Origin of the sequence: Microbacterium koreense (genome assembly GCF_042677105.1) — a bacterium.
Classification (GTDB): domain Bacteria; phylum Actinomycetota; class Actinomycetes; order Actinomycetales; family Microbacteriaceae; genus Microbacterium; species Microbacterium koreense.
Genome location: NZ_JBHTIM010000001.1, coordinates 1,594,430 through 1,707,408, shown reverse-complemented (window position 1 = coordinate 1,707,408; position 112,979 = coordinate 1,594,430). Strand labels below are relative to the sequence as shown.

Here is a 112,979-nt window from a genome sequence, read left to right as displayed (position 1 = left end):
ATGTCCGGCAGACGCCCGAGGTGGCGCATGAGGCGGTAGGCGACGAACGAGACCACTGCGCCGCCGATGATCAGCACCATCCCCTCGGGTGTGCCGTATGCCCGCGCTCCCTCCGGGCGCAGCGCCAGTAGTCCCAGCACGACCCACGGCGCGACGACACCCAGCACGGCGGCACCGCGGATCCACGACTGACGGGCGTCGAGTTCCGCGCGCACCGCGGCGTCCGCCCGCACCGAGGCGGCCAGTGCCCTCAGCACCGACGTCAGCTCGCTCCCGCCCACCTGCCGCGCCATGCGCACCGTTTCGACGATGCGATCGGCCACAGGGTCGGCGAGGTTCGCTTTGAGTCGCAGGATGCTGGAGTCGAAGTGACCGGACGCCGCGAGGTCATGCGCGAACGCGCGAAACGCGGGGCGCACCTGTGCGGGAGCGCTGTCTGCCAGGGCGGCGACGGCATCCGGCAGCGACATCCCGGCGCGTACGGACGCGATCAGCAGGTCGCACACGTCAGGCCAAAGGCCGCGGCGCACACGCAGCAGGCGCGCCCGTCGTGCGCGCACGAGCGCCGACGGTGTGGCCGTTCCGACGACCGCCGCGAGGATCGCGACCACGCCGACGGGGATGGTGAGCCACGTGACCGCCGCGGCGAGCGCCCCGGCGAGCACCGAGCTCAGGACGAGCTGCACCGGCGTCACCCGCGACAACCCCGCTTCGTCGAGCACACCGCTGACACGACGCGCAGCCGTGCCCGGCGAACGCTCGGCCCGCGTCGGCCAGACCCAGGGCGAAACGGTCAACAGGATCCCCGAGGCCAGGAGCGCGCCCCACACGAACGTCATGTGTCGGCTCCGACGTACAGCGTGCGCGCGGTCACGGCGCCGTCCACGACGCCGGTCGGCTGCACGATCTCAACGACCCGGCGGTGGCCGTCCACGTCCCGCGCGCAGTTCACCACGAGGTCGACGGATGCCGCAACCGCCGGCGCGACGAAACCGCGGTCGATGTTGCGGCCGGCCAGCAACGGCAGCGCAGTGAGCTTGACCAGCGCGTCGCGCGCAGAGTTGGCGTGAACCGTCGCCGCCCCGGGAACACCGGTGTTGAGGGCGAGCAGGAGGTCGAGTGCTTCGGCATCACGCACTTCACCGACCACGAGACGATCGGGCCGCATGCGCAGCGCCTCCTTCACGAGCCTGCGCAGGGACACCTCACCCGTGCCCTCGAGGCTCGGCTGCCTCCCCTGCAACCCCACGATGTCGGGGGCATCGACGGCGAGCTCGAACGTCTCCTCGACCGTCACGATCCGCTGCCGGCCAGAACACGCGTGGATCAGTGCGGCGAGCATCGTCGTTTTTCCCGCGTGGGTGGCACCCGAGACGATCACGCTGCGCCCCTCGCACATCGCTTCGTGTAAGAACCTCGCCGCCTCGGCTGAAAGCGAACCAGCCGATACGAGCGAGTCCAGGTCGCGGTAGGCCGGGAGGAATTTGCGCACGTTCACCGACCAATGCCGACGCGTGATGTCGGGGATCACGACGTGGAGGCGGCTCCCATCCGGCAGTGAGGCATCGACGAACGGCTGCGACAGGTCGACACGGCGGCCGGTGGCCTGCAGCATCCGCTCCACCAGGTCGCGCACGGTGGTGTCGGTCAGGGTCAACGGCACCCGCTCGGCGACACCGGCCCTGGCGACGTGGATGCTGTCGGGCGCGTTGATCCACAACTCTTCGACGGAGGGGTCGTCGAGATACGGCTGCAACGGTCCGAATCCCGACACGGTCGCCAGGACCTGACGCACGCAGGCCGCTTCGTCGTCGACCGTCTGCAGACCGCGCGCCAGGGCGAAGTCGTTGTGGCGTCGCACCTCGGATCGCACGATCTGCATCGCGCGGTCCGGCTCACGCGACGGGTCGGCCGCCTCACGCCGCAACCGATCACGAACGCGTTCGGCGACCGAGGCGGCGGGATCTGCGGCGATGGTCACGCGGGAATCCTCGCAAGTTCCACCGATCCGAGACGTTCGTTATCCACAGGACGGGAGAACGCGAAGTCGCGCGGCGCCCGCCCGCGGGACCAGACGGGATCTCATATCCGAGTCCGACTCTCTCCATGGCTCGCGCATAGCAAGCAGTTCCACACTCGAAGCAACCACCCGGCGCAACCGAGGAGCGAGACCATGAGCGAACGAGCACGCGGACGACGCAACGCTGGCCTGACCACACTGATGCTCGGCGTCGCCGGCATCGTCGGCGCCAGTGCCACGGCGCTGGTGATCGGCGACGCTTTCGTCACAGAGACGACCGCGGAAAGCACGACGACCGATGACACGTCAATCGTCGATTCGACCGACTCCGCCGAGACGTCGACCACAACCGATGTCACGGACTCGACCGAGGCCGAGGGCACCACCGACGACGACGCGGACGGGACGGAGGCGAGCGGGAGTCAGGATTCCGGATCCGTCACCTCGAGCGCCACCCCGGAGTCGGCTGCCACCTCGAGCGGATCGTGACCATGACGGGCCACACCGCCACCCGGGACTGGCGCGTCTGGGGTACCGACGCGCGACTGGTGCTCGACGGGCACGGCGCCGACGACCCCGCGCGGATGAATCGGGCCGTAACGCTCGTCGACGGCCTGCTCGCCGAGATCGACCTCGCGTGCAGCCGATTCCGCAGCGACTCCGAACTCAACCGATTGCACGCCTCCCTCCCCACCGGTGCCGAGGTGAGCCCCCTGCTCGCAACTCTCGTCCGAGCCGCGCTCGACGCCGCGGCTCTGACCGAAGGTCGGGTCGACCCGACGCTGCGCTACGCGATGGACGCGGTCGGCTATGACCGGGACATCGACCTGATCGAAGACGACGGAGGTCTCGTCCGCGCGGTCGTCTCACCCCGACCCGGGTGGCGCAGTGTCGGCCTGCAGGGCCACACCCTCAAGGTTCCCGCCCATCTCGCCCTCGACCTCGGTGCGACCGCGAAAGCGGTCGCCAGCGATCGGACGGCGGCGCTGGTGCACGAGGAGCTCGGCGGCGGAGTGCTCGTGAGCATCGGAGGCGACATCGCCACATCCGGTCCGGCTCCGGAGGCCGGTTGGACCATCACCGTGCGCGACACGCCCGGCGATCCGGCTGCAAGGGTAGCCCTCGGGCCCGATCGCGCACTGGCGACCTCGAGCACCCAGAAGCGTCGCTGGAACCGTGCCGGCCTCACCCGGCACCACATCCTCGATCCGGGCACGGGTGTGCCCGCCGACCCGGTCTGGCACACCGTTACCGTGGCCGCACGCACCTGCGTGCGGGCCAACAGTTTCAGCACCGGCGCGATCGTCGCCGGACACGACGCCCCGGCGTGGCTGGATGCGCACGGCGTTCCGGCACGCCTCGTCGGTCGTGACGGGACAATCGCCTTCACCGGTGACTGGCCGGCGGATGCCGAACTCGGTCGCGACGCCGAGACCGTTGCCGTCCGGAGCGCCGCCTGATGGACGAAGCACTCTGGGCCGTCGGCCGCGCCACCGGCATCGTCGGTCTCGGCCTGTTCACCGTGTCGGTATTGCTGGGAATCCTCACCCGCGCCGGTCGTCCGGCGTTCGGGCTTCCGCGCTTCGCGGTGACGCTGGTCCACCGGAACGCGTCGATCCTGGCGACCGTGTTCATCCTCATCCACATCGTGACGTTGTTGTTCGACCCGTATGCGCAGCTCGAGCTCGTCGATCTCGTCGTGCCGTTCCTCGGCGAGTACAGCCCGTTCTGGCTCGGCCTCGGGACCGTGGGATTCGATCTGCTGCTGGCCATCATCGTCACGGGGCTCCTGCGCAACCACATCGGACGCCGAACCTTCCGGATCGTCCACTGGAGCACCTATGCGTTGTGGCCGATCGCCCTCGCCCACTCCCTGGGAACCGGGACCGACGCCAGCGCCCCCGCCTTCCTCGCCTTCGCCGGCGTCTGCGCCGCCGCTGTGGTCGCCGCGGTGGTGTGGCGACTCACGCCCCCGTTCACCCGTCCCGACGTCGCCACCACCGCCCCCACCGTCCCGTCCTCTTCGGCACCGCACTGCCCGGCACCGACCACGACCGGAGTCCGCTCATGACCGTCGCCACCATCGGCCTCGACGCCGCCACCTACTCGGCCCCGACCGGCGCGTCGCGGTTGCTCTTGACGCGCGGGCCCTCGAGGGCCGACCATCTCGCCGGCCACGGCCCGCTGCCCGACGTCGACAAGGCGTCCCTCGTCGCCGAGCTCGAGGCCTCCGGCCTCGGAGGCCGAGGCGGCGCGGCGTTCCCCACGTGGCGAAAGCTCGCCGCGGTCGACCCGCGCGGCCGTCGACCCGTCGTGATCGCGAACGGTGCCGAGGGCGAGCCGTTGAGCATCAAAGATGCGACACTCCTGGCACGGGCACCGCACCTCGTCCTCGACGGTCTGATCACGGTCGCCCGTGCGCTCGATGCCGCGGAGATCCACCTCGCCTCCGGTCCCCGCCAGCTCGCGTCCGTCCGCGCAGCGATCGCCGAGCGCACCGATGCGCGTGCCGTGCGGCTTCACGAAACCGCCGACACGTTCGTCTCGGGAGAAGCCTCCGCCGTGGTCAATTCGCTTCGCGGCGGCCGCGCGGTACCCACCGACCGCACCGTCCGCCTGACCGATGCCGGTCTCAACGGTCGCCCGACGCTCGTGCAGAACGTCGAGACCCTCGCCCACATCGCCCTCGTCGTCCGGTGGGGTGCGGAGTGGTTCCGATCCGTGGGCACGGTAGGCGAGCCCGGGACCCGGCTGCTCTCCCTCACCGCTGATCACGGTACGCGTGTGGTCGAGGCCGCTGGTGGGATATCGATCCGTCGCGCGCTCGAGGTGGCGGGAGTCGACACGGCCCGTGTCGCCGCGATACTCGTGGGCGGATACCACGGCGCCTGGGTGCCCGGAGACCGCCTCGACACAGCCCTCAGCAGGACCGCCCTCGCACCGTTCGGCGCGTCACCCGGCGCCGGTATTCTCCTCGCGATCCCGCCGGAAGAGTGCCCGCTCGGCACAGCGGCGCGCATCGCGACATATCTCGCTTCCCAGTCGGCCCGGCAGTGCGGACCATGTCTGAACGGTCTGCCCCGGATGGCTCAGACACTCGCCCTCCTCGCCGCCGGCCACACCGATGCGCGCGTCGACGCCGAGATACACCGCCTGACCGCGTTGGTGTCGGGGCGCGGGTCGTGCCATCACCCGGACGGGACCGCCCGATTCGTGCTGAGTACGTTGCAGGCATTCTCCGACGAGGTCGCCTGCCACATGGACGGACGATGCGGAAGGATCACCCACTGATGGCGACTTCGCTGCACATCGACTGGACCTCCTGCCGGGGGCGGGGGGCCTGTACCGAACTGCTCGACAGCCTCGACCGCGATGAGTGGGGGTACCCGCTGGCAGTCGATCGCACCGGCTCGGACGTCCCCGTCGCGCGGCGAGACCTGGCGGCGGCTGGTGACGCCGTCGCGCTGTGCCCTGTGCAAGCGCTCTCGCTACACCGCGCACCGCCGCAGCGCCGAACGTGATCGGCGCCCGATCTCCGGGACGTCGGGGATCACGGTCGTGCGACGTGGGCGCGGATCAGCGGGATGAAGGCGACGAACGCCAGCGCCAACGTGACAGCCGCCACTGCCGGGAGTGCGTCATACCCGAGCGCTGCGGCAATGAACGACGGCACGATCGCGCCGACGACGGCCCCGATCGCGATGATCGCGTTGAGGAGCCCCATCGCTTCGCCTTGACCCGCGGGACTCAGCGCGGCCAACAGCATCGTCGCCGCCACCACGAGGAAGGAGTAAGCGATCGCTGCCACGACGAGGGCGACCGAACCGATCACCGCCCCGGAGGTGACCTTCAGCGCCGACACGACACTCATCGCCGTGAAGGACGCGAGCATGAGCACCACCCCGATGACGAAGACGAACGCCGGACCACGACGCGTCGCCAAGCGGCCACTCACGGGATAGACGAGCGTGCCGATCCCCGCTCCGACGAGGAACAGCGTCGAGGAGACCGACGCGTTCACCGAGAACGCCGCACTCATGATCAGCGGCACCACGTTGAAGAACGTCTGCACGCCCATCATCGTCAAGAACCAGACGACGAGCATGAGGGCGAACGGCCACGGCATGCCGTGCGTGAGCCCGCGCAACGAGGGCCGATGCGCGAGATGCGGCAGCCAACCGCCGACCCCGATCGCCCGCCCGGCATGCTCCGGCCGTTGCTCCGGCGCCGGCTCGGGTGCTGTCGGCACCGGCTTCAGCTTCGGCAGCCGCCACGCAGCCGCGAACGAACCGGCGAGCAGCAGCACACCTGCCACGAGCCAGCCGATCTGCGCGTGAGCCGCAGCGACCGCGGCGATCACGAGCCCGATCACCTGGCCCGCCCCGTAGACGAAACGGAACCAGCTGATCCGCACGTTCCACTCCGACGGCGGCGACGGCTCGACGACGAACATCGCGGCGAGGGTCCCGGCGATCGCGCCGACGCCCCCGAACACGAAGGCGAGCAGCGCCCACCACAGCGTCCCTTCGACGAACGCGAAGCCGAGGACCGCTGCCGCCATGACGGGCAGGCATGCGAGGAAGAGCGTGCGTTGACGTCCGTGACGGTCTGCCCACGTACCCACGGCAGGCGCCAGCAAGCCGCCGACGTAGAAAGCGGCTACGACCACTCCCACCGCCGTCGCAGCCGCCGATCCGCTCGCCGTGCCCGCGACGGTGACCGGAATCAGGATCGGACCCACCCCGAGAAGAAGCATCCCGACCATCGCGTACGCGATCATCCAGGGCGACAACCACCGAGCGGGTCCTCGTGGGGCAGAAGCCTGCGACGACGACGTGTTCATGGCTGCGCTCCTACCCGCGATGGACGACGACCCTCGCAAATCCTCGCACACCGCCAGGACTCTCTCGCTCTCCGGGTGCATCACAACGCCCGCGGGTGCAGGATAGGAGGCAGACGAAAGGGGCACCGATGACCGAGGCCAAGGCTCCCAAGAACGTGCTGGCGAAGATCCTGACGATCCCGCTCGTGCTCGCACAACTCACCTTCGCTTTCCTGGCCTTCTGGGATCTGAAGAACCGCGACGCCGACGAGATCAAGGGACCCAAGCCCGCGTGGATTCCCGCCATCCTCGTCAACTGGGTGGGGCCGGCTGCCTACTTCCTCTTCGGCATCCGCCGCTGACCTGCGTCCGCCTTCTCGGCCGGGACATCGTCGGACGAAGACGGGGGTTCTCCCCCGTGGGTTCCCGTGCGCCCGGCCACTAGACTGAACCCACTCGCGGGAGTGGTGAAATTGGCAGACACGCAGGATTTAGGTTCCTGTGCCTTCGGGCGTGTGGGTTCAAGTCCCACCTTCCGCACGCGTCACGCACCCCCCGAGCCGTACGCCGACTGAGCCGACAGGACTCCTGTGCAGCACACTGCCCTCATCCCCTGGCTGGATCCCGCCACGATCATCGATGCCGCGGGACCCTGGGCGCTCCTGGTCGTATGTTTCATCATCTTCGCCGAGACAGGGCTACTGGTGGGCTTCCTGCTGCCGGGCGACACGCTGCTCATCATGACCGGCTTGCTCGCCAACCCCTCCACCCATCCGCCCGACGGGGTGTTCGGACTCAGCGCGTGGGCCGTTGCGCTCCTCATCGGCTTGTCCGCCTTCCTCGGCGGTGAAGTCGGCTACCTGATCGGGCACAAGGGCGGACCGGCCGTCTTCGAGCGCAAGGAGTCCGGGCTGTTCAGCCGCAGCAACGTCGAGCGCACGAACGCGTTCTTCGAGCGGTTCGGCGGCGTGACGATCATCCTCGCGCGATTCGTGCCGATCGTCCGCACCTTCGCCCCCGTCGCGGCCGGCGTCGGTCACATGTCCTGGAAGCGGTACTCGCTCTACAACTTCATCGGCGCCGTGATCTGGGGCTTCGGGCTCACGATGATCGGCTACGGAATCGGATACATCCCGTTCGTCGGGGACTTCGTCGCCGAGTACATCGACCTCATCCTGCTCATCGCCGTCGTCGGCACCGTCGTGTTCATCGTGTGGCACTACCTCGCCGAGCGGCGCAAGGCGCGCAAGGCCGCCGCAGCGGGTGAAGACACCGAAACCGACGCCGAAGAAGCCGAAGCCCTCGTCCTCGACCCCGACGCTTTCGACGCCCCCGGCGAGCGCCGCGACGACGACGACCGACCGACGCCCTGAGACCGTCGACTCAGCGGTGCTGATCGATGAGGATCGCGTTGCCGTCGGGGTCCGTCAGCGTCAGATGCCCCGGGCCCGAGCCCTCCTCGTCTACTGACTCCACCGGCTCGATCCCCCGTTCACGCAGCATCACCTGAATTCGTCGGATGTCGGTGAACGGATCCACCTCGTCGCCGTCGAGGGACCACCCGGGATTGAAGGTCAGGATGTTCCCCTCGAACATGCCCTGGAACAGACCGATCACGGCACCACCGTTGCGCAGGATGACCCACCCCTGATCGGCCTCGCCGCCGGCCACCTCGAAGCCGAGTTTCTCGTAGAAGGCACGCGAGACGGCGAGATCGCTCACCGACAGGCTCACGGAGAAGGCTCCGAGATCGCGGCGTGACGCGTGGTCGGGTTCGGTCATGATGCCTTCTCCGATTTCTTGGTGGACTTCTTCGTCTTCGGCGTGGCCGCCGCATCCTCGCCTCGCGCGGCACGCGAACGCTCCACGCTCGCACGCAGCGCGTCCATGAGGTCGATCACCTCGGCACCCGAGGTCTCCTCGTCGGCGTCGCCGAACGTGTCCGCGGTGTCCATCGCATCGCCCTTGTCGATCTTCGCCTCGATGAGGGCACGCAACTCCGCCTGATACTCGTCGGTGAAGTCCTCGGGGACGAAGTCGCTCGCGAAGCTGTCGACGAGCGATGCCGAGAGCTCCAGCTCCTTCGCCGAGATCCTCACCGTCTCATCCAGAGCCGGAAACGCCGCTTCGCGCACCTCATCCGCCCACAGGAGCGTCTGGAGCACGAGAACGTCCCCGCGCACGCGCAGCGCCGCCAGCCGGGTCTTCTGGCGGAGCGAGAACTGCACGATCGCCGTCCGGTCGGTCTGCTCGAGTGTCTTGCGCAACAACACGTACGCCTTCGGCGACGCGGAGTCGGGTTCGAGGTAGTAGGCGCGATCGAGGAGGAGCGGGTCTACCTGATCGCTGGGCACGAACTCGACGACGTCGATCTCTCGCGTCCGTTCGGCGGGCAGAGACTTCAGATCGGCGTCCGTGATGACCACGGTCTGCTCGCCGTCGTCATACGCCTTGTCGATGTCCTGATACGCGACGATCTCACCGCACACCTCGCACTTGCGCTGGTAGCGGATGCGTCCCCCGTCGGCATTGTGGACCTGATGCAACGACACATCGTGGTCTTCGGTCGCCGAATACACCTTGACGGGCACGTTGACAAGACCGAACGTCAACGCCCCCTTCCAGATCGCTCTCATCACATCAGTACACACCCGCCACACCGCTCGATGCCACCCACCCGCCCGCGCTGCTCGGATTCGCACCCCGGACGCGGCAGGATGGGCGCATGGCTGATCCGGCACCGCAGACGGGCGAGCATCTCGTCCGTGTCGACGGTCGACGCCTGAGACTCACCAACCTCGACAAGGTGCTCTACCCCGAAACGGGGACCACCAAAGGAGAGGTGATCGACTACTACACGCGCGTGGCGAGCGTGCTCATCCCTCACGTGACCGGCCGGGCGGTCACGCGCAAGCGCTGGCCCGAGGGCGTGGATCACGACCCGTTCTTCGCCAAGGACCTCGAACGCGGCGCGCCGTCGTGGATTCCGCGCCGCCCGATCGAGCATTCGTCGGGCTCGAAGGAGTACCCGCTCGTTCAGGACGTACCGACGGTCGTGTATCTCGCGCAGGTCGCGAGCCTTGAGTTGCACGTGCCGCAGTGGCGTTTCACCCGCGACGGCGATCGCGGCCCGGCCGACCGCCTCGTGCTCGACCTGGATCCCGGCCCCGGCGTGGGGCTGGCCGAGTCCGCGCTCGTGGCGGGATGGGCCCGATCGATCCTCACCGGAATGGGGCTCGAACCGTACCCGGTCACCAGCGGCAGCAAAGGCATCCACCTGTATGCGGCACTCCCCCCACATCAGACTCCGGATGCCGCATCCGCCCTGGCCCGAGAACTCGCGCGCGCCATCGAAGCCGACCATCCCGACCTCGTCGTGAGCACTATGCGCAAGACCGACCGCGCGGGGAAGGTGTTCATCGACTGGAGCCAGAACAACGGAGCGAAGACGACGATCGCCCCGTACTCGCTACGAGGGCGACCGCATCCGACCGTCGCCGCCCCCCGCACCTGGGAAGAACTCGACGATCCCGACCTGGCGCAACTGACGTTCACCGAGGTGCTGGCGCGCCTCGATGACGGCGACGATCCGCTCGCTCCGCTCGGCTACCGCGCCGGAGGCCGTGATGCCGACGACGGCCCGCTCGCCGCCTACATCTCCATGCGATCAGCCGGACGCACACCCGAACCCGTTCCCGACAACCCGCTCGGCGCGGCCCCGACATCCGGCGCCCCGACCTTCGTGATCCAGGAGCACCACGCCTCACGCCTTCACTGGGATCTCCGCCTCGAACACGACGGCGTGCTGGTCAGTTGGGCGGTACCGAGAGGCGTCCCGCACACGTCGGAACGCAACCACCTCGCCGTCATGACCGAGGACCATCCGATGGAGTACGCGAGCTTCGAGGGCACGATCCCGACAGGTGAATACGGTGGGGGCACGGTCACGATCTGGGACGCGGGTCACTATGAACTCGAGAAGTGGCGTGACGACGAGATCATCGCGACGCTGGAGGGCAGCGCGGAAGGCCCGCTCGGTCGTGTGCGACTGGCGTTGATCCGAACCGGTGGGTCCGGTCAGAAGTCGAGTTGGCTGCTTCACCGCATGAAAACGGATGCGGCGGGCCGCCCTCAGCCGGCGGGCGCGCCCGTCGAACCGGAGCGCCACGACGGGGAGGATGCTCCGCCGGCGCTGCCGGGCGGCGGCGCGACGCGGGAGACGGGACGATCCGGCAGCGCGCCATTCGCGTCCGGAACACTACGGCCGATGCTGGCGGTGACGGCCACTCCTGGAATCGCGCGGGCGGACGCTGCCCGGTGGGGTGCCTGGGTGGAGATGAAATGGGACGGTGTGCGCGCCCTGGGCGTGTGGGACGGCGAGCGCCTACGTCTGTGCGCTCGCAGCGGCAACGACATCACGTCGAAGTACCCCGAACTCACGGCCGTCGACCTCGGGCTGGGTCCACAGCCGGCCGTCTTCGACGGCGAGATCGTGGCACTGGACGACCGCGGCGTTCCGAGTTTTCCGCTCCTGCAGCGTCGGATGAACCTCTCCGCCACACGCGAGATCGCCGCAGAAGCACCGCGCACGCCGGTTCACTGGTATCTGTTCGACCTTCTCTCGCACGAAAGAGAGGACCTCGCCTCCCGCCCGCTGAGCGCGCGGCGCGCGCTGCTCGAAGTCCTCACGACCGCGAGCGCGGACAGCGTCGTGGTGCCCCCGGTCTTCGACGATGTCGCCGCGGCGCTCGCCACGAGCCGCGAGTTCGGCCTCGAGGGCGTCGTCGTGAAGGATCCCGCCTCCGGCTATCGCCGCGGCATCCGTTCGGAGTCCTGGCTCAAGGTGAAGCTGACCCGCACCCAGGAGGTCGTGATCGGTGCCATCCGCCCCGGCCGGGGTCTGCGCTCCGGCTCGATCGGTTCGCTCCTGCTCGGCGTCCCCGGCCCTGCGGGATTGGAGTACGTCGGCCGGGTCGGCACGGGGTTCAGCGACGCCGCCCTTGCACGGCTGGACGAGCTGCTGACTCCGCTGCGGTCGGACGAGAACCCGTTCGTGGGCATTCCCGACGCCGACGCCTCCGACGCGCTCTGGGTGCGCCCCGAGGTCGTCGGCGAGGTCGAGTTCGCCGAGTTCACCCCCGGCGGCATTCTGCGTCACTCCCGATGGCGGGGACTGCGCCCCGACAAGTCACCCGACGATGTCCGCCGCGAGACGTGACCGGGGTGCGGCACGGTCGGAGCATCGGCGTCAGAGCGTGGTGAGGATCCCCGTCAGGGACTCGAATGCCCGCGCCCGATGGGATTGCGCGTTCTTCTCTTCGGGGCTCCACTCGGCGACGGTGCGGTCGGAGCCCTCGGGGATGAAGATCGGATCGTAGCCGAACCCTCCCGCACCCGCTCTCGACGTCGCCAGTCGACCGGGCCACGCGCCCTCGACGACCTGTTCGGCGCCGCCGGGAACGACCACGGCGATCGTCGAGACGAATCGGGCACCGCGGTGCGGATCGCGGATGTCGGAGAGCTGGTCGAGCAAGAGGTCGAGATTCGCCACGGCGTCCTTCGCATGTCCGGCCCAGTACGCCGAGAACACCCCGGGTGCGCCGCCCAGGACGTCCACGCAGATCCCGGAATCGTCGGCCATCGCCGGAAGCCCGGTGTGCGCCGCGGCGGCACGCGCCTTGATCATCGCGTTCTCGGCGAACGTCACCCCATCCTCGACCGGCTCCGGGCCGTCGTACGAGACGACCTCGAGGTCGGGACGCACCCGCGCGACGATCGCCTGGAACTCGGCGACCTTGTGCGCGTTGTGGGTGGCCAGCACCACCTGCGTCACGAGGCCTCCAGCGCCGCCGCCTGCAGGTCACGCAGCGTCGCGCATCCCGAGACACCGAGGTCGAGCAGCGCGTCGAGTTCCCGCTTGTCGAACGGCGCACCCTCGGCCGTGCCCTGCACCTCGACGAACAGACCCCTGCCGGTGACGACGACGTTCATGTCGGTCTCGGCACGCACGTCTTCGACGTACGGCAGGTCGAGCATCGGCGCGCCGTCGATGATCCCCACCGAGATCGCGGCGACCGAGTCGATGAGCGGGTTCGAGCGTTGACCGATGAACTTCTTCGATCTCCCCCACTCGATCGCATCCGCCAACGCCACGTACGCGCCGGTGATCGCCGCCGTTCGCGTTCCGCCGTCGGCCTGGAGAACGTCGCAATCGATGACGATCGTGTTCTCACCGAGAGCCTTCGTGTCGACCACCGCACGAAGCGCCCGCCCGATGAGACGCGAGATCTCGTGGGTGCGGCCGCCGATCTTGCCCTTCACGCTCTCACGGTCGCTGCGGTCATGGGTGGCCCGCGGCAGCATCGCATACTCGGCCGTCACCCACCCCTTGCCCTTGCCGGTCAGCCAGCGCGGCACACCGTTGGTGAACGACGCCGTGCACAGCACCTTCGTGCCACCGAACGTGATGAGCGCCGAGCCCTCGGCGTGCGCGCTCCACGCGCGTTCGATCGTGACGGGACGAAGCTCGTCGGGGGCACGGCCGTCCGCGCGGACGATGTCGGTCATGAGGATCCTCTCTCTCCGGCGGCAGGCGCCACGGAACGTTCGGTGGAAGGCACATCGATCGCGCCGGTCTGGACGAGGTGCACGTCGCGCACCTCGCGACCCATGAGTCGGTGCGCGAGCCGCACGAAGTCGTCGGTGGACGCGCCGGTCGCCTCGTAGACGTGGCGCGCGACGACATCCGGACCCGCGAGCAATCCTCGCGAGACGAGCTGACGGTAGACGTCCTTCGCCGTCTCGGTGTCGCTGGACACCAGGGACACGTCGGAACCCATCACGTAGCTGATCGCGCCCTCGAGGAACGGGTAGTGCGTGCAGCCCAGCACGAGGGTATCGACCCCCGCGTGGCGCAGCGGCGCCAGGTACTCCTCCGCGACGGCGAGGACCTCGGGCGAGTCGGTCACACCCGACTCGACGAACTCGACGAATCGCGGGCACGCCTGCGCGAACACCGTCAGGCGTGCATTGACCTCGAGCATGTCCTGATACGCGCCCGAACCGATGGTGCCGGATGTACCGATGACCCCGATCCGCCCGTTGCGGGTCGTCGACATCGCCGTGCGCACGGCCGGACCGATGACTTCGACGACCGGCACGTCGTAGCGTTCGCGGGCGTCGCGCAACATGGCCGCTGACGCGGTATTGCACGCGATGACGAGCATCTTCACGCCCTGCTCCACGAGGGTGTCGAGAACCTCGAGCGCGTATCGACGCACATCGGCGATGGGTTTCGTGCCGTACGGCGAGCGCGCCGTGTCTCCGATGTAGAGCAAAGACTCTCGGGGAAGGAGCGCGGACACCGCTCGAGCCACCGTCAACCCGCCGACGCCGGAATCGAAGATGCCGATCGGCGCATCCGATCCGTGCGGTGCGATCTGTCCGGTCACGATCACCCAGCCTACGCCAGCGTCTCACTAGGCTTTCGGCATGCCCGCTTCGAGCGCCCTGCACACCGACCGCTACGAACTGACGATGCTCGATGCCGCCCTGCGCGACGGCACGGCCGACCGCCGGTGCATCTTCGAAGTGTTCGGGCGCCGACTGTCGGGCGGCCGACGTTTCGGTGTCGTCGCGGGTACGGGGCGGCTACTGAGCCTCATCCGAGACTTCCGCTTCGGGCATGAGGAGCTGCGATTCCTGCGAGATGAGCACATCGTCGACGCCCACACGATCGACTATCTCGAGGACTATCGCTTCACCGGGACCATCAGCGGCTACCGGGAGGGCGAGCTGTACTTCCCGGGGTCACCCGTGCTCACGGTCGAGGGAACCTTCGCCGAGGCCGTGATCCTCGAAACACTCGTCCTCAGCGTGCTCAACCACGACTCGGCGGTCGCCACTGCGGCCGCCCGCATGAGTATCGCCGCGGGCGATCGCCCTCTCGCGGAGATGGGGTCCCGGCGCGCCGGCGAGAGCTCTGCCGTTGCCGCCGCACGCGCGGCTTACATCGCCGGCTTCACGGCGACGTCGAACCTCGAAGCGGGGCGCACGTGGGGCATCCCGACCATGGGGACCGCCGCGCATGCCTGGACGCTCCTTCATGACTGCGAAGAGGATGCCTTCCGCGCTCAGCTGGATGCGCTCGGGACGGACACGACGCTCCTCGTGGACACCTACGACATCCGACACGGTGTCGAAACCGCCGTGCGGCTCGCGGGGCCGCGCCTCGGCGGTGTCCGCCTCGACTCGGGCGACCTCCCCACCGTCGCCGCCGAAGTGCGCGCGCAGCTCGACGAACTCGGGGCCACCGGCACACGCATCACGGTCACAAGCGACCTCGATGAGTTCGCGATCGCCGCACTCGCCGCCTCTCCCGTCGATGCCTACGGCGTGGGGACGTCGGTCGTCACAGGCTCGGGCGTTCCTACCGCCGGCATGGTCTACAAGCTCGTCGCACGACAGGACGCCGCAGGAGGGTGGGTGCCCGTGGCGAAGGCCTCGACCGACAAGTCATCGAGGGGCGGGCGCAAGACCGCGTTCCGTGTCTTGGATGCGGGAACCGCCACGCGCGAGACGATCGTCGTCTCCGACGGCTTCGACGCCGTCGCGACCGCCGACGAACATCCTGACGCCCGAGCTCTCCAGGTCGAGATGGCCCGTGGCGGCGACATCGACGCCGCTCACGAAGGAACAGCGGGAGTCGAGGCGGCGCGCGGGCATCATCAACGCGTCCGCGAGGAGCTTCCGGTTCGGGGGCTCGCCCTCAGCAAGTCGGATCCCGCCATCCCGAGCGTGTATGTCGACCTCGAGTGAGCGTCAGCTCATGAGGGATTCGTAGATCTCCTTGCACGTCGGGCACACCGGGAACTTCTCCGGATCGCGACCCGGCGTCCACTTCTTTCCGCACAGTGCCCGCACCGGCTTTCCGGTGATCGCGGATTCGAGGATCTTGTCCTTCTTGACGTAGTGCGAGAACCGCTCGTGGTCACCCGGCTCGATCGCCTCTTCTTCGAGAAGCTCCTCGAGCTCCCGGTCGAGGGTCGCAGTGCCACCGGATTCAGGGCTGTCGAGGGGTGTACTCATACCGGGCATTCTAACCGCGAGACCGTCGGCCCGCCCGGGTGGCGCGGGCCATCAGGTCGACTCGGCGAACTCCATGATCCGGCCCGCGCGACGCGAGAACGCGAGAGCGCCGATCGCAACGCCGACGATGAGGACGCCCAGCCCGATGCCGATACCGCCCCACATCGCGGTATCGGACATCGCCGGGTCATCGATCAGCGCCTCCCACGCCCACAGCAACACCGGAGTGGAGACCGCGATCGATCCGACCATGACGAGCGCCTGGGCGATCGCACCGCCCGATCCCGTGCGCTGCGGCTGCTGGAACGGGCTCTCCCCCGGGCGAGACACGGCGTACGGGGCGACGACGGACGCGATGCTCGACAGCCCGAGCGCGGCGAAGAAGAGCGAGACGCTCACACCGGCGAGTGCCGGAAGCAGACGCCAGTCGCCGTTCAAAGCGATGACCACCGGAACGGCCACGGCCAGCAACGGCACGCCCAGCAACAACACCGGCACCAGTCGTCCGACACGATCGGCCACGCCGTGGACGCCCCCGGCGATGTGCATCCACACCGCGCTGGAGTCGTAGGCAAGGTCGTTGTGGGGCAGCCAGCCGAGGAACAGTGCGGCGAACGGCACGGGAACGAGCACGGCGATCTCGAACGGCACGCCCGCGATCAACAACGGGATGACCGTGACGACGGCGGCGATCGGCACGACGACCAGGTTCACGAGGTAGCGGCGGTCGCGCGACCAATACAGGAGGCTTCGCGCCGCGATCGCCCCGGCGGGCGTTCCCGGAGTCAACGAGAACCACCCGAGCCCGGCACGTTCACGCACACTCACGGGACGTTCGGTCGTCGAGAGAAGGCGCCCGGCCGTCCACCGCCACGCGAACCACAGCGCGGCGACGGTCAGTGCCGCCATCCCGAACACGAGCCAGGAGTCGGTTCCGCCTTCGGCGACTTCACCAGGAAGAGCCCAGGCCGCTCCGAGAGGGGTGAGGGCGAGCACCGCGGCTGCGTCGGCGAGCGCAACGGGAACCTGACCGTTCCACTCTTGTGACGCGACGAAGACCGCGGTCGGAACCACGATGACGACGATCGCGAGACCGAAGAGGCCGGTGAGTTCGCGCGAGCGGCGCTCCTTGACGAACAGCGCCGAAAGGCCGAAGCAGACGCGAGCGAACAGAACGCAGGTGAGCGAACCGAGCACGACGCTGAGCACGCCGATCGTCCACGCCACATCCTGTTCGCCCCACGCGACGGCGCCGGCGACGGAGACCACGATGAGGGAGAGGATCGGAACGCTGAGGAATCCGGCCAGCACGAGGGTCGCCGCCAGCGACCCCGAGCCGAGGGCCAGGACCCCGAATCGACGCGGATCGAGCGGGTCGTCGCCCCCGGCGATCACCGGAGCGAGGACGAAGCCGAGCGTGAGTGCGGAGCCTGCGAGGACCGTCACCACGAAGAGGACGTCGGCGGGACCGTCGGCCAGCGACGTCAGCGCCCAGCACGCGGCGATGACCGCGGCCGCGAGGACGATCAGGCCGACACCGGCGCGCGCGGCGTGACCGACCCCTCCGCGCAGGGCGCCGACCAGCAGCGCCAGCCTCAGTCGGAGAACGTGTGCAGCCACTCCAGGCCCTCCACGTCGCCGATGCCGCCCGCGAGCTCCATGAAGCGCTGCTCGAGGGTGAGCTCACCGCGCACCTCGTCGATGGTCCCCTCGGCGAGAACCTGGCCGGCGACGATCACCGCCAGGCGTGTGCAGACGCGTTCGACGAGGTCCATGCCGTGGCTGGAGAGGATGACCGTGCCGCCGTGATCGACGTAGGCGGTCAGGATGTCGAGGATCACCGAACTCGACACGGGATCGACCGCCTCGAACGGTTCGTCGAGGACGAGGACCCGGGGAGAGTGGATCATCGCGCCCGCGAGCATGATCTTCTTCAACATGCCCGCGGAGTAGTCGGCGACGACGCGGCCCAGCGCATCGGTCAGGTCGAACACACGTGCGAGATCGACGGTACGGCTCTCGACGAGGGCCGGCTTCAGCCCTCGAAGCACGCCGTAGTAGTACAGCAGCTGGCGACCGGTGAGCCGATCGAAGGTGCGAAGTCGATCCGGCAGCACGCCCATCAGTCGCTTCGCCGCGCGCGATCCCGAGGGAAGATCGTCGGCGCCCACGCGGATGTCGCCCTTGTCGGGAGCCAGAAGGCCCGCGATCATCGAGAGCGTCGTCGTCTTGCCCGCACCGTTCGGGCCGACGAGTCCGTAGAAGGTGCCGGCGGGAATCGTCAGGTCGATCCCTTCGACGGCTCGAGTCTCACCGAACCGCTTCGAGACGCCGCGGAGGGTGAGCATCGCGCCATCGGCACCGTCGGGCTCGTCCGCGTCGTCACCGAGGACGGATGCCAGGGCCACCGCGGCGGGGTCGGAGTCGATGTCGTTGGCGGTGGCGTGATCGGCACGTTCGTCAGCCGTCGAGTCTTCGAGGGTCGCGTCTTCGGGCCGCACGTCGTCGGTGGGCGCTTCTCCAACCGGCGCGTCGTCGGCGAGTCCTTCGCCGGCGGGCGCTTCGTCGGCAGGCACGTCCGGCGCCTCCGCGGCAGGCACCTCGTCCGCTGGTGTCTCTTCGGCGGGCACGTCGTCCGTGGGCGCGTCGGTTGCGGGGGTGTCCTCGACAGACGGCTCGTCGGAAGCGCCGTCGCTCGACGCTTCGGCCGAAGTCTCCTCGGCCATCTGATCGTCCGTCACCGGCTCTTCGGTCGCGTGCTCGTCCGTCACCGGCTCGTCGGCTGACGCGGCGCTGTCGGCAGCGGGCGTGATCTTCGACGCCTCCTGGACGGCCTCCGTCTCTTCGGCGGTCGACCCTTCGGCATCGGGTGTGGGTAGCGCAGGTTTGGGGGGAATCTCGTCGGCCGATGCCTGTGGAAGGTCCGGTCGCGGCGGGATCACGAGATCGTCCTCGCCCGTCGGGCGCGGTCCGACGAACTCAGGAGGAAGCGGCGGCGGCGGCCCGGGAGTCGTCGCTGCCGAGCCGGAGTCCTTCGCGCCCGGCCTGCGCGCTGCGGCAGAGCGGGGCTTCGACGCGGGACGCTTTTTCGCAGTCGCCGGACGCTTCTTCTCCTGGCCCGCGCCCTTCTTGGCGTTCGACGCGGCACTCTTCTTCGCGTTCGTTCCCGGCCCCGAACGTCCTCCGCTCGAGATTTCCACGATGTTCGTGTCTCCCGAGTGCGCGCTCGAGCCCGTTTCGTCGTTCGGCTGCGGCTCGTGCGGCATCGGAAGGGAGGCTGTCACCGTACAACGGTATCAACCCACTCCCCACTTACCCGAGTCGACGAACCGCAAGTCACCCGCGGCGTAATATCACGAAACGAAAACGGTGGTCACGCATTATGCACACTCCCAGACACCACCGCTACCATGAACCCGGCACGAAGGAGTGTCGATTCGGTGAACCGCCGATGAACCTCGCACTCCAGGAGCAGACTGTGACTCTTCAGACCGTCATTCTCGCCGCGGGCATGGGCTCGCGTCTCGGGCGGAGCCTGCCCAAGCCGCTGACCGAGCTCTCGGACGGCCGCAGCATCATGCAGCAGCAGCACGACAACATCCGCGCCGCCTTCGGAACCGTCGCGCGGATCACCACCGTCGTCGGCTACCGCGCCGAGACCATCGTCGAGGCCTTCCCCGACGTCGATTACGTCTACAACGACCGGTACGACCAGACCAACACGTCCAAGAGCCTTTTGCGCGCCCTGACGAAGACCGGGCGCGCAGGCGTGCTGTGGATGAACGGTGATGTCGTCTTCGATCCGCGCATCCTGGGACGGGCGATCGGCCTCATCGAGCGTGAACAGTCATTCGTCACCGTCAACACCGCCAAGGTGAGCGATGAGGAAGTCAAGTACACCGTCACCCCCGACGGGTTCGTGTCGCAGCTGTCCAAGACCGTCGACGGCGGCATCGGTGAAGCCGTCGGCATCAATTTCATCGCCGCTCGCGACAAGCGCGCGTTCATGCGTCAGTTGTCACGCGTCGACGACCAGGACTACTTCGAGCGCGGCCTCGAACTGGCCATCGCCGAGGACGGCCTGCGCCTGCGCCCGATGGACATCTCCGACCTGTACGCCGTCGAGGTCGACTTCGCCGAAGACCTCGAGCGCGCGAACCTTTTCGTCTGAGCGGAGCACCGACGCGCTCCTCTGCCGCGCCGGTAACGCTGCAAGCGCTTGCAGAGCTGCTCGACACCGCTCGCGGTGAGGCATACTCTCGCACCTATGGACAGTACGCTCGCGTGCCTTGCTGCATGGATGCCGCGGCAACGCTGGTACGCGGCGAAAGGCCGACCACCGAGCCTGCGCTTGGTCGCCTGGTGGGAGATGGACGCGCCGTCGGCAGAGCCCGACACGAGCATCCGCACCTACCTGGTCGCCGACGAGGGAGCGCTTCCCGTCGTGCTCTACCAGATCCCGATCGTCGCCCGGGCGACCGCCGATGTGGACGCCCCGCCTGACCACATCGTCGGTAGCCCCGAACCCGGCACCACCTTCATCGACGGAGCGTTCGACCCCGCCTACACCTCAGCCCTCGCACGGCTCGTCACGGAGGGTCGGCGTGGCGCGGGTCCGCAGGCGGAAGCGACGGGCCATCCCGGCCCGGATGCCGCCCACGCCGATCCCGACGACGCGCGGGTCCTGGTCGGCGAGCAGTCCAACACATCGATCATCTTCGGCGGGGTAGACGGCGGCCCGCCGATGATCTGCAAGCTGTACCGGCAGGTGCACCCCGGGTTGAACCCCGATATCGAACTCGCGTCGGCGCTCGCACGCGCCGGGTCACCGGCCGTCCCCCGCGCCCTCGGCTTCGTCGAAGGGCGCTGGCCCGACCTGGCGACGGCGCACGGCTCCGTCACCGGGTCCCTCGTCTTCGCGCAGGAATTCCTCCCCGATGTCGAAGACGCGTGGCGGGTCGCCCTCGCGGCGGCGGCCGCGAGTGAAGACTTCCGCGAACCCGCCCGAGCGCTCGGCGCCGCCACCGCCGAGGTGCACGTTGCGCTGGCAGGCCTCTTCCCCACCGAGCGGATGGACGACGAAGCACGCGCCCTCACCCGTGCGACGTGGGAGCGCCGGTTGGGCATCGCGATCGCCGAGGTACCGCAGATCGCCGACCTGCGTGGGCGTATCGAAGCGGTTTACACGCAGGCCGAGTCAGCCCTCTGGCCCGACGCCCAGCGCATCCATGGCGACTATCACCTCGGCCAGGTGCTCCGCGTGCGCACCGGTGCGTGGATCCTCCTCGACTTCGAGGGAGAACCACTGCGCCCCATGGCTGAGCGACGCCGGCCCGATCTCGCTCTGCGCGACATCGCCGGCATGCGGCGATCATTCGACTACGTCGCCGGATCCATCCGCCTCGACGACCCGAATCGCGCTGCCGAGAGCACGCGCGCCTGGGCGTCGTCGGCGCGCGACGCCTTCCTCGACGGGTGGGCGACGGTCACCGGGGTCGACCTCGACGCTGCCGCTCCCCTCCTGGCGGCACTCGAACTCGACAAAGCCCTCTATGAGGCGATCTATGAGTCGCGCAACCGCCCGACGTGGGTCTCGATTCCGCTGCGGGCCATCAGGCGCCTCGTCGAACACGTCGCGCCGCGGTGAGCGGCGTCAGGCGACGGGGTCGTCGTCGAGCTCCGCTTCGTCGGTCTCGGTCAGGTCATCGCCCGACGCGTCCAGAGCGCGCACGTGCCACCGCTCCCACTCGTCCATCAGGTGTTGCACGGCGCCGTGGAACCGCTGCGTCGCCGCCCCCGGCGCCGTGTCGCCGAAGTAGTGCCGCACCCAGTGCTCGAGGCGCGCCGTCGCATCGGGGTCGGACAGCACCCGGGAAACCTGCTCGATGATCGCCGGGGCGTCCGCGGCATCCAGCCACTCACAGGCCGAGAGGTAGCCGTGCATGTCGACGGCGGCCTCGGGGTCGACGGGCCGGGTGATCAGCAGCGGACGGTCGGCGGCGAGGCGGTCGTAGACCATTGCCGAGATGTCGACGACGGCCACGTCGGCCGCCGCGAGCTGCCATCCGAGCTCCGGTCCGTCGTCGAACACGTGCTGCGCCGCGGGATCGGCCGCGTTGGCGGCGGCGATCGCCGACACGATGCGCGCGTGAGCGGCTCCGTACTCCCTGTTCACGACCCCCGACCGAGGGTGCGGGCGATAGATCAATCGGTGGTCGGGCGAGGCAAGGACGGCCCGCGCGAGACTCTCACCGTGCGTGACGATGGATCCGTAATGGGCAGAGGGACGGTCGCCCTCCCACGTCGGCGCATACAACACGACCGTCCGACCATCGGGTGTGTACGGCAGGAGCCCCGAATAGTGGTCGGCCTGCGGGCGTCCGATCTCGATCGTGCGCGCCTCGACGTCGTAGTCCCACAGCACACGGGTCAACCGCTCGCGCGCGGCATCGCCGGCGACGAACGCGTAGTCGTACGCCTTGTACTGGTTGGTCGTCATGTACATCTTGTCGGACTCGCCGTGGTTGATGAACACGTGCCACCGTCGCCCGTAACGGAACATCTGGAAGTTCCGAGTGTTCTGGTTGACGTAGAGCACGACGCGGATGTCCTGCGTTGCGAGGTACCGTTCGAGATCGCGCACCGTCGGGACGAACGCCGTCGGAAGCACACCCTCGGCGGCAAGGGCGCGCGCTCCGGTCGCGGCGCGGCTGAGGACGACGACCGGCCAAGTCTTGGCCAGTTCCTGCAGCGGGCGGTACCACTGTCGCATCTGGTACATGTTCACGTCACCGTCCGCGAAATAGACCGCGACCCGGAAGTGATCATTCGGATGCCGTGGAGCCGCCGCAAGCGCGCGACGCGCTGACTTCGCCGCCGAACGGTTCGTCACCGCCTTGCGTACGAGCGCGACCGCTTTCTTCACGTCGGAGACGACTGCCACCCTTCCAGGGTACCTACGGCAGCACGTGACATGATCAAGTCGTGCATGAGGTGGATCGCGGACGGCGTGACGCCCCCGCCGTCCCCGAGGACGCGGGGGTGTCGTTCGTCATGCCCGTCCTGAACGAACGCGGCTACCTCGAACCGGCGGTCCGCACCGTGTTGGCGCAAGATGTCGAGCGCCCCATGGAACTGATCCTCGCGTTGGGCCCGTCCACCGACGGCACCAACGAGCTCGCACGCCGACTCGCGGGCGAGGATGACCGCATCCGGCTTGTGGACAATCCCGAAGCCGACATCCCGATCGGACTCAACCTCGCCATCCGCGCGGCGTCGTATCCGACGATCGTGCGGGTCGACGCACACTCGGAACTCGAACCGTCCTACGCGCGGCGCGCTGTCGACACGCTCGACCGCGTCCGCGCGGCGAATGTCGGCGGCGTCATGCGGGCCGAAGGCCGCACCCCGTTCCAGCGCGCCGTCGCACGTGCCTACAACTCCCCCATCGGTCTCGGTGGCGGCGCCTATCACGGGGGCACGACGGAAGGAGAAGCCGAGTCGGCCTACCTCGGCGTGATGCGCCGGGACGTGCTCGCCGAAGTGGGGCTGTTCGATGAGACGATCCGCCGCGGCGAGGACTGGGAACTCAACCTCCGCATCCGTCGCGCGGGCTACCGCGTGTGGTTCGACCCCACCCTCGCCGTCACCTACTGGCCGCGCGAGAGTTGGTCGCGCCTGGCCCGACAGTTCGTCGCCACCGGTCGATGGCGAGGCGAACTGGTGCGCCGCTTCGGTCGCGGCAACTCCCTGCGGTTTTTCGCTCCTCCGCTCCTGGTCGCCGTCATCGGCGTCGCGATCGTCGTCGCCGTGTTGCAGGCGGCGGGCGTCGTGACCGGATGGTGGGCGCTGGCGACATCCGTCGTCTATCTGCCTCTCGTCGTCTACATCGCCGTCATCGTCGGCGTGGCGGTGGGTCCGGGGGGAGGCAGCGGATGGCGTGACAAGCTGTGGACGGCGGCGGTCCTACCGACGATGCACCTCTCGTGGGGCTCGGGTTTCATCGTCGGTCTGCTGCGTGGGGCCGACGACACGGTGGACACCTCACGCCTCGCCGACCGCAATACGCCGCTGCCCTGACCCGTCAGTCGATATCGACGAATCCCTGATCGAGGATGCGCGCGACGACCCGCTCGGCGGCGTGCCCATCGTCCCTGGCGTTGAAGCGCGCCCGCCAGGCGTCGTAGCGCTCGGCGTACACGGCAGGGTCGTGTGCGGTGATCGCCTCGACGAGTTCTGCGTGCGAAGACACGACGGCACCCGGCGCATGGGCGGCGAGATCGAAGTAGAAGCCGCGCAGTTCGCCGCGATAATGCTCGACGTCCGGTGTCAGGAAGAACATCGGCTTGCCCGTGACCGAGAAGTCGAACATCACCGACGAGTAGTCGGTCACCAACATGTCGGCAGCCAACAGCAGACGCGATGTATCGGGGAACCCCGTGACATCCAGAACCCTGGGACCTTCGGCGTCACGACCCGGTTGGATCGTGCGCGAGTGTCCCCGCACGAGCACGACCGCATCGAGTTCGCGCGCCAACGCGGAGGGGTCGAGGAAATCGACGATCTCCTCGCGGTCATCGCGCCAGGTCGGAGCGTAGAGCACGACCCGCTCGTCGGGACCGATCCCGAGGTCGACGCGCGTCCGCCCGTCGTCACCCACCGTGAGGATGTCGTTGCGGGGATACCCCTCGACCCAGATCGGTCGTGTGAGGAATGCGTACGCCTTGCCGAGGATGCGCGCCGCATAGGGGTTCTGCGCCAGAAGAACGTCCCAGCGGCGAGACTCCCGCGCGACCGCGAGCATGCGTCGAGGGTCGAATCCCGGCCGGTGCAGAGCCAGTCGCTTGAGGGGCGTGCCGTGCCACGTCTGCACCACGATCTGGCCGGTGCGCCGGGAGAACCGGCGGCGCAGCCAGTCGTTGACGACCAACAGACGCGAAGCTCCACGTGCCCGCCACCAGTCGGGGCTGCCGTCCACCACGGGGATCGCCCCCTCGGGCACGGGCACCGACATGTCGACCACGCTCCAGTACCGGGTCACGCCCGGTGCGCGACGCGCCAACTCACGATCGATCGCCAGCGGGTTGCAGCTGGCGTTGCGGCCGTAGAAGCTCTCGAAGAAGACGGCGTTCTCGAGCCCGCCCGGCCGCGTCGCGTACCGCCGCTCCAACGCGTCCTGCCCTTCACCCGAGTCGTAGGCGGGGTGGACCGGAGGGCCGATGCGTACGGTGCGTCCGTCCAGGCACGCGCGCAGAACACCCAGTTGCGTCCACGCGATCGGCGCGGGATCGTCGGGGTCGATCCCCTCGATCGCCAACTCGTAGGTTCCCGTCGGCACAGGTAGCGCCGGACCGCCCCACCGTGCGGCGACCAGCGGAATCACCGCGCGCCACGTCTTGCCGCGGCCCGTGATACGAGCCGTCGTCCGGGCGCGCGGCCCCACAAGCGTCACCGAGTCCGGACGCGGGCCCGCACCGGACAACACCAGGCGTGGGGCTTCGCCCTCGGTCTCGAACCGCGCATCGGTCATCGGCGTCCCCTTCGGCGGTCGTCCTCGGCGATCCCCGCCAGGATCGCACGCAGAACCCGCTCGGTGTTGTTCCCGTCACGGAACGCGTGCACGTGTCGGCTGAGATCCTCCGAGCGGCGGCGCTCGTAGGCGTGCACGTCGTCGTCGGTCAGCACAACGCGCAGGCGGGTGGCCGCGGCGAGCCACGTCGTGGGAACGGCCTCACCCGCGACATCCGCGAAGCGCCCGTAGAACCCCCTCGTGCGCGCGTACTCCTCGACGTCGGGCGCGAGATAGACGACGGGAAGGGCGACGAGGCCGGCATCGTAGGCCAGCGACGAATAGTCGGTGATCAATACGTCCATGCCCGGCAGAAGTGGCGTGATGTCGGGGGCCACGTCACTGCCGAGAGGGCGCACGCGCGTGGTCTCCAGCGGTGGCACATAGGCGCCCGCGCCGAGCGGGTGGGAACGCACGATCAGCGTCGCATCGGCGTCATCGAGCACACCGATGATCTCACGCCATTCGGCCGCGGTCGGCACCGCCGGATCGGGGGCGCCATCACGCCACGTCGGGGCGTACAAGACGAATCGCGAGGCGACGTCGGCACCGGTGAGCCGATGGATGTCCTCTCGGGCTCGCGTGCGTCGCCACTCGGGGGCCCCCTGCGACAGCACATCGACGCGGGGCTCACCCGAAACGACGATGTGGGCATCGGACAACCCGAAAGCCGATTCCAGCCGCCCGCGCACGAGATGCGATGCCGCCGGCAAGATGCGGATGCGACGCGCCGCGCCGGCGAACATCGTCCGCAACACACGCCGGGCGAGTCCAGCGACGAAGGGCGCGCGTTCGATGGCCTGCGGAACGCGAAGCGTCTCCGGCGAGTCGAGACCGATGCGTTTCAGCGGGATGCCGTGCCACAGCTGCACGATGAAAGCACCCGAAACGGCGTAGCGGTTCACGTCGCCGAATCCGTGCGTGACCACCACGACCCGTGCACGCGCCGTACGCCAGAACCCCCGCCACGTCCCCTTGCGCACGTGCGGGATGCCCGCCGCATCCGCGTGTTCGGCTTCGCTCTCAGACCCGACGAGCCACGTGGACGCGATCCCCGCGGCGTCTGCCGCGCGCCACAGCGCGAGCGCACCGTCACCGATCCCCGCGCCGCATCCGAACACCCAGGCGGCCCGTGAGCGCGGGATCATGAACGTGGCGATGCGTCCCAGGACATACAACGGCACGGCGGCGAGCTTGCGCGCATTCCCCGCGCCGAATGAGAAGGACGCCACCCCGCGAGCCTATCGCGGGGTGGCGTCCTTGATCCGACGCGGGAGCCGTTACGGCAACTCGCCGAGGACGACGTCGATCGTCTGCGTGCGGCCGTCGCGCACGAACGTGACCGTCGCATCGCTTCCCGCAGCGGCCGCGCGCACCTGCGCCGTCAGGTCGACCGAGTCGGTGATCGGCAGTCCGTTGAACGCGGTGACGATGTCACCCTCCCGCAGGCCCCCGGCTTCGGCGGCGCCGCCGGAGACGACCTCGGCGATGTATGCGCCGGTGATCGTGTTGCCCTCGACGTACGCCGCCGACTGGACGCTCGCACCCAGGAGGCCGTGGCTGGCCGATCCATCCGTGATGAGTTCCTCGGTGATCCGCTCCACGACGTTCGACGGGATCGAGAAGCCGACGCCGATCGATCCTGCCGCCTCACCCGAGGTTCCGCCGGTCGAGGCGATGGCGACGTTGATTCCGATCAAGCGCCCTTCGGCGTCGACGAGTGCACCGCCGGAGTTTCCCGGGTTGATCGCGGCATCCGTCTGGATCACCGAGATCTTGATGCTCTCCGCGGTCTGCGCGCCGCTTTGCCCCTGACCGAAGTCGAACGAGAAGGGAGGAGCCTGCTCATCCTCGCCGAGGTCTTCGCCTTCTGTGGCATCGGGAGCAGCCGAGGAGGCGATCTCGATCGACCGGTTGAGCGCGCTGACGATGCCGGTCGTGACGGTGTTCGCCAACCCCAGCGGCGCACCCACCGCGACGGTCGTGTCGCCGACATTGAGGTCTGCCGAGTCGGCGATCTCGATGGGCGTCAGAGCCTCGGCGCCGACGAGCTTGATGACGGCCAGGTCATAGAGGGGGTCGGTCCCGACGATCTCGGCATCGAAGACCCGACCATCGGATGTCGTCACACGCACGGCGGCGTCGCCGGTGGCACCGTCGAGCGTCACGACGTGGGTGTTGGTGACGACGTAGCCGTCCTCCGTCAGAATCACGCCCGATCCGGTACCCGAACCGCCTTGACCGGCCGCTTCGATCGTGACCACACTCGGCACGACCTTCGCGGCGATGGCCGTGGTCTGCGTCACCGAGTCGGCGTTGTTGACCGTCACCGTCGAGGGACCCGAGGCCGTCGACGTCGTCTCCGGCGCGAAGAGCGTCGCCCCGGCATAGGCTCCGCCCAGACCCGCCGACCCGCCGACGAGCGCGGCAGCGACCAACAGCGCCACGACCTTTCCCGCGCCGATCTTCTGCCGCGGAGCGGTCGCCGCAGGCGCTACGCCGGTGGGCGTGCCACCGAGAGGCTGCGTGGGCTGTTTGTCGCCCGTCGCACCGAAGGCCGAGCCGTGGGCGTCGGGGGCGCCCAGCGGCCGGCCGGCGTACGGCGTCCCGGCGTATCCGCCGGTGGGCCGCTGTGCGGGTTGACCCGCCGCCTGACCGTGAAGGACGTATCCCGCGGGGGGAACCGGCGGCGCGGGGGGAACCGGGGGTGCCACCGGGCTCTGGGGCGCGTCCGCGGTCGACGCGGGGGCGTCGACAGGCTGCGCGGTACCCTCGGCCGGGATATTGCTCGAAGCGGGGGTCTCCGCCGGGTGGGCGCTCTCGGGGGTCTCGTCAACCGGGCGGTCGTCCTGCGTGTCGCTCATGGGATGCTCCTTCTGCCAAGCACTGTCCACCATGCCGCTCGATCCTGTGCGCTTCCTATGGTGCGGATGGGATCGGACTATGTGATCGGCCTGTACAAGGCGAGTACCGTGAACAGGATGCATCAGATCCCCGGCGCCTGGCGGCGCACCGCGCAGGGGGCCGGTCTCGTCGACGCCGACGGCACCATTCGCCCCACCATCTTCGCCGAGATGTCGGCCCTGGCGGCCGAAACCGGCGCGATCAACCTCGGACAAGGATTTCCCGACGAGGATGGTCCGACCGTCGTGCTCGAGACCGCGCGACGGGCGATCGCCGACGGTGTGAACCAGTACCCTCCGGGACGCGGCACCTCCGATCTGCTTCATGCGATCGCCGAGCACCAACAGCGCTTCTACGACATCGCGCTCGATCCGCACCGCGACATCCTGGTCACCGCGGGCGCGACCGAAGCGCTCGCGGCCACGCTCCTTGCCCTCATCGACGGCCCCGACGACGAGATCGTCGTGTTCGAGCCCTTCTACGACGCCTATGCGGCAGCCGCCGCACTCTCGGGGGCGCGCCTGGTGACGGTGCCGTCGCGTTGGCCCGATTTCCAGCCCGACCTCGACGAACTCTCGCACGCGGTGACCGACCGCACGCGCGTCATCCTCGTGAACGACCCCCACAACCCCACAGGCGCCGTCTTCTCTGCCGAGGTACGCACGGAAATCGTGCGGCTGGCGGAGCACCACGACGCGATCATCGTGACCGACGAGGTGTACGAACACCTCGTGTTCGACGGTCGACATGTGCCGATCGCGTCAGAACCGGGTGCCTGGAGCCGCACGGTCACGATTTCGTCGGGAGGGAAGACCTTCGCCACGACAGGGTGGAAGATCGGCTGGCTGAGCGGCCCCGCGCCACTGGTCGACGCGATCCTTGCGGTGAAGCAATACCTCACCTACGTCAACGGAGCCCCGTTCCAACCCGCGATCGCTACCGGACTGCGCATGCCGGACGATTTCTTCGCCTCGATCGCGGGCGCGCTGCGCGACAAGAGCGCGATCCTCGGTGCGGGTCTGCGTGCGGCGGGGTTCGACGTGTCCACGCCGTCCGGTTCGTACTTCACCGTCGCAGATGCTGCCCCGCTCGGCGCGACCGACGCCGATGAGTTCTGCCGTGCCCTCCCCCGCCGTACCGGCGTCGTGGGCATCCCCCTGACCGCGTTCAGCACGCCTGAGGGACGCTCCGAGGTCGCCACACTCGTGCGGTTCGCCGCCTGCAAGCGCACGGACGTGATCGAGCAGGCGGTGGGACGCCTGGCGCTGCTCCGTTCCTGACCAGGCCCCGGCGTCAGTCTCGCGGGACGACCGTATAACGGCGCAGCGCGAGCGCGGGGTTCACCCGGCGCACACGGCCGACCGCCGCGGGATCGAGATGGGCCACCGCCACATCCGTGGAGGAGCCGACCCCCGCCATCTCGACCCCCTGCGGATCGATGATCGCGGACAGCCCGACTCCCAGCGGGGGCGGATGATCCGCGGCGGCCACGAACACGGTGTTCTCGATCGCCCGTGCTGCAAGCAGCGTCTTCCAGTGATGCTCCTTGAGCGCACCCCGCACCCACTCGGCCGGCACGAGTATGACCTCGCAACCGGCGTCCACCAGCGTGCGGGCAACCTCGGGAAACCGAAGGTCGTAGCACGTCATGAGCCCGACCGTCAGCCCGTCGACGGTGAAGGTCTGCGGGTCGGCCAGCGCTCCCGGTTCGACCCAATCGGACTCCCGCTGGCCGAAGGCATCGTACAGATGCTGCTTGCGATACGACGCGACGATGCCCTCTGCGCCGACGGCGACCACCGTGTTGCGGACGCGCCGTCCGTCGTCCGCGCGTTCGAGGAGACCGGCCACGATATGAAGGTCATGGCGCTCGGCGATGCGGGCCAGCTCTCGCGTGAACGGCCCATCGAGGTCCTGGGCGTGCGCGAGGAGAGACTCGTCGAACGGATCGATGAAATAGCTCGAGTACTCGGGGAAGACGACCAGCCGCGCGCCGCGCGCCGCGGCGGTCGCGGCGAGATCGGCGATCGACTCGAGGTTCGCCGCCTCGTCGGCCATCGGCGCGAACTGCGCGACACCGATCGCGGTGGTTTCCGACATCATTCCTCTTCCTTCTGAAACCGGGTGATCGAAGGGACGGCGACCCACAGCCCGAGGAGGATGATGCCGAGCGCGGCCGCTGCCCACCACATCGAGGCGCCACCCACGACCACGTCGAAGACGAACGCGACGACACCGATGAGCAGGAGGGACACCGTCACCAGACAGATGACGAGCGCGATGTGTCCGAACGTCACGACAGAGGGCTTTGCGCGCTTTCGGAACAGCCAACGGTGCGCCGCGACCGGTGCGAGGGCGACGATCGCACTGAGTGCCGAGAGCACCACGAGGGCGAGATAGAAGGCGCGCTGGGCCGCAGTGAGATCGGCGAACGCGGGTTGGAACGCAAGCGCGAGCAGAAAGCCGGTGAGGATCTGTGTGCCGGTCTGGAGCACCCGCAGCTCCTGCAGCAGATCGATCCAATTGCGGTCGGCGCGTTCGTCGGACGACTCGTCGCGCCCGTCCGGACGGGTATCACCCGTGTTCGCAAGCGGCGTTCGCATCCCTTTATCTTCGCCGCACGCACCGGCAAACAGCAACGGCGTGTCCCTCCGACCGCGAGAATTGCTTCTGAGCGTGAGAATTACCCGCCGTGAGAATCACCCGCAGCGGGCGATTATCGCCACGAAGTCGGAGTCTCGCGGACCTGGGTGCGCATGGCGACGGGTGGCTCCGCGGGGAAAGGCGAAGGCCCCCGATCGGGAAATCCCAGATCAGGGGCCTTCATTTGTTGCGGGGGCAGGATTTGAACCTACGACCTCTGGGTTATGAGCCCAGCGAGCTACCGAGCTGCTCCACCCCGCGGCACAAGTAAAGAGCCTAGCACGGGAATCACTGCGTCGCATCTCGAGGCGGGTCCATCGCCCCCGACACCTCGTCGAGGAACCGCGTGACAAGTCCCAGCTCTCGCTCGTCGTACCGTTCGGCAACGCGACGCATGACCGCCAGCCGCTCCCCGAAGTGGCGGAAGAATTCCGCTCGGGCATCGGGCGTGAGCGCCACGATCCGCGCGCGACGGTCATGAGGATGCGGGCGGCGTTCCACGAAGCCTGATTCTTCAAGTCGGTCGATGAGCTTCGTCGTGGAGGCGGTCGAGATCCGCAGATGCGCGGCGACATCGCGGGGACTGACGGGAATCCCCTGCTGTTCCCGCATCGTCAGCATCCGCAGCGCCGCGAGGTCGGACGCGTTCATGTCCATGTCGCCCTTCATGCCACTGTGCATGCGATCCATGGCGTCACTGAAGGCGCGTACGGCGAACAACACATCGAGCACTGCGTGCCCGTGCGGAGTCTGCGGTGCTGCTCTTCGGGTCATATGGACACCCCCTGGTCCTCCGTTGTAGCATCGACCGAGAGGTGATCGCTAGCTAATCTAGCGAATTAGGAGGACGTGATGACGGACATCGACGAGGTCATCCTGCTCGACGACGACGGAAACGCCATCGGCGCGGCGCCCAAGAGCAGCGTCCATGGAACAGACACCGCACTGCACCTGGCCTTCTCCTGCCACGTGCTCAACGACGCCGGCCAGGTGCTGGTGACGCGCCGGGCGCTCGGAAAGACCGCCTGGCCCGGAGTGTGGACGAACTCCTTCTGCGGGCACCCGCGACCGGCCGAGCCTGTCCTGTCGGCCGTGCACCGCCGAGCGGAGTTCGAGCTGGGGATCACTGTCACCGACATCGAACTCGCCCTCCCCCTCTTCCGCTATCGGGCAACCGACGCCAACGGCATCGTCGAACACGAGGTCTGCCCGGTGTACACAGCGCGGACATCGGATGACCCGACGCCCAACCCTCACGAAGTCGTCGATATGACCTGGGTGGACCCCGCCGACCTCGGCTCCTCGCTCGAGACGACCCCCTGGGCGTTCAGCCCGTGGCTCGTCTTGCAGGCCCGCCAGCTGCGACTTTTCGAACAGCCCGTGGCGCAGCGACGAGCCTCATGATCGACGTCCGCGACCGGACCCGGATCGACACGGCGATCGCCGAAGCCCTCGACCGCACCCGCACCCAGGCAGCACGCCTCGGTGGCGGATTCGAAGCCCTCGGTGACGCGATCGCCCGCGCCGCGACGGGGGGCAAGAGGTTTCGTCCCGCACTCGTCACCGCAGCTTTCGAGGCGTTCGGCGGCGACATCGACGACTCTCCCGAGGTCTACCACGTCGCCACCGCGTTCGAGTTGCTGCACACCGCGTTCGTCGTGCACGACGACGTCATCGACAACGACACCGAACGTCGCGGCATCCCGAACATCGGCGGCGAGTTCCGCGAGCGCGCCCGCCGCGCGGGAGCCGGCGACTCCGGTGCGGCGCGGCTCGGCGACACCGCGGCGATCCTCGCCGGTGACCTCCTCCTCCACGAATCCACTCGCCTCGTCGCCACCGCCGACGTCGACACGGCCACCCGCCGTACCCTCTTGGATCTCCTCGACGACGCCGTCTACGTCTCCGCTGCCGGAGAGCTCGCCGATGTCGAGAACAGCGTCATCCCCGCCGACACCCGCGCCGACGAGGCACTGGCGACCGCGTTCAACAAGACGGCGGTGTACTCGTTTCGCGCACCCCTCGCCGCCGGTGCCGTCCTGGCCGGAGCGCCCGCGGACGCACGACGTGTGCTCGAGGCCGCGGCGGGCGACCTCGGGCTGGCGTTCCAGTTGGTCGACGACCTCATCGGAGCCTTCGGCACGGCCGCCGATGCGGGGCGCGAGAGCGGTGCCGACCTGCGCGAAGCGAAACAGACGCCCCTGGTGGCACTCGCCCGCGAATCGACAGCGTGGGCGCGCGTGAACGACGCCCTTCTCGTCGCCTACACCGGCCCCATCGCCGTGCGCGACGCCCAGCGCGAACTCGAAGCCAGCGGTGCGCGCGAACGACTGCGCGATCTGATCGACGACACACTGGCGCGCGTGCGCCGTACGGCGGACGACGCGGCCCTCCCGGCCGAGGCGACGCTGTTGCTCGATCGGCTCGCCGACCGCATCGCAGGGAGGGTGCCATGACCGATCGCGGTGTGCGCCACGGTGAGCCGACCGGGTTGGCGCTCTATGACAAAACCGCAGCGGATGCGGCGGCCACCGTCATCGCACGCTATTCCACATCGTTCGGACTCGCGTGCCGCCTTCTGGGCGCCCGCGTACGCCCCCACGTGCGCAACGTCTACGCGCTGGTACGCGTGGCGGACGAGATCGTCGACGGATCCGCCGAAGCGGCAGGGCTCTCCGCCGACGACGCGAAGAAGGTGCTCGACGGACTCGAACGCGAGACCCTCGCCGCCATCGACAGCGGGTTCAGCGCCAACCTCGTCGTGCATGCGTTCGCCCGTACGGCGCGCGAGTGCGGCATCACCGAAGACCTCATCGGCCCCTTTTTCGCCTCGATGCGCACCGACCTGACGACGACAGCGCACGACGCGGCATCCCATGACAGCTATGTGTACGGCTCCGCCGAAGTGGTCGGGCTCATGTGCTTGCAGATCTTCGTGAACGCCGGTGCAGATCGACCAGAGCCCGCACCCGCCCACCTCGTCGAGGGCGCGCGGCGCCTGGGCGCGGCGTTCCAAGACGTCAACTTCCTGCGCGACCTCGACCACGACGAACAGTCGCTCGGGCGTGACTATCTCGCGATCGACGACGCCGAGGGCCGCACCGCCGTACTCGACCGCATCGATGCCGATCTCGCGGCGGCGGCGGCGACCGTCCCCGACCTCCCGAGCGACTGCCGCCGCGCCGTGACCGCAGCCCACGATCTGTTCGCGGCCCTGTCGACCCGACTGCGCCGCACCGTCGAGAAAGGACGACGCGTGCGCGTTCCCGATCCCGTGAAAGCCGCCATCATCGCCCGCGCCGTCATGCGCGCGACGCCGCGGGAGCATCGGGCATGAGCGACCGATCAGCCATCATCATCGGAGGCGGAATCGCCGGGCTCGCCACCGCGGCACTCCTCGGCGCCGAGGGGTACCGCGTCACCCTCGTCGAAGCGCGCGATGACCTCGGCGGTCGAGCAGGTTCTTGGGAACACCTCGGCTTCCGATTCGACACCGGACCGAGCTGGTATCTCATGCCCGAGGTGTTCGACCACTTCTTCGCACTCCTCGGCACATCCGCTGCCGAACAGCTCGACCTCGTGCCGCTGGATCCGGCGTACCGCGTGTACAGCGAAGGACACGCTCCGATCGATGTCCGTTCCGGGCGTGAGAACGCCCGTGTCCTCTTCGAATCGCTCGAGCCCGGCGCGGGCGAGACGCTCGACCGGTACCTGGACTCGGCATCCGACGCGTACCGCCTCGCGGTCACACGCTTCCTCTATGACACCTACGAGACCACCGCGGGCTTGCGCGATCCCGCGCTCCTCAAGCGCCTCCCCACCCTTGCCCCGCTGCTGACACGCACGCTGGCCTCGCACGTCGAACGCCGGTTCAGCGACATCCGCCTGCGCCAGGTGCTCGAATACCCTGCGGTGTTCCTCGGTGGGTCCCCCTATGGCGTCCCGAGCCTCTACCACCTCATGAGCCACCTCGACCTCGAAGAGGGCGTGCTCTACCCCCGCGGCGGCTTCACCGAGGTCATCGCCGCGATAGAGCGACTCGCCCGTGCGCAGGGCGTCGATATCCGCACGTCCTCTCCCGTCGCCGAGATCACCACGACGGATGCGCGGGCCACCGGCATCCGTCTCGCCGACGACACCCGACTCGAGGCCGACATCGTCGTCTCGACCGCCGATCTGCACCACACCGAAACCGCCCTCCTGCCCCCTCACCTGCAGAGCTACCCGGAGAGCTGGTGGGAATCACGCACGCCGAGCCCCGGTGCCCTGCTCATCCTCCTCGGCGTCGACGGTGAACTCCCCCAGCTCGCCCATCACACCCTCGTCTTCACCCGAGACTGGCGAGCGAACTTCGGTGACATCTTCGGGCGCGACACCCGCATCCCCGACCCCGCGTCGTTCTACGTCTGCAAGCCCAGCGCGAGCGACGACACCGTCGCCCCCGAAGGCACCGAGAACATCTTCGTGCTGGTCCCGATCCCCGCCGACCCCTCCCTCGGCCACGGCGGCGTCGACGGCGCGGGCGACGACGTCATCGAGCGCGCCGCCGACGAGGTCATCGCCCAGATGGCGGACTGGTGCGACATCCCGGATCTCGCCGAGCGCATCGTCGTGCGGCGCACGATCGCCCCCGCCGATTTCGCATCCGACCTGAACGCGTGGCGCGGCAACTCGCTCGGACTCGCCCACACTCTGCGCCAGAGCGCCATGTTCCGTCCGCGCAACGCCTCGCGCAAGGTCAGCGATCTGTTCTACGCCGGAACGTCCGCCCTCCCGGGGATCGGGCTTCCGATGTGCCTCATCTCCGCCGAACTCGTCGTCAAGCGCCTCCGTGGAGATCGTTCCGCGGGCCCGCTGCCGTCACCGCGGCATGCGAGCCTATAAGCATGCCCGGCCTGTACCTCGCCGCGATCCTCGTCAGCACGGCGGGCGTCGCCGCGCTCGATGCGCGTTTCCGGTTGGCGGCGTGGCGGCATCCGAACCGCACCCTCATCGCCGTGATGGTCGGCACCGTGTTCTTCTTGGCATGGGATGCCGCGGGCATCGCGCTCGGTGTCTTCGTCAAGGGCGACAGCCCGGCGCTGCTCGGCGTCGACCTCGCGCCGCATCTGCCGCTCGAGGAACCGTTCTTCCTCGCGTTCCTCTGCTATCTCGCGCTCGTCGTCGCGGGGGGCGTGAACCGGTGGTTCTCGCGACGGGAGGACACCGCGTGACGTATCCGCTCCTCGTGCTCCCGTTCCTGCTCGTCACCGTCGCCGTCACGCTCGCCACCATCCGGCGACCACGATTCGGGCGCCGTATGGCCGTCTCGTCGATCACCGCGCTGGTCCTCATCGCCCTCACGGCGGTCTTCGACAACATCATGATCGCCGCCGACCTGTTCACCTACCCCGACGAGCACCTGAGCGGCATCCGCATAGGCTTGGCCCCAATCGAGGACCTCTCGTACGCGGTGTGCGCGGCATTCCTGGTTCCGGCGATCGCGACGTTGCTCGCCCGACGCCCCCGCGAGGAGACGCCGTGACGCGCACGGACCACGGCGTCGTCCGCCAGCTCTTCCTGTCGTCGCGACCGGTGAGCTGGATCAACACCGCATATCCCTTCGCGGCCGCGTACCTCCTCACCACCCGCGAGATCGACATGACCCTCATCGTCGGCACGCTGTTCTTCCTCGTGCCGTACAACCTGGCGATGTACGGCATCAACGATGTCTTCGACTACGAATCCGACCTGCGCAACCCCCGCAAGGGCGGGGCGCACGGGGCCGTTCTCGACCGCCGGATGCACCGGATCACGCTGTGGGCTGCAGCACTCTCCTGCCTGCCGTTCGTCGTCTTTCTGGTCGTGGTCGGATCGCCGCTGTCGTGGGCGGTGCTTCTGCTGAGTCTGTTCTTCGTCGTGTTCTACAGCGCTCCGCCCCTGCGCCTGAAGGAGCGGCCCTTCGCGGATTCGCTGACCAGCAGCATCCACTTCTTCGCGCCCGCCGTGTACGGACTCGTGCTGGCGGGTGCGGTGTGGACGTGGCAGCTGGTCGCCGTGATCGTCGCGTTCGCCCTCTGGGGAGTCGCCTCGCACGCCTTCGGTGCGGTTCAGGACGTGGTCGCCGACCGCGAAGCCGACATCTCGTCGATCGCGACCGTGCGCGGCGCTCGATTCACCGTCTGGTTCGCGCTGGGATGCTACGCCGCCGCCGGTCTCGTGATGCTCGTCACGGCGTGGCCCGGGCCGCTCGCGGTCGTCGTCGCCGTGCCGTACCTCGCGACGGTGTGGCCCTTCCGCAACGTGACCGACGCCACCGCGCACACCGTCACGCGCGGATGGGACCGATTCCTGTGGCTCAATCAGTTCGCCGGATTCGTCGTGACGCTGTTGCTCATCTGGTTCTGGTTCCTCACCGCCTGACATCCGGCTGATCGGCGCGATGCCGCCCGGGCCTGCTCTGCCGTCTCGATCGCCGTCCGCACCCCTGCCACCACCCCGCTGCTCCCCTGTCAGCCCGTCTTGTCGGCTCATCTGCCGCGTTCCGGTCCATATGCGGAGCCGACGGGAAGCAGATGAGCCGAGACGATGACGCGGGGCGGCGCGGACGCGTCAGGTACGCCCCGCGACGGAGCGCAGGCACGACGGAGGCGGGCACGACGGCGCGCGGGCACGACGGCGCGCGAACGCGACGACCGGGGATGCCGGCCGCCGCGTTCGTCGGAGGGGATTACTCGCTGAGCTCGAGCAAGCGCTCGACCGCAGCCGTGAGCCGCTCGTCGGCCTCGGCGAAGGCGGTGAGGTCGCCCGCCTGCAGGGCCGCATCGCGATCGAGCATCGCCTGCCGCGCATCTTCGAGCGCCGCTCCGTACTCATCGGTCGGAACGGTCGGATCCGTGGGCTCGGTCGGCTCGGTGGGCTCCGTCGGGTCCGGCGTGGGCTCTTCGCCGCCGTCGGGCACCACTTCGCCGTCACCGGTATCGGCTCCGGAATCGCCCCCGAAGAGCGAGTCGAGCGCACCGCTGAGGGTGTCCTCGAACGCGATGTCGTCACCGAACGCCACGAGCACCTTGCGCAACTGCGGCAGCTGCGTGCCCTCTGCGGCCTGAACGAAGACCGGCTGCACGTAGAGCAGACCGCCGCCGACCGGCAGGGTCAGCAGGTTTCCGTTGAGCACCTCGGACTGACCGATCGTGAGCACGTTGATCTGCTGCGAGACCGTCGGGTCGGAGTCGAACCGGTTCTGTACCTGTCCAGGGCCGGGCACGGTCGTCTCGGCGGCGATCTCCAGCATCCGGAGTTTGCCGTAGTCCTCGCCCTTCACGCCCGCTTCGCGGCCTGCGTTCGAATCCGCAGCCAAATACCCCATGAGCACGTTCCGGCTCTCGGCACCAGTCGTCGATGACGGGATGAATGTCGAGAACATCGAGAACGACGGCTCGGCCTGTCCCGGCATCTGCATCGTCAGGTAGTACGGCGGCTGCAGCGCGTTGGGGTTCTGCGGGTCTTCCGGCGTCGCCCACGCGTTGTCGCGCTCGTAGAACGACTGCGCGTCGTCGACGTGGTAGATCTGCAGCATCGCGCGCTGCACCTTGAAGAGGTCGGTCGGGTAGCGCACATGGCTGATCAGGTCGGCCGACATGTCCTCGATCGGCTTGATCTGCGTCGGGTAGACGTTCTGCCACGTCTGAAGCACCGGGTCTTCGGGCTCCCACGCGTAGAGCTCGACCGATCCGTCATACGCGTCGACGGTCGCCTTCACCGAGTTGCGGACGTAGTTGATGTCGTCCATCGCGAACCGCGGTTGGGTGTTGTTCGAGTCCGCGATCGCCTGCGACAGCGGCACGGTCGTCGAGTACGGGTAGTTCGCGCTGAGCGTGTACCCGTCGACGACCCACTTGATGCGGCCGTCGACGACGGTCGGGTACGGATCGCTGTCGAGCGTCAGGTACGGCGCGACCTTGTTCACTCGCTCGCGCGGGTCGCGGTCGTAGAGGATCTGCGATTCGTCGTTCACGTCGTCCGAGAACAGAATCTGCTCGGACTGGAACTTCAGCGCGTAGATCAGGCGGTTGAAGACGTTGCCGACCGACGGCCCGCCTTCACCCTCGAATGTCGTGCGCGGACCGGAGGTTCCGTCGCTGCCTGCCGGGTAGTCGAGTTCGATCGGGTCGGTGCCTTCCGGCGCCCCGACGATGGAGTACTCGGGCGATGACTCGCCGAAATACACGCGCGGCTGGAAATCGGGATCGTCGGAGAGGAAGCCTGTCGCCGGGATGCCCCGCTCGAGGAACACCGGGTTGCCGTCGGCGGTGCGCTCGTTGCCCGCGGCGGCGACCATGCCATAGCCGTGTGTGTACACGAGGGTCTCGTTGACCCACGAGGCACCGGCGCCGAGCTGGTCCATGTTGAGCTCACGCACCGAGACGATCGTGTCCTGCATCTGACCGTCGATCTCATACCGGTCGACGTCGAGCGGGTTCTGGAACTGGTAGTACGCGCGGTATTGCTCGAGCTGACGCACCGTCGGCCCGATGACAGCCGGGTCCATGATGCGGATCTGGGTGGTCGTCGCCGCATCCGCGCGCAACTGGCCCTCCTCGGCCGTGGTCTCGGCCGAGAACTCGATCTTCTCCATGCCGTCGATGCCGTAGGCGACCTTCGTCCCCTCGAGGTTTCGCTGGTAGTACTCGCGCTCGAGGCTCAACTGGTTCGGCTGCACCTGGAAGGTGTTGACGACCCAGGGGTACCCGACGCCGAGCACGAGCGCCGTGACCAGGAGCAGACCCGTTCCGATGAGCGGGAAACGCCAACGGCCGATGACGGCGGTGACGAAGAAGAGGATCGCGACGATGACCGCGGCGGCGGCGAGGATCTCCTGGCCCAGGATGACGGCGTTGGCCTCGGTGTAGCCGGGACCGGTGATGCGCCCCATACCGCCGGGCTCGACGAGGGTCTGGTAGCGGTCGAGCCACAGGCTCGCGGCCTGCACGATGAGGTAGAGACCGGCGATCACCGCGAGCTGGATGCGGGCGGCCTTCGAGATACGCAGTTCGCGCTGCCCGACGCGCACCGAGCCGTAGAGATACGACACGAGCGCGGTGACGAGCAGGCAGATGAGCAGGACGGCCGAGACGAAGCCCAGCAGGGTCGCATAGAACGGCATCGCGAACATGTAGAAGCCGGTGTCGAGCCCGAATTGCGGGTCGGTCTGCGATGTCGCAACACCGTGGAACCACGTCCAGGTGATCTCCCACTGGGCGGAGGCAGCGAAGCCGGCGAAGAAACCGAAGAAGATCGGGATGCCCCACATGGCGAGGCGCCGCAACGGCTCGACGACCTCTTGGTATCGGTCCAGCTGGGAGCTCAGCCGCGCGTACACCGGCCGGAGTCGGTAGGCGAGCTGGATCGCGATCCAGACGGGCAACGCCATTCCGAGGAAGCCGATGACGAACATCACCGCGCGCGCGACCCATTGGGTGACGAGCACCCCGTCGAAGCCGAGCTGCTCGAACCACAGCCATTCGGCGTACAGGTTCGCGAAGGTGAAGAACCCTACGACGAGGGCCGCGATGATCGCGACGGTGATCGCGATGACGCGTCGGGAGCGGGATGGCGTGGCCTGGTTCGGCGCTGAGGTCGTGGTCACTCCCTCATCCTAGGCGTCTTGACCTTGGAGATTCCCCGAGTCCGCCCGGGGCGAACGGGCTTCAGCTCTCGGTGCAGGTGGGCAACTCGTCGAGGTTCCCGCCTGCCGTGACGGTGTCGAGTACCGCGAGCGCGTCGTCGAGGGTTCCGACGGAGAACACGCGGAGCCCGTCGGGGATGTGTCCGACGACCTCGTCGCAGTTGGCTTCGGGGGCGAGGAACCACTGCGCACCCTCGTCGAGCGCGCCCCACATCTTCTGCCGGATGCCGCCGATGGGCCCGACGGAGCCGTCCGAGGTGATCGTGCCGGTGCCGGCGAAATGCTCGCCACCGGTGAGCTCTTCGGGCGTGAGGACGTCGATGATACCGAGCGCGAACATCATGCCCGCGCTCGGTCCGCCGACGTTGTTCAGCTGGATCGTGACGTCGAAGGGGAACTCGAACTCGGTGATCAGGGTCACACCGATCCGCCAGGCCGTCTCACCGTCGGCGTCGGCCTCGTCGGGGGTGACGGCCACGGTCATTTCTTGTCCGGCGCGGATGATCTCGAGGTCGACGGGCGCGCCTTCGCCTGCGGCGATCGCGTCGCGCAGGGCGTTGATGTCGGTGACGGGTGCGCCGTCTGCCGCGAGGATGATGTCGCCCTGCTCGAGGATCCCCTCGGCGGGGGCACCGTCGACGACGGAATGGACGGTGAGTCGGGCGCCGACGTCGTAGCCGAGCTCGATGAGCGCGGCCGCCGTCGCCTCCTGCTGCGAGTCGACCATGAGCGCGGCGCTCTCTTCGCTGCGTTCCTCGGCCGTCTGACCTTCGGGGAACACGGCGTCGATCGGGATGACGGCGCGCGTGCGGTCGAACCAGGCCGTCGCGAGTTCGAACCACGACGGCGTCCGTTCGCGGTTTCCCACGACCTGCACGGTGAGCAGGTCGAGCTCACCGTCGGTGTCGTATGTCTCTGCTCCCGATACCGAGATGAGAGGCACCTGCTCACCGTCGGCCGATGCCGCCGTGCCGAGCGTGTTGTACACAGGCCCGGGTTGCTGGATCACATAGGACGTCGGCAGGAAGGTGATCACCAGGAGCGCCACCATCGCGACGGCGAACGCCCACAGCCCACCGACGACGCCCGGTCGCATGCCGCGTCGCGGGGTGGGTGTCGGCGGGGCGGTGTCGTCGAAGAGCGCCACGGAGATCCTTCCTGTACGGGGTCGTTCGCGACCGGCGTACAGGTTCGAAAGCCGATGCCGGGGAGAGCGAGGAGTGCTGCGACTAGCGTAGAACGCAACGTCAGGAACCGGCTGAAAGGCGGCTGAAGTGGCAGAGGAAGATCGCTCGCCCGAGGACGAGTTCCAGGAATTGTTGCGGCAACTCCTCGGTGGATCCGGCGCGTCGATGGAGGGGTTCGATCCCGAGCAGCTGTCGAGGCTGACCGGCATGAACATCGACCCGGCGATGCTCCAGCAGATGATGCGGCAGATGCAGGGCGCGTTCGCGGCATCCGATGGCGGAATCTCGTGGGATGCCGCGGAACGTCAGGCGCTGCACATCGCGAATCAGGAGGACCGCGGTGTCACGGCTGGGCAGCGCGCCGACCTCGACCAGGCATTCTCGCTGGCGAGTCTGTGGTTGAGCGAGGCGACAGCCATCTCCGACCTGGCCTCGGCACCCCGCGCGATCACCCGCGGCGATTGGGTGACCCACACCCTGCCCGTATGGCAGGAGCTCGCCGGACCGGTTGCCACCAGCATGGCGGATGCGATGACGTCTGCGCTGAGCGAGCAGGCACCGGAGGACATGCAGAGCATGATCCAGGGAGCGGGTCGTCTCATGCGGATGGTCGGGGGGTCGCTCTTCGCCGCGCAACTGGGCAAGGTCGTGGGCGACCTGTCGAAGGAGGTCGTCTCGGGCGGCGACGTCGGTATCCCTTTGATGCCCGATGGCGAGGCGGCGATCCTGCCGCAGAACTTCGCGGCGTTCGGCGAGGGGCTTGACATCCCGGAGGACCAACTCGCGCTGTACGTCGCCACGCGCGAGCTCGCGCATGCACGGCTGTTCCGCCATGCTCGCTGGTTGCGTCTGCATGTGATCTCGCAGATCACCGATTTCGCCCGTGGTGTGCACGTCGACACCGACGCGCTCGAAGAGCTCGCGTCGCGCTTCGACCCGTCACAGCCGGAGGAACTGCGCCGGGCGATCGAGAGCGGCGAGCTGCTCCCGCAGCGCTCTGAGGCCCAGACGGCCGCGCTGACGCGGCTGGAGAACCTGCTGGCGACGATCGAAGGGTGGGTCGACGTCGTGACGGAGGATGCGTTGTCGCGTCTGCCGTCGACGGCGCGCATCTCGGAGGTCGTTCGGCGGCGACGTGCGGTCGGTGGACCAGCGGAACGTGCCCTGGGTTCGCTCGTCGGTCTCGAGTTGCGTCCACGACGGATGCGGGAGGCCGCAGCCATGTGGCGTGCCGTCACCGACGCGGTGGGCACCGCGGCACGAGATGCCCTGTGGGACTACCCCGATCTGATGCCCGGCGCCGAGGACATCGACGACCCGGCGAGTCTCGTGGCACGGCTCGAGTCCCGCGCCCGCGGGGAAGAGCCCGCGCGCGACGAGATGGACGACGCTCTCGAGCGGTTGCTGGCGGGAGAAGATCCCGACCCGACCGGATCGGACAACGGCGATACGGACCATCCGGACGACCACCGCCCCGTCTGAGCACCGCATCGGCTCCTCCACAACGAGATCACCCTGTGGATGAGGCACACGGTGCGATGACGGCGGCGCAAGATCGGAGCATGCTGCGAATCGATCCCGCGTCTCCGCCCGTGTGGCGCTCTGCCGACACACTGCAGTTCGGCACGGACGCACGCGTCGTCCTCGACGATCCACGTCCCTGGCAGCTTCGGCTGCTCGCCGAGCTCGAGCGTGGTGTTCCGGAAGCGGCCGTCGATGCCTTGGCGATGGCGTTCGGCGCGGCGGAGGGTGAAGCCGCGTTGCTCGTGAGCCGTATCGCGTCAGCGCTGGAACCGGCGCGCCGCCGACCGCGCGTTGCCGTGCGCGTCGGGCCGGGCCTCGCGCCCGCCACCGCGGGCATCCTGGCTGATGTGCTGCGTGAACGAGGAGCCGATGTCGTCGACGGCGACACGGATTCGCGAACGGTGACCATCCTGGCCGTCGCCCACACGGTCGCGCCCCGCGATGTGGCGGACCTCATGTCGCGCGATCGCCGACACCTTCCGATCGTGCTGCACGGGAGCAGCGCCGATGTCGGCCCACTGGTGGAACCCGGCCGGACACCGTGCACGATGTGTCTCGACCTCACCCGCACCGACCGCGATGCGGCATGGCCGGCGATCGCCACTCAGCTCGCGGGCCGCCCGCTCGCACTCGAGGATGCGGAGCACGTGCGCGACTGCGCACGGGCCGCCCTCGACGTGATCAACGCAGCGGACGAAGGTGCTGGCCCCCGCGAGGCGATCGCGCTCCACCTGCGACACGGTTCGGGTTCGCGCCGCGCGATCGTCCATCGCCCGCACGGAGCGTGCCGCTGCCGATCTCTTGCAGAAAACGAGACGGGCGCCGTTCACGGGACCCCCGCGCCCACGTCAACGACAGTGTTCGCCCGGCCCGCGTGATGCCGACGTACGCGAGTCTTCTCTCCTCGTCGATCTGCTCGAACGTCGTCGCGTAGCCGATCGGCAGCTGCCCCTCGGCCAACCCGACGAGGTGCACGTGATCCCATTCGAGACCCTTCGCCGCGTGGAGCGTCGCGAGAGTCACCGTCCGTAGTGCGGGGTCATCCTGTGCGCGTGCGCGGGCGAGCAGATCGTCGGTGAACGCCCGCAACGTCGTGCCGTCCGGGGCCTCTTCGGCAAGACGCAGCACAGCCGCGCGCGCCTCCCACGCGTCTCTCAGCGCACCGCCCGCCTCGGGGGGATCATCGGTCAGTCCGCGCGTGCGCAGAATATCCCGGACGGTATCGAGGAATCCGGTCTCCAGAGGAGCGACGGTGGCCGCGCGCAACTCCATGAGAGCCTGACGCACCTCGGGAAGGTCGAAGAAGCGCCGCCCGCCGAGCACCGTCGCCGCGATGCCGGCGTCGGCGAGCGCTCGTGCGATCTCGGCGGACTGAGCGTGAGCGCGATAGAGCACGGCGATCTCTCGGGGGTCCACGCCGGACCGCACCTGTTCGACGATGCGCCGCGCGACCCCGCGGGCCTCGGCTTCGTCGTCCGCGTAGTCGGTCACGGTGGGGATTGCTCGCGCCGCGTCGCCGCCGACCGCCGCTCGCAGGTGAAGGGCGCCCGGCCGTCCCCGCATCAGTGCATTGGCGACGTCGAGGACACCCGGATCCGACCGGTAGTTGGTCTCGAGCCGGATCGAGGTCGCGCCCTCATAGCGATTCGCGAACTCCAGCAGGTACCGCGAGTCGGCGCCGGCGAAGGAGTAGATCGTCTGGCTCGCGTCCCCCACGACACACAGATCCCGACGATCGCCGAGCCAGAGCTCGAGCAGCCGATGCTGCAGCGGCGAGACGTCCTGGAACTCGTCGACGGTGATGTGGCGGTACTGCTCATGGACGGCCTTCGCGACGTGCGGCTCGGCCTCCAGCATCCCCGCACAGGCGAGCAAGACGTCCTCGAAGTCGATCTGTCGCCGCTCGTCCTTCAGCTTCTCGTAGGCGCGGTGGAGGTCGACGACGCGTTGGACCGACAGTCGCCCTATCCCGTGGGGACGGTCCATCGCATACTGCTCGACGGAGCGCATCGTCACCTTGCGCCATTCGATCTCACTGGCCACGTCGCGCAGTGTCGCGGTATCCGGCGCGATGCCGATGCCATCGGCGGCATGGGCCAGGAGTCGCACCTTGTTGTCGACGATCTGGGGCATCGTGTCGCCCGCGAGCGTCGGCCAGAAGTAATTCAACTGCGCGAGCGCCGTCGCGTGGAACGTCCGCGCGGCGACCCCTTCCACGCCCAGCGCGCGCAGGCGTCCGCGCATCTCGCCGGCGGCCTTCGCGGTGAAGGTCACCGCCATGACCCGGTTGGGCGTGTACGCGCCGGTATCGACGCCGTGCGCGATGCGATGGGTGATGACGCGCGTCTTGCCGGTTCCGGCGCCGGCGAGCACGACGACGGGACCCCGGAGGGTCGTCACCGCCTCGCGCTGCCGATCGTCGAGGCCGTCGAGCGCGGCCGTCATGGTTTGCCCTCGCACCAGTCACGAATGAGCCGGTGGGCGATCGACGTCGGTCCCGGGAGAAGCACGTCGCCCTCGCCGCGCAGTGCCGCGGCGATCTCCGCACGGCTGAACCACCGGACGCTGACGATCTCCTCGCCGTCCGGACGGGCGGCGTCGTCTTGCCGAGCCGTGGCCCAGAACCCGACCATGAGCGAGCGGGGGTACGGCCACGCCTGTGATCCGCGGTAGCGGATGTCGGTGACCTCTATCCCTGACTCCTCTGCCACCTCACGAAGAACCGCGGACTCGAGGGACTCCCCCGCCTCGACGAACCCCGCGAAGCACGAATAGCGCGACGCACCCCACATCGCGTTGGAGCCGAGAAGGAGCCGATCCGGATCCGTCGCGCTTCTGATCGCCACGATCACCGCGGGGTCGGTGCGGGGAAAGTGCTCGCGTCCACAGCGCGGACACCGGCGAGCCCATCCCGCTTGGTGGAGGTCGGCGGGACCGCCGCACGCGGGGCAGTGGTCGGCATCGCGCAACCAGCGCCCGACACTGACGGCGGTGACGAGGGCATCGGCATCGGCGGCGTTCAGGGCAGCTCCCGCGACACGCAAGGGCGCCCACCCCGCAGGTGCCGCGAAGGGCTTGCCTCCTGCGGCGACAGCGCCGACGACGAGTGCCGCGCCGTCCACGTCTCTCCCCAGAAACGCCCAGCGCGCGTCGGCCGGTGCGTCTGCAACGGCCACCCATTCGAGTGCGTCGGGAGTACGCAGCGGCGCGGTGTCTCCGGCGACGATGAGGGCGCGGGTGGTGTCGTCTGCGAGGACCGTGTCGAGAAGCCCGTCGCGCTCGCGTTCGCCGCCTGCACGATCGAGGGTCGCACCTCCGCCGCCGGACGCGTCGGACACCGTCATCCCTGCTCTTCCTTCTCTCACCGAACCGGGCTATCCCCACCGCCTCGGGCATGGCGACCGAACCGTCAGGCCGAGGCTGATCGCTCTCGGGCGTGGCACCGCGGCGCACTCGCGCGTCCGACCTACTCTGAGCACATGGCTCGCTCACCCCTCACTCTAGCCGCGTCGGTCACGTCGGCACTGCCGCGCGTCGGGGTCGTCGGGGTCGCTGCGCTCACCGAGGGGCAGGCGGGACGCTTCGACGCCGCTGTCGCCGACCTCGACGACGGCCGACGCGTGGTCATCCGTGTCGCTGCGAACGACGAGGCCGACGCAGAACTCACGGCCGAGGTCCGCGCGCTCCGAGCGCTCACCCCCGGAGTCCGGGCACTCTTGCCGTTTCGTGCGCCGGACGTTCTCGGGGAGACCGGCCTCGCCGGTGCGCGCGCCACCGTCGTCGACCACCTTCCCGGGTATCGGGTCGACCCTGCCCATGTTCCGGAGGGTCCCGGGGTCGCCACCTCGCTCGGCGCGGCGCTGGCCGCCGTGCACAGTCTTCCGGTTTCGGTGGTGCGCGCCGAAGGATTGCCGGCCCGCACTCCGGCACAGGTCCGTGATGACGCACGGCGGATCGTCGCGCGCGCCGAGGCGACGGGGCACCTCCCGGCGACCCTGTCCGAACGCTGGGGTCGCATCATCGCATCCGATGCGCTCTGGCGATTCGAGTCCGCCGTCGTCCTCGACGGCGCGACGGCGTCGTCGTTCTTCTTCGAAGACGTCGACGACGCACCCCAGGTGACAGGCCTGTTGGAGTGGCACGGACTGTCGGTGGGCGATCCCGCCACCGATCTGCAATGGCTGGCGTCCGCTCCGGCTGCCGCCGACGACGTCTATGCGGCGTATCTGGACGCCGGCGATCGCGCGCCGGATGCGTTCGTGCGCGAGCGTGGTCGCTTCTACGCGGAACTCGAGTTCGCGAAGTGGCTGATCCACGGGCACGAGGCCGGCAACGACGAGGTCGTCGCGGATGCGGTAGACCTGCTGACCGCGCTGGCATCGGGTGTGACCTCCGATGATCTGCTTCCCCCCGCAGACCTCGACGTCGACGATGCGATCGCCCTGCTCGACCGGGTGCCGGAACGCCCGTCCACGGCGGCGGTCGACACATCGATGCACACCGACGCCTACGACCCCGAAGAGTTGTCGATGTGGCTGCGCGAGACAAGCGACGACGGGGACACGGCTGCCGCAGACGGCCACACAGAGTCGCCGCACGTCGACGAGTCCTCGGACGATGAGCCCTCGGACGACGATTCCTCGTCGATCGGGGCGGCCGCGACCGACGAGGAATCGGCGTCCGAATGGCATCCGGATGACGTCTCCACCGCGCCGGTGGCGTTGCCTGGGCTCGAGGTCGATGACGCGCAAGCCGACACTGCGCGCGCGTCGGACGCCGCCTTGAAGCGGTGGCTCGCGGACTGAGCGCAGGCGTCACCCGCGCAGGATGACGTCTTCCGCGACGTAGTAGAGCGTCACGTCGATGTCGTCGAGAGGGACACCGTGACGCGCATGGTAGGCGGCACGGTACAACTCCACCTGCACCATCCGTTCCTCACGTTCCTCATCGGTGCGGGGTGCCCGACCCGTTTTCCAATCCACGATCTCGATGCGCTCACCCCGGCGATAGACGGCATCGAGCTTGCAGATGACGACATGTGGACGGCCGTCGAGGCCGGTCATGGTGACGTCGATCTCGGTTTCGACCTCGAGCGGCCGCAGATCCGCCCACTCCGAGGCCAGGAAGCGACGTCGCAACTCGGCGAGCGCTTCGGTGTCGGCCGCGGAGTACTGCGCGCCGGTGAGCTCGTCGTCGGACTCCCACAAGGCGTCGTCGATCGACCCGCCGATACCGACAAGACCGGAGCGCTGTTCCACCCACGCGTGGAAGAGCGTTCCGAGCCTGGTCTGGCGGAACGGACGCTCGGGCATCGGTCGCGCGAGGCGGTCAACGGTGCCGTCGTAGTCGGCGAGGAAGTCCTTGTACCGCGACGCCGCGATGCGTGTCGGGGCGGCCCGTCGCGCGGGAGCCCGTCGCGCGTCACGCTCGGCGAGGAGGAGTGCGAGGTCGGCATCCGGATCGGCGCGAGGACGCTCTCGCGCCTCCGCGGCGTACGACGCCGCCGCTGTGACCGCGGCACGCCGCGCGCCGAGCGGGTCGATCGGCCAGCGCAGCAGCCGCCGCTCTCCGTCGTACGGGTTCTCACCCGGGTCGTCGCTCGGAAGCTCCCTCTCCAGCGCGTCTGCCATCTCGCGCAGGAAGGGGCTCGTCGCCCGAGGCTTCTTCGTTCCGGACCAGGGGGATGCTGTCAGGAGGAGGTGATCGCGCGCGCGGGTCACGGCGACGTAGGCAAGACGCCGGTCCTCCTCGATCTGACGCGTTCGGTTCGCTTCGACGAAATCGCCGAACGCCGATTTGATCTCCTGTTGTGTCCTCGCCGATCGCCAGGGCAGGACGGGCAGCCAGTGCGCATCTCCGCGGAACTCGTACGGGAGCACGCCGAATCCCAGCCACGCCTTCGTATCCCGTGCGGCGCCGGGGAGTTCGTCGGTGACCAGCCGCACGACGGCCACCGCATCCCACTCGAGCCCCTTCGAGCCGTGGATCGTCAGCAACTGGACGACGTCATCTTCAGGCGGTTCGGTCCGCGGCGCAAACTCGTCGAGCTTCTCCGCGTGGTCGAGCCACGCCAACAGACTCGACAGCGAACCGGTCTCATCCGCGGCGAGGAAGGCGTGGATCTCGTCGACGAACGCGCGTAGCTGCGCCGAGGCGATCCGCGCGGGCCCCCGCGCCTCGTTGGCGGCGAGTTCGATGTCGAGCCGCAGTTCGAGCTCGACCAGGCGGATGAGTTCGGGAATCGGCATCCCCACCGCGCGGCGCAAGCCGGCGAACACCGCCGCCGCTTCACGGAGCCGTTCACGTGCCGCCTCAGTGAATCCGCCGAGCCAGCCGTGGTCCTCTCCGTGGCGAAGGAAGAAGTCGAGCGCGTCGATGAGGGACCCCTCGTCGCCGGCGCTCCCCCGGATCTGCTCGAGCACCTCGGGAGCAAGCGGTGCCAGCGCGGAATCGTGGCGGGCGATCCGTCGCGAGAGCTCCGCCAGTTCGCGCAGATCGGGTAGCCCGATCGCCCACCGTGGACCGGCGAGCAGGCGGATGAGTGACGAACCTGCTCGGGGATCGCTCAGCACCCGCAATGCCGACACGACATCGACCACCTCGGGGGTCGACAACAGTCCGCCGAGGCCGAGGATCCGATGCGGGATGCCGCGTCGACCGAGCGCGTCCCCGAACCGCACCATGTGCTTCTTGCTCCGGAACAAGATGGCACCGGTGGTGCCCTTCCCGCCGCGCCGACGGGTGGCGCGCACGTCGGCGAACCACTCGGCCACCCGCTCGGCCTCGGCATCCAGGTCGCGTTCGACCGTGATCCGCACGTCTCCCGCGGGTGCGTCGGGCCGCGGACGCAGGGTCTCGACGCCGACCGGGGCCGAGGCTGCGAGGGGTTCCAGAACGGCGTTGGCCGCCGTCAGCACCCGGGAACTGTTACGCCAGCTGGTCGCAAGGCTGTAGCGGGCGCAGTCCTGATCATGGGCGAAGGCCCCGGCGAACCCGCCGAGGTTGCCCGCACTGGCCCCGCGCCATCCGTAGATCGCCTGATGGGGGTCACCGACTGCCATGACCGAACTGTCGCGGAAGATCGCCGCCAGAAGGTCGGTCTGCACGACCGAGGTGTCCTGATACTCATCCAGCAGCACGACGCGATACCGGGCGCGAAGCTCCTCGCCGACGATCGGGTGCCGTGTCACCGCCTCGAACGCACCGGCGACCTGGTCGGAGAAATCGATCACCCCCAGCCGCCGTTTCTCCGCCGCGTAGTCGCGGGCAAGGTCGGCGAGGAGCGCGAGCCCCTCCACCTTCTCGGCAGCCCGCGTCACGTCGACGTAGACCGACGTGCCCTTGCGCTCGGAGGGCAGGTCGCACACACGCATGAAGTCGCCGGGGAACGCCGCCAACGCGTCGAGGTCGACGAGGTTGTCGACGCTGTCGCGGGCGATCCGCAACGCCGCGTCGATGATGGTGCGCACCGCTTCGCCACGTTGCTCCAGACGCGGGTCGTCGCTGGCGAAGACGACGCGACGCATGAGGAGCCATGCCGCCGACTCGGACAGGACCGCCGCCTCAGCGTCGCGCCCGATACGCAGCGCATGCTCGCGCACGATCTGGTCGGCGAAGCTGTTGTACGTCGCGACCGTGGGGCGGTGAAGGAGCGCATCGGTGTCGTCGGCGGTGCGCGCGCCGCTGGTGGCGAGTGCGTCGAGTGCCGCGCGTCGGGCGAGGTCGCCGCGGCCCGCGCGCTCGATCTCACCGAACACGTCCAAGCGACCGGCCTCTGCGAGCGCGGGAAGCGCCTCGAGCAGGCCTCGGCGCTCGAACTCCCCCAAGCGCGCCAGACGGCGCTGCACACGGTCGGCGAGTTCCCCGGCCGCCTTGCGAGTGAACGTCAGACCGAGCACCTCGTCCCGCTCGACGTAGCCGTTGGCAACGAGCCACACCACGCGACCCGCCATGGTCTCTGTCTTGCCACTTCCGGCACCCGCGACGACAAGCGCGGGAGACATCGGAGCCTCGATGACGGCGCACTGTTCGTCGGTGGGTGGGTACTGTCCGAGCGCGGCCGCGATGACCCGCGCGGACAGACGGGGAGCGTGCTCACCGGTCATGAGGCGCTCACCGCACCGATCGTGTGGATGCGGCAGAGCCCGTAGGAATGCTCGTCGCGACAGTGTTCCTCGTACGGCGCCGCGAACGTCTCGCCGCGCATCGTCGTCACCGCGTGATGGAGACGGGCCAGGAAGATCTTTCGCCGTTCGTCATCGAAAGGCGGCTGCGTCGGGGTCACGTAATCCTTCGAGGACGTGGGACGGAGCACCAACAACCGCGCGCCTCCGGGAGGCAATCCCTCAGCGCCAGGGATCGCGCCGGACTCGTACGCGAGTTGGTAGGCCCCGAGCTGTGGATTGTCGATCACCTTGGCGTCGGTCTGAGGTTCGTTCTTACCTGTCTTGAGATCGACGATGACCACCGTGCCTTCGGGCGTCACCTCTACGCGATCGATGTACCCCGAGAGGACGGCGCCATGGGTCGCGCCGGGTTCTTCCATGGGGAGGTCCACCTCGAAGTGGGGTTCGGAGCCGATCAACCGACCGCCCGCGGCCTCGAACCGGGTCAGGTACAGATGCAGGCGGCGCACCATATCGCGAGCACGGGTCTGCTCGGCACGCTCGCGCCAGGCCGCTTCGAACTCGAGCTCGCCCCAGCGTGCTTCGACCTCGCGCCAGAGTGACGCTTCGTCGACGCCGGTCGCGTTCTCGAGGGCAGCATGGATGATCGTCCCGAGACCCGCCGTCGCCCCGCCGGGATCCCCCCCGAGGTCACCGATCACCCAGTTCAGCTCGCACTCCTCCAGCGCGTGTACCCGCGAGGGCGATACCCGAACGTCCTCGCGGGAGAGGTCGCGGAGGGGGCCCGTCGAGGTCGGTGGCAGGATGCCGAACCACGACGCCGAGTCGGCTCCGGCCACTTCCGCGTCCGCGAGCAGGGCCAACTGAGCCGCGGCATGCATGCGCGTCGCTTCGTGCGCTGTCGACGTGAGCGTCCGACGGTGTCGCGCCACGAGTCCCCGCAACGACAGGGGATGGTCGACGGTTCGAGGCTCGGGATCGGGCAACAGCTCGAACAACGCACTCGGGCCGGTGTCGTCGTCGTCGACCGCCGTGACGATGACCTGCGCGGATGCACGCGAAAGGGCCCGCGCGAACAAGCGAAGCTCATCGTGCATCGCCGCCCGGCGGCGGTCCAATGTCGTCGCCGCGTTCCCGTCACCCGACGTCGTGTGCACCAGGCGCCACGTCTCGAGCAGGCTGCCACGTGCGCGCACGTTCGGCCACACACCCTCTTGCACACCGGCGACCACCACGGTGTCGAACTCACCACCCAGCGCGCTGGCCGGAGTGACGACCCGCACCGCCGCCACGTCCATGGGCGCATCGAGGCGGTCTTCGGCGACATCACTGTCGAGGATGCTGCGCACGAACATGCGGGGATCGGCGTCGAGGGATCTCTCGACGAACCGCTTGGCCGCCTGGAACACCGACACGACCGCGTCGAGGTCGCGCCCGGCTTGTTCAGCGAGGGGGCCATGGCCACGCGCCAGGTCACCCCAGACACGCTCGAGACGGCTTCGATCCCAGATCATCCAGAGAAGCTCGTGCGCCGTCGCACCTTCGGCCCAGTGCGTGCGCACCGCGCCGATGGTCCGCGCCAGGTGTGCTGCCGCCCGCGCTTCGCGGGTGTCGATCAGGTCCAGTTCCAGCGGCTCGCGCATCGCCGACAGCAGAAGATCGCGACCGGCTGCCACGCCGTCGCGGGCAAGCTCGCTGTGACGGAGCGCCGACACGAGCCGCCTCAGTTCGACGGCGTCGAGGCGCCCGTAGACACCCTGGAGTGCAGCGGCGACGTCGTCGTACGTCCACTCGTCGCGCATGGCCAATTCGACCAGCCGCAGCAGATCGCGAACGGCGCGATGCGTCCCGAGACCCCGCCCCGGCCCCGTCGACCTCGTCGGCACCTCGCGCGCAGCGAGCTCCGCTTCGAGGGCGACCACCTGCCTGGTGTCGTGCGCGATGACGGCACATCGGTCCCAGGGGACGCCGTCATGGATGTGGCGTTCGCGCAGAAGGCGCGCGATGCCGTCGAACTCCTCCGCAGCGGAGCGCATCGTCCACGTGCGGACGGTGCCGTCGGGCTCCGCCGTCGCGGGACGGCGATGGGCGACGACGCCGCCCGCGCCGATCCGCTCGGTCACACGCGAGATCACCGTGTTCTGCCAGGCGCTCCCCCGGTGACGACCGGAGAGGATTTCTGTGTGGCCGAGGCTGGCCACCAAACGCGCGAAGTTCTCGGGCGTCGCGCCACGGAAAGCGCCTGCGCCCACATCCGGATCACCGAACGCCAGCACGGCGACGCCGCGTTGATGTAGCGCTTCAAGCAGCTCGACGCCGCCGAGCGTCAGCTCCTGGGCATCGTCGACGACGACGACCCGGATACGCTCGACCGCGTCGAGGCCTCGCCCTGACGCGCGGAGGATGCCCACCGCCTCACGCACGAGCCCGGCCGCATCCCGATGCACGCCGCGCATCTGCGCCCGGACGTCGAGATACTCGCTGAAGAACGAGGCGATCGCGTGCCATACCTCGACGCCATGGGTCTCGGCGAGCGCATCCAGTCGCGCTGCGTCGATTCCCAGAGTCGTGCACTCCGCGAAGAACGCGCGGAGTTCGGCTCGAAACCCGGGCGTCGCGCGGATGCTCACGTCCAACCAGTGCGGCCACCGCCGCGCGCCTTCGGATTCATCGTCGGCGTCGCCCTCGAGCAAGTCGGCGATGATCTGGTCTTCGTCGCCCCCGGTGAGCAGTTGCGGCGCGTCGCCGTCGGTGGCGACCGCCACCGCACGGACGAGCTGGAACGCGAAGGCGGTCACCGATCGTGCGAGGGGCCCGGCCGTCGCACGGTCGACTTCGAGGGCGAGCGTGTCACGCAGAGCCGTCGCCGACTGGCGCGAAGGGGTGAGCGCGAGAACCTCGTCAGGGTCGAGGCCGGACTCGACGAGCTGCCGGACGCGCGCGACGAGCGCCCGGGTCTTTCCGCTCCCCGGAGCCCCGGCGACGACTCCCGACACATCCGCAGCGAGATGGACCACCCGGCGTTGGTCGTCATCGAGCGGGGGCGCGAGCGTGGACGGCATGATTCGACGGTAGCGGGCCGGTCGGACACCCCGGTCATCCCTCTCGCGGCGGTGTTCGCCGAGAGCGTGCGGAGGCCGGGCGACCCGAGCAGAACCGTGTCGTAGAGTGGCCATGCGTCCCCGGGGACCCGCCCCGGAAAAGCAGGAGGTCATTCACGTGGAGATCCGCATCGGCATCGCGAACACCGGCCGCGAACTCACGTTCGAGACGGACGAGAGCGCCGCCGACGTCAAGAAGTCCGTCGCCGACGCCCTCGACGCCGGCGCCAGCCACGTCACCTTCGGCGATTCCAAGGGCAACTCCTACGTGATCCCGACCGCAGGTCTCGCGTTCGTCGAGATCGGCACCGAAGAGTCGCGTCGCGTCGGCTTCGTCGCCTGACCGTGCAGATTCTGCTCGGCCTCATCGCCGGCACCGTGATCGGTCTCGCGCTGCACTTCGGTGTGCCCGAGCGATCCACCCGCGGCGCCGCCGTGGCACCGATGATCGGCGCCGTCTCGGCGGGCCTCGCGTGGACAGCGCTCACGTGGGCCGGCGTCGGCATAGACACGCCGTGGCCCTGGTTGGCTGCCCTCGTCGTCCCCGTGGCGGTCACCTGGCCGACTCTCGTCGTCCTCGGCAAGGCGCGCGTCGCGCACGACCGCCGCGAACGCGTGCGCCTGAAGATCGGGTAGCGCGCCTCGCCGTCAGGCGGCGAGACCCATGTCATCCATCCGACGCGAGTGCGCGGCCATGAGCGCGGTGAACACCGGCTCCACCTTCTCTTCGTCGGCGATGCGCAGTTCGCGACGCGCCAGCGCCGCACGCGCGACGAGCAGCGTGTCGCCGACGAGCCGTCGTCCCCACATCGCGAGGAGGGACTGCCATTCGATGTCGCCGTCGATCTTCGCGGCGATGATGTCGACGATCGCCTGGCGGTCGTCGTCGCCGCGGAGGATCCTGGCGACCCGGCGCCCGGTGTCGCCATAGCTGGATGCCAATGCGAGGTAGAAGTCGTCGAGCATCCCGGCGGTGATGTGCACCGACAGCATCGTCTCCTCGGGGCGCACGCCGTGCGTCGCACGACGGAACGTGTCCAGCTGCTCACGGAACGGCAACATGACCGCTGTGGGGTCGCCCCCTCGATCGCGGATGACCGCCACGAGCTGTTCGTGCTTCTCCAGCGCCGCGCCGGCCGCCCGTGACAGCGACTCCTTCTGAGCCAGCTCCGGCGTGTGCGCGATGAGCTCGCTCAGCGTCTCGAAGAAGCCGAGCTGCAGGTAGGCGGCCTGCCCGAGGAAGGTGTCGATGTCCGGAGCGAGCTCCTCGAAGTCGACCCGCGTCGCACCCCCGAAGTCACCTCGAGAGCGCAGCGAGAGGGCTCCCGAGGTGGGGCGTTTGCGTTGCCAGAACCAGGTGACCACGAGCACAAGACTACGGGGCGCACGTCTCTGGCTATCCTTGAGTGGTCCCGGCGATGGAACGGGACCACCGCGCCTGTGGCTGAGTGAAGGGCGTGGAACCCCTCACCCCGGCGGCCTCTCACCGCCAGACAGGCACCACTCGTGACGACTTTCGCCGAACTCGGCGTCGACCAGGACATCGTCGACACTCTCGCCGCTCGCGGCATCATCGACGCGTTCCCCATCCAGGAACAGACCATTCCGCTCGGGATTCCGGGCCAGGACATCATCGGCCAGGCCAAGACCGGCACGGGAAAGACGTTCGGCTTCGGCATCCCCGTGGTCCAGCGTCTCGGACTGGATCCTGCACCGGGTGTCAAGGCGCTCATCGTCGTTCCGACCCGTGAACTCGCCGTGCAGGTGTACGAAGACATGGACATGCTGACCTCGGGTCGCTCGACGAGTGTCGTGGCGATCTACGGCGGCAAGGCCTACGAAGGTCAGATCGACCAGCTCCGAGCCGGCGCACAGATCGTCGTCGGCACCCCCGGGCGCCTGATCGACCTCAACAACCAGCGGCTGCTCGACCTGTCGAACGCGACCGAGGTCGTGCTCGACGAAGCCGACAAGATGCTCGATCTCGGATTTCTCCCCGACATCGAGAAGATCTTCTCGAAGGTTCCCGCCGTGCGTCACACGCAGCTGTTCTCGGCGACGATGCCCGGACCGATCGTGACGCTCGCGCGCCGGTTCATGTCGAGCCCCATCCACATCCGCGCAAATGACCCCGACGAAGGCCTCACACAGGCCAACATCCGCCACCTCGTGTACCGAGCCCACTCGCTCGACAAGGACGAGGTCATCGCCCGCATGCTCCAGGCCGAGGGTCGCGGCAAGACCGTGATCTTCACCCGCACCAAGCGTGCGGCGCAGAAGCTCGTCGACGAGCTCAACGACCGCGGGTTCAATGCCGGCGCCGTGCACGGCGACATGAGCCAGGAGGCACGCGAGCGTTCGATGGCGGCGTTCAAGGCCGGCAAGAGGGACGTGCTGATCGCCACCGACGTGGCCGCCCGCGGGATCGACGTCGACGACGTCACCCACGTCATCAACCACACGATTCCCGATGACGAGAAGACCTATCTCCACCGCGCCGGCCGCACGGGCCGTGCCGGCAAGACGGGCATCGCCGTGACGTTTGTGGACTGGGAAGACCTCCACAAGTGGGCGTTGATCAACCGCGCACTCGAGTTCGGACAGCCCGAGCCCGTGGAGACGTACTCCTCAAGCCCGCACCTGTACACCGACCTCGACATCCCTGCAGGAACGAAGGGACGCATCACCACCGCCCCGAAGACGCAGACAACGCGCACGCAGCCCCGCCGTGCGAGCGATGCGTCGGCAGAGGGCGGCGACGAGACCGGCACCACCAAGCGCCGTCGGCGGCGGCGGCGCGGCTCTGACCGCGTCGGCTCGACCTTCACCGACGGTGAGCAGAAGACCGGCGAGCCGAAGCCGGGAGACCAGGAGACGACCGCCGGAGAGTCCTCCGAAGAGCGTGCCGCCGATGGCTCCGGCACGCACGACGGCGGCGGCAAGGAGCACCACGACGGCAAGTCCGCGCCGAGTCGGCGTCGTCGTCGGCGTTCCCGTCCCTCGGGGAACGCCGCAACCGGGGCCTGAGTCCGAGCGTTACGGAACACCCCACTGAGGTCGCCCTCGCGCGCTAAGGTAGGTCGCGGCCGTGCACCGGCACTGCAACCCCCCGAAAGAAAGGCACAGTCGTGCGATTCATCGAGACTTACGCGTACCAGGGATTCTGGGGCTCGTTCTGGGACCTCATCTGGTGGTTCCTCGTCGTCTTCGCGTTCTTCGCGTACCTCTTCGCGGTCTTCGCGATCATCGCCGACCTCTTCCGTGACCACAAGCTCAGCGGGTGGTGGAAGGCGGTCTGGATCGTTTTCCTGATCTTCGTCCCCGTCCTCACCGCCCTGGTGTACCTGATCGCGCGCGGCAACGGCATGGCCGAGCGTGGTGCGGCGCAGGCCAAGCAGTACCAGCAGGCGCAGAGCGACTACATCCGCGAGGTCGCCGGCACGAGCCCGGCCGAAGAGATCGCGAAGGCGAAGTCGCTGCTCGACGCCGGCACGATCAGCCAGGCCGAGTACGACAGCTTGAAGGCCAAGGCCCTCAGCTGACCCTCCGCACGTCGCGCCCCCGCTCTTCCTACGGGAAGACGGGGGCGCTTCCGTTTCCGCGCGCGATCAGCCGCGCCACCATTTCGTCCGCGGTGGTGAGTTCTCCCGGCACGTTCGGTTTTCCGGTTCCGTGATAGTCGCTCGATCCGGTCACGATGAGGTCGAACCGGTCGACGAGGGTGCGCAGCGTGCGGATGCCCGGCTCGAGGTTCTCGCGGTGGCCGAGTTCGAAGCCGGCCAGCCCCGCATCGAGCATCTGCGCGAGCACCGCGGCGGGCAGGACGCCTGCCCGTCCGGCGGGATGGGCGACGATCGCGACGCCACCCGCATCGGTGACCACTTCGACCGCGGTGACGGGATCGGGCGCGTAGAGCGCGACGTAGTAATCACCGCGCGGACTGAGGATGTCGGCGAACGCCTCCGTGCGGTCGCGGACGATGCCGCGGGCGACCAGGGCGTCGGCGATGTGAGGTCGCCCGACGGTCGCGCCTTCTGCGGTGTGGGCGAGGATGTCGTCCCACCCGATATCGAAGTCGCGTGCGATGCGGTCGGCCATCTTCCGTGCGCGATCCATGCGTGATGACCGGATGCGGTCGGTCAGCGCGCGCAGCGCCAGATCGTCGGGGTTCACGAGGTATGCCAGGATGTGGACGCTGCGCCACTCGTGGCGTGCGGAGAGTTCCATTCCCGGAATGAACGTCATGCCGAGCGAGTCGGCGGCCTCGGCGGCCTCGGCCCACCCGGATGTCGTGTCATGGTCTGTCAACGCGGCGGTACGCAGCCCGTGCCGATGCGCCGCCAGCATGACGGCTGCGGGCGGTTCGGTTCCATCGGAGTGGTCGGAGTGCATATGCAGGTCACTCGGTCCCTCGAATCGACGCATGCCCGGCACGAGTCGAGCGTATCGCGCGACTCTCCCCAGCTTCGGTCGCCCTCCACGGATCTCTCAGTCTGCTCGCATAGAGTCGCACCGTGCTGCGCCTATCGGGAGTCCTCGTGACCGTGCTCTGCGCGATCGCCGCGGCCGTTTTGACCTGGCCCGGTTTCTTTCGGGTCGAGCGTCTGTTCCCGATCGCTCAGATCATCTCCTTGCGCACGGTGATCACGATCGCCTTCGCCGCCGCCCTGGTCGTGGCGCTCCTCCTCGCGCTCGTCCGCCCGATGCGCGCCTTCGCCCTGTCGCTGGCCGTCGTCGCGGCGGTGGCCTGTGTGTCGAATGGGGTCATCCTCGCCCAACGCGGACTCGGCACCGACGCGCTCCCCGAGAAGACCGATACGAGCATTCGCGTGCTCACCTGGAACACCGCGGGATCTGCGACGCCCCCCGACACGATCGCGAAGCTGGCGGTGGCGACGCAGGCGGACATCGTCACGTTGCCCGAAACGACGATCGAGTCGGGCGAACAGGTCGCCGTGGCCATGCGGGAGATGGGCAGCCCCATGTGGGCGCACCACGCTGAGAACAGCGGAACGCCCTGGGACGCCGGGTCCACCACGATTCTCATCTCCCCCGACCTGGGCGACTACTCGGTGATCGAGTCCTCGCGAGACGGCTCGAGCAACACGTCCACCGTGCCCAGTGCCGTGGCGATGCCGACGGGCGGGACGGGTCCGACGATCGTCGCAGCCCACGCCGTCGCACCTCGTCAGGCGTACATGAGCGATTGGCGCACCGACCTGCAGTGGCTGGCAGATCAGTGCGCCGAGGCGAACGTCATCATGGCGGGTGACTTCAACGCGACGATCGATCACATGTCGGGTCTGGGTGTCGACGGCGGCACGCTCGGTCGATGCGCCGAGACATCGTCCGAGACCGGGAACGGCGCGGTTGCGACCTGGCCGACGGCCTCGCCGGCGCTGCTCGGAGCCCCGATCGATCATGTGATGGCCTCGCCGCACTGGAACGCCACCGGCTCACTCGTCGTGCGCTCACTCGATCATTCCGGCAGCGATCACCGGCCACTCGTGGTGCAGCTCGAACCGGCGCCCTGACGAGCACACGTGCGACACTGGAGACATGAGCACTTCGGGTGAGACCACGACGTCGGATGCCGCAGCCGCCGACACGGCGAAGGCCCCGGCGACGACGAGCACCAACCGCAAACAACCGTTCGGACAGGGCTTCCTCGACACGATCTCGAGCGGGTGGGCGGAGCGCCCCGACACCACACCCCCACGCCGCGACCAGGCCGCATATACCGCCGCACGTCGCGCGGCCGTCTCGGCGGCCTTTCCCGGCGACCGCATCGTCGTTCCGGCGGGGCCCGCGAAGCAGCGCAGCAACGACACCGACTACCCGTTCCGCGCCCATTCCGCGTTCTCCCACCTGACGGGGTGGGCGGCCGATGCCGAGCCCGATGCCGTTCTGGTGTTCGAGCCCACGGCCGACGGCCACGACGTCACCCTCTACTTCCGGGAGCGCGCCGACCGGACGACGAGCGAGTTCTACGCGAACGCGGCGATCGGGGAATTCTGGATCGGCCCGCGGCCCGCGCTGGCGGGAGTGGCAGCGGATCTCGGCATCGCCACCGCGCACCTCGACGACTGGCAGGCCGGCGACGCCGATCGTGTCGTGGACGAAGACGACGAGGTGACCCGGATGCTCTCCGAGTTGCGCTTGATCAAGGACGACTACGAGATCGCGCAGATGCGGCTGGCGGTCGACGTCACCGCTCGCGGGTTCGACGACATCGTCGCGAACTTGCCGGCGATCATCGCGCATCCCCGCGGTGAGCGCGTGGTCGAGGGCGTGTTCCACCAGCGGGCGCGGAGCGACGGGAACACCGTCGGCTACGACACGATCGCCGCATCCGGACCACACGCCTGCTACCTGCATTGGACGCGCAACGACGGCGCGGTGCTTCCGGGCGACCTGATCCTCATCGATGCGGGCGTCGAGGTCGACAGTCTGTACACCGCGGACATCACCCGCACGCTGCCCGTGAACGGCCGATTCACCCCGGTGCAGCGAAGGGTGTACGAGGCCGTCCGCGAAGCGGCCGATGCGGCGTTCGCCGCCGCCCGCGTCGGGGTGCCGTTCCGAACCGTCCACGCCGCCGCGATGGAGGTCATCGCCGCTCGCGTGGCCGAGTGGGGCCTCCTCCCCGTCACCGCCGAAGAAGCACTGGACGCCGATACCGGAGGCCACCACCGCCGGTACATGGTGCACGGCACGAGCCACCATCTCGGCATCGATGTGCATGACTGCGCGCAGGCGCGCCGCGAGATGTACTACGACGGTCTCCTCGAACCGGGAATGGTGTTCACGATCGAGCCCGGCCTGTACTTCCAGATCGATGATCTGACCGTGCCCGAGGAGTACCGGGGTATCGGCGTGCGCATCGAAGACGACATCCTCATGACCGCCGACGGTCCCGTCAACCTCTCGGCCGACATGCCGCGCACCGCAGACGAGATCGAGGACTGGATCGCGCGCGGTACGTCGGTTTCGTGACATCCCACCCACTCCCGCCTGTCGCGACTTGACGCCTTCCAAGACGGTCGTCTAGCGTTCCCCACAATGCCCGCTTCATAGAAGAGGCCAGGGCGACGGCGAGAGCGGGGACTCCCGCCGGACGACGAATCCGTTATGAGGGGGAACGATGGACGATGTACTTTGCCTTGCGACGACCGGTGGCGAGGGGATGCTTCCCCTCACTCTCGCGGCGTGCGCGCTCGCGGGTGGCGGCGTGGCACTGGTGGTGTGGGCCCGCAAGAAGACCGGAGCGATGACGGGTGCGGCTGCGCTCCTCATCGCCGGAGTCGTCGCGTTCGGCGCCGCGCAGCCTGCGCCGGTCTACGCCGCGACCGACCCGTGCGCGGAGGTCGTCGAGCCCGCGCCTGTCGCGCCGGAGCCTGAGACACCCGCCACTCCGGTCGAACCGACCGAACCCGAGGAGCCTGCAGACGGCGGCGACGAGGGCGAGAACGACGACGACGGACGTGACGAGAACGACGACGAGAACGACGACGTGGTCGACGACGAGAACGACGACGAGAACGACGACCAGTTCGACGACGAGAACGACGACCTGGTCGACGACGAGAACGACGACGAGAACGACGACGACGACGACCGGTGACGTCGGTCGCGGCAACTAACGACCGCCGATCCAGTCCGCGACGATCGCTGAGGCGCTCTCCCCGACGTCGTGCGGGGAGAGCGCCTCGCGCTTGCGTTCGAACGAGTGTCCGCCGGGAATCCACGTCATCGTTGCATCCGGGCATCCCCGGACGATCTCGTCGAGGACGTTCGCCGGCTGCACGAACGGATCCCCCGTACCGGAGAGGAACAGCTGCGGCTGCGTGACAGCAGGCAGGTGTGCGCAGCGGAGCTTCTCCGGTGCGCCCGGCGGGTGCAGCGGGTACCCGAGGTACACGAGACCGGTGGGGTCGATCGCACCCTCCGCCGCCGCCATCGACGCCATCCGGCCACCATAGGACTTGCCGATCGCCCACACGGGCAGTCCTTCGTCTCGGCACCGCTCATCGACGGCGCGCCATGTCGCGATCGCGTGCGGCGCTGGTCCCGGCATCCGGCGACCTGCCTCGGCGTACGGGAAGTTGAACCTCACCGTCGCGATCCCGCGGGACGCGAGACCATCGGCGAAGCCGGTCAGGAACGGATGGTCGAAGCGCGACCCTGCTCCATGCGCAACCGGCGCGATGGCCCAGGCATCGGCCGGGCGATCGACAGCGAGCGAGACCTCGGCCGTGCTCTTCGGGAGCTCGACCCGCAACGACTGCAGGCTCGCCGTCACCGGCCGTCTTCGCGCGGGGCCGACGCGGTGTCGTCGTCGGGGTTCTGTACATCCTCCCCGACCTGCGCCGCGTCCGGAATCTGCGGCGGGGATGCCGAATCCTTCGCCGTGGCGTCGACATCCGGGACACGTTCGCCGTACGCCGGCGGCGCTGAATCGGCGACGACCCGCGGCCGTGCCGCAGGCTCCGGCGCCTGAGGTCCGAGCACCTGTCTGGCGCGCATCGCGTTCGCCGCCGCGACCGTCACCTCGTAATGGTCGGCGATCACCTGGGTGATGGATGCGTAGTCACGCCGTCGCCGTACGAACGCGAAGGTGACGAGACTCAGCAGCATGCCGATCGCGATGCCGACGAAGAGCACACCGACGAACGCCTGGATCGGCACGGAAGGTGACCCGATGACGAGGATCGCCGAGAAGAGCAACCCCAGAAGCAGACCGTTGATGGCACCGGAGCGGGCGGCGGTGGCATACCCGAGGCGCCCGGTGACGCGTTCGACCGAGCGCAGACCCGTGCCCACGATGGCGATCTGTCGCGCCGGCACATCGGCGGCGATCAACGACGACACGGCCTTCTGCGCGCGCTCGTACGACGAAAAGCTCGCCACGGTCTGCCCCAGGTCATCGGGGCTCTGGGGAAAACGGCCGCCGAACATGCTCATTCCTCCATCCTCCCATGCGGGCGCGACTACGCTGGAACGATGAGCACGCAGCGGGTCTTCGTGGCGCGCCTCACGGGGTGCGCCGTCTTCGATCCCGTCGGCGACCGTCTCGGCAAAGTGCGTGACGTGGTGATCGTCTATCGCAAGGACGATCCCCCGCGGGTCATCGGGCTCATCGTCGAGATCCCCGGCAGGCGCCACGTGTTCCTCTCGATCGGTCGCGTCACCTCGATCGCGACCGGCCAGGTCATCACGACGGGACTCATCAACGTGCGCCGGTTCCAACAGCGCGGGGGCGAAGTGCGGGTGATGACCGAACTCATCGGACGTCGTGTGCAACTGCTCGACGGGTCGGGACGCGCCGTGATCGAAGACGTCGCGCTCGAACGCAAGCGCACCGGTGAATGGGATGTCGGACAGCTCTTCCTGCGGCGTCCGCGCACGAGCGCCTCCCCGTTCGCGAAGGGACCGACCACGTTCGCCGCGTGGGCCGAGGTGAGCGAGAACCAGGAGCCGGGGGTTCCCCAGTCGGCCGAACAGCTCGTCGCGTCCTACTCGGAGCTGCTCCCAGCGGACCTCGCCAACACGCTCCTCGACCTCCCCTCCGAGCGCTTGCTCGAGGTCGCCGAAGAGCTCCCCGACGACCGCCTCGCCGACGCGCTCGAAGAGATGCCCGAAGACGAGCAGGTGCAGATCCTCGAAGCACTCGGCGACGAGCGTGCCGCCGACATCCTCGACGCGATGGAACCCGACGACGCGGCCGACCTCCTCGGACAGCTCTCGGACGAGCGCACCGAGGAATTGCTCGAGCTCATGGAACCCGACGAGGCCGAAGACGTCCGCGCGCTCCTGCAGTACGAACCCGAGACGGCGGGCGGGCTCATGACGAGCGAACCCATCGTGCTCTCCGCCGATGCCACCGTCGCCGAAGCACTCGCGCTGATCCGCCGCCACGAGCTGCATCCCGCCCTCGCCGCCGCGGTGTTCATCACCCTCCCGCCCTTCGAGACGCCGACGGGGCGCTTCCTCGGAACGGTCCACTTCCAACGGATGCTGCGCTACCCCCCGCACGAGAGACTGGGCGCGATCATGGATGACTCCGTCGACGCGGTCGCAGCGACGGCGACGGCAGCCGAAGTCGCTCGCATGCTGGCCAGCTACGACCTCGTCTCTGTCCCCGTCGTCGATGAGGGACACCGCCTCGTCGGCGTCGTCTCCATCGACGACGTGCTCGATGACCTGCTGCCGGATGACTGGCGTACGCGTGACGACGCCTCGACGGCGCCGACGTCGGGCGGGGTCGCGTGATGGCCCGCGGAGCCAAGCGCGGGCCGGGACTGGACGCACCGCGGGGACGCTCGGGGATGCTGGGGCCGCGGACGCCCCAGCCCTCGCGTGATCGCTTCGGGCGCGCGACCGAGTGGATCGCACGCAATATGGGAACGCCGTTCTTCCTGATCGCGTTGACCGTCTTCTGCATCGCGTGGATCGCGTGGAACACGCTCATGCCGCCCCAGATGCGTTTCGATTCCGCTGCGAATGGTTTCACGGCGCTGACGCTCATGCTGTCCCTACAGGCGTCCTACGCCGCGCCGCTCATCCTTCTCGCTCAGAACCGACAGGATGACCGCGACCGCGTGCAGATCGAGCAGGATCGCCAGCGCGCCGAACGCAACCTCGCCGACACCGAGTACCTCGCGCGCGAGATCGTCGCCCTCCGGATGGCGGTGTCCGACTTCCGTAATGACGTGCTCACGAAAGACGAGCTCCGCGACGAACTGAGAGCACTCCTGAAAGACCTCGAGGACCCGAAGGTCACCACGACGAACGAGGAGCCCGCGTGAGCGCAGATCGCGTCGACGAGGTGAGCCGGGCCGTCGGCGGCGTGCTCGATCCCGAACTGCGCCGTCCCCTCGCCGAACTCGACATGCTGCGCGACATCGCGGTCGATGGCGGGGTCGCCCACGTCGGTATCGCCCTGACGATCGTCGGATGCCCGGCCGCCGACCGGATCGCGTCGGACGTGCGTGCCGCCGCGGCATCCGTGACCGGCATCGACGACGTGGAGCTGTCGGTGGGGGTCATGACACCTGCCGAGAGGGCAGCGTTGACCGAGCGGCTGCGCGGAGGGCGCGCGGCGCGCGAGATCCCGTTCGACCGGGACGGCCTCACCCGCGTCGTCGCGGTGACCAGCGGCAAAGGCGGTGTCGGCAAGTCCAGCGTCACCGCGAATCTGGCGGTCACCCTCGCCCGGCGCGGACTGGCCGTCGGCGTGATCGACGCGGACGTCCACGGATTCTCCATTCCCGCCCTTCTCGGCCTCGTCGATGACGACGGCATCCCGCCGCAGCCGACGCGCATCGACGACCTGATGCTGCCGCCGGTCGCCCACGGGGTGAAGGTGATCTCGATCGGGATGTTCCTCCGCCGTCCGTCGGGCGACGCTCCGCATGGCGCGGTCGCCTGGCGCGGTCCGATGCTCCATCGCACGATCCAGCAGTTCCTGACCGATGTGCACTTCGGCGACCTCGATGTGCTGCTCATCGACATGCCCCCGGGAACCGGCGACGTCGCGATATCGGTGGGTCAGCTGCTCCCCGGCGCCGATGTGCTCGTCGTGACGACTCCGCAGGTCGCGGCATCCGATGTCGCCGTACGCAGCGCCATCGTCGCGCGCCAGACCGGTCAGCGGGTCGTCGGTGTCGTGGAGAACATGGCGGCCCTCCCCCTGCCGGACGGCAGCATGCTGTCCCTCTTCGGCGAGGGTGGAGGCGAAGCCGTCGCAGCGACGCTCAGCACGTCCGACGAGCCTGTTCCGCTGCTGGGATCGATCCCTCTGAGCGTCCCGCTGCGCACCGGGGGCGACACGGGGATGCCGGTCGTGCTGACGCAACCCGACGACCCCGCATCCGTCGCGATCGAGCGTGTCGCAGACTCTCTCGTGCGGCCGCGCGGTCTGGCCGGCAAGAAGCTGCCGTTGCATCCGGCGTGAACCGGATGCGGCGACTCACGTCGCTTCGGAGTCATACGGGGGCGTGTCACCCGCACGGAAAGGCGTGGGCGGAGGCGTCACCGGCGCCGTCGCGACGGCCGGTGCGGCCTTCGGACGCGACGCCACGGGGGCATCGTCGAGCAGCGCTTCGCGGATGATCCGACGCGGGTCGTACTGGCGGGGGTCGAGCGTGCGCCAATCGACGTCCTCGAAGTCCTCGCCCATCTCGTCCTTGACGCGCGTGCGCGCCGTGCCGACCCACTCGCGTACGCGACGGGTCAGATGCGCAAGCCCCTCCGCGTAGCGGGGCAACCGCTCGGGCCCGATCAACAGCGCTGCGACGAGACCGATGAGCAGAAGCTTCTCGATCGTGAGCCCGTTGAACATGACAGCAAGGTTACCGCCGCGCCTGGCCGCCGAGTGCCGCGCATGGCCGTAGGCTGACCGCGGAGGATGCCACGATGGGCGAACACGACGCGAATCAACGATTCGTCGCTGAGACGACGGTCGAACCGGACCACATCGCCCGGGCGCGCACGCACGCGCTCGAGCTGGGGGCCGCGCCGATCAGCGCACCCGTCGGCGCACAGATCGCCGTCCTCGCTGCCGCGTCGCGCGCCCTGAACATCGTCGAGATCGGCACCGGTGCCGGTGTGTCGGGACTGTGGCTGCTCCGTGGCTCGCCCCGCGCCACCCTCACGACCATCGACAAGGAGCCCGAGCACCTCGGCGCCGCGCGCCAGGCCTTCGCGGAAGCGCGCATTCCCGCGGCTCGCGCCCGATTCATCACGGGGCGCGCGGCTGACGTCCTGCCCCGAATGAACGAGGCGTCATACGACATCGTGCTCGTCGACGCGGATCCCGAATCGGTGCTCGAGGATGTCGAGCACGGACTGCGCCTCGTGCGGGCGGGCGGAACGGTTCTGGTTCCCCGCGTGCTCCACGGCGGCGCCGTCTCGGATCCCGTGCGTCGCGATCCGGTCACGACCGCGTACCGGTCACTCATCCAGGAGACGCAGGGATCCCCGGCGGTGATCGGCGCCCTCTCCACGGCCGGTGAAGGGCTGCTTCAACTCACGACGGTCGACGACGACCGCTGAGCACTCCCCAGACGTGAAACGGCGGCCGATCCCGCAGGACCGGCCGCCGTCGACGTCGTCGTGTCAGGCTGCGTTGACCACACCGCCGAGCACGTCGTAGAGTTCCTTCGCCTCTGCGTCGTTCACCGAGACGACGAGGCGTCCGCCTCCCTCGAGCGGCACGCGCACGATGATGAGGCGACCCTCCTTCACGGCCTCCATCGGCCCGTCTCCGGTTCTCGGCTTCATGGCTGCCATAGCGGCTCCTTTTCGTCAGGGTCTGCTGAGCAAGTTTACCGAACCCCGCCGACGACGGCGGATTTCCGGCACGTCAGGGAATCTGCCAGTACTCGGATGCGACGGCGTACATGTGGAAGATCCACCACCACTGTCCGAGCAGGCACGCCGCGAGCACACCGCCACGCCACCACGGCGAGCGCGGCTGGGCCATGGCACCCCAGAGCGGAGCGAGGGGAACGAGCAGGCGGAAGATGCTCGACTGGGGAAAGAACACCAGCAGGAGATAGACGAGGTAGCTCGCCGACCAGAAGCGGATGTCGGTTCCGAGGCGCCGCACATGGGGTTCGAACAGCAGCACCGCCGTGGCACCGACGATCAGCAGGGCCAGACCTGCGTACCCCGCCCATTCCGGCATCCCCCACGCCGAGGCCCAGAACGCCGACGCACTGACGAAGCCCTCCCCCGGTACGAATCCGGCTTGCGCATCGGGGATCCAGTTTCGCCGCCAGGCCAGCTCGGTTGCGAGATACGCGTCCGGGTCGCGGGTGACCCACGCGGCCAGGATCTGCCAGGAGAACCCGATCGCCACCGCGAAGAAACCGGTGATGACGATGTGGACGCCCTCACCCACGCGCAGCGGTTCCCGCCGTCGGATGACCCATCGGTGGATGCCGTGCAAGGCCAGGAAGAGTGCGAACGCGAGGATGCCGGGCCGGGTATATCCCATCAAAGGAATCAAGAGATACAGCCACGCGTACCGGCGTCGATCGACGGCCCACAGCGCGAGGAAGAGCCAGAGCAGAAAGAGCGACTCCGCGTACCCGACGTGGAAGAGCGCGGCCAACGGCGCCGAAGCGAAGAAGACCACCGACCACATCGCCGCGATGTCGCCGATACGCGGGCGCAGGAGGGTGAACAGCACCCAACACGAGAAGAAGCCGGCGACGAGCGAGATGATCACCGCGCCGGCACCCCACGACCCCAACGGCGTGCCGATCCACTGGGCCAGGTAGGCATAGATCGGCATGAATGCCCACTGGTTCTCGGTGACCTGACCCGCCTCGTTGGTCGGAAGCTCGGCCGGATACCCGTGGACGGCGACGAACCAGTACCATTGCGCGTCCCACCCCAGCGCGAACGTGCCGATCGTGGCGTCCTCGCCGAATCTCGACTGCGGCCCCGACAGGGTCGCGGCGAGCGCGAGGAGTCCCGTCGTGACCAGCCGCGACACGATGTAGACGATCGCGATCCGCGCGACGACCGGCGTCGCGCGCCACCCGTGCGTCACCGCGCGAGACGCAGGTCCATCGGTCAGCTCAACCACGCCCTGAGCCCGCGCTCGACCTCGATGATCTGCGCGAGCGGGACGCGCTCCTCGTCGTGGTGGGCCAGGTGAGGGTCGCCCGGGCCGTAGTTGACCGCGGGCACACCCATCGAGGAGAACCGCGCCACGTCCGTCCAGCCGTACTTGGGCCGCGGCTCCGCGCCGACGGCGGCGACGAACTCCTGGGCGAGCGGAGCGTCCAATCCCGGTCGCGCGCCGGCTGCGATGTCAACGACCTCGACGTCGAATCCGGCGAATACGTCGCGCACGTGCCGTTCAGCCTCTTCGGCATCCCGGCTGGGAGCGAACCGGTAGTTGACCTCGATCACACACGCGTCGGGGATCACGTTCCCCGCGATGCCGCCCGAGATCCTCACGGCGTTGAGTCCTTCGCGGTAGACCAGACCATCGACCTCGATGTCGCGAGGCCGGTACTCGGCGAGCCGCGCGAGAACGGGCGCCGCCTTGTGGATCGCGTTCTCGCCGATCCAGGCGCGCGCGCTGTGCGCCCGCACCCCGGCTGTACGCACGAGGACGCGCAGGTTGCCGTTGCAGCCGCCTTCGACCTGACCATTCGAGGGTTCGCCGAGGATCGCGAAGTCGGCCGCGAAAAGGTCCGGACGCGCGAGCGCCAGTCGTGTCAGCCCGTTGCGGTCTGCATCGACCTCCTCGTGGTCGTACCACATCCACGTGATGTCCGCCCGGGGGGTTACAAGGTCGTGCGCGAGCTTCAGCTGCACCGCCACCCCGGCCTTCATGTCGACGGTGCCCCGTCCCCACAGGAACGCTTCGCCGTCGATCTCGATGTCGCGCGTGGGGACGTTGCCGTTGATCGGCACCGTGTCGATGTGGCCCGCGATCGCGACGCGCTGGGCGCGCCCGAGCGCGGTGCGCGCGACGATGGTGTCACCGAAACGCTCGACCTCGAGGTGCGGTAGGGACGAGACGGCCTCATGGATCGCGTCGGCGAGCGGGGTCTCGTCATCGGACACGCTCGGGATGTCGCAGATCGTGCGGGTCAGGTCGATCGCGGTGTCGGTGAGGTCGAGCTGCGGCATCCCCCGAGTCTATCGGCGGCACCCCTCGGCCTCGCGGTGCGAGCACGCGAAGATCGTCGCTACCGTGGACACATGACTGATGAGCGGTGGATCTGGGGCTTCGGCCTGGCGACGACGGCAGCCGACGGCACGGTACTCGACACGTGGTACCCCTCACCCGAGGCCGGCCGGATCCCGCCGGGGCTGGACCCCGAGATGCCGCCGGAAGAGATCGGACGGTGGGCAACGCCGGATGCGCGACGCGACGTCACGGTCGACGCCATCGTCATCGAGATCGACCTCGACGCGGCACCGATGTCGACATCCGACGCGTATCTGCGCCTCCACGCCCTCTCGCATCGCCTCGTCGCCCCCAATGACCTCAACCTCGACGGCGTCTTCGCCCACCTCCCCAACGTGGCGTGGACGACCGCCGGGCCGGTGCATCCCGATGCGCTCACGCGTCTGCGGCCGTCGTTCGTGCGGGAGGGCATCCAGGTGCAGAGCCTGGACAAGTTCCCACGCCTTCTCGACTACGTCACCCCAGCCGGGGTGCGGATCGGCGACGGGTCCCGTGTGCGACTGGGTGCCTACCTCTCCCCCGGCACGACGGTCATGCACGAGGGTTTCGTGAACTTCAACGCCGGCACGCTCGGTGCCTCGATGGTCGAGGGGCGGATCTCGCAAGGAGTCGTCGTCGGTGACGGCAGCGACATCGGCGGCGGAGCCTCGATCATGGGCACCCTCTCCGGCGGCGGCACCCACAAGGTCGCGATCGGCGCACGCACGCTTCTGGGCGCGAACGCGGGCATAGGCGTCTCGCTCGGCGACGACTGCATCGTCGAAGCCGGACTGTACGTCACCGCAGGATCGCGTGTCACGCTCGTCGACGAGCCCGCCGGCGCGGACGGGTCGCGGCGTGTGGTGAAGGCAGCCGAGCTGTCCGGCGTGTCCGGCCTCCTCTTCCGCCGCAACTCGGTGAGCGGCGCGATCGAGGTCAGCCTACGCGCGGGCGTGGGTGTCACGCTCAACGAAGCCCTCCACGCGTAGGCTCAGCGCATGGGACATCGCCTCGACAAGAAGCTCTACGAAGCCGAGTTACGCCGTCTACAGGCGCAACTGGTCGACATGCAGGCCTGGGTGCAGGCCACGGGCGCACGGATCGTCGTGCTCTTCGAGGGACGGGATGCGGCAGGTAAAGGCTCGACGATCAAGCGGATCGCCGAATACCTGAACCCGCGCGTCACGCGTATCGCCGCCTTGCCCACGCCCACCGAGCGCGAGAAGACCCAGTGGTACTTTCAGCGGTACATCGCGAACCTCCCCGCTGCGGGTGAGATCGTGCTGATGGACCGCTCGTGGTACAACCGCGCCGGCGTCGAGCACGTCATGGGGTACTGCAGCAACGCCGAGTACCACCGCTTCCTCCATCAGGCGCCGATCTTCGAGCGAATGCTGGTCGAAGACGGGATCATCCTGCTGAAGTACTGGTTCAGCGTCTCGGACGTCGAGCAGGAGAAGCGCTTCCGTTCCCGCAACGAAGACCCCATGCGTCGCTGGAAGCTCAGCCCCAACGACGTCCTCTCGATCACCAAGTGGGAGGACTACTCGCGCGCGAAGGACACGATGCTCGTGCACACCGACATCCCCGAGGCGCCGTGGTTCGAGGTCGACAACGAAGACAAGCGGCGCGGGCGGATCAACATGATCCACCACCTTCTGTCGAAGATCCCCTACACGGATGTCGAGCGTCCCGCGATCGACATCCCCCCGCGTCCGGCGTCAGGCGGCTATGAGCGCCCTCCGCGCAACGACGGCGACGTCGTGCCCGACTATGCCGCCACATTGGAGGACGGCTGACGCGTCAGCGCGCTACCGGGTAATCCCGCTCGGCTGCGCCCACGTAGAGCTGCTGGGGTCGACCGATCTTGCCCTGTGGGTCGTTGATCGCTTCGCGCCACTGCGCGAGCCAGCCGGGCAGACGGCCGATCGCGAAGAGCACGGTGAACATGCGTGTGGGGAATCCCATCGCCTTGTAGATCACGCCGGTGTAGAAGTCGACGTTCGGGTACAGGCGACGCTCCTTGAAGTAGTCGTCGTTGAGCGCGATGTCTTCGAGCTCCTTGGCGAGGTCGAGCAACGGATCGTGGACGCCGAGTTCGCGCAGCACCTCGTCAGCCGACTCCTTCACGAGCTTGGCGCGCGGGTCGTAGTTCTTGTAGACGCGGTGCCCGAAGCCCATGAGCTTGACGCCGTCTTCTTTGTTCTTGACCCGTTCGACGAAGCGCTGGACGCTCTCTCCCGAGTCGCGGATGCGGGCGAGCATGTCGAGCACCGCCTCGTTCGCTCCGCCGTGCAGCGGACCGTAGAGCGCGTTGATACCGGCCGAGATGGAGGAGAACTGATTGGCGCCCGTGGAGCCGACCAGCCGCACCGTCGACGTCGATGCATTCTGCTCGTGGTCCTCGTGCAGGATCAGCAGGCGCTCCAGCGCACGGGACATCACCGGGTTGACGTCGTACACCTCCGAGAGCACGCCGAAGTTGAGCTTGAGGAAGTTGTCGACGAAGCTCAGCGAGTTGTCGGGGTAGAGAAAGGCCTGCCCGATGCTCTTCTTGTGCGCGTAGGCGGCGATGACCGGCATCTTCGCGAGCATGCGGACGGTGTTCAGCTCGACATGCTCGGGGTTGTGCGGGTCGGACTCGTTCTCGTAGTACGTCGACAGCGCCGACACCGCCGACGAGAGAACCGACATGGGGTGCGCGGTCGGCGGGAGCGCCGAGAAGAACCGCTTGAGATCCTCGTGTAGCAGGGTGTGCCGGCGGATGCGGTTGTCGAACTCGGCGAGCTGATCGGCGGTGGGAAGCTCGCCGTAGATGAGCAACCACGCAACCTCGAGGTACGTGCTGTTCGTCGCCAACTGTTCGATCGGGTATCCGCGGTAGCGGAGGATCCCCTCATCGCCGTCGATGTAGGTGATCGCGGACTTCGTCGCCGCGGTGTTGACGAAACCGTAGTCGAGGGCGGTGTGGCCCGTCTGCCGCGTGAGCGTCGACACGTCGACGGCGGGCAATCCGTCGGTCCCCCGCAGCACCGGCAGCTCGGCGGACCGATCTCCGATCGTGAGAGTGGCCTTCTCGTTCTGGGTGCTCGCGTCGCTCACGCCGCCTCCTCGCGATGTCGTTTCGTGCGGGGGTGTCGTCCGGGCTCAAGCGCCTGGTTGCTGCGCCCGAGAGAATCGGTGCGCGGATCGCGGGATGCCGCGAGCCGTGCCCCTACAGCCTACTGGCCGCGGGCCACACCTTCGGACACAGCCAAAGGTTCCGCGCGGTCGGTGGAGGATTCCTCACACGCCCGCGGCGTTCAGCCGCTCCGCCCCGGCAGCGATGCGATCATCCGATGCGGTGAGGGAGAAGCGGATGTGATCGGGGTGGAAGTCGCCGTAGAAGTGTCCAGGCCCGGCGAGGATTCCGAGGTCGGCCAGGCGCCCGATGCTCTCCCACGCGTCCCGACCCTCGGTGGCCCAGAGATAGAGTCCCGCTTCGCTGCGGTCGATGCGGAAACCGGCTGCTTCGACGGCGGGAACGAGAAGCTCGCGTCGGCGCCGGTAGCGCGCCTTCTGGTGCGCGACGTGCGTGTCGTCGGCGAGCGCGGCGGTCATGGCTCGCTGGACGGGCGCAGGAAGCATCAGACCGAGGTGTTTGCGTGCTGTGAGCAACCGCGCGACGATCTCCGGGTCACCCGCGACGAACGCCGCGCGGTACCCGGCGAGGTTCGACTGCTTGCTCAGCGAGTACACGGAGAGGATGCCGGTCGGTGCGCCGCCCGTGACGCGAGGATCCAGCACCGATGGGATCGGCTCGTCGTCCCAGGGTGTCTGCCAGCCGAGCTCGGCGTAGCACTCGTCCGAGGCGAGCACGGCCCCGACCTCACGGGCACGAGCGGCGGCCACACGGAGTTCGTCGACGTCGAGTACCCGCCCATCGGGATTGCCCGGTGAATTGATCCAGACCAGCGCCGTGCCGTCGGGCCACTGGGCCGGGTCGTCTGCCGCGACCGGAGTCGCACCGACCAGGCGCGCCCCCACCTCGTACGTCGGATAGGCCGCGCGCGGGTGCACCACGACATCGCCGGGTCCGAGTCCGAGCAAGAGCGGCAGCAGTGCGACGAGCTCCTTCGAACCGACCGTGGGTAGCACGTGCGACGCATCGAGACCCGGCACACCGCGCCGTCGGGCATACCAATCCACGATCGCCTGGCGAAGGGCCGCGGTGCCCATCGTCTGCGGATAGGCGTGGGCGTCGCCCGCCTCGGCGAGCGCGGCCGTCACGACCGGCGGCGTCGGATCGACGGGCGAGCCGATCGAAAGGTCCACGATGCCGTCCGGGTGCGCCCGCGCCCGTTCCGCGTAGGGTGCCACAGCGTCCCACGGGTACTCCGCGAGGTCGGCGACCCCCACTGTCAGTGTTCCTGCGGGGGCAGGGCGGAGATGACGGGGTGGTCCTTGGGGATCACGCCGATCTTCGCGGCACCACCCGGCGAACCGACGTCATCGAAGAACTCGACGTTCGCCTTGTAGTAGTCCTGCCACTCGTCGGGCAGGTCGTCTTCGTAGTAGATCGCCTCGACGGGACACACCGGTTCGCACGCGCCGCAGTCGACGCACTCGTCCGGGTGGATGTACAGGCTGCGTTCACCCTCGTAGATGCAATCGACCGGGCATTCGTCGATGCACGCGCGGTCTTTGACGTCGACGCACGGAAGAGCGATCACATATGTCACAGGAAACAGTCTACGTTCGGTCAGCCGAGGTCGCTCGCGACACCCGCGATGCAGGCAGGTGCGCGGGCCAGGCGACGACGAGTGCGATCACGGCGGGAAGCGCGATCGTCCAGACGGTTCCGAGGTTCGAGTCCGGAACGATGACCGACCCCCCGGGGCCGCGCCCTGAGAACACCAGCGTCGAGAGCATCATCCCCAGGCCCGCCGACAGCGCGCTCCAGCGATCCGCGGTCAGAAGCCGCACCGAAACGAGCAGCGCCGCGCACCCGACGAGCGCGAGCACCAGACCGACCGGCAGTGGTCCGAGCGTGTACGCGTGGGCGATGGTTCCGGCCAGTCCGTAGAAGGCTCCGACGACGAGCGCGACGACCCATGTCGCCACCCGTGACCACGTCGCACCCATCGTGTCAGCTTATCGGCCGGACGCCCCGCATCCGATCGCACAGAGCCGTGAGACCGCGACTCAGTGGGTGTGAACCCGAGTTTCATCACGAATGCATAACCGACTCGCGCAGAACGGCCTTCTGCACGTTAGGTTCGGGGCAATCACAGAGCTGTGATCGAAGGGAACCCATGACCCTCGCCGTGCACAACATCGAAGTTGTCTACGAAGACGTGATGCTCGTCGTCAAAGGCGCCAGCATCCGCATCCCCCGTGACGGCATCGTTGCGCTCCTGGGCGCGAACGGAGCCGGCAAGACGTCGTTGCTGCGCGCGATGACCGGGTTGCTCAACGTGCATCGCGGAAAGATCTCCCGCGGTCACGTCTCGATCGACGAGCGTCCCGTCGACGTGCGCAGCGCGCCCGACGTCGTGCGCGCCGGCATCAGCCAGGTGATGGAGGGGCGCCGCGTCTTCGTCGAGTTCACCGTGGAAGAGAATCTGCGGGTGGGTGCCTATACGCGTTCTCGCGCGGGCATCGCCGAGAAGCTCGACCGCGTGTACACGATGTTCCCGATCCTCGGCGATCGCAAAGCACAACGTGCGGGGTACCTCTCCGGCGGCGAGCAGCAGATGCTGGCCATCGGGCGCGCACTGATGGCCGAGCCGCACTACATCCTGCTCGACGAGCCGAGCCTGGGCTTGGCCCCGCAGATCGTCGAGCAGATCCGCGACCTCATCGTGGACATCCGCTCATCAGGCACCGGCGTGCTGTTGGTCGAACAGAACGCCGCGATGGCATTGTCGATCGCCGACCACGGCTACGTCATGGAGAACGGGAAGATCGTGATGGACGCACCCGCGCAGGCCCTGCGCGAAGACGACGACATCCGCGAGTTCTACCTGGGGACGGGAGTGGGCGCGGGGAGCTTGCGGGATGTCAAACATTACAAGCGACGCAAGAGGTGGCTTTCATGACCGCGCTGCTCACCGTCGACGACCTCACCTTGCGCTTCGGCGGTTCCACAGCCCTCGACGGAGTCTCGTTCGACGTGCAACCGGGCGAACTGTTCGCCGTCATCGGTCCCAACGGTGCGGGCAAGACCTCGACCTTCAACTGCATCTCGGGCGTGTACCGCCCCCAAGAAGGTTCGATCGCCCTCGACGGTCGATCGCTCCTCGGCCGCGCTCCCGACGAGGTGGCGCGTCTCGGTGTCGCGCGCACGTTCCAGAACGTCGAGTTGTTCGACAACCTGTCGGTGCTCGACAACCTGCTGCTCGGTCGTCATCAGAAGACGTCCTACTCGTGGCCCGAGGCGATGGCCTGGCTCGGACGCTCGCGGCGACAGGAGATCGCTGCGCGCCGCAGCGTGGAAGACCTCATCGAGTTCCTCGATCTCGCGAGTGTGCGGACGATGCCGGTCGGCATCCTGCCCTACGGCATCCGCAAGCGCATCGAACTGGGCCGGGCTCTGGCGATGGAGCCTCGCCTGCTCCTTCTGGACGAACCGGTCGCGGGTATGAATTCGGAAGAGACCGAAGACATGGCGCGCTTCATCCTCGACATCCGCACGGAACTGGGAACGGCGATGATCATGGTCGAGCACGACATGCGGCTCGTCATGGACCTCGCGGACCGCGTGATGGTGATCGACTTCGGCAAGCGCATCGCGCTGGGTACGCCGGAGGTGGTTCAGCGTGATCCCGCCGTCATCGCCGCCTATCTGGGCGGTGCGTCCGACATCGTCACCGACGGTCTCACGGATGAGGTGGCCCGATGAGCAGCCACATCACCGCTCCCGAACCACCGTTCGCACACCTCCCGGGCCTGCTGCGTGAGGCGGCACGCACCCGCCCCGACCGCACCGCGTTGCGCGTCAAGCAATCCGGCATCTGGCAGAACATCTCGTGGCAGGCCTATCTCGATGCGGTGGAGCGTATGGCGTTCGGCCTTGCCGCGCTCGGCGTCGGAGTCGGTGATCGCGTCGCGATCCAATCCGAGAACCGCCCGGAATGGCTCTTCGCCGACGTGGCCTCGGTCACGCTGCGCGCTCTCATCGTGGGGCTCTACCCGACGAACCCCGTCGCCGAAGTGGCTTACCTGCTGCAGGACTCCGGCGCACGCGTCCTGATCGCCGAAGATCAGGAGCAGGTCGACAAGGCCCTCGAGGCCGAACCGGACTGCCCCGATCTCGAGTGGATCGTCTACCTCAACGGGCGTGGCATGGTCGACTACGAGCACCCGAAGCTGCTGTCGATCGACGATCTCATCGATCGCGGTGCGGCTTTGCGCGCGGAACGGCCCGACCTGCTCGACGAGATCGATCGCGACCGCTCTGCGGACGACCTCGTCACCCTCATCTACACCTCCGGGACGACCGGACCGCCGAAGGGCGCGATGCTCACCGCGACGAACGTGTCTTTCGCGTCGGGCGTGTTCACCCTCGACGGGGGCATCCTCGGACGGCAGGTCAGCGCAGACGACGCCCTGTTGTCGTACCTTCCCCTCTCTCACGTCGTGGAACGGGGCATTTCGGTGTGGGCGAACCTCCGCGCGCACACTGTCGTCCACTTCGCCGAATCGATCGAGACCGTCACGACGGATCTCGCCGAGGTGCAACCGACGATCCTGTTCGCCGTGCCCCGCATCTGGGAGAAGATCCAGGCAGGCGTCGCGATCCGGATGGCGAGCGCTTCGCGGCTGAAGCGCGCCGTGTACCGGCTCGCTTCACGGTGGTCCGACCGTATCGCCAAGGACCGCATCGCCAACGGCGGCGACTTCACGCCGCGGGCACGGGCGCTGTACGCCCTTGGATACCTGCCGCTGTACCGGCCCCTCCGAAAGCGCCTGGGTCTGCTCCGGGTGCGTCATGCAGTCTCGGGCGCGGCTCCGATCTCGACCGAGGTGCTGTCGTTCTTCCTCGGGATCGGCGTCCCGCTGTACGAGGCGTACGGCATGACCGAGAACTCCGCGATCGCGACCAGCAACTTCGCCGGCCGGATGCGGCTCGGCACCGTCGGCGAGCCGCAGCCGTTCACCGAGCTGACACTGGCCGAGGGCACGAACGAGGTTCTGACCCGGCATCCGGGCAACTTCGCCGGGTACTGGAACCGGCCCGACGCGACGGCCGACACGATCGACGCGGACGGGTGGCTCCACACCGGAGACGTCGGCGAATGGGTGTCCGATGACCACGTGAGGATCGTCGACCGCATCAAGGACATCATCATCACCGCCGGCGGCAAGAACATCTCACCGAGCGAGATCGAGAACTCCCTCAAGGCCTCGCCCTACATCAAGGAGGCCGTCGTCATCGGAGACAAGCGCGCCTATCTGACCGCATTGGTCGGGATCGAGTACGACACCGTCGCCGATTGGGCGTCCCGCCGTCGTATCGAGTTCACGACCTACCGTGACCTCTCTGAGAAGCCGGAGGTCGTCGATCTCGTCGCCAGCGCCGTGCGTGACGTGAACACCCGTTTCGCGCGCGTCGAGTCGATCCGCAAGTTCCGGATGCTCACGAAAGAACTCGACCACGAAGACGGCGAGCTCACCGCCACACAGAAACTGAAGCGCCAGGCTTTCGCGGCGACGGTCCCCCATCTGATCGACGACATGTACCAAGACTCCGAACGCTACGTCGGTGCCGACCTCGGGAGGAACGGATGAGCACGCTGCTGTCTTCCCTCGCCACAGGGCTCGGCCAGGGCGCCGTGTACGCCCTCATCGCCGTGAGCTTCGTGATCATCTACCGGGCGACCGGAGTGCTGAACTTCGCCCAACCCGCTCTGCTGATCCTCGGGACGTTCGCGACAAGTGTCTTCGCGACGCAGATCGGGCTGCCGTTCTGGCTCGCCGTCGTGCTCGGCGTGCTCATCATCGCGATCCTGTCGGTCGGGATCGAACGCGTGGCCATCCGACCGATGGTCGGCCGACCGGCGTTCTCCGCCGCGATCGTGACGGTCGGCCTGTTCATCGTCCTGCTGGTGGTCGCCTTCCGACTCTTCGACTCGCAGCCGCGCACGGTCGGTGACCCCTGGCAGCTCCAGGTGTTCTGTCTCGGGGGCGAAGCGACCGAATCCTTCGGCGTCGTCGGCTGCACGGGCGGCGTGCAGATCTATCAGAACGCCGTCGGTCGCGTCCTCATCGCACTCGTCGTGATCGGGTTGCTCGGCTGGTGGCTCAGCCGATCCAAGCTGGGGCTGGCGATGCGCGCCACCTCGCTCGACCAAGAGACGGCCCTCGCGCAGGGCATCTCGGTGGGACGCATGTTCTCCATCTCGTGGGCCATCGGCGGCGGGCTGGCGGCGTTGGCCGGGGCGCTCCTGGCCGCCAACGGATCGGTCGTCCAGGCCACCGACGCCCTCTTCGCGCTCGTCGCCCTCCCCGCGATCATCATCGGCGGGCTGGACTCGTTGAGAGGGGCGGTCGTCGGGGGCCTGATCGTCGGGTTGTCCATGGCCCTCACGAAGACCTACCAGACGACCTTCGCCCCCTGGTTGGGTACGAACTTCGAGAACGTCGTCCCGTACCTCTTGATGCTCATCGTCCTGCTCGTGCGACCGTACGGGATCTTCGGCACCCGGGAGGTGCAGCGCGTATGACCACCACCCGCACGCTCTCCGATGCGTCCCACCGCCTCACGGGAGGATCGCGCACCCTCGACTTCCACGACTCCCGCGGACTGGTCTCTCGGGCGATCTCGCGCGGACGACCCGGGCTTTACACGAGCTATGCGTCCGACAGCGCTCTGCTGAACACCCCCGCGAAACGCTGGTGGACGCTGGTGTTGCTCGTCATCGCGGTCGCCGCTCCGTTCCTCATCGCGGCAGACCTGACCTATCTACTCACCCTCGCGGTCATCTATGCGCTCGGCGGCATCGGTTTGAACCTGCTCACCGGGTACGCCGGGCAGGTCTCGCTCGGACATGCATTCTTCCTCGGTCTGGGCGCCTACACCGCCGCGGTGCTCGGCGGCGCTCCGGGCAACGTCACATGGGGTCTGCAGTGGGATCTCGCCCTGGTGCTTCCGGCTGCGGCGATCGTCCCCGGCGTCATCGGACTCATCGTCGCGCCGCTCGCCACGCGCGTGCGTGGTCTCTATCTCGCCGTGCTGACCCTCGGTCTCCTGATCGTCGGCGAGCAGCTGTTCAAGATCATGACGCCGATCACCGGGGGCCAAGGCGTAGGACGCGGTGTCGCCGAACGCACGCTCTTCGGCGTCGACCTGGACGCGACCTACGCGATCGGGCCGCTCGTCATCCGCCCCGAGACGTCGTTCTTCTACCTGTCGCTGGTGCTCCTCGTGGTCCTCGGCATCGCGGCGCGCAATCTCATGCGCGGGCGATACGGGCGGGCCTTCGCCGCAGTGCGGGACCGCGACATCGCCGCCGAGGTCATGGGTGTCAACCTCCTGCGGACGAAGACGCTGGCATTCGCGCTGTCGTCGGCCTACGCCGGCGTCGCCGGGGCGCTCTTCTCGATGCTCATCGGGCGCATCGCCCCGGAGCAATGGAATCTGTTCCTCTCGATCGACTTCCTCGCCGTCATCGTGATCGGCGGGATCGCGACGATCTCGGGAACGATCATCGGCGCCTGCTTCGTGGTGCTCATCCCCCGCGTTCTCGAAGAACTCACGCACATCATCCCGTGGATCACCGTCTCCAGCGGTGGCCTGGTGAACGTCTTCCAGTTGCAGACGATCATCTTCGGTGTCCTCATCATCCTCTTCATCACCCTCGAACCCCGCGGGCTGTACGGGCTCTGGGTGCGCGTACGCAACTACTTCAAAGCGTGGCCGTTCTCGTATTGAGTCGGCACGGGCAAGAACAACCGAATATCGCAAACCCGAACGAACAGGAGCACAGCATGAGAACGCGTCAACGAAGCCGCCTCGCCGTCGCCCTCGTCGCCACGGGGGTGCTGGCGCTGTCCGCCTGCACCCAGGTGTCGCCGGATGACGGAGACTCGGACGAGTCGATGGAAGGCGGCGAGATGGTCACCGGCGCGGGCGTCACGAGCGACCCGTGCCCGGATGCGGTCAACGCAGACAACGGTTGCATCTATCTCGGAGTCCTCTCCGACCTCACCGAGGGTCCGTTCGCGGCCCTCGCCGTACCGATCACCGACGGCCAGCGCGCCTTCTGGGCACAGGTCAACGCCGACGGCGGGATCGGCGGGTACGACATCGACATCGACACCTACACGCGCGACACGAAGTACCAGGCGGCCGAGCACTCCGCGCAGTACCAGCAGATCGCGGGGAACATCGCCGGCATCGCCCAATCGCTGGGCACGGTGAACACCGAGTCGGTGCTCCCCGACATGATCGAGCGGAGCCTCGTGACCGTGCCGACCTCCTGGTGGTCGGGGTACGCATTCGAGGACTACGACGACGGCATCGTCATGGAGACGGGCTACTCGTACTGCACCGAGGCGCTGGTGGGCCTCGACTGGTTCGCCGAGGCGAACGGGTCGCCGACGACGGTGCAAGCTGTCGGGTACCCCGGTGACTATGGTGGCGACTCGGCCGAAGGCGTGCAGCGATGGGCCGACCTCAACGGCGTCACCGCGCTCGAAGCGATCGGCACCGGCCCCAACCAGGTCGTCGGCAACCAGGACGCCGTGGTCGCCGGTGTACTCGCCGGGAGCCCCGACGTCGTCGTCCTCAGCGTGGGCCCGGCCGAGACGGCTGAGATCGTCGGGAAGCTCGCCGCGAGCGGCTTCCAGGGGCGCTTCCTCGGTTCGCTTCCGACGTGGAACCCGGCGCTGCTGGACTCGCCCGCGGCACCGGCGCTGACGGCGCTCTACAACCACATGTCCCCGTACGAGAACTGGGACGGCACGAGTGCGTCGATCGAGGCGATGAAGGCCTCGCTCAACGGTGAACTGCCGTCCAACGGCGGGTACATCATCGGTTGGGCGATCGGCTACCCGCTCAAGGCTGCGCTCGAAGCCGCGGCCGACGCCGGCGACCTCACGCCTCAGGGCATCGCCGCGGTCGTCGACGGATTGACCGTCGACTTCGAGGGGATGCTGCAGCCGCACACGTATGGCGGCGACCCGCAGGCCAACGCCAACCAGGCCGTCAACATCGGCGCGCCGAACGCGGAGGTCGAGTTGGGCATCGAGACGATCGAGCAGTTCTACACCGGTCCGAGCTTCGACCAGACGGACTACAGCTCGGCCTGCGCAGCCAGCGGCTGATCTGCGTCGAAAGAGGGGGATGTCGCTCGACAGCGGCATCCCCCTTTTGCGCGCCCGGGCTGACCTGGGCCTACGCGGCGAACCCCCACAACCGCAGCAGTGCAGCCACCAGCGCGGCGGCGAAGACGACCACGAGGAAGGGCGCCTTGAGCAGCAGTAGCCCGGCCGCGACGAGCACGGCGGGCACCCGCGCGTCCACGACGACGGCCTGCCCGTCTCCCAGCGTCTGCACGGCGACGAGCGCGGCGAGGAGGGCGACGGTCAAGAGATCGGCGATGCGCGCCGGGCGTGGGGCCTCCATCCACGAGGTCGGGACGAGATAGCCCAGCGTCTTCAGAGCGACGCAGATGATCGCCGCCACCAGAATCGCATTCCACAGGGTCACGGCAACCCCTCCCGCTCGGGGACGTCGTCGTCGGGCGCCTGGGTGGCCTCACCCCGACCGAACCATCCGACGACGACCGCGACGAGCGCCGCGATCAACACCGGAATGCCGGGGATCAGCACCGGCGTGAGCACGGTCGCGACGACGGCTGCGGCGATGCCGACGGCGATCGGCTGCCGGCGCGTGAGGCGCGGCCACAGCAACGCGAGGAACGCGGCGGCAGCCGCCGCATCCAAACCGTATGCCTTCGGGTCCCCGAGGACGTCACCGGCGAGAGCACCCGCGAGCGTCGAGAGATTCCAACCGATGTAGATGCCGACACCGGTCACCCAGAAGCCGACGGTCTTCGCATGTGCGGTCCGCTGCGCGAGCGAGACGGCGGTGGACTCATCGATCGTGAAGTGCGCGGCGGCCGCGCGCTTGAAGAAGCCGGCGCCGATCACCGGCGACATCCGCACGCCGTAGGCGATGTTGCGGATGCCGAGGAGCGATGCCGACGCGATGGCCGCCGGCGCGGCGGCAAGGCCACCGGAGGCGATGACGCCGACGAAGGCGAACTGCGACCCGCCGGTGAACATCAACAGACTGAGCACGCACGTCTGCCAGACATCGAGGCCTGCGGCCACGGCCAGCGCACCGAACGAGATGCCGTAGGCACTCGTGGCGAAAGCGACTCCGAGCGCCTCGCGCAACGCACGCCGAGACTCCCCCGGCGCCGCGGCGTCGTCGAAGGTCGGGTCCAGCGTCACCCGGTCGAGCCTACCGATCCTGACACGCTGCCCTCTCGGGCCAGTGCGCATGTCGTGGCCTGGAGTTAGCATGCACCCATGCAACGCATCTTCACGTCGAGCTTCGCGTCGGTCTACCCGCTGTACGTCGCGAAGGCCGAGCGCAAGGGACGCACGCAGGCCGAGGTCGACGAGGTCATCACGTGGCTGACGGGATTCGACAGGTCACAGCTCGCGGCTCACCTTGAGTCCGAGACGACGTTCCAGGACTTCTTCGCGGATGCCGATCTCAACCCGAACGCGTCACTCATCACCGGCGTCGTGTGCGGCGTCCGCGTGCAAGAGGTCGAAGACCCGCTCATGCAGCAGATCCGCTACCTCGACAAGCTCGTGGACGAGCTCGCCAAGGGGCGCCCGATGGAGAAGATCCTGCGCTCCTGAGCGCGGGGCTCGGGGTGCGCGTCAGGCGTTGGCGTCCTGTCGCTTGAGGCGGCTGGCCGCGCGACCACGCTCGGTCGCGTCGAGGATCACCTTGCGGATGCGAACCTTCTCGGGTGTCACCTCGACGCATTCGTCCTCCCGGGCGAACTCGAGGCTCTCCTCGAGCGACAGCTGCCGCGGCGGCGTCAGCCGCTCGAGTTCGTCAGCCGTGGACGAGCGCATGTTGGTGAGCTTCTTCTCCTTGGTGATGTTGACATCCATGTCGTCGGCGCGCGTGTTCTCACCGACGACCATGCCCTCGTACACCTCTTCGGTGGGCTGGACGAAGAAGCTCATGCGCTCCTGGAGCGCCATCATCGCGAACGGGGTGGCCACGCCGGCACGGTCGGCGACGATCGATCCGTTCTGGCGCGCGACGATCTGCCCGGCCCAGTCGTCGTAGCCGTGCGAGATCGCGTTGGCGATGCCCGTGCCGCGGGTCGTCGACAGGAATTCGGTACGGAACCCGATCAGTCCCCGGGAAGGCACGACGAACTCCATCCGCACCCAGCCGGTGCCGTGGTTGGTCATCGTCTCCATGCGTCCCTTACGCGACGCCATGAGCTGGGTGATCGCCCCGAGGTATTCCTCGGGCGCGTCGATCGTCAGGTGCTCGAACGGTTCTTGAACCTTGCCGTCCTCGCCCTTGCGCGTGACGACCTGCGGCTTGCCGACGGTGAGTTCGAAACCCTCACGGCGCATGTTCTCGACCAGGATCGCCAGCGCGAGCTCGCCACGCCCCTGTACTTCCCAGGCATCCGGGCGCCCGATGTCGACGACCTTCAGCGACACGTTTCCGATGAGTTCGCGGTCGAGGCGGTCCTTCACCATACGTGCCGTGAGCTTGTGGCCCTTCACCTTGCCGACCAGCGGCGAGGTGTTCGTTCCGATCGTCATCGAGATCGCCGGGTCGTCGACCGTGATCGCCTTCAGAGGCCGCACGTCTTCGGGGTCGGCGATCGTCTCGCCGATGGTGATCTCTTCGATGCCGGCGATGGCGACGATGTCACCGGGCCCCGCCGATTCCGCCGGATAGCGTTCGAGCGCACGCGTCTTGAGGAGCTCGGTGATCCGAGCGTTGGAATGCGACCCGTCGTGACGCACCCACGCGACCGTCTGCCCCTTCTTGAGGGTGCCGTTGAAGACACGCAACAGCGCCAGACGGCCGAGGAAGGGGCTTGAGTCGAGGTTCGTCACCCATGCCTGCAGCGGCGCCTCATCGTCGTACGTCGGCGCGGGCACGTGCTCGAGGATCGCCTCGAAGAGGGGCTCGAGATCATCGTTGTCAGGAAGGTCGCCATTGGCCGGACGCGTGCGCGAGGCAGCGCCCGCGCGTCCGGACGCATAGACGACGGGCACGTCGAGAAGGGCGTCGATGTCGAGATCGGGCACGTCCTCGTGAAGGTCGGAGGCCAGACCGAGGAGCAGATCGTGCGCCTCCTCCTCGACCTCTGAGATGCGCGCGTCGGGACGGTCGGTCTTGTTCACCAGCAGGATGACGGGGAGCTTCGCTTCGAGCGCCTTGCGCAGCACGAAGCGCGTCTGCGGCAGCGGCCCCTCGCTCGCGTCGACGAGCAGCACGACACCGTCGACCATCGACAGGCCGCGCTCCACTTCGCCGCCGAAGTCGGCGTGCCCGGGGGTGTCGATGACGTTGATCGTCACCGGCTGATCGGTGTGGGCACCGTTGTAGGTGATCGCCGTGTTCTTCGCGAGGATCGTGATGCCCTTTTCGCGCTCGAGATCGTTCGAGTCCATCGCGCGCTCTTCGACATTCGCGTGGTCGCCGAACGAACCGGTCTGGCGCAGCATCGCATCGACGAGGGTCGTCTTGCCGTGGTCGACGTGCGCGACGATCGCGACGTTTCGGAGGTCCGGACGGAGGGCGCGCGCCATGAGGGAATCCTTGCGAGAAGTGATCGGGAACGTGGGCAGGCCCCGGCGAACGTGCGGAACCGACCCTCCAGGGTAACGCAGTCAGACCGGCGCCCCCGCTCCCGGAGTCGGGAACGGGGGCGATTCAGACGTGTCTCAGCGCTTCTGCTCGGCCAGGAGTGCCGCGCGCGCCTCGCGACGCTGGCGCTGCTCGGCGGGGTCCGGCACCGGCACGGCGGCGATGAGTCGCTGCGTGTAGGGGTCCTGCGGATTGCGGAGGATCTGCTCCTTCGTCCCCTGCTCGACGATCTTGCCGTGTTGCATCACCGCGATCCGGTCCGCGAGCATATCCACGACCGCGAGGTCGTGCGTGACGAAAAGCGTCGCGAACTGCTTCTCTTTCTGAATCTGCTGCAGCAGTTCGAGCACACGAGCCTGAACCGAGACGTCCAACGCGCTCGTCGGTTCGTCGGCGACGAGCACCGTCGGGTCAAGGGCGAGAGCACGGGCGATACCGATGCGCTGACGCTGACCGCCCGAGAGCTCATGCGGATAGCGGTTGCGGAAGTCACGCGGCAACTCCACCATGTCGAGCAACTCCTCGACGCGACCCGAGATCTCACCCTTGTTGTGTCCCGCAAGCTCGAGCGGTTCGCCGATCGACTGGCCGATGGGCCACCGAGGATTGAGCGACGAGCCCGGGTCCTGGAAGACGATGCCGATCTTGCGCCGCACCGCACGCAGCTGTTTGGCGTCCACCCCGACCATTTCCTGGCCCGCGACGCGCAATTGTCCCTCGGCGATCGGGATGAGGCCGACGACCGCGCGCGCGATCGTCGTCTTTCCCGAACCGGACTCGCCCACCAGACCCAGGACTTCACCGGGCTCGATGGTCAACGATGCATCGGCGACGGCGCGGAAGGCCGGAACACGGCCCCGCTTCGGGTAGTCGATGGACACGTCGTCGAGGACGAGTGCCGCCGTCGCATCATCGCGGGTGCTCGCGGCCTCATAGCTCGCCGTTCCGAGACCCAAGTGCGGCACCGACGCCATGAGCGCGCGGGTGTAGGGATGCTCGGCGTTGCTGAAGATCTTCTCGGCTGCGCCGTACTCCACGACGTCGCCGTCTTTCATGACCATGACGTCGTCAGCCATGTCGGCCACGACTCCCATGTCGTGCGTGATGAGGATGATCGCCGAGTCGAGCTTCTGGTGGAGGTTGCGCAGCAGGTCGAGGATTTCGGCCTGCACGGTCACGTCGAGCGCGGTGGTCGGCTCGTCGGCGATGAGCACGCGGGGATCGAGAGCGATCGACTGCGCGATCATCGCACGCTGGCGCTGCCCACCCGACAGCTGGTGCGGATAGGAGTTGTACGCCTTCGGCGGGTCGGGCATCTCGACGAGCGTCAGCATCTCGAGAGCCCGCTCCTTCGCCTGCTTGCGCGTCATCCCGGGACGGTGCGTCAGCAGGACCTCGGAGATCTGGAACCCGATCGTGTAGACGGGGTTCAGGGCCGTCATCGGCTCCTGGAAGATGGCCGCGATGCCCTCACCCCGCACCGAACGCTGAACCGCGTCCGACGCACCGATGAGCTCACGTCCGGCGTACTTCGCGCTTCCGTGCACGCGGGCGTTCTTGGGCAGCAGGCCCATGATCGCCATGGAGCTGGTGCTCTTGCCCGAGCCGGACTCGCCCACGATGGCGAGCACCTCGCCCGGCATGAGGTCATACGAGATGTGCTTGGCAGCGGCAGCCCACTGTTCACCGACCCAGAACTCGACGCTCAGGTTCTCCACCGCGAGGACGGGACCGCCCTCACTCTGGTGGCCGTGTTCCTTCATACTCATCGGTCAGTCTCCCGTGTCAGGATGGGCGAATGCCCGAACCCGTTGTCTTTCGTCCGCGTGGCGGCCAGATCCTCGCCTGGGTCGCGATCGTGGTGTGCGCCGCAAGTCTGGTGCTGATCCTCGTCACCGACGGACCGCTCGCGGTGGTGCTGTGGTCCTCGCCGCTCGTGCTGATCGCGTGGATCGCGTGGTTGCTGTACGTGCGTCCGAGCGTCACGGTGTCCGACGGTTTCGTCGAAATCGACAACCCGTTCCGCACCCACCGCATCCCGTGGGGCGACATCGATGACATCGACACCCGGTTCGCCCTGACCGTCACGACGACCGGCGGTCGCCGCATCCGCGCGTGGGCAGCTCCCGCGCCGGGCATCCGCCGCGCTCTCGCGACGCGCCGCGAAGAGGTCGCCGAAAGTCCGGGCGACGGCGACACGCGTCGACCGTCGGATGCGGCGGGCACCGAATCGGGCGATGCGTCGCTCATCGTGCACCGCCGACTCGACGAGTACCGCCGCACCGGCGGCGCCGGACGCACGGGTGGATCCGTGTCGACGCTCGGCGTGGCCCGCATCGCCGTGACGAGCGTGCTGCTGGCGGCATCCGTCGTGACGCTCTCGCTGACTCTGCCTCACGGCTGATCATCCTTCGGTCGATCGCCTCGACGATCGGTCGGATCGGACGGCGGCGACAGGGGTGGGCCGGCGAAAGAGTCGGTCTGGCGTTCATTGTCGAACGGTGACGTCGGACCCTCGACCATCGTGACGCCCTGGATCGACGGAATCGCCGCGACCGCGCGGTTCGCCTTGCGGCGGCTGACCTTCGCCTGCTGGCGTGGGTCGAAGGCGTCGCGCAGTCCGTCACCGATGAAGTTGATGCACAGCGCCAGGATCACGATGAAGAGCCCCGGCCACCAGAACAGCCACGGGCGCGTGCGGAACGCCTCGCGATACTCACTGATGATCTGACCGAGCGACACATCGGGGTAGCTGATGCCGAACCCGAGGAAGCTCAGGGCCGCTTCGATCAGCACCGCCGCGCTCATCAACAGCGTCGTGTTGACGATGATGACACCGACGGCGTTGGGCAGGATGTGTCGGAAGATGATGCGCCCGTTGCTGGCGCCCGCGACGCGGGCGGCGTCGACGAATTCCCGTTCGCGCAGCGCAAGGAAGTCTCCGCGCACCAATCGTGCGAGACCGGTCCAGCTCAGGATGCCGAGGAAGATTCCGAAGACGATCGCGTTGCCGCCGAAGATCTTTCCGAGGATCGAGCCGATGACGATGATCGGGATGATGATCACGACGTCGGTGAAGCGCATGATGAGCGAGTCGACCCAGCCGCGGTAGAAGCCGGAGAGGGCGCCGAGGACGACACCGACGACCAGCGACACGACGCCGACGAGGAACATGACGGTGATCGACTGCTGGGTGCCGCGCATCACCTGGGCGAAGATGTCCTTGCCGAGCGTGTCCTGGCCGAACGGGTGCTCACCCAGACTGAAGGGCCACAGCGTGAGTGTCGGGGCACCCCCGTTGACGATCGGATACTGAGTGAACCAGTCCAGCGGCCACCATCCGGGGATGCGGAATCCGTTGATCTGGAGCTGACCCGTGGAGCCCGCCTCGAGCGTCCCGGTGCCGCCGATGACCGTGCCGACCGACGTGAAGGCCAGCACGATCACGCCGACGAGGACGACGAGTGCGGACATCGCGCCGACGTGCCGCACGAATCGCCGGCGGACGATCGTACCCTGGCTCAGGCCGGCGACGGCCTTCTGCTCGATGGACTGCTCACTGCCCCGATCCTGCGGAGCGCCGGTGGGAATTGTGGTCGACATGTCAGCTCACCCGGATCCGTGGGTCGAGCGCGGAGTACAAGAGGTCCGCGATCAGGTTGAAGATGACGGCGAGGACGCCGGTGACGACGAAGAAGCCCATCACGAGATTCACATCACCCGCGTTGAGGCCGTCGACGAAGAGCGCCCCCATGCCTCGCCAGGCGAAGATCGTCTCCGTGATGACCGCACCGCCGATCAGCGCGCCGATGTCGAACGCGATGATCGTCGCGATCGGAATGAGCGCGTTGCGCATCGCGTGGCGGACGACGACCGTGCGCTCCGTGAGACCCTTCGCGCGTGCCGTGCGCACGTAGTCCTGATTCATCACCTCGAGCAGGCTCGAGCGCGCATAACGTGTGTAGGCGGCGATGGAGACGAGCGCGAGCGCGATCGTCGGCAGGACCAGGTGCGCGAAGCCGTCGAGGATCTGGAACCACATGTCGCCCCGCAGGCCGGGTGTCGTGGCGCCGATGGTCGCGATGATGCCCGACTGCGGGATGCGATCGACGTAGTCGGGGTACACCAACAGGACCCGGTCGATGACGACGATGAAGTAGGTGATGAAGCTCACGATCGCCGCCGTACGCGCGGCTTCCTTCTTGCCGTCTCCGCCGAACAGCAGACCGATGCCGATACCGATACCGATCGAGACGACGCCGAGACCGAACAGCATCCAGCCCGTGGGCACATAGAAGAACAGGAACTGCAACGGATACCACGCGGCTGCCCACACCGCGACGACGGTCAGCGATGCGTAGAGCGTGCGGCGGTTGGCCAAGCCCGTCGACAGGGCCGTCACCCCGACCGCCGCGGCGATGCCCGTGATGATGATCCCGATGATGCCGATCTGCGGGCGGGCGAACCATCCGGTCACACCCAGGAACCACACGAGACCGCCTGCGGCGACGAAGGCTGAGCCGAAGGTGATCAACCGGCGCTTCCACGAACCGCCGAGGATGCTCATGAAGATGATGCCCGCTATCAAACCCGTGATGAGTACCGCGAGGAGGGTCACTTCGGGATCGGCCAAGAAGGAGTTGAGACGGATCGCGCCGTACTCCTTGAGGAGGACGGCGATCCAGAAGATCGGCAGCGAGTAGACGACGAACGTCAGGAACGTCACGGTGTAGTCGAAGCCGCTGTACTGGCGCAGCGCGGTGAGGATACCGATCGTGAGGCCGACGATGATGGCGATGATCGTCGCGGCGGTGACGAGCTGGATCGTCGACGCAGCCGCGGTGGAAAGCGCCTCGGTGACGGGCTGATTGCTTCGGATGAACGAGATACCGAGATCGCATCGGAGCACGAAGCATCCCGCGGCGCCGCTGAGCCACGTGAAGTAACGGATGGGCGGCGCGAGATCGAGCCGCAGCAGTTCGCTGCGATAAGCGATCTGCTCCTCGCGGTTGGGCGAATTGCTCTGCCGCAGGTCGGCGAGCGGATCTTCGGCGATCGCCGCCAGGTTGTAGACGATGAAGGAGGCAACGATCAACACAAGGATCGTCGCGCCCAGGCGCCTGAGGATGAAGGTCAGCACGGAAGCCCTCTCGTATCTGGGCCTGAAATCATGGGGTGTCGTTCCTGCTCGGGTGCGTCGGTGCGCCCAAGCTACTACGCGGTGACCCCTGCGCGAAGGAGAAGCGCGGGGTACCGGACATGACTGTGGGTGCCGAGGGCTCGCCTCGGCACCCACAGTCTTGATGTGTCCGGGTCGGGTGAGCGAGAGGATCGCTCACCCGACCGTCAGATCACTCGCCCTCGACGGGCGTCCACTCCCAGAAGTTCCAGAAGTAGTCGGGGCTCAGCGGCATGGCCTTGACCTCCGACACCTGGTCGCTCGAGACGAGCAGACCCGGGAACTGGTAGATCGGAATGGTGACCGCGTCGGCCCAGATGCCGGCCTCCGCCTCGATGAGGAGCTCGGTCTGAGCGTCCTCCTCCGAGGTGGTGTTCAGCGTGAGGAGCGACTGCGACACGTCCTCGTTGCAGTAACCGTTGTAGTTACCGCCCTTGGCCATCGGGTCGTCGTAGCACGCGTAGATCTGGTCCGAGCCACCGATGGCGGTGGACGTCTGCGACCATGCGAAGACGACGGCGTCGTGCGGGTTGACCGGCTCAGCCGACGGGTCGGTGAAGACCCAGTCGGGCTCGCTCTCGTCGACCAGCTGGAAGCCGGCGAGGGCAGCCGAAGCGGCGATCAGCTCGTACTCCTGGCCACGACGGACGTTGCCCTCGGGGTACCAGAATCCGACCTCGACCGGCGTGGTCACACCGGCGTCGGCGAGCAGCTGCTTGGCGCCGTCGATGTCGACCTCGGCGTAGGCGTCCGAACCGTTGGTCGCGACGAGCTCGTCGTAGCGGGCACCGTCGGCCTGCGAGACGAGGTTCGTGTTGCGAACGGTGGCGTCGGGGTTCAGCGGCGCGATGATGCGGTCGACGATCTCCTGACGCGGGATCGTCTTGAGGAAGGCCTGGCGCACCATGAGCGCGGTCTCCTCGTCGCCACCGTAGGTCGCCGGGTCGAACGGGCCGCCGTTGTTGACCGTGAGGTCGACGTGCTCGTGCGACGCCTGGACGCCGGTCTGGACCTCTGCGTTCGAGATACCCTCGGCGATCTGGAGGATGTCAGCCGTGGGCTGGCCGGTCCAGATGTCGAGCTCGCCCGACTCGAGGGCCTGGAGGGCCGTGGTCGAGTCAGCGATGGTGCGCACCGTGATGCGCTCGAACTTCGGCGACGGGCCCCAGGTGTAGAGGGGGTTGGCCGCGATGGTGATGTACTGGTCCTCGACGATGTCCTCGACGACGTACGCACCGCTGGTGAGCGCCGCAGCCGGGCTGTCGGGGAGCGTCGTGTAGCCGTACGCGTTGCTCCATGCGTCGCCCAGCGCAGCGAGCGTCTCGGCGTCACCGTCGGTGATCGCATCGACGACGCTCTGCTTGGCGGTCTCGGCGAACGACTTGGCGGCGTCGCTGTACGCGGTGAAGTCGCCTTCCTCGCCCGAGCTCATCCACGTGTCGTACGCGGCCTGGACATCGCTGTACTCGTCCGGGAACGCGAGCGCGTAGGTACCGTGCGCCGAGACGCCGAGCATGCCGACGAGCTCCCAGTCCACGTACGGCTCGTCGTAGACGAGGGTGATCTTCTTGTCCTCGGTCGCGGGGATCGCGGTGACGAGGTTGTAGCCGGTGGTCGCGGCGGGCGAGAACGCCTCGTCGACGTTGCCCGACATCGCAGCCCACTGAAGGAGCATGTCGGCCTCGTCGATCGGAACGCCGTCCGACCAGACCGCGTCGGCCGTGATGGTGTACTCCACCGTCAGCGGGTCGTCGCTCGTCTTCTCGAAGGAGCCGAACTCCTCGCGGTGGACGAACTCCGGGGTGTTGTTGTAGTAACCGAACGAGGTGTCGGTCATGTACTTGACGTTGCCGTTGGCCGTGTTGTTGCCGGCCGAGCTGTCGTCGTTGAAGTGGAAGAACCCGGAGTTATACGCAACCGTAATCTCCGTACCTTCCACGACCTCCGACTCGTAGGGGTTGCCACAGCCGGCGAGCACGAGGGCTCCGGCTGCCACGACACCCACGCCCGCCGCAAGACGCGCGATCTTCACATTTCCTCCTGTGCAAGGGTTGAGTGCGCGGTCTGAGGAAGACCGAGCACGGACATCCGACACACTAAGCACGCGACGCGACCTGGACAAAACGTCTTGAGAAACCGTTACAGATCCTTAACTCAACGCGACACGTGCGTGACATTCTGACAACATGCCGACGAATCATCCCCCGGATCTGATCGAGCCCGCGCCCGCTCCGGGTTACTCGCGCGCACGGCTGCGGTGGGAGATCTGGATCGTGCTGGCCGTCACGGTGGGACAGTCCGCGCTCTACTCGGTGCTCGCCTTGGTGCGCGCACTCCTGCGTCCCACGCCGATCGGCGATCAGCAGACCCAGTTGAATCCTTCGCGCGACGACACCGCCCTGTGGGACGTGCTCTACCAATCCCTGTCGATCTTCTTCGGCCTCGCCCTCGTCGCCCTTGTCGTCTACCTGCTGTGGGAACCCGGCTCCAACGCCCTGCGCCGCATCGGGCTGGACTTCCGCGGCTTCGGTCGCGACACGGGTCGCGGCATCCTGCTCGCCTCGGTGATCGGCGTCCCCGGACTCGCGCTCTACGCGGCGGGGCGCGCGATGGGAATCACCGTGCAAGTGCAGGCCTCACCGCTGGATGCCGCATGGTGGACGATCCCCCTTCTCGTGCTCGCGGCCCTTCGTGCCGGGCTCACCGAAGAGGTGATCTTCATCGGCTACCTCTTCGACCGTCTACGCCGGCTGGGCTGGGGCTGGTGGACGATCATCCTCTCGACAGCCGCCCTGCGCGCGGCGTACCACGCGTACCAGGGGTTCGGCGCGATCCTCGGCAACTTCGTGATGGGCATCGTCTTCGGCTGGGCCTACCGCCGGTGGGGGCGGGTGATGCCCCTCGTCATCGCCCATACGGTGATCGACATCGTGGCGTTCATCGGCTACCCCCTCGCGGTCGCGCTCTGGCCCGATCTCTTCGGCCCCACCGCCTGACCCTCGCTCCCGCCTCCTCCCCCGGCACACCCCTCCTCCCCCCTCCTCGGCACATCTGCCTCTCTTCGGCTCATCTGCTGAGCCGACGTCGAGCAGATGAGCCGGTCAGAGGGCGCCGCATCGTCTCCTCCCCAGGGTCGGGTGGGTGAGCTCGAATCGACGGGCGCGAGCCCTCGCGACCTCGCGATCGGGTGGGCGGAGAAGCTCGTTCCGTGGAACCGCTCGCCTCGAGATCGACCCGCCCGTATTCACTCCTGCTCGCATCGGATGCCCGCGGCCAGGGGTGGGCGAGTGCGCTCCAGACTGCGGCGCGTCGGGGCGCCGTCGTCAAGGTCCGGCCCGGCGTCTACCTCGACGCCCCGGTGTGGTCCGCGATGACCCCCGAAGATCGCTACCTCGCGCGCATCAACGCGGTGGGACTCACATTCCGCCGACCGGTCTTCATGCTCGAGTCCGCCGCGGCCGTTTACGAGCTGCCGTTGCTGCGCACGCGTCTGCGCGGAATCCATCTCGCGCGGACAACCCCGTCGGGTTCGGGCCGCCGTGGCGATGTCACCGTCCACGACCCCGGGCGCACGCTGGACGTCGTCGAGATCGACGGCCTGCGGGTGAGCTCACTCTCCGAGTGTGTGTGGGATCTCGCGTGCCGCCTTCCGCACCCGGAAGCACTCGCGATAGCGGATGCCGCGCTCCGCCGACCATCGCCGGATGAGGCGTCGGACGCCTGCGCCGGCGCGACGATGCACAGAAGGTTGCTCGACCTCGCGCGCGCACGCCTGTCGGCCCGCGGCGGGTGGTCGGCGCTACTCGCGATCGAACAAGCGGATGCCGGGTCCGGTTCGCTCGGCGAGTCGGTCGCCCGCTCCGCCATGCTGCGCCTCGGGGCTCCTCCGCCGGAGCTGCAGGCGCCGATGTGGGACGACGACGGGTTGATCGGCTACGCCGACTTCTTCTGGCGGGAGCACGGGGTGGTCGGCGAGTTCGACGGCAAACTCAAGTACGGCGCCGACAACCCGAGCGGCCGCCCTCCGGAGGACGTCGTCTATCGCGAGAAGATCCGGGAGGACCGGATTCGGGCGGTCACCGCCGGGTTCTTCCGCTGCGGCTGGGCGGATGTGAACGACCCGCGTCGACTCGAGCGTCTGTTGCGCGCCGCCGGACTGCCACTCGCCCCGACATCCGCCGCCACGCGCGCATCCCGCCCCACCCCGGGTCATCTGCCGCTCGTCGGCTCATCTGCTGAGCCGAAACGAAGCAGATGAGCCGACGTGGCGGAGGATCGAGGCGAGGAACGTACCAGGCCCGGCGCGTCATCAACCGGTCAGGCGAAGGCCTCCACCGGAGGGCAGGCGCACACGAGATTGCGGTCACCGTAGGCCTGGTCGATGCGGCGCACCGGGGGCCAGTACTTCGCCCGCACGAGACTGCGCACCGGGTACACCGCGGTCTCACGCGAGTACGGGTGCGCCCAGTCACCGTCGACCACCGATTCTGCGGTGTGCGGGGCACCGACGAGCGGGTTGTCGTCCGCCGGCCACTCCCCCGCCGCGACCGCGTCGGCCTCGGCCTTGATGGCGATCATCGCCTCGATGAACCGCTCGATCTCGCCGAGGTCCTCGGACTCGGTCGGTTCGACCATGAGCGTCCCCGCGACAGGGAACGACATCGTCGGTGCGTGGAAGCCATAGTCGATCAGACGCTTCGCGACATCGTCGACCGTGATGCCCGTCGCCTCGCGCAACGGCCGCAGATCGAGGATGCACTCGTGCGCGACAAGCCCGTCCTCGCCCGCGTAGAGCACCGGATAGTGATCCCGCAGCCGAACCGCGATGTAGTTCGCCGACAAGACCGCCGCGGCGGTCGCGTCGCGCAGTCCCGCGGTTCCCATCATGCGCATGTACGCCCACGAGATGGGGAGGATCGACGACGAGCCGTACGGCGCCGCCGAGATCGGCCCACCGTCGAACACGAAGCCGCCGGCGTGGTCGGCGCGTTGCGCGAACGGATGCGACGGCAGGTGCGGCGCGAGATGCGCCTTCGCCGCGACGGGGCCGACGCCCGGTCCTCCGCCGCCGTGCGGGATCGCGAACGTCTTGTGGAGGTTCAGGTGCGACACGTCGCCCCCGAGGTCGCCGAAGCGGGCGAACCCGAGGAGCGCGTTGAGGTTCGCCCCGTCGACGTAGACCTGCCCGCCGGCATCGTGCACGGCCTGGGTCACCTCGAGCACTTCGTGCTCGTAGACGCCGTGCGTCGACGGGTAGGTGATCATCAGCGCCGCCAGGGCGTCGGCGTGCTGGGTGATCTTGGCCCGCAGGTCGTCGAGGTCGATGTTGCCGGCCTCGTCGCACGCGACGACGACGACCTTCATCCCGGCGAGGACGGCCGACGCCGCGTTGGTCCCGTGGGCGGATGACGGGATGAGACAGACCGTGCGGTCGAGGTCGCCGTTGGCGCGGTGGTAGCCGCGGATCGCCATGAGCCCCGCCAGTTCGCCCTGCGAGCCGGCGTTGGGCTGCAGAGACACCGCGTCGTACCCGGTCACCTCGGCGAGCCAGGTTTCGAGCTGTTCGATCATCGCGAGATAGCCGCGCACGTCGACCTCGGGCGCAAACGGGTGCACGCGCGAGAACTCGGGCCACGACACCGCTGCCATCTCGGTCGCGGCGTTGAGCTTCATCGTGCAGGATCCGAGCGGGATCATGCCGCGGTCCAGGGCATAGTCACGCTCGGCGAGCCGCGCGAGATACCGCATCATGGCCGTTTCGGAGCGGTGGGTGTTGAACACCGGATGCGTGAGGTAGTCGTCGGTGCGCATGAGGGATGCGGGAACCGCCGCCAAGGGGACGGCCTCCGCGAAGGGCACCGCGCGTTCGCCCTGCTCGCCCTCGCCGAGGAACTCCCCCTCGGGCAAACCGAACGCCCATGCCACGGCGGCGAGATCGCCCTCCGTGGTGGTCTCATCGACCGACACCCCGACCGTGGCGTCATCGACCCACAGAAGCTGGTATCCACGCTCGCGGGCACGGTCGATGATGCGTCGCGCGGAACCGGGCACCGACACCCGCAGCGTGTCGAAGAAGGAATCGGAGGCCAGCGAGAGTCCGTACGACCGCAACCGGTCGGCGAGCGCCTGCGCTTTGCGGGCGACGTCGGTCGCGATCGCGCGCAGCCCCTCGGGCCCGTGGTACACCGCGTACATCGCAGCCATGACGGCCAGGAGCACCTGCGCGGTGCAGATGTTCGACGTCGCCTTCTCACGTCGGATGTGCTGTTCGCGCGTCTGCAGCGACAGCCGGTAGGCCGGGTGGCCCGCGGCATCCATCGAAACACCCACAAGACGACCGGGCAGCTGACGTTCCAGACCGCTGCGCACTGCCATGTATCCGGCATGCGGCCCGCCGAAGCCGAGCGGCACGCCGAAGCGCTGGGTGGTGCCGACGGCGATATCGGCGCCGAAGGCCCCCGGCGCACGCAACAACGTCAGCGCGAGGAGATCGGCTGCCGCGACGACCAGCGCACCGGCCCCGTGCGCGACGGCGGCGACGTCGATCGGGTCCCAGACGCGACCTGTGGCACCGGGGTACTGCACGAGCATCCCGAATGCGGGCACCGGGGTTCCGGACTCGTCGACCGGGTAGCCCGCGGAGAGCTCGGCCTCGACGATCTCGACCCCGACGGCGCCGGCGCGGGCATGCAGGAGCGCCCGCGTCTGCGGCAACGCGTCGGCATCCACGAGGAAGACGTTCGACGTCGACTTCGAGCCGCGACGGGCGACGAGCATCGCCTCCACGACCGCGGTTGCCTCGTCGAGCATCGAGGCGTTCGCCGTGGCGAGCCCGGTGAGGTCGGTGACCATGGTCTGGAAGTTGATGAGCGCTTCGAGCCGGCCCTGTGAGATCTCGGGTTGGTACGGCGTGTAGGCGGTGTACCACGAGGGGTCCTCGAGCACGTTCCGCGAGATCACGGACGGAGTGAACGTGTCGTAGTACCCGAGCCCGATCATCGGCCGCATCGTGCGGTTCTGCGATGCGAGCACGCGTAATTCGTCGAGCGCTTCCGCTTCGGTCGCCGCGGGCGGGATGTCACTCGTCTCACGTGGCGTGACCTGGATGGATGCGGGAACCGCCCGTTGCACGAGCGCTTCGACGGTGTCGTAGCCGAGCGCGTCGAGCATCGTGCGCTGGGCTGCGGCGTCCGTTCCGATGTGGCGCTGGGCGAACGAGCCGGGAGCGGCGGGCGACGTCACGCGTCGCCGCCGGTGAGTGCGACGTACGCGGCGCGGTCCAGGAGCGCGTCGACGGCGGACGGGTCGACGGCGAGCTTGATGAGCCATCCGTCACCGAACGCGTCGGCGTTGACGAGCGAAGGGTCGTCGACGACCGCGTCGTTGACCTCGACGACCTCCCCGCTGAGCGGGGCGAACAGCTCGCCGACCGACTTCGTGGACTCGATCTCGCCGACGATGGCGTTCGCCTCGACCGTTGTGCCGGCACCGGGCAGTTCGACGAAGACGACGTCGCCGAGCTTCTCGGCGGCGTAGTCGGTGATACCGACGGTGACGACGACGGTGTCGCCGGCTTCACCGGTGACGGCAACCCATTCGTGCTCGGCGGTGTACTTGAGTTCGGTGAGATCGGTCATTTCGCGGTCCTCTTGTAGAAGGGAAGGGTGGTGACGGTCGCGGGGATGCGGGTTCCGCGCACGTCGAGGGAGAGTTCGGTACCGGGTTCGCTGACGCGCGGTGAGACGAAGGCCATCGCGATGGGATGCCCGAGGGTCGGGCTGAGCGCACCGCTGGTGACCTCGCCGACCTTCTCGTCACCGTCGAACACCCCGTAGCCCGCGCGTCCCGCGCGGCGCCCGTCGGAGACGAGTCCGACCAGGACGGGCGCGTCGGTGGCGACACCGCTCTCGAGCGCCGCGCGACCGACGAAGTCGGTGTCCTTCGTCGCGAGGGGGACGACACGGCCGAGGCCCGCCTGCGCCGGGACGATGTCGAGCGACAGTTCGTGGCCGTACAGCGGCATCCCGGCCTCCAGCCGCAGCGTGTCGCGTGCGGCGAGCCCGGCGGGGACGAGCCCGAACGACTGACCGGCGGCCAAGAGCGCATCCCACAGCGCCTCGGCGTCGGCAGTGTCGACGCTGAGCTCGAAGCCGTCTTCACCGGTGTATCCGGTGCGGCTGATGAGCACGGCGCCGTCGCCGAAGCGCATGCCCATGGCGGTGTAATAGCGCAGCGAGTCGAGAGTGTGACCCATCGCGAGGGCGTCGTCGTGGTCGAGTCCGGGGGTGTTCTCGAGGATCTCCTGAGCGCTGGGGCCCTGGACGGCGATCAGCGCGGCGTCCAGCTCGGTGACGCTGACGTCGAAACCCTCGGCGCGCTCGGCGAAGGCTTCGCGCACCGGCTCGCGGTTGCCGGCGTTGGCGACGACGAGGAACTCGTCCTCGGCGTTGCGGGTGACGATGAGGTCGTCGATGATCCCGCCGGTCGGCGCGAGGATCATGCTGTACTTCGCCTTCGAGAGGGCAAGCTTGGCGGGATCCAGGACGAGCGCTGCGGCGAGGAATGCCTCGCGGTCGGCGCCGGTGACGCTGAACTGCGCCATATGCGAGATATCGAACAGGCCGGCGGCCTCGCGGACCGCGCGGTGCTCGGCGAGGTCGGACGTGTAGCGGACAGGCATCATCCACCCGCCGAAGTCGGTGAACGAGGCGCCGAGATTTTCGTGGCGCGCGCGGAGCGGGGTGGAGCGGGGTGTCGTCATGAGTTCTCCCGTGGGCGGGTGGGCGGCAGAATGCCGCGGCGAACTCCCCCTCTGTCATTGGCCTGAGAGTTTCGCCGCTGCGCAGCTTTCACCTTCGGCACGATCCGCCGTCGTGACACGGATCGTTTTCCAGAGCGGCCGGGCACGTGCGGTACGGAACCTGAGAGATTGGCGGGGAGGCTTGCTCCTTCGGTGCCCGGCGTCCGCGGTGGCGGATGCCGGTGCTCTCCCGCACGGGTCATGCGGCCTGTCTTCAGTTACCCCGCCAGCATAGCGGGCGCACTAGTCGATGCACGCCCCCGACGCGACCGTCGCGGAGAGGGTGGGCGCCGCGTCGGCGACCGGGGCGAGTTCTGCCATCGTGACCGCGTACCCGCGACCGTCGTCGCCGTCGGCTCGGGCGAACACGACACCGGCGACGGCGCCGTCGGCGGTGAGGAGCGGTCCGCCGGAGTTGCCTGGACGCACCGCCGCCTGCAGAGAGTAGATCTCGCGAGGTGTGACGCCGGAGTCGTAGATGTCGGCGACGGGGACGGTGCCCACCGACAGGATCCCGGCCGTGATCGAGGTGAAGGGTCCCCCGAGGGGATACCCGTGCACGGCGCCGGACTGACCGGGCGTCATCGTCGACGCCTGCGGGATCACGGCGGCTCCGAGGTCATCGACGGCGATCACCGCGAGGTCGTCGACGGGATCGAAGTAGACGATCCGCCCCTCGCGGGCGGCCGCGCCGGGAAGCTCGACGATCGGGGTGTCGACACCTGCGACGACGTGCGCGTTGGTGACGACACGATCGGGGGCGATGACGAAGCCGCTGCCGGTCGCGCTGCGCCCACACGAGAATGCCGTTCCCGACACACGCGCGACGGATGCCGCAGCCCGCTGCAGATCGGGATCGTCGAGTTCGACGGGCGCGGTGGGTGTGGTGCCGCCGGGCCCGAGCAGGTTCCCCAGGCGCGGGATGCCTTCGTCGATGACGTGGCCGCGCAGCTCGGCGAGCGCGGTGTCGACGGGGTCGGGTGTCAGCCAGTCGAGGGTGCGCACGGCCTGCGAGGAGGAGATCGCCGTGGAGACTCCCGGGATGCCGATGCCGGCCACCGCGGGGGCGACGAGGACGATCGCGAGCCCGGCTGCGACGACGGAAGCCACCCCGCCCAGGAACCTCTCGATGCCGCGCAGTTTGAGTCTGTCGGTGCCCGATCGGAGGGCGGAGCCGATGGCCGCGCCGATTCCGGCGCCGAGCAACAGCAGCCCCGCCGCTGTGGCGAGGACGGCGGCTGCGCGCCACGCCTGCGAGGGCACCCACGCGCTGACCAGCGGCGTGAGCCAGAAGGCGGCGAAACCGCCGGCTGCGAGACCTGCGAGTGTGCCGATGCTCGCGAAGAAGCCGCGCTGGACGCCGGCGATGAGCGCAACGAGAAGCACCACAACGACCAGCACGTCGACGAGGATCACCCGTCAAGGGTAGGTACGCCATCTGGGAGCATGCCGCACACCTCCGCGTTTGCCTTCTGGTCATCGTGACTCTAAGATCTGTTTCCGGGAGGTTAGAGTCATGCCGACACAAAGCAGTCAGCCGGCGACGATCGCGTCGCCGGCCGCGGAGGACGTCACGCGCGTCGCGGTGTCGACCGTGATCTTCACCCTCCGCCGCACCGACGCCGCCGACTGCCCTGCGCTGGCGCTGCCGCTGGTTCGACGCACCCGGGACCCCTACGACGACCGGTGGGCCCTGCCCGGCGGGTGGCTCGACATCACCGAGAGCCTGGACGCCGCCGCGGCCCGTACCCTCGGCGAGACGACGGGCCTGGCCCCGAGCTACCTCGAGCAGCTCTACGCCTTCGGCGCCGTCGACCGCTCGCCCACACGGGTGGTGTCGATCGTCTACTGGGCACTGCTTCGCCCCGACGATGCATCGGCGGGCTTGCGTGACCAAGACGGATACGACCCCGAGAACGTCGCATGGTTCGCCGTCGACGACCTGCCGCACCTCGCCTTCGACCACAACGAGATCATCGACTACGCACTGTGGCGCCTGCGGAACAAGGTCGGCTACAGCAGGATCGCGCACGGTCTCCTCGCCGACGAGTTCACGCTCGCCGATCTTCGCGAGGTGTACGAATCGATCCTCGGCCGGCGTCTGGATCCGGCGAACTTCCGCCGCCAGGTCGAAGGATCGGGCACCCTTCTGCCCACCGACCGCTTCCGCACGGGAAACCACCGCCCCGCGCGCCTGTACCGCTACAACCATGAGGTCGCGCTGGCCGATCTCGGTCCACTCGCCCGCCGCTCCCCCCGAAGGAGTCCGTCATGACCGTCCACATCGCCCCGCCGCGAGTGATCGACCCGTCGGTCGATCACTCCATCCAGGCCATCGTCGCGGGTACGTCCACCGACGAGACGTGCAACACCGATCTCGCGGCCGCGCCCTGGACCTTCGACACGCGACCCGGCTACGGTCCGGGATCGTCGATGGGCGACGTGATCCCGACCGGCGCACCGCGGCAAGGCGAACTCCCCGCCGAGTACCGTGAGACATCCGACGCCGATCTCGAGGCGCGCATCGTGGCGGCGAAGGCCACTCTCGGCGATCGCGTCGTCGTGCTCGGTCACTTCTATCAACGCGAAGAGGTCGTCCGTCATGCCGACTATGTGGGTGACTCGTTCCAACTGGCCAATGCCGCGCTCGAGCACCCCGATGCCGAAGCGATCGTCTTCTGCGGTGTGCATTTCATGGCCGAGACCGCAGACCTTCTCTCGCGCCCCGAGCAGGCAGTCATCCTGCCGAACCTGGCCGCGGGGTGCTCGATGGCCGATATGGCCGACATCGACCAGGTCGAAGAGTGCTGGGAGCAGCTCGAAGACGTGTACGGCGACCTCGACACGCCCGATTCCGACGGCCTCCTGCCGATCATCCCGGTGACGTACATGAACTCGTCTGCGGCGATCAAGGGGTTCGTCGGCCGCCACCACGGCATCGTATGCACGTCCTCCAACGCCCGCACCGTGCTCGAGTGGGCCTTCGCCCGAGGGCGCCGCGTACTCTTCTTTCCCGACCAGCATCTCGGTCGCAACACCGCGAAGGCGATGGGCGTCCCGCTCGAGCACATGCCGATGTGGAACCCACGCAAGGCCCTCGGCGGATCGGATGCCCAGACACTGACCGACGCGCGCGTCGTGTTGTGGCACGGCTTCTGCTCGGTGCACCGCCGATTCTCCGTCGACCAGATCGACAAGGCCCGGGCCGAGAACCCGGACGTGCGCGTGATCGTGCACCCGGAATGTCCGATGGAGGTCGTCGATGCCGCCGATGAAGCAGGATCGACCGACTACATCCGCCGCGCGATCGCTGCGACCGAAGAGCCGACATCGTTCGCGATCGGCACCGAGATCAACCTGGTGCAGCGCCTGGCCGCGGCCCACCCGCAGCACGAGATCTTCTGCCTCGACCCCGTCGTCTGCCCTTGCTCGACGATGTACCGCATCCACCCCGGCTATCTCGCGTGGGTGCTCGAATCCCTCGTCTCCGGTGACGTCGTGAACCGCATCACCGTGCCCTCCGGCGTCGCCGACCCCGCTCGGGTGGCACTGGAGCGCATGCTCGCCGCGAAGCCCCCGGCATCCGTCACAGAACCGCAGACGTCATGACGACGGCACCGCGTGTCCTCGTCGTCGGTTCGGGAATCGCCGGTCTGACGGCAGCGCTGCGCGCGCTCGATGACGGATGCCGCGTCACCGTGCTCACGAAGGACACACTCGACCACACGGCCACCGCTCATGCGCAGGGCGGCATCGCCGGTGCCGTCTTCGCCGGCGACACGACCGACGCACACCTGCACGACACCCTCGTGGCCGGGGCGGGCTGGAACGACCCCGAGGCGGTGCGGGTGCTCGTGGACGAGGGCCCCCTGCGCATCCGCGAACTCGTCGATCTGGGCGTCGCTTTCGACCGCGACGCCGACGGCCGGCTCATGCGGGGTCTCGAGGCCGCGCATTCGTATCCGCGGATCCTGCACGCGGGAGGCGATGCCACAGGGCGCGCTCTGCAAGACGCGCTGAGCTCTCGGATCCGTTCCCGCGGGGTCGAAATCCGCGAGAACACCCTCGCCGTCGACCTCGTTCTCCGCGACGGTCGCGCCGTGGGGGTGGACGTCCTCGCGGGTCGTGATCGTCAGGTGATCGACGCGGACGCGGTGATCCTCGCCACGGGTGGGGCGGGACTGCTGTACCCGCACACGACGAACCCGGCGGTGGCGACCGGCGACGGCGTGGCGGTCGCGCTGCGCGCCGGTGCACGGGTCGACGACCTCGAGTTCGTCCAGTTCCACCCGACGGTGCTCGCCGCAGGCGAGGCTTTTCTGGTCTCCGAAGCCGTCCGCGGCGAGGGTGCGGTCCTGCGCGACGACAGCGGCCACCGCTTCGCGCTCGACGCCCACCCCGACGGTGAACTCGCTCCCCGCGACGTCGTCTCCCGTGCGATCGCCGATGCGATGCTTCGGCAGAACGGGCGGCCCGTCGAGCTCGACGCGACGGGCATCCGCGGTACCGAATCCGAGACGCGCGCGTTCCTCGCGTCGCGGTTTCCGACCATCCACGACGCCGTGACCGCGCGGGGAATCGACTGGGCGGTCGCGCCCGTTCCGGTGACACCCGCCGCGCACTACCTCATGGGCGGCGTCACGACCGATCTGGACGGACGCACGAGCATTCCCGGGCTGTACGCCGTGGGCGAGGTCGCACGCACGGGTGTGCACGGCGCCAACCGCCTCGCGTCCAACTCGCTGCTCGAAGGAGCCGTCTTCGGCGCGCGGGCCGGGGCGGTCGTCGCACCCGATGCGCGCAGTCGCGCGTGGCCATCCGCCCGCCAGTCCACCCCCGCCCGCCGTGCGGCGTCGGCCGTCGACGCTCCCCCGTTCACCCGCACAGCACTTCAGGCCCTGATGTGGGAGCACGCCGGTCTGGTGCGGAATGCCGACGGTTTGGCGCACGCCGCATCCGTTCTCGCCGTCTGGGGCCCTGCTTCCGCGCCCTCCACCGCGGCGGAGATCGAAGACGCCAATCTCCTGCTCGTCGCGCGAGCCGTCGTCGACGCCGCCCTTGCGCGCAGCGGATCGGCGGGCGCCCATCACCGCAGCGACGACCCCGTCGACGCGCATCGACACGTGGAGGTCGCCCCATGCTGACCCAGACGACCATCGACCGCGTGGTGGCGGCCGCGCTCGACGAAGATGCGCCGTGGGGCGACATCACGAGCGAGACACTCCTCCCGGTCGCCGCGTCGGCACGCGCCGACCTCGTGGCGCGTGAAGAGGGCGTGTTCTCGGGCGCTGACGTGTTCGCTGCGGCCTTCCGTCTCACCGACCCACGGATCGAGGTGCGCCTCGAGATCGCAGACGGCGAGCGCTTCACCCCCGGTGACGTGCTCGCGACGGTCACCGGTCCCGCACGGTCCGTGCTCACGGCCGAACGGATCGGGCTGAACTTCACCCAGCGCATGTCGGGGATCGCCACGCTGACCGCCCGCTACGTCGCCGAGGTGGCCCACACCGCGGCACGCATCGTCGACACGCGCAAGACCACCCCGGGCCTGCGGGCGTTCGAGCGCCGCGCGGTGCGTGACGGTGGCGGGCACAATCACCGCGCGTCGCTGTCGGACGCGGTGCTCGCCAAAGACAATCACCTGGCCGTCCTCACGCGCGGGGGGACGTCGGTGACCGACGCGCTCCGCGCCGCGATCGCGACACTCCCCCATACGACGCACGTCGAAGTCGAGGTCGATCGCCTCGATCAGATCGAGCCGGTGCTCAGGGCAGGAATCGGCACGATCATGCTCGACAACTTCTCGCTCGCCGACCTGCGCACCGGTGTCGCCCAGGTCGCCGGACGGGCGGTGGTGGAGGCGTCCGGAGGGGTGTCCCTCGCCACGGTGCGCGCGATCGCCGAGACAGGCGTCGACGTCATCTCGGTGGGTGCGCTCACCCACTCGGCGCCGGCCCTCGACCTCGGACTGGACGTCGTCATCGACGCGGCCTGACCATGCTCTACCTCGACAACGCGGCGACGACGGCCGTCCGCCCCGAAGTCACCGCGGCGATGATGCCGTACCTCACCGAGTGGGTCGGCAACCCGTCGAGCCACCACACGGTGGGCGAGGCCGCTGCCGACGCGCTCGCCGACGCTCGGCAACGCATCGCCCGTCTGGCGGGCATGCGCGCGTCCGACGTCGTCTTCACCTCCGGCGGCACCGAGGCCAACAATCTCGCCGTCAAGGGAATCGCTCTCGGCGCGGCGCAGGCCCGGGGTGCCCGACACGTCGTGACGACGCCCATCGAGCACGAGTCGGTGCTGGCATCGGCCGACTACCTGACGCGATGGCATGACGTGGAGGTCACGATGGTGCCGGTCGATGACACGGGCATGGTCGACCCCGAGATCCTCGATCGGGTGCTTCGCGACGACACCGCGCTCGTATCGATCGGCTATGCGAACAACGAGGTCGGCACGGTGCAGGATGCCGCGGCCCTCGCCGCCGTCACGCACGAGCGCCGCGTCCCCCTCCATCTCGACGCCGTGCAGGCCACCGGCTGGCTTCCGCTTTCGGGGACGAATGCCGACGCGCTCTCCCTCGCCGGGCACAAGATCGGGACACCCCAGGGCATCGGGGCGCTCCTGGTGCGTGGGCGCGTGCCGGTCGAACCCCTCCTCCACGGCGGTGGTCAGGAACGCGGTCGCCGCAGCGGCACCGAGAACGTCGCGGGCGCGGTGGGCCTCGCGACCGCGCTCGAACTCGCCGAGGCCGAACGCGCACAGGCGGCAGCGCGTGTCGCTGCCCTGCGGGATGCCTTCGTCGCTGCTGTCCTCATGCGCGTTCCCGGCGCCGTCCTCACCGGCCATCCCACCCGGCGACTGCCGGGCACCGCGAGCTTCGTCTTCCCCGGCACCAGCGGCGAGGCCGTGCTGCTCAATCTCGAGCGCCGCGGCATCGTGTCCTCAAGCGGATCGGCGTGCGCCGCCGGCAGCGACGATCCGTCCCACGTTCTCGTGGCCCTCGGCATCGACCCGACGGTCGCGCAGACCGCGGTGCGCTTCAGCTTCCCGCACCGGGTCGCCGGCCGGGTCGACCCGCACCTGCTCGCGGAGGCGGTTGCGGCATCCGTCGCGGCAGTAGCATCGGGCGGGTGAGACCACCCGCGGCGATCACGGTCATCGTGCCCGGATTCGACGTCGCCCCCTACGCGCCTGCCGCGCTCACATCGTTGCGCGCACAGACGCGCCACGACTTCATCGCCGTGCTCGTCGACGACGGTTCGACCGACGAAACGGGGGCGATGTTCGACACCGTCGCCTCCGAGGACAACCGGTTTCGTGTGGTGCACCACGACCTGCGCCGAGGATTGAGCGCGGCGCGCAACACCGGGCTGGACCTCGTGACCACGCCGTTCGTCGGGTTCCTCGACGCCGACGATGTCCTCGATCCTCATGCGCTGGCCACGCTCGTCGGCAGTCTGGAGCGCACGGGCAGCGATCTCGCCGTCGGCGCCTACGTGCGTCTCCGCCCGGACGATGCCGGCAGGTACGTCTCGGGCGAGGTTCAGCCGTGGGTCGCTGCAGCAACCGACCCGGCGCGCCAGCGGGCCACGCTCGAGTCGCATCCCGACGTTGCGAACAACATCGTCGCCTGGTCGAAGGTCACACGGGCAGAGATGTGGCGCGACCTGCGCTTCCCCGCGGGCAAGGCCTACGAAGATCAGGTCGTCGCTCAGCTGCTCTACACCCGCGCGCGGGCGTTCGACGTCGTCCCCGACGTCGTCGTGCAGTGGCGCGTGCGCGCTGAAGGCACCTCGATCACGCAGCGACGCGAGGCCCTCCCCGTCTTGCGTGACTATCTCGAGGCCCTCGCCGGCGGTCTCGCCGTGCTCGACGCATCCGGCGCCACGGCTGCCGCGGCATCCCGCGTCGCTCTCATGTTCTCGCTGGACCTTCCGCCGCTCGTGCAGATCGCCCGAGACCACCCGGACCCGCGCTATCGCACACTCCTCGGAGCAACAGTGCGCGCCCTCGCCCCCCGCACCGACGTTCCGCTCGACGTCCGGCCTGCCCTGTCCTGGTAGCCCCTCATCCTCTGCCGCGGTCGGCCGGCGGGCCTACTCGGCTTCGGCGGCCTGCTCGGCTTCGAGAATGCGGGATGCCGCCAGTTGCTCCACGGCGAGCTCGGCGTAGAGGCCGCCCGCGGCCAACAGCGACATGTGCGTGCCCGACTCGACGATGCGCCCGGCCTCGACGACGTGGATGACGTCGGCGGAGATCACCGTCGAGAGGCGATGGGCGATCGACAACGTCGTGCGGCCGCGGGCCGCGGCATCCAACGCCTCTTGCACGACACGTTCCGACACCGTGTCCAGTGCCGAGGTCGCCTCGTCCAGAAGCAACACCGGAGGGTCCTTCAAGAGCACGCGCGCGATCGCGATCCGTTGCTTTTCGCCGCCCGAGAGTCGGTAGCCGCGCTCCCCGACGACGGTGTCGTAACCGTGTTCGAAGCTCTCGATCACGTGATGGATGTTCGCGGACCGACACGCGGCGACGATCTCCTCCTCCGTGGCATCCGGTTTCGCATACCGCAGGTTCTCGCGGATCGTCGCGTGGAAAAGATATGTCTCCTGCGACACGATCCCGACCTCGTCGATGATCGACTCCTGCGTGAGATCACGCACGTCGGCTCCGGCGAACACCACGGCGCCCTCCGACACCTCGTACATCCGCGGAGTCAGATACAGGACGGTGGTCTTTCCCGCCCCCGACGGCCCGACGAAGGCGACGTGCTGACCGGGCTCGGCGACGAACGAGACTCCGCGCAGGGTGGGGCGCGCCGAATCCGCGGCATCGGGATAGCGGAAGACCACATCGCGGAACTCGATCCTGCCCACCGGGCCAGGAGCGCGGTCCACCGGGACCGCCCCCTCACGGTCGCTGATCGCGGGGGTCAGGTCGAGGTACTCGAAGATGCGGGCGAAAAGGGCGCCCGACGTCTGCAGGTCGAGCGCGACCCGCATGAGGCCCATGAGCGGCATGAGAAGTCGGGCCTGCACGGTGGTGAACGCGACGATCGTGCCGGCGGTGATCGTGTCGACACCGCCGGTGATGAAGAGGCCAGATACGAGGTAGATGACTGCCGGCACGCTGGCCATCAGCACCTGCACGACGGCGAAGAACCCCTGGCCGCTCATCGCGCGCCGCACCTGGAGTCGCACCTGGTTGCCGTTCTCGTCGGCGTAGCGAGCCGACTCGGTGCGTTGGCGGTTGAACGACTTCGACAGCAGGATGCCCGACACGCTCAGCGTCTCTTGCGTGATGGCCGTCAACTCCGACAACGACTCCTGCGTCTCACCGGCGATGCGCGCCCGCACCTGGCCGACGCGCCGCTGCACGATCACGAGGAACGGCATGATCACCACGGCGATGAGGGTGAGCCGCCAGTCGATGATGATCATTGCGACGAGCGACGCGATGACGGTGACGGCGTTGCCAAGGATGCTGGTGACCGTGTTCGTCAGCACGTCGGCGACGCCTCCGACGTCGTTCTGAAGCCGCGACTGGATGACGCCTGTCTTGGTGCGCGTGAAGAACCCGAGCTCCATCGACTGGAGATGGTCGAACAGGCGCACGCGCAAGTCGCCGGTGACACGGTTGCCGACGGTGGAGGTGAACCAGGTCTGAGCGACACCGAGCACCGCCGATAGCAGGAACAGCGCGATCATCGCCAGAACGAGGCGCCACAACAAGGCGATGTCGGGTGGGCCCCCGGCGACGGGAAACAGCGCATCGTCGAAGACCCGCTGGACGATGAGCGGCGGGATCACCCCGACGCCCGCTCCGACGACCACCAGCAGTGCCGTGATGACCATCCGTCCCGTGTACGGGCGGAAGAGCGCGATCACGCGGCGACCGAGATGCGGGATGCGCGGCGCTTCGGCGTTGAGCCTGCGCTGCGCATCGGCGTCGACGCCGCGGAACCGCCCGCCGCGTCCACCCATACTCACGCCCGTCAGCCTACTCAGCCCGGCGGACACGGGGGCTAGGCTGAACCCATGACTTCGACGCCCGAGCACCCCGCACACGACGGATCCGACCTCGCCGAACTGCGCGAGGAGATCGATGAGTTGAAGGCCATCCCCGAGGAGGAGATCGTCAACCCGCTCCCGACCTCCGTTGAGCAGAACGAACCCACCCCGCACGCCACCGACGCCATCGGCAGTGAAAAGTGGGACCGCTCGGTCGACGAGGAATCCCTCGAGCAGGAGTGACGCGGCGCGGTACCCCGCCCGCTCACGGGGTCCCGCCGAACCACATCGAATCCCGGCCCGACACGGATCGGGAATGAGATGTCCCCTCCCCCGGTTACCCTGAGAGCTTGCCATCCTCGGGTGGCTCATCCGCCACTTGACCGAGCCTCGAGGAGACCGCATGGCCGCCGACCTCCGTGCCGATACGAACAGCACACCGGTCATGCCGTCGACACCGCCGGCAGTGCTGGGTCCCGCAGAGACCCGCGTCATCTGGCTGCTGCTCTCCGCCGCCTTCGTCGCGATCCTCAACGAGACGACGATGGGCGTGGCGATCCCGCATCTCATCGACGATCTCGGCATCACCGCGGTCGCCGCGCAGTGGCTCACGACGGCATTCATGCTCACGATGGCGGTGGTCATCCCGATCACCGGCTTCCTCATCCGGCGTTTCACGACCCGGTCGATGTTCATCGCGGCGATGTCGTTGTTCACCCTCGGGACGCTCATCGCTTTCCTGTCCCCAGGGTTCCCTCTGCTCGTCGTGGCACGCGTCGTCCAGGCATCGGGAACCGCGATCATGATGCCGCTGCTCATGACGACTCTCATGACGATCGTGCCGCCACAGTCCCGTGGGCGGATGATGGGCCGCGTGTCCATCGTCATGGCGCTCGCGCCGGCCATCGGACCCACGATGTCAGGGCTCATCCTCGACTCGCTCGGCTGGCGCTGGATCTTCGGCATCATCCTGCCGATCGCCGTCGTCGCCCTCACCGTGGGCGCGCGATGGATCACGAACCTCGGCGAGAACACCCACGCACCGATCGATGTGCTGTCGGTCATCCTCTCGGCCTTCGGGTTCGGCGGGTTGGTCTACGGACTGAGCCAGATCGGTGGTGGTGAGGGAGGCGCCGAGGTGTCGTCGGCGGATGCCGCGGCAGCGGGAATGACCTCGACCATCTCGCTCGTGGTGTCGCTGTCGATCGGCGCGGTCGCCCTGGCCCTCTTCATCTGGCGCCAGCTTGCCCTCCAGCGGCGCGACGTCGCACTGCTCGACCTGCGCGCGTTCCGCTCGCTGAACTTCTCGCTGTCGATCGCCCAGATCGGCGTGATGTCGCTCGCGTTCTTCGGGGTCATCACGCTCCTCCCGCTCTACATGCAGCGTGTTCTCGGAGTCTCCGCCCTCGAAACCGGTCTCGTCGTCTTGCCCGGCGCACTGGCGATGGGTTTGGCAGGCCCCTTGATCGGTCGCATCTATGACCGCTGGGGAACCCGCGTCCTGCTGATCCCCGGCTCGCTCATCATCGTCACCCTGTTGTGGTTCTTCGCGCTCACTTTGAGCGACACCACCCCGGTGTGGGTGATCGCGATCGCCCAGACCGCGCTGTCCATCGGTCTCGCGCTGTCGTTCACGCCGCTCTTCACCGCTTCGCTCGGCTCACTCGAGCCGCGCTTCTACTCGTATGGATCGGCGATCCTCGGTACCGTACAGCAGGTCGCCGGCGCCGCCGGGGTCGCACTCTTGATCACGCTCATGTCGACGGGCACCGCATCGGCGATCGCCGACGGCGTCCCCGAGCAGGTCGCGGGTGCCGCCGGCGCGCACCTGGCGTTCACCGTCGCCGCGATCATCGCGATGCCGCTCGTGGTCGGCGCCACGCTGATCCGCAAGCCCGCCGACGTGGTCGGGGGGCCGGCAGGCACCGCACACTGACCTCCGCGTGGCGACAGGCCCTCGGCGCCCTAGTGGTGGGTGAACGCCTTGAGCGCGACCAGGATCAGCCCGAACCCTGCCGTGATGAGCGCGCTGACGAAGCGCGGCCACAGGCGCTTCGTCCACCGCGCGACCGCGAACCAACCGAGGATCGCGAGCAGCACAGTGTCGATGATGAGCGCCGACCAGATCGCGAGATCGTCGTCGATCACACGCGTCGTGCCCAGCAGCAGGATGACCAGCGGTGGAACCGCCGCGACCAGCATCCCTCGGGAATGCCTCGCTGCTCCCCGTAACGAGGACCAGAGTCCTGCCGCGCCGTCCGTCGCTGCGAGACGCGCAAGGGTACCCGCGTAGACGTGGGCCGCGAAGAACACGAGGACGGTGACGGCCACTGTCACCAACGCGTTGAATGAAGTGCCGACGAGGCTGTTGCTGACGACGATCATCCCCGATACGAGGATGAGGCCGTAGACGGCCTCCTCAGACTGGAGGACTCGGGCGACCGCGGGACCCGGACTCAGACCGGTCTCGGACGCCATGACTGATCGCTGTCAGTCAGTCGAGCAGCTGCCACCGCAGCACGAACCGGTCGACTCGGACGTCGCGAGCAGGTTCATGTCGTCCGGCACAGGCTGCAGCGAGGTCGAACCGGAAGTCGGAACCGAGGATGAAGTCGTCATACGCTCCATGCTACCCGCGTCATCTGCCACCGGGACGCCTTTGTAGAGCACTTCCCGTATGGGTGCAACCCCCTCTCTGCCGTCTCCGCGCGGCCGTACCGTGGCCGTACCCCCACAACCGAAGGAGGACTTCATGGGTGACCTGACAGGCAAGAAGATC

At 68.4% G+C, this 112,979-nt stretch carries 105 protein-coding genes, 2 tRNA genes and 2 riboswitches (2 of these 109 running past the window's edge); of the genes, 55 read left to right on the top strand and 52 right to left on the bottom strand.

The features are described from left to right. Together ACFQZV_RS07905 and ACFQZV_RS07900 are read right to left on the bottom strand one after the other, a co-directional pair. Positions 1–839, bottom strand: the 5' portion of a protein-coding gene (locus tag ACFQZV_RS07905) for a type II secretion system F family protein (protein ID WP_378749997.1). The gene continues 19 nt to the left of window position 1, outside the view; the window shows 839 of its 858 coding nt (coding positions 1–839); its start codon is at positions 837–839; its stop codon lies beyond the left edge, outside the window. Further along, on the bottom strand, positions 836–1,981 hold the full coding sequence (locus ACFQZV_RS07900; protein WP_378749999.1) for a CpaF family protein: 1,146 nt from the start codon (positions 1,979–1,981) through the stop codon (positions 836–838). The genes ACFQZV_RS07905 and ACFQZV_RS07900 overlap by 4 nt, the downstream gene beginning before the upstream one ends. A 192-nt stretch (positions 1,982–2,173) precedes the next feature. Between ACFQZV_RS07900 and ACFQZV_RS07895 the strand changes: the two genes are divergently transcribed. The 5 genes from ACFQZV_RS07895 to ACFQZV_RS07875 are packed head-to-tail and all read left to right on the top strand — an operon-like array spanning position 2,174 to position 5,541. Further along, the gene (locus tag ACFQZV_RS07895) at positions 2,174–2,509 is read left to right on the top strand and encodes a hypothetical protein (protein WP_378750001.1); all 336 of its coding nucleotides are present in this window, start codon (positions 2,174–2,176) and stop codon (positions 2,507–2,509) included. A 2-nt stretch (positions 2,510–2,511) separates the two neighbouring features. Beyond that, entirely contained in the window at positions 2,512–3,480 is a 969-nt protein-coding gene (locus tag ACFQZV_RS07890; RefSeq protein ID WP_378750003.1) for an FAD:protein FMN transferase, read from the top strand. Next, positions 3,480–4,091, top strand: coding sequence for a ferric reductase-like transmembrane domain-containing protein (locus tag ACFQZV_RS07885; protein WP_378750005.1), 612 nt, complete (start codon positions 3,480–3,482; stop codon positions 4,089–4,091). Before ACFQZV_RS07890 ends, ACFQZV_RS07885 begins: the two co-directional genes overlap by 1 nt. Beyond that, complete coding sequence (locus tag ACFQZV_RS07880) at positions 4,088–5,311, top strand: NADH-ubiquinone oxidoreductase-F iron-sulfur binding region domain-containing protein (protein ID WP_378750007.1); 1,224 nt, start codon at positions 4,088–4,090, stop codon at positions 5,309–5,311. Before ACFQZV_RS07885 ends, ACFQZV_RS07880 begins: the two co-directional genes overlap by 4 nt. Continuing rightward, on the top strand, positions 5,311–5,541 hold the full coding sequence (locus tag ACFQZV_RS07875) for a ferredoxin (protein WP_378750009.1): 231 nt from the start codon (positions 5,311–5,313) through the stop codon (positions 5,539–5,541). Before ACFQZV_RS07880 ends, ACFQZV_RS07875 begins: the two co-directional genes overlap by 1 nt. A 29-nt stretch (positions 5,542–5,570) precedes the next feature. Here ACFQZV_RS07875 and ACFQZV_RS07870 read toward each other — a convergent pair whose 3' ends face one another. Then, positions 5,571–6,863, bottom strand: a complete 1,293-nt coding sequence (locus ACFQZV_RS07870) for an MFS transporter (RefSeq protein ID WP_378750011.1) — start codon at positions 6,861–6,863, stop codon at positions 5,571–5,573. Positions 6,864–6,991: 128 nt separating this feature from the next. Between ACFQZV_RS07870 and ACFQZV_RS07865 the strand changes: the two genes are divergently transcribed. The 3 genes from ACFQZV_RS07865 (at position 6,992) to ACFQZV_RS07855 (ending at position 8,215) form a co-directional block, all read left to right on the top strand. Then, positions 6,992–7,204, top strand: coding sequence for a PLDc N-terminal domain-containing protein (locus ACFQZV_RS07865; protein ID WP_378750013.1), 213 nt, complete (start codon positions 6,992–6,994; stop codon positions 7,202–7,204). 96 nt (positions 7,205–7,300) lie between these two features. Further along, positions 7,301–7,382, top strand: a tRNA-Leu gene (locus tag ACFQZV_RS07860). A 50-nt stretch (positions 7,383–7,432) separates the two neighbouring features. Further along, on the top strand, positions 7,433–8,215 hold the full coding sequence (locus tag ACFQZV_RS07855) for a DedA family protein (RefSeq protein ID WP_378750015.1): 783 nt from the start codon (positions 7,433–7,435) through the stop codon (positions 8,213–8,215). Positions 8,216–8,225: 10 nt separating this feature from the next. Here the strand turns inward: ACFQZV_RS07855 and ACFQZV_RS07850 are convergent, their stop codons facing one another. Then, positions 8,226–8,624, bottom strand: a complete 399-nt coding sequence (locus ACFQZV_RS07850; RefSeq protein ID WP_378750017.1) for a VOC family protein — start codon at positions 8,622–8,624, stop codon at positions 8,226–8,228. After that, complete coding sequence (gene ku, locus ACFQZV_RS07845) at positions 8,621–9,478, bottom strand: non-homologous end joining protein Ku (RefSeq protein WP_378750019.1); 858 nt, start codon at positions 9,476–9,478, stop codon at positions 8,621–8,623. The genes ACFQZV_RS07850 and ku overlap by 4 nt, the downstream gene beginning before the upstream one ends. Before the next feature lie 89 nt (positions 9,479–9,567). On the opposite strand from ku, the gene ACFQZV_RS07840 reads away from it, so the two are divergent. Further along, positions 9,568–12,060: an ATP-dependent DNA ligase gene (locus ACFQZV_RS07840; protein WP_378750021.1), complete on the top strand. Its 2,493-nt coding sequence runs from the start codon at positions 9,568–9,570 to the stop codon at positions 12,058–12,060. 30 nt (positions 12,061–12,090) lie between these two features. On the opposite strand, the gene rdgB is transcribed toward ACFQZV_RS07840, so the two are convergent. Genes rdgB through murI form a run of 3 tightly spaced genes read right to left on the bottom strand, consistent with a single transcriptional unit; the run spans position 12,091 to position 14,293 of the window. Then, positions 12,091–12,675 carry an RdgB/HAM1 family non-canonical purine NTP pyrophosphatase gene (gene rdgB / locus ACFQZV_RS07835; RefSeq protein WP_378750023.1) on the bottom strand — a complete coding sequence of 195 codons (585 nt, stop codon included), beginning with the start codon at positions 12,673–12,675 and terminating at the stop codon, positions 12,091–12,093. Beyond that, positions 12,672–13,409 carry a ribonuclease PH gene (gene rph, locus ACFQZV_RS07830; RefSeq protein WP_378750025.1) on the bottom strand — a complete coding sequence of 246 codons (738 nt, stop codon included), beginning with the start codon at positions 13,407–13,409 and terminating at the stop codon, positions 12,672–12,674. Before rph ends, rdgB begins: the two co-directional genes overlap by 4 nt. After that, the gene (murI, locus tag ACFQZV_RS07825; RefSeq protein WP_378750027.1) at positions 13,406–14,293 is read right to left on the bottom strand and encodes a glutamate racemase; all 888 of its coding nucleotides are present in this window, start codon (positions 14,291–14,293) and stop codon (positions 13,406–13,408) included. The genes rph and murI overlap by 4 nt, the downstream gene beginning before the upstream one ends. A 40-nt stretch (positions 14,294–14,333) precedes the next feature. Between murI and ACFQZV_RS07820 the strand changes: the two genes are divergently transcribed. Continuing rightward, positions 14,334–15,659 (top strand): nicotinate phosphoribosyltransferase, encoded by a 1,326-nt coding sequence (locus ACFQZV_RS07820; protein ID WP_378750029.1) that lies wholly within the window; start codon positions 14,334–14,336, stop codon positions 15,657–15,659. A gap of 3 nt (positions 15,660–15,662) precedes the next feature. Here the strand turns inward: ACFQZV_RS07820 and ACFQZV_RS07815 are convergent, their stop codons facing one another. Genes ACFQZV_RS07815 through ACFQZV_RS07805 form a run of 3 tightly spaced genes read right to left on the bottom strand, consistent with a single transcriptional unit; the run spans position 15,663 to position 19,213 of the window. Beyond that, a complete protein-coding gene (locus tag ACFQZV_RS07815; protein WP_378750031.1) occupies positions 15,663–15,929 on the bottom strand; it encodes a DUF3039 domain-containing protein in 267 nt (88 codons plus the stop codon). Positions 15,930–15,980: 51 nt separating this feature from the next. Then, entirely contained in the window at positions 15,981–17,549 is a 1,569-nt protein-coding gene (locus ACFQZV_RS07810) for a hypothetical protein (RefSeq protein WP_378750033.1), read from the bottom strand. Further along, the gene (locus tag ACFQZV_RS07805; RefSeq protein ID WP_378750035.1) at positions 17,525–19,213 is read right to left on the bottom strand and encodes an ATP-binding cassette domain-containing protein; all 1,689 of its coding nucleotides are present in this window, start codon (positions 19,211–19,213) and stop codon (positions 17,525–17,527) included. The genes ACFQZV_RS07810 and ACFQZV_RS07805 overlap by 25 nt, the downstream gene beginning before the upstream one ends. A gap of 194 nt (positions 19,214–19,407) precedes the next feature. Between ACFQZV_RS07805 and ACFQZV_RS07800 the strand changes: the two genes are divergently transcribed. Beyond that, positions 19,408–20,100 (top strand): phosphocholine cytidylyltransferase family protein, encoded by a 693-nt coding sequence (locus tag ACFQZV_RS07800; RefSeq protein ID WP_378750037.1) that lies wholly within the window; start codon positions 19,408–19,410, stop codon positions 20,098–20,100. Between the two features lie 96 nt (positions 20,101–20,196). Then, the gene (locus ACFQZV_RS07795; RefSeq protein WP_378750039.1) at positions 20,197–21,576 is read left to right on the top strand and encodes a maltokinase N-terminal cap-like domain-containing protein; all 1,380 of its coding nucleotides are present in this window, start codon (positions 20,197–20,199) and stop codon (positions 21,574–21,576) included. Between the two features lie 6 nt (positions 21,577–21,582). On the opposite strand, the gene ACFQZV_RS07790 is transcribed toward ACFQZV_RS07795, so the two are convergent. Then, complete coding sequence (locus ACFQZV_RS07790) at positions 21,583–22,872, bottom strand: CDP-glycerol glycerophosphotransferase family protein (protein ID WP_378750041.1); 1,290 nt, start codon at positions 22,870–22,872, stop codon at positions 21,583–21,585. A 110-nt stretch (positions 22,873–22,982) separates the two neighbouring features. Between ACFQZV_RS07790 and ACFQZV_RS07785 the strand changes: the two genes are divergently transcribed. Further along, positions 22,983–24,008: a glycosyltransferase family 2 protein gene (locus ACFQZV_RS07785; protein WP_378750410.1), complete on the top strand. Its 1,026-nt coding sequence runs from the start codon at positions 22,983–22,985 to the stop codon at positions 24,006–24,008. 4 nt (positions 24,009–24,012) lie between these two features. Here the strand turns inward: ACFQZV_RS07785 and ACFQZV_RS07780 are convergent, their stop codons facing one another. The 3 genes from ACFQZV_RS07780 to ACFQZV_RS07770 are packed head-to-tail and all read right to left on the bottom strand — an operon-like array spanning position 24,013 to position 28,361. After that, the gene (locus ACFQZV_RS07780; RefSeq protein ID WP_378750043.1) at positions 24,013–25,458 is read right to left on the bottom strand and encodes a CDP-glycerol glycerophosphotransferase family protein; all 1,446 of its coding nucleotides are present in this window, start codon (positions 25,456–25,458) and stop codon (positions 24,013–24,015) included. After that, positions 25,455–26,729: a CDP-glycerol glycerophosphotransferase family protein gene (locus ACFQZV_RS07775; protein WP_378750045.1), complete on the bottom strand. Its 1,275-nt coding sequence runs from the start codon at positions 26,727–26,729 to the stop codon at positions 25,455–25,457. Before ACFQZV_RS07775 ends, ACFQZV_RS07780 begins: the two co-directional genes overlap by 4 nt. A 48-nt stretch (positions 26,730–26,777) precedes the next feature. Next, on the bottom strand, positions 26,778–28,361 hold the full coding sequence (locus ACFQZV_RS07770; protein WP_378750047.1) for a S1C family serine protease: 1,584 nt from the start codon (positions 28,359–28,361) through the stop codon (positions 26,778–26,780). Between the two features lie 117 nt (positions 28,362–28,478). Here ACFQZV_RS07770 and ACFQZV_RS07765 point away from each other — a divergent pair, with 117 nt between their 5' ends. After that, positions 28,479–29,681, top strand: a complete 1,203-nt coding sequence (locus ACFQZV_RS07765) for an aminotransferase class I/II-fold pyridoxal phosphate-dependent enzyme (protein WP_378750049.1) — start codon at positions 28,479–28,481, stop codon at positions 29,679–29,681. Between the two features lie 13 nt (positions 29,682–29,694). Here the strand turns inward: ACFQZV_RS07765 and ACFQZV_RS07760 are convergent, their stop codons facing one another. The 4 genes from ACFQZV_RS07760 to ACFQZV_RS07745 form a co-directional block, all read right to left on the bottom strand. Then, complete coding sequence (locus ACFQZV_RS07760) at positions 29,695–30,501, bottom strand: carbon-nitrogen hydrolase family protein (protein WP_378750051.1); 807 nt, start codon at positions 30,499–30,501, stop codon at positions 29,695–29,697. After that, on the bottom strand, positions 30,501–31,004 hold the full coding sequence (locus tag ACFQZV_RS07755) for a DUF6328 family protein (RefSeq protein ID WP_378750053.1): 504 nt from the start codon (positions 31,002–31,004) through the stop codon (positions 30,501–30,503). The genes ACFQZV_RS07760 and ACFQZV_RS07755 overlap by 1 nt, the downstream gene beginning before the upstream one ends. Before the next feature lie 227 nt (positions 31,005–31,231). Beyond that, positions 31,232–31,305: transfer RNA gene (locus tag ACFQZV_RS07750), tRNA-Met, on the bottom strand. Between the two features lie 27 nt (positions 31,306–31,332). Further along, positions 31,333–31,818, bottom strand: coding sequence for a MarR family winged helix-turn-helix transcriptional regulator (locus ACFQZV_RS07745; RefSeq protein ID WP_378750055.1), 486 nt, complete (start codon positions 31,816–31,818; stop codon positions 31,333–31,335). Positions 31,819–31,896: 78 nt separating this feature from the next. Between ACFQZV_RS07745 and idi the strand changes: the two genes are divergently transcribed. The 7 genes from idi to ACFQZV_RS07710 are packed head-to-tail and all read left to right on the top strand — an operon-like array spanning position 31,897 to position 37,446. Beyond that, complete coding sequence (gene idi, locus ACFQZV_RS07740; RefSeq protein ID WP_378750057.1) at positions 31,897–32,448, top strand: isopentenyl-diphosphate Delta-isomerase; 552 nt, start codon at positions 31,897–31,899, stop codon at positions 32,446–32,448. Further along, a complete protein-coding gene (locus tag ACFQZV_RS07735; protein WP_378750059.1) occupies positions 32,445–33,500 on the top strand; it encodes a polyprenyl synthetase family protein in 1,056 nt (351 codons plus the stop codon). The genes idi and ACFQZV_RS07735 overlap by 4 nt, the downstream gene beginning before the upstream one ends. Further along, positions 33,497–34,381, top strand: a complete 885-nt coding sequence (locus tag ACFQZV_RS07730; RefSeq protein WP_378750061.1) for a phytoene/squalene synthase family protein — start codon at positions 33,497–33,499, stop codon at positions 34,379–34,381. The genes ACFQZV_RS07735 and ACFQZV_RS07730 overlap by 4 nt, the downstream gene beginning before the upstream one ends. Next, complete coding sequence (crtI, locus tag ACFQZV_RS07725; protein ID WP_378750063.1) at positions 34,378–35,928, top strand: phytoene desaturase family protein; 1,551 nt, start codon at positions 34,378–34,380, stop codon at positions 35,926–35,928. The genes ACFQZV_RS07730 and crtI overlap by 4 nt, the downstream gene beginning before the upstream one ends. 2 nt (positions 35,929–35,930) lie before the next feature. Further along, positions 35,931–36,257, top strand: a complete 327-nt coding sequence (locus ACFQZV_RS07720; protein WP_378750065.1) for a lycopene cyclase domain-containing protein — start codon at positions 35,931–35,933, stop codon at positions 36,255–36,257. Continuing rightward, a complete protein-coding gene (locus ACFQZV_RS07715; protein WP_378750068.1) occupies positions 36,254–36,568 on the top strand; it encodes a lycopene cyclase domain-containing protein in 315 nt (104 codons plus the stop codon). The genes ACFQZV_RS07720 and ACFQZV_RS07715 overlap by 4 nt, the downstream gene beginning before the upstream one ends. Next, positions 36,565–37,446 carry a prenyltransferase gene (locus ACFQZV_RS07710; RefSeq protein WP_378750070.1) on the top strand — a complete coding sequence of 294 codons (882 nt, stop codon included), beginning with the start codon at positions 36,565–36,567 and terminating at the stop codon, positions 37,444–37,446. The genes ACFQZV_RS07715 and ACFQZV_RS07710 overlap by 4 nt, the downstream gene beginning before the upstream one ends. A gap of 307 nt (positions 37,447–37,753) precedes the next feature. Here ACFQZV_RS07710 and ACFQZV_RS07705 read toward each other — a convergent pair whose 3' ends face one another. Both ACFQZV_RS07705 and ACFQZV_RS07700 read right to left on the bottom strand, forming a co-directional pair. After that, positions 37,754–40,672 (bottom strand): UPF0182 family membrane protein, encoded by a 2,919-nt coding sequence (locus ACFQZV_RS07705; RefSeq protein ID WP_378750072.1) that lies wholly within the window; start codon positions 40,670–40,672, stop codon positions 37,754–37,756. A gap of 61 nt (positions 40,673–40,733) precedes the next feature. Further along, the gene (locus ACFQZV_RS07700) at positions 40,734–41,858 is read right to left on the bottom strand and encodes a YlbL family protein (RefSeq protein ID WP_378750074.1); all 1,125 of its coding nucleotides are present in this window, start codon (positions 41,856–41,858) and stop codon (positions 40,734–40,736) included. Between the two features lie 127 nt (positions 41,859–41,985). Between ACFQZV_RS07700 and ACFQZV_RS07695 the strand changes: the two genes are divergently transcribed. Then, positions 41,986–43,380 (top strand): zinc-dependent metalloprotease, encoded by a 1,395-nt coding sequence (locus ACFQZV_RS07695; RefSeq protein ID WP_378750076.1) that lies wholly within the window; start codon positions 41,986–41,988, stop codon positions 43,378–43,380. Between the two features lie 299 nt (positions 43,381–43,679). Here the strand turns inward: ACFQZV_RS07695 and ACFQZV_RS07690 are convergent, their stop codons facing one another. From ACFQZV_RS07690 to nudC, 3 genes are read right to left on the bottom strand one after another with little or no spacing between them, the layout of a single operon-like run. After that, positions 43,680–44,069 (bottom strand): hypothetical protein, encoded by a 390-nt coding sequence (locus ACFQZV_RS07690; RefSeq protein WP_378750078.1) that lies wholly within the window; start codon positions 44,067–44,069, stop codon positions 43,680–43,682. A gap of 34 nt (positions 44,070–44,103) precedes the next feature. Next, positions 44,104–45,867 carry an ATP-dependent helicase gene (locus ACFQZV_RS07685; RefSeq protein ID WP_378750080.1) on the bottom strand — a complete coding sequence of 588 codons (1,764 nt, stop codon included), beginning with the start codon at positions 45,865–45,867 and terminating at the stop codon, positions 44,104–44,106. Further along, positions 45,864–46,766, bottom strand: a complete 903-nt coding sequence (gene nudC, locus ACFQZV_RS07680) for an NAD(+) diphosphatase (RefSeq protein ID WP_378750082.1) — start codon at positions 46,764–46,766, stop codon at positions 45,864–45,866. Before nudC ends, ACFQZV_RS07685 begins: the two co-directional genes overlap by 4 nt. A gap of 135 nt (positions 46,767–46,901) precedes the next feature. Between nudC and ACFQZV_RS07675 the strand changes: the two genes are divergently transcribed. Then, on the top strand, positions 46,902–48,227 hold the full coding sequence (locus tag ACFQZV_RS07675; protein WP_378750083.1) for a phosphotransferase: 1,326 nt from the start codon (positions 46,902–46,904) through the stop codon (positions 48,225–48,227). 9 nt (positions 48,228–48,236) lie between these two features. Here ACFQZV_RS07675 and ACFQZV_RS07670 read toward each other — a convergent pair whose 3' ends face one another. Together ACFQZV_RS07670 and ACFQZV_RS07665 are read right to left on the bottom strand one after the other, a co-directional pair. Then, complete coding sequence (locus tag ACFQZV_RS07670) at positions 48,237–51,527, bottom strand: UvrD-helicase domain-containing protein (protein ID WP_378750084.1); 3,291 nt, start codon at positions 51,525–51,527, stop codon at positions 48,237–48,239. Next, positions 51,524–54,610 (bottom strand): ATP-dependent helicase, encoded by a 3,087-nt coding sequence (locus tag ACFQZV_RS07665; protein ID WP_378750086.1) that lies wholly within the window; start codon positions 54,608–54,610, stop codon positions 51,524–51,526. The genes ACFQZV_RS07670 and ACFQZV_RS07665 overlap by 4 nt, the downstream gene beginning before the upstream one ends. 157 nt (positions 54,611–54,767) lie before the next feature. Between ACFQZV_RS07665 and ACFQZV_RS07660 the strand changes: the two genes are divergently transcribed. Continuing rightward, complete coding sequence (locus ACFQZV_RS07660; protein WP_378750088.1) at positions 54,768–54,992, top strand: DUF3107 domain-containing protein; 225 nt, start codon at positions 54,768–54,770, stop codon at positions 54,990–54,992. Positions 54,993–54,994: 2 nt separating this feature from the next. After that, entirely contained in the window at positions 54,995–55,285 is a 291-nt protein-coding gene (locus ACFQZV_RS07655) for a hypothetical protein (RefSeq protein ID WP_378750090.1), read from the top strand. Between the two features lie 12 nt (positions 55,286–55,297). Here ACFQZV_RS07655 and ACFQZV_RS07650 read toward each other — a convergent pair whose 3' ends face one another. Then, on the bottom strand, positions 55,298–56,014 hold the full coding sequence (locus ACFQZV_RS07650) for a ferritin-like fold-containing protein (RefSeq protein WP_378750092.1): 717 nt from the start codon (positions 56,012–56,014) through the stop codon (positions 55,298–55,300). 141 nt (positions 56,015–56,155) lie between these two features. On the opposite strand from ACFQZV_RS07650, the gene ACFQZV_RS07645 reads away from it, so the two are divergent. After that, positions 56,156–57,676 (top strand): DEAD/DEAH box helicase, encoded by a 1,521-nt coding sequence (locus ACFQZV_RS07645; RefSeq protein WP_378750094.1) that lies wholly within the window; start codon positions 56,156–56,158, stop codon positions 57,674–57,676. Between the two features lie 101 nt (positions 57,677–57,777). Continuing rightward, positions 57,778–58,191 (top strand): SHOCT domain-containing protein, encoded by a 414-nt coding sequence (locus tag ACFQZV_RS07640; protein ID WP_378750096.1) that lies wholly within the window; start codon positions 57,778–57,780, stop codon positions 58,189–58,191. Between the two features lie 28 nt (positions 58,192–58,219). Here the strand turns inward: ACFQZV_RS07640 and ACFQZV_RS07635 are convergent, their stop codons facing one another. Next, positions 58,220–59,074, bottom strand: a complete 855-nt coding sequence (locus ACFQZV_RS07635) for a PHP domain-containing protein (RefSeq protein WP_378750413.1) — start codon at positions 59,072–59,074, stop codon at positions 58,220–58,222. 89 nt (positions 59,075–59,163) lie between these two features. On the opposite strand from ACFQZV_RS07635, the gene ACFQZV_RS07630 reads away from it, so the two are divergent. From ACFQZV_RS07630 to ACFQZV_RS07620, 3 genes are all read left to right on the top strand, one after another. Beyond that, on the top strand, positions 59,164–60,183 hold the full coding sequence (locus tag ACFQZV_RS07630; RefSeq protein ID WP_378750098.1) for an endonuclease/exonuclease/phosphatase family protein: 1,020 nt from the start codon (positions 59,164–59,166) through the stop codon (positions 60,181–60,183). A 25-nt stretch (positions 60,184–60,208) separates the two neighbouring features. Beyond that, on the top strand, positions 60,209–61,645 hold the full coding sequence (locus ACFQZV_RS07625; protein WP_378750100.1) for an aminopeptidase P family protein: 1,437 nt from the start codon (positions 60,209–60,211) through the stop codon (positions 61,643–61,645). A gap of 148 nt (positions 61,646–61,793) precedes the next feature. Next, positions 61,794–62,273, top strand: a complete 480-nt coding sequence (locus ACFQZV_RS07620; RefSeq protein WP_378750102.1) for a hypothetical protein — start codon at positions 61,794–61,796, stop codon at positions 62,271–62,273. A gap of 15 nt (positions 62,274–62,288) precedes the next feature. Here ACFQZV_RS07620 and ACFQZV_RS07615 read toward each other — a convergent pair whose 3' ends face one another. Next, positions 62,289–62,951 carry an alpha/beta hydrolase family protein gene (locus ACFQZV_RS07615; protein WP_378750104.1) on the bottom strand — a complete coding sequence of 221 codons (663 nt, stop codon included), beginning with the start codon at positions 62,949–62,951 and terminating at the stop codon, positions 62,289–62,291. Then, complete coding sequence (locus ACFQZV_RS07610) at positions 62,948–63,613, bottom strand: general stress protein (RefSeq protein WP_378750106.1); 666 nt, start codon at positions 63,611–63,613, stop codon at positions 62,948–62,950. Before ACFQZV_RS07610 ends, ACFQZV_RS07615 begins: the two co-directional genes overlap by 4 nt. Before the next feature lie 39 nt (positions 63,614–63,652). Here ACFQZV_RS07610 and ACFQZV_RS07605 point away from each other — a divergent pair, with 39 nt between their 5' ends. The 3 genes from ACFQZV_RS07605 to ACFQZV_RS07595 are packed head-to-tail and all read left to right on the top strand — an operon-like array spanning position 63,653 to position 66,605. Next, the gene (locus tag ACFQZV_RS07605) at positions 63,653–64,921 is read left to right on the top strand and encodes a magnesium transporter MgtE N-terminal domain-containing protein (RefSeq protein ID WP_378750108.1); all 1,269 of its coding nucleotides are present in this window, start codon (positions 63,653–63,655) and stop codon (positions 64,919–64,921) included. Next, entirely contained in the window at positions 64,921–65,457 is a 537-nt protein-coding gene (locus ACFQZV_RS07600; RefSeq protein WP_378750110.1) for a DUF1003 domain-containing protein, read from the top strand. The genes ACFQZV_RS07605 and ACFQZV_RS07600 overlap by 1 nt, the downstream gene beginning before the upstream one ends. After that, positions 65,454–66,605 (top strand): Mrp/NBP35 family ATP-binding protein, encoded by a 1,152-nt coding sequence (locus tag ACFQZV_RS07595; RefSeq protein WP_378750112.1) that lies wholly within the window; start codon positions 65,454–65,456, stop codon positions 66,603–66,605. The genes ACFQZV_RS07600 and ACFQZV_RS07595 overlap by 4 nt, the downstream gene beginning before the upstream one ends. 15 nt (positions 66,606–66,620) lie before the next feature. Here the strand turns inward: ACFQZV_RS07595 and ACFQZV_RS07590 are convergent, their stop codons facing one another. Continuing rightward, positions 66,621–66,992, bottom strand: coding sequence for a Sec-independent protein translocase TatB (locus ACFQZV_RS07590; protein ID WP_378750114.1), 372 nt, complete (start codon positions 66,990–66,992; stop codon positions 66,621–66,623). Positions 66,993–67,066: 74 nt separating this feature from the next. Between ACFQZV_RS07590 and ACFQZV_RS07585 the strand changes: the two genes are divergently transcribed. Next, positions 67,067–67,705, top strand: a complete 639-nt coding sequence (locus tag ACFQZV_RS07585; RefSeq protein ID WP_378750116.1) for an O-methyltransferase — start codon at positions 67,067–67,069, stop codon at positions 67,703–67,705. Between the two features lie 63 nt (positions 67,706–67,768). On the opposite strand, the gene ACFQZV_RS07580 is transcribed toward ACFQZV_RS07585, so the two are convergent. From ACFQZV_RS07580 to dapE, 3 genes are all read right to left on the bottom strand, one after another. Continuing rightward, positions 67,769–67,942, bottom strand: coding sequence for a DUF3117 domain-containing protein (locus ACFQZV_RS07580; RefSeq protein ID WP_019179788.1), 174 nt, complete (start codon positions 67,940–67,942; stop codon positions 67,769–67,771). A gap of 73 nt (positions 67,943–68,015) precedes the next feature. Then, positions 68,016–69,248, bottom strand: a complete 1,233-nt coding sequence (locus tag ACFQZV_RS07575) for a hypothetical protein (protein WP_378750118.1) — start codon at positions 69,246–69,248, stop codon at positions 68,016–68,018. Then, positions 69,236–70,306 (bottom strand): succinyl-diaminopimelate desuccinylase, encoded by a 1,071-nt coding sequence (gene dapE / locus ACFQZV_RS07570; protein ID WP_378750120.1) that lies wholly within the window; start codon positions 70,304–70,306, stop codon positions 69,236–69,238. Before dapE ends, ACFQZV_RS07575 begins: the two co-directional genes overlap by 13 nt. A gap of 72 nt (positions 70,307–70,378) precedes the next feature. Here dapE and dapD point away from each other — a divergent pair, with 72 nt between their 5' ends. Further along, positions 70,379–71,335 (top strand): 2,3,4,5-tetrahydropyridine-2,6-dicarboxylate N-succinyltransferase, encoded by a 957-nt coding sequence (dapD, locus tag ACFQZV_RS07565; protein WP_378750122.1) that lies wholly within the window; start codon positions 70,379–70,381, stop codon positions 71,333–71,335. Positions 71,336–71,344: 9 nt separating this feature from the next. Beyond that, complete coding sequence (gene ppk2 / locus ACFQZV_RS07560) at positions 71,345–72,145, top strand: polyphosphate kinase 2 (protein WP_378750124.1); 801 nt, start codon at positions 71,345–71,347, stop codon at positions 72,143–72,145. A 4-nt stretch (positions 72,146–72,149) separates the two neighbouring features. Here ppk2 and ACFQZV_RS07555 read toward each other — a convergent pair whose 3' ends face one another. The 4 genes from ACFQZV_RS07555 to ACFQZV_RS07540 form a co-directional block, all read right to left on the bottom strand. Next, positions 72,150–73,448: a citrate synthase gene (locus ACFQZV_RS07555; RefSeq protein ID WP_378750126.1), complete on the bottom strand. Its 1,299-nt coding sequence runs from the start codon at positions 73,446–73,448 to the stop codon at positions 72,150–72,152. Between the two features lie 183 nt (positions 73,449–73,631). Beyond that, positions 73,632–74,744: a succinyldiaminopimelate transaminase gene (dapC, locus tag ACFQZV_RS07550; RefSeq protein WP_378750128.1), complete on the bottom strand. Its 1,113-nt coding sequence runs from the start codon at positions 74,742–74,744 to the stop codon at positions 73,632–73,634. A gap of 2 nt (positions 74,745–74,746) precedes the next feature. Beyond that, positions 74,747–75,067, bottom strand: a complete 321-nt coding sequence (gene fdxA / locus ACFQZV_RS07545) for a ferredoxin (protein WP_378750130.1) — start codon at positions 75,065–75,067, stop codon at positions 74,747–74,749. Between the two features lie 10 nt (positions 75,068–75,077). After that, positions 75,078–75,470: a histidinol dehydrogenase gene (locus ACFQZV_RS07540; RefSeq protein WP_378750132.1), complete on the bottom strand. Its 393-nt coding sequence runs from the start codon at positions 75,468–75,470 to the stop codon at positions 75,078–75,080. 170 nt (positions 75,471–75,640) lie between these two features. Here ACFQZV_RS07540 and ACFQZV_RS07535 point away from each other — a divergent pair, with 170 nt between their 5' ends. The 6 genes from ACFQZV_RS07535 to ACFQZV_RS07510 are packed head-to-tail and all read left to right on the top strand — an operon-like array spanning position 75,641 to position 82,655. Further along, positions 75,641–76,426 carry an ABC transporter ATP-binding protein gene (locus ACFQZV_RS07535; RefSeq protein ID WP_378750134.1) on the top strand — a complete coding sequence of 262 codons (786 nt, stop codon included), beginning with the start codon at positions 75,641–75,643 and terminating at the stop codon, positions 76,424–76,426. After that, the gene (locus ACFQZV_RS07530) at positions 76,423–77,229 is read left to right on the top strand and encodes an ABC transporter ATP-binding protein (RefSeq protein ID WP_378750136.1); all 807 of its coding nucleotides are present in this window, start codon (positions 76,423–76,425) and stop codon (positions 77,227–77,229) included. The genes ACFQZV_RS07535 and ACFQZV_RS07530 overlap by 4 nt, the downstream gene beginning before the upstream one ends. Further along, positions 77,226–79,118 carry an AMP-dependent synthetase/ligase gene (locus ACFQZV_RS07525; protein ID WP_378750138.1) on the top strand — a complete coding sequence of 631 codons (1,893 nt, stop codon included), beginning with the start codon at positions 77,226–77,228 and terminating at the stop codon, positions 79,116–79,118. The genes ACFQZV_RS07530 and ACFQZV_RS07525 overlap by 4 nt, the downstream gene beginning before the upstream one ends. Continuing rightward, on the top strand, positions 79,115–80,053 hold the full coding sequence (locus ACFQZV_RS07520) for a branched-chain amino acid ABC transporter permease (RefSeq protein WP_378750140.1): 939 nt from the start codon (positions 79,115–79,117) through the stop codon (positions 80,051–80,053). Before ACFQZV_RS07525 ends, ACFQZV_RS07520 begins: the two co-directional genes overlap by 4 nt. Continuing rightward, entirely contained in the window at positions 80,050–81,261 is a 1,212-nt protein-coding gene (locus ACFQZV_RS07515) for a branched-chain amino acid ABC transporter permease (RefSeq protein WP_378750142.1), read from the top strand. The genes ACFQZV_RS07520 and ACFQZV_RS07515 overlap by 4 nt, the downstream gene beginning before the upstream one ends. Positions 81,262–81,317: 56 nt before the next feature. Further along, positions 81,318–82,655 (top strand): ABC transporter substrate-binding protein, encoded by a 1,338-nt coding sequence (locus tag ACFQZV_RS07510; RefSeq protein WP_378750144.1) that lies wholly within the window; start codon positions 81,318–81,320, stop codon positions 82,653–82,655. Between the two features lie 70 nt (positions 82,656–82,725). On the opposite strand, the gene ACFQZV_RS07505 is transcribed toward ACFQZV_RS07510, so the two are convergent. Both ACFQZV_RS07505 and ACFQZV_RS07500 read right to left on the bottom strand, forming a co-directional pair. Next, the gene (locus tag ACFQZV_RS07505; RefSeq protein WP_378750146.1) at positions 82,726–83,040 is read right to left on the bottom strand and encodes an AzlD domain-containing protein; all 315 of its coding nucleotides are present in this window, start codon (positions 83,038–83,040) and stop codon (positions 82,726–82,728) included. Next, complete coding sequence (locus ACFQZV_RS07500; protein ID WP_378750148.1) at positions 83,037–83,789, bottom strand: AzlC family ABC transporter permease; 753 nt, start codon at positions 83,787–83,789, stop codon at positions 83,037–83,039. The genes ACFQZV_RS07505 and ACFQZV_RS07500 overlap by 4 nt, the downstream gene beginning before the upstream one ends. 78 nt (positions 83,790–83,867) lie before the next feature. Between ACFQZV_RS07500 and ACFQZV_RS07495 the strand changes: the two genes are divergently transcribed. After that, the gene (locus ACFQZV_RS07495; RefSeq protein ID WP_378750150.1) at positions 83,868–84,209 is read left to right on the top strand and encodes a DUF2200 domain-containing protein; all 342 of its coding nucleotides are present in this window, start codon (positions 83,868–83,870) and stop codon (positions 84,207–84,209) included. Between the two features lie 21 nt (positions 84,210–84,230). On the opposite strand, the gene typA is transcribed toward ACFQZV_RS07495, so the two are convergent. Both typA and ACFQZV_RS07485 read right to left on the bottom strand, forming a co-directional pair. Next, the gene (typA, locus tag ACFQZV_RS07490; protein WP_378750151.1) at positions 84,231–86,144 is read right to left on the bottom strand and encodes a translational GTPase TypA; all 1,914 of its coding nucleotides are present in this window, start codon (positions 86,142–86,144) and stop codon (positions 84,231–84,233) included. 135 nt (positions 86,145–86,279) lie between these two features. Beyond that, positions 86,280–87,971: an ABC transporter ATP-binding protein gene (locus ACFQZV_RS07485; protein WP_378750153.1), complete on the bottom strand. Its 1,692-nt coding sequence runs from the start codon at positions 87,969–87,971 to the stop codon at positions 86,280–86,282. A gap of 29 nt (positions 87,972–88,000) precedes the next feature. On the opposite strand from ACFQZV_RS07485, the gene ACFQZV_RS07480 reads away from it, so the two are divergent. Next, on the top strand, positions 88,001–88,606 hold the full coding sequence (locus ACFQZV_RS07480; protein WP_378750155.1) for a PH domain-containing protein: 606 nt from the start codon (positions 88,001–88,003) through the stop codon (positions 88,604–88,606). On the opposite strand, the gene ACFQZV_RS07475 is transcribed toward ACFQZV_RS07480, so the two are convergent. The 3 genes from ACFQZV_RS07475 to ACFQZV_RS07465 form a co-directional block, all read right to left on the bottom strand. Then, complete coding sequence (locus ACFQZV_RS07475) at positions 88,597–89,805, bottom strand: ABC transporter permease (protein WP_378750157.1); 1,209 nt, start codon at positions 89,803–89,805, stop codon at positions 88,597–88,599. The genes ACFQZV_RS07480 and ACFQZV_RS07475 overlap by 10 nt on opposite strands. A gap of 1 nt (position 89,806) precedes the next feature. Then, a complete protein-coding gene (locus tag ACFQZV_RS07470) occupies positions 89,807–91,342 on the bottom strand; it encodes an ABC transporter permease (RefSeq protein WP_378750159.1) in 1,536 nt (511 codons plus the stop codon). Between the two features lie 211 nt (positions 91,343–91,553). After that, positions 91,554–93,413, bottom strand: a complete 1,860-nt coding sequence (locus tag ACFQZV_RS07465) for an ABC transporter family substrate-binding protein (protein WP_378750162.1) — start codon at positions 93,411–93,413, stop codon at positions 91,554–91,556. A 154-nt stretch (positions 93,414–93,567) separates the two neighbouring features. Between ACFQZV_RS07465 and ACFQZV_RS07460 the strand changes: the two genes are divergently transcribed. Beyond that, entirely contained in the window at positions 93,568–94,377 is an 810-nt protein-coding gene (locus ACFQZV_RS07460; protein WP_378750164.1) for a CPBP family intramembrane glutamic endopeptidase, read from the top strand. A 212-nt stretch (positions 94,378–94,589) separates the two neighbouring features. Continuing rightward, positions 94,590–95,639 (top strand): hypothetical protein, encoded by a 1,050-nt coding sequence (locus ACFQZV_RS07455; RefSeq protein WP_378750166.1) that lies wholly within the window; start codon positions 94,590–94,592, stop codon positions 95,637–95,639. Between the two features lie 59 nt (positions 95,640–95,698). Here ACFQZV_RS07455 and gcvP read toward each other — a convergent pair whose 3' ends face one another. The 4 genes from gcvP to ACFQZV_RS07435 all read right to left on the bottom strand — a co-directional run bounded on the left by gcvP (position 95,699) and on the right by ACFQZV_RS07435 (position 101,597). After that, a complete protein-coding gene (gene gcvP, locus ACFQZV_RS07450) occupies positions 95,699–98,551 on the bottom strand; it encodes an aminomethyl-transferring glycine dehydrogenase (RefSeq protein WP_378750415.1) in 2,853 nt (950 codons plus the stop codon). 68 nt (positions 98,552–98,619) lie between these two features. Next, positions 98,620–99,018, bottom strand: a complete 399-nt coding sequence (gcvH, locus tag ACFQZV_RS07445; RefSeq protein ID WP_378750168.1) for a glycine cleavage system protein GcvH — start codon at positions 99,016–99,018, stop codon at positions 98,620–98,622. After that, positions 99,015–100,142 (bottom strand): glycine cleavage system aminomethyltransferase GcvT, encoded by a 1,128-nt coding sequence (gene gcvT / locus ACFQZV_RS07440; RefSeq protein WP_378750170.1) that lies wholly within the window; start codon positions 100,140–100,142, stop codon positions 99,015–99,017. The genes gcvH and gcvT overlap by 4 nt, the downstream gene beginning before the upstream one ends. A 44-nt stretch (positions 100,143–100,186) precedes the next feature. Continuing rightward, a riboswitch (glycine riboswitch) is annotated at positions 100,187–100,280 on the bottom strand. A gap of 1 nt (position 100,281) precedes the next feature. Beyond that, a riboswitch (glycine riboswitch) is annotated at positions 100,282–100,384 on the bottom strand. Between the two features lie 40 nt (positions 100,385–100,424). Continuing rightward, positions 100,425–101,597, bottom strand: coding sequence for a MarP family serine protease (locus tag ACFQZV_RS07435; RefSeq protein ID WP_378750172.1), 1,173 nt, complete (start codon positions 101,595–101,597; stop codon positions 100,425–100,427). Positions 101,598–101,697: 100 nt separating this feature from the next. Between ACFQZV_RS07435 and ACFQZV_RS07430 the strand changes: the two genes are divergently transcribed. From ACFQZV_RS07430 to ACFQZV_RS07405, 6 genes are read left to right on the top strand one after another with little or no spacing between them, the layout of a single operon-like run. Next, positions 101,698–102,456 (top strand): NUDIX hydrolase, encoded by a 759-nt coding sequence (locus tag ACFQZV_RS07430; protein WP_378750174.1) that lies wholly within the window; start codon positions 101,698–101,700, stop codon positions 102,454–102,456. Beyond that, the gene (gene nadA / locus ACFQZV_RS07425) at positions 102,453–103,790 is read left to right on the top strand and encodes a quinolinate synthase NadA (RefSeq protein WP_378750176.1); all 1,338 of its coding nucleotides are present in this window, start codon (positions 102,453–102,455) and stop codon (positions 103,788–103,790) included. The genes ACFQZV_RS07430 and nadA overlap by 4 nt, the downstream gene beginning before the upstream one ends. Then, positions 103,787–105,325, top strand: coding sequence for an L-aspartate oxidase (gene nadB, locus ACFQZV_RS07420; RefSeq protein WP_378750178.1), 1,539 nt, complete (start codon positions 103,787–103,789; stop codon positions 105,323–105,325). Before nadA ends, nadB begins: the two co-directional genes overlap by 4 nt. Continuing rightward, positions 105,319–106,176, top strand: coding sequence for a carboxylating nicotinate-nucleotide diphosphorylase (gene nadC / locus ACFQZV_RS07415; protein ID WP_378750180.1), 858 nt, complete (start codon positions 105,319–105,321; stop codon positions 106,174–106,176). The genes nadB and nadC overlap by 7 nt, the downstream gene beginning before the upstream one ends. A gap of 2 nt (positions 106,177–106,178) precedes the next feature. Continuing rightward, complete coding sequence (locus ACFQZV_RS07410; protein WP_378750182.1) at positions 106,179–107,324, top strand: cysteine desulfurase family protein; 1,146 nt, start codon at positions 106,179–106,181, stop codon at positions 107,322–107,324. Beyond that, a complete protein-coding gene (locus tag ACFQZV_RS07405) occupies positions 107,321–108,253 on the top strand; it encodes a glycosyltransferase family 2 protein (RefSeq protein ID WP_378750184.1) in 933 nt (310 codons plus the stop codon). Before ACFQZV_RS07410 ends, ACFQZV_RS07405 begins: the two co-directional genes overlap by 4 nt. Before the next feature lie 33 nt (positions 108,254–108,286). Here ACFQZV_RS07405 and ACFQZV_RS07400 read toward each other — a convergent pair whose 3' ends face one another. Next, positions 108,287–110,173, bottom strand: a complete 1,887-nt coding sequence (locus ACFQZV_RS07400; protein ID WP_378750417.1) for an ABC transporter ATP-binding protein — start codon at positions 110,171–110,173, stop codon at positions 108,287–108,289. A 54-nt stretch (positions 110,174–110,227) separates the two neighbouring features. Between ACFQZV_RS07400 and ACFQZV_RS07395 the strand changes: the two genes are divergently transcribed. Continuing rightward, positions 110,228–110,443: a hypothetical protein gene (locus ACFQZV_RS07395; RefSeq protein WP_378750186.1), complete on the top strand. Its 216-nt coding sequence runs from the start codon at positions 110,228–110,230 to the stop codon at positions 110,441–110,443. A gap of 160 nt (positions 110,444–110,603) precedes the next feature. Beyond that, a complete protein-coding gene (locus ACFQZV_RS07390; RefSeq protein WP_378750188.1) occupies positions 110,604–112,136 on the top strand; it encodes an MDR family MFS transporter in 1,533 nt (510 codons plus the stop codon). Positions 112,137–112,165: 29 nt separating this feature from the next. Here the strand turns inward: ACFQZV_RS07390 and ACFQZV_RS07385 are convergent, their stop codons facing one another. Together ACFQZV_RS07385 and ACFQZV_RS07380 are read right to left on the bottom strand one after the other, a co-directional pair. Then, positions 112,166–112,678: a hypothetical protein gene (locus ACFQZV_RS07385; protein WP_378750190.1), complete on the bottom strand. Its 513-nt coding sequence runs from the start codon at positions 112,676–112,678 to the stop codon at positions 112,166–112,168. Between the two features lie 12 nt (positions 112,679–112,690). Further along, positions 112,691–112,819 (bottom strand): hypothetical protein, encoded by a 129-nt coding sequence (locus ACFQZV_RS07380; protein ID WP_378750192.1) that lies wholly within the window; start codon positions 112,817–112,819, stop codon positions 112,691–112,693. A 133-nt stretch (positions 112,820–112,952) separates the two neighbouring features. Here ACFQZV_RS07380 and ACFQZV_RS07375 point away from each other — a divergent pair, with 133 nt between their 5' ends. Beyond that, a protein-coding gene (locus tag ACFQZV_RS07375; RefSeq protein ID WP_378750193.1) for a type 1 glutamine amidotransferase domain-containing protein crosses the window boundary here: on the top strand, positions 112,953–112,979 show its beginning. 522 nt of this gene lie beyond the right edge of the window; only the first 27 of its 549 coding nucleotides appear in the window; the start codon lies at positions 112,953–112,955; its stop codon lies off the right edge, out of view.

Bases quoted from the DNA above. Each gene is read 5' to 3' on its own strand.
- ACFQZV_RS07480 (WP_378750155.1), top strand. From the start codon at position 88,001: ATGCCCGAACCCGTTGTCTTTCGTCCGCGTGGCGGCCAGATCCTCGCC.
- typA (WP_378750151.1), bottom strand. From the start codon at position 86,144: ATGGCGCGCGCCCTCCGTCCGGACCTCCGAAACGTCGCGATCGTCGCG.
- gcvH (WP_378750168.1), bottom strand. From the start codon at position 99,018: ATGACCGATCTCACCGAACTCAAGTACACCGCCGAGCACGAATGGGTT.
- ACFQZV_RS07765 (WP_378750049.1), top strand. From the start codon at position 28,479: ATGCATCAGATCCCCGGCGCCTGGCGGCGCACCGCGCAGGGGGCCGGT.
- ACFQZV_RS07610 (WP_378750106.1), bottom strand. From the start codon at position 63,613: ATGAGCATGTTCGGCGGCCGTTTTCCCCAGAGCCCCGATGACCTGGGG.
- ACFQZV_RS07675 (WP_378750083.1), top strand. From the start codon at position 46,902: ATGGCTCGCTCACCCCTCACTCTAGCCGCGTCGGTCACGTCGGCACTG.
- ACFQZV_RS07475 (WP_378750157.1), bottom strand. From the start codon at position 89,805: ATGTCGACCACAATTCCCACCGGCGCTCCGCAGGATCGGGGCAGTGAG.
- ACFQZV_RS07885 (WP_378750005.1), top strand. From the start codon at position 3,480: ATGGACGAAGCACTCTGGGCCGTCGGCCGCGCCACCGGCATCGTCGGT.
- ACFQZV_RS07485 (WP_378750153.1), bottom strand. From the start codon at position 87,971: ATGAGTATGAAGGAACACGGCCACCAGAGTGAGGGCGGTCCCGTCCTC.
- ACFQZV_RS07520 (WP_378750140.1), top strand. From the start codon at position 79,115: ATGAGCACGCTGCTGTCTTCCCTCGCCACAGGGCTCGGCCAGGGCGCC.
- nadA (WP_378750176.1), top strand. From the start codon at position 102,453: ATGACCGTCCACATCGCCCCGCCGCGAGTGATCGACCCGTCGGTCGAT.
- ACFQZV_RS07820 (WP_378750029.1), top strand. From the start codon at position 14,334: ATGCCCGCTTCGAGCGCCCTGCACACCGACCGCTACGAACTGACGATG.
- ACFQZV_RS07840 (WP_378750021.1), top strand. From the start codon at position 9,568: ATGGCTGATCCGGCACCGCAGACGGGCGAGCATCTCGTCCGTGTCGAC.
- ku (WP_378750019.1), bottom strand. From the start codon at position 9,478: ATGAGAGCGATCTGGAAGGGGGCGTTGACGTTCGGTCTTGTCAACGTG.
- ACFQZV_RS07635 (WP_378750413.1), bottom strand. From the start codon at position 59,074: ATGCGTCGATTCGAGGGACCGAGTGACCTGCATATGCACTCCGACCAC.
- ACFQZV_RS07515 (WP_378750142.1), top strand. From the start codon at position 80,050: ATGACCACCACCCGCACGCTCTCCGATGCGTCCCACCGCCTCACGGGA.
- ACFQZV_RS07850 (WP_378750017.1), bottom strand. From the start codon at position 8,624: ATGACCGAACCCGACCACGCGTCACGCCGCGATCTCGGAGCCTTCTCC.
- nudC (WP_378750082.1), bottom strand. From the start codon at position 46,766: ATGACGGTGTCCGACGCGTCCGGCGGCGGAGGTGCGACCCTCGATCGT.
- ACFQZV_RS07430 (WP_378750174.1), top strand. From the start codon at position 101,698: ATGCCGACACAAAGCAGTCAGCCGGCGACGATCGCGTCGCCGGCCGCG.
- ACFQZV_RS07875 (WP_378750009.1), top strand. From the start codon at position 5,311: ATGGCGACTTCGCTGCACATCGACTGGACCTCCTGCCGGGGGCGGGGG.
- ACFQZV_RS07780 (WP_378750043.1), bottom strand. From the start codon at position 25,458: ATGACCGATGCGCGGTTCGAGACCGAGGGCGAAGCCCCACGCCTGGTG.
- ACFQZV_RS07605 (WP_378750108.1), top strand. From the start codon at position 63,653: ATGAGCACGCAGCGGGTCTTCGTGGCGCGCCTCACGGGGTGCGCCGTC.
- ACFQZV_RS07880 (WP_378750007.1), top strand. From the start codon at position 4,088: ATGACCGTCGCCACCATCGGCCTCGACGCCGCCACCTACTCGGCCCCG.
- gcvT (WP_378750170.1), bottom strand. From the start codon at position 100,142: ATGACGACACCCCGCTCCACCCCGCTCCGCGCGCGCCACGAAAATCTC.
- ACFQZV_RS07815 (WP_378750031.1), bottom strand. From the start codon at position 15,929: ATGAGTACACCCCTCGACAGCCCTGAATCCGGTGGCACTGCGACCCTC.
- ACFQZV_RS07460 (WP_378750164.1), top strand. From the start codon at position 93,568: ATGCCGACGAATCATCCCCCGGATCTGATCGAGCCCGCGCCCGCTCCG.
- ACFQZV_RS07585 (WP_378750116.1), top strand. From the start codon at position 67,067: ATGGGCGAACACGACGCGAATCAACGATTCGTCGCTGAGACGACGGTC.
- ACFQZV_RS07625 (WP_378750100.1), top strand. From the start codon at position 60,209: ATGAGCACTTCGGGTGAGACCACGACGTCGGATGCCGCAGCCGCCGAC.
- ACFQZV_RS07580 (WP_019179788.1), bottom strand. From the start codon at position 67,942: ATGGCAGCCATGAAGCCGAGAACCGGAGACGGGCCGATGGAGGCCGTG.
- ACFQZV_RS07400 (WP_378750417.1), bottom strand. From the start codon at position 110,173: ATGGGTGGACGCGGCGGGCGGTTCCGCGGCGTCGACGCCGATGCGCAG.
- ACFQZV_RS07785 (WP_378750410.1), top strand. From the start codon at position 22,983: ATGCCCGTCCTGAACGAACGCGGCTACCTCGAACCGGCGGTCCGCACC.
- ACFQZV_RS07685 (WP_378750080.1), bottom strand. From the start codon at position 45,867: ATGACGGCCGCGCTCGACGGCCTCGACGATCGGCAGCGCGAGGCGGTG.
- ACFQZV_RS07770 (WP_378750047.1), bottom strand. From the start codon at position 28,361: ATGAGCGACACGCAGGACGACCGCCCGGTTGACGAGACCCCCGAGAGC.
- ACFQZV_RS07730 (WP_378750061.1), top strand. From the start codon at position 33,497: ATGACCGATCGCGGTGTGCGCCACGGTGAGCCGACCGGGTTGGCGCTC.
- ACFQZV_RS07535 (WP_378750134.1), top strand. From the start codon at position 75,641: ATGACCCTCGCCGTGCACAACATCGAAGTTGTCTACGAAGACGTGATG.
- ACFQZV_RS07600 (WP_378750110.1), top strand. From the start codon at position 64,921: ATGGCCCGCGGAGCCAAGCGCGGGCCGGGACTGGACGCACCGCGGGGA.
- ACFQZV_RS07540 (WP_378750132.1), bottom strand. From the start codon at position 75,470: ATGGGTGCGACGTGGTCACGGGTGGCGACATGGGTCGTCGCGCTCGTC.
- ACFQZV_RS07865 (WP_378750013.1), top strand. From the start codon at position 6,992: ATGACCGAGGCCAAGGCTCCCAAGAACGTGCTGGCGAAGATCCTGACG.
- ACFQZV_RS07590 (WP_378750114.1), bottom strand. From the start codon at position 66,992: ATGTTCAACGGGCTCACGATCGAGAAGCTTCTGCTCATCGGTCTCGTC.
- ACFQZV_RS07395 (WP_378750186.1), top strand. From the start codon at position 110,228: ATGACTTCGACGCCCGAGCACCCCGCACACGACGGATCCGACCTCGCC.
- ACFQZV_RS07665 (WP_378750086.1), bottom strand. From the start codon at position 54,610: ATGCCGTCCACGCTCGCGCCCCCGCTCGATGACGACCAACGCCGGGTG.
- ACFQZV_RS07385 (WP_378750190.1), bottom strand. From the start codon at position 112,678: ATGGCGTCCGAGACCGGTCTGAGTCCGGGTCCCGCGGTCGCCCGAGTC.
- rph (WP_378750025.1), bottom strand. From the start codon at position 13,409: ATGACCGACATCGTCCGCGCGGACGGCCGTGCCCCCGACGAGCTTCGT.
- ACFQZV_RS07380 (WP_378750192.1), bottom strand. From the start codon at position 112,819: ATGACGACTTCATCCTCGGTTCCGACTTCCGGTTCGACCTCGCTGCAG.
- dapD (WP_378750122.1), top strand. From the start codon at position 70,379: ATGACTGATGAGCGGTGGATCTGGGGCTTCGGCCTGGCGACGACGGCA.
- gcvP (WP_378750415.1), bottom strand. From the start codon at position 98,551: ATGCTCGACGCGCTCGGCTACGACACCGTCGAAGCGCTCGTGCAACGG.
- ACFQZV_RS07735 (WP_378750059.1), top strand. From the start codon at position 32,445: ATGATCGACGTCCGCGACCGGACCCGGATCGACACGGCGATCGCCGAA.
- ACFQZV_RS07525 (WP_378750138.1), top strand. From the start codon at position 77,226: ATGAGCAGCCACATCACCGCTCCCGAACCACCGTTCGCACACCTCCCG.
- crtI (WP_378750063.1), top strand. From the start codon at position 34,378: ATGAGCGACCGATCAGCCATCATCATCGGAGGCGGAATCGCCGGGCTC.
- ACFQZV_RS07495 (WP_378750150.1), top strand. From the start codon at position 83,868: ATGCAACGCATCTTCACGTCGAGCTTCGCGTCGGTCTACCCGCTGTAC.
- ACFQZV_RS07745 (WP_378750055.1), bottom strand. From the start codon at position 31,818: ATGACCCGAAGAGCAGCACCGCAGACTCCGCACGGGCACGCAGTGCTC.
- idi (WP_378750057.1), top strand. From the start codon at position 31,897: ATGACGGACATCGACGAGGTCATCCTGCTCGACGACGACGGAAACGCC.
- ACFQZV_RS07870 (WP_378750011.1), bottom strand. From the start codon at position 6,863: ATGAACACGTCGTCGTCGCAGGCTTCTGCCCCACGAGGACCCGCTCGG.
- ACFQZV_RS07530 (WP_378750136.1), top strand. From the start codon at position 76,423: ATGACCGCGCTGCTCACCGTCGACGACCTCACCTTGCGCTTCGGCGGT.
- ACFQZV_RS07670 (WP_378750084.1), bottom strand. From the start codon at position 51,527: ATGACCGGTGAGCACGCTCCCCGTCTGTCCGCGCGGGTCATCGCGGCC.
- ACFQZV_RS07510 (WP_378750144.1), top strand. From the start codon at position 81,318: ATGAGAACGCGTCAACGAAGCCGCCTCGCCGTCGCCCTCGTCGCCACG.
- nadB (WP_378750178.1), top strand. From the start codon at position 103,787: ATGACGACGGCACCGCGTGTCCTCGTCGTCGGTTCGGGAATCGCCGGT.
- nadC (WP_378750180.1), top strand. From the start codon at position 105,319: ATGCTGACCCAGACGACCATCGACCGCGTGGTGGCGGCCGCGCTCGAC.
- ACFQZV_RS07390 (WP_378750188.1), top strand. From the start codon at position 110,604: ATGGCCGCCGACCTCCGTGCCGATACGAACAGCACACCGGTCATGCCG.
- dapE (WP_378750120.1), bottom strand. From the start codon at position 70,306: ATGCCGCAGCTCGACCTCACCGACACCGCGATCGACCTGACCCGCACG.
- ACFQZV_RS07720 (WP_378750065.1), top strand. From the start codon at position 35,931: ATGCCCGGCCTGTACCTCGCCGCGATCCTCGTCAGCACGGCGGGCGTC.
- ppk2 (WP_378750124.1), top strand. From the start codon at position 71,345: ATGGGACATCGCCTCGACAAGAAGCTCTACGAAGCCGAGTTACGCCGT.
- ACFQZV_RS07795 (WP_378750039.1), top strand. From the start codon at position 20,197: ATGGACAGTACGCTCGCGTGCCTTGCTGCATGGATGCCGCGGCAACGC.
- ACFQZV_RS07890 (WP_378750003.1), top strand. From the start codon at position 2,512: ATGACGGGCCACACCGCCACCCGGGACTGGCGCGTCTGGGGTACCGAC.
- ACFQZV_RS07895 (WP_378750001.1), top strand. From the start codon at position 2,174: ATGAGCGAACGAGCACGCGGACGACGCAACGCTGGCCTGACCACACTG.
- ACFQZV_RS07620 (WP_378750102.1), top strand. From the start codon at position 61,794: ATGGACGATGTACTTTGCCTTGCGACGACCGGTGGCGAGGGGATGCTT.
- ACFQZV_RS07755 (WP_378750053.1), bottom strand. From the start codon at position 31,004: ATGCGAACGCCGCTTGCGAACACGGGTGATACCCGTCCGGACGGGCGC.
- ACFQZV_RS07410 (WP_378750182.1), top strand. From the start codon at position 106,179: ATGCTCTACCTCGACAACGCGGCGACGACGGCCGTCCGCCCCGAAGTC.
- ACFQZV_RS07760 (WP_378750051.1), bottom strand. From the start codon at position 30,501: ATGTCGGAAACCACCGCGATCGGTGTCGCGCAGTTCGCGCCGATGGCC.